At 58.7% G+C, this 115,057-nt stretch carries 103 protein-coding genes, 1 tRNA gene and 1 pseudogene (2 of these 105 cut by a window edge); 58 read left to right on the top strand and 47 right to left on the bottom strand.

Annotated features, from left to right (window positions below):
- The 7 genes from cyoB to CRO59_RS02030 form a co-directional block, all read left to right on the top strand.
- A protein-coding gene (cyoB, locus tag CRO59_RS02060) for a cytochrome o ubiquinol oxidase subunit I (RefSeq protein ID WP_007968380.1) crosses the window boundary here: on the top strand, nucleotides 1-1,105 show its 3' portion. 923 nt of this gene lie to the left of the window's left edge; the window shows 1,105 of its 2,028 coding nt (coding positions 924-2,028); its start codon lies beyond the left edge, outside the window; the stop codon is at nucleotides 1,103-1,105.
- 3 nt (nucleotides 1,106-1,108) lie between these two features.
- Nucleotides 1,109-1,732 carry a cytochrome o ubiquinol oxidase subunit III gene (cyoC, locus tag CRO59_RS02055; protein ID WP_003227982.1) on the top strand — a complete coding sequence of 208 codons (624 nt, stop codon included), beginning with the start codon at nucleotides 1,109-1,111 and terminating at the stop codon, nucleotides 1,730-1,732.
- Nucleotides 1,732-2,067 (top strand): cytochrome o ubiquinol oxidase subunit IV, encoded by a 336-nt coding sequence (cyoD, locus tag CRO59_RS02050; protein WP_003227981.1) that lies wholly within the window; start codon nucleotides 1,732-1,734, stop codon nucleotides 2,065-2,067. Before cyoC ends, cyoD begins: the two co-directional genes overlap by 1 nt.
- Nucleotides 2,068-2,077: 10 nt before the next feature.
- Nucleotides 2,078-2,965 carry a heme o synthase gene (gene cyoE, locus CRO59_RS02045; protein WP_003227980.1) on the top strand — a complete coding sequence of 296 codons (888 nt, stop codon included), beginning with the start codon at nucleotides 2,078-2,080 and terminating at the stop codon, nucleotides 2,963-2,965.
- A gap of 126 nt (nucleotides 2,966-3,091) precedes the next feature.
- Nucleotides 3,092-3,436, top strand: a complete 345-nt coding sequence (locus CRO59_RS02040) for a toxin (protein WP_096795494.1) — start codon at nucleotides 3,092-3,094, stop codon at nucleotides 3,434-3,436.
- On the top strand, nucleotides 3,433-3,747 hold the full coding sequence (locus tag CRO59_RS02035) for a DNA-binding transcriptional regulator (RefSeq protein ID WP_047599259.1): 315 nt from the start codon (nucleotides 3,433-3,435) through the stop codon (nucleotides 3,745-3,747). The genes CRO59_RS02040 and CRO59_RS02035 overlap by 4 nt, the downstream gene beginning before the upstream one ends.
- A gap of 198 nt (nucleotides 3,748-3,945) precedes the next feature.
- Nucleotides 3,946-4,437 carry a RidA family protein gene (locus tag CRO59_RS02030; protein WP_097086183.1) on the top strand — a complete coding sequence of 164 codons (492 nt, stop codon included), beginning with the start codon at nucleotides 3,946-3,948 and terminating at the stop codon, nucleotides 4,435-4,437.
- A 67-nt stretch (nucleotides 4,438-4,504) separates the two neighbouring features.
- Here CRO59_RS02030 and CRO59_RS02025 read toward each other — a convergent pair whose 3' ends face one another.
- From CRO59_RS02025 to CRO59_RS02015, 3 genes are all read right to left on the bottom strand, one after another.
- Nucleotides 4,505-5,206 carry a hypothetical protein gene (locus CRO59_RS02025; protein ID WP_097086182.1) on the bottom strand — a complete coding sequence of 234 codons (702 nt, stop codon included), beginning with the start codon at nucleotides 5,204-5,206 and terminating at the stop codon, nucleotides 4,505-4,507.
- A gap of 119 nt (nucleotides 5,207-5,325) precedes the next feature.
- Complete coding sequence (locus CRO59_RS02020; RefSeq protein ID WP_097086180.1) at nucleotides 5,326-6,846, bottom strand: HAMP domain-containing sensor histidine kinase; 1,521 nt, start codon at nucleotides 6,844-6,846, stop codon at nucleotides 5,326-5,328.
- Nucleotides 6,843-7,553 (bottom strand): response regulator transcription factor, encoded by a 711-nt coding sequence (locus CRO59_RS02015; RefSeq protein WP_027612158.1) that lies wholly within the window; start codon nucleotides 7,551-7,553, stop codon nucleotides 6,843-6,845. Before CRO59_RS02015 ends, CRO59_RS02020 begins: the two co-directional genes overlap by 4 nt.
- A 151-nt stretch (nucleotides 7,554-7,704) precedes the next feature.
- Between CRO59_RS02015 and msrB the strand changes: the two genes are divergently transcribed.
- The 3 genes from msrB to msrA are packed head-to-tail and all read left to right on the top strand — an operon-like array spanning nucleotide 7,705 to nucleotide 10,762.
- The gene (gene msrB, locus CRO59_RS02010) at nucleotides 7,705-8,223 is read left to right on the top strand and encodes a peptide-methionine (R)-S-oxide reductase MsrB (RefSeq protein ID WP_027612157.1); all 519 of its coding nucleotides are present in this window, start codon (nucleotides 7,705-7,707) and stop codon (nucleotides 8,221-8,223) included.
- A 43-nt stretch (nucleotides 8,224-8,266) separates the two neighbouring features.
- The gene (locus CRO59_RS02005) at nucleotides 8,267-10,042 is read left to right on the top strand and encodes a cytochrome c biogenesis protein DipZ (RefSeq protein ID WP_097086179.1); all 1,776 of its coding nucleotides are present in this window, start codon (nucleotides 8,267-8,269) and stop codon (nucleotides 10,040-10,042) included.
- 15 nt (nucleotides 10,043-10,057) lie between these two features.
- The gene (msrA, locus tag CRO59_RS02000; RefSeq protein WP_097086177.1) at nucleotides 10,058-10,762 is read left to right on the top strand and encodes a peptide-methionine (S)-S-oxide reductase MsrA; all 705 of its coding nucleotides are present in this window, start codon (nucleotides 10,058-10,060) and stop codon (nucleotides 10,760-10,762) included.
- Between the two features lie 11 nt (nucleotides 10,763-10,773).
- Here the strand turns inward: msrA and CRO59_RS01995 are convergent, their stop codons facing one another.
- Nucleotides 10,774-11,178, bottom strand: a complete 405-nt coding sequence (locus CRO59_RS01995) for a GNAT family N-acetyltransferase (RefSeq protein WP_097086175.1) — start codon at nucleotides 11,176-11,178, stop codon at nucleotides 10,774-10,776.
- A gap of 53 nt (nucleotides 11,179-11,231) precedes the next feature.
- Nucleotides 11,232-12,137 carry a LysR family transcriptional regulator gene (locus tag CRO59_RS01990; protein ID WP_097086174.1) on the bottom strand — a complete coding sequence of 302 codons (906 nt, stop codon included), beginning with the start codon at nucleotides 12,135-12,137 and terminating at the stop codon, nucleotides 11,232-11,234.
- 102 nt (nucleotides 12,138-12,239) lie between these two features.
- Between CRO59_RS01990 and CRO59_RS01985 the strand changes: the two genes are divergently transcribed.
- Nucleotides 12,240-13,412 carry an aspartate aminotransferase family protein gene (locus tag CRO59_RS01985; protein WP_027612152.1) on the top strand — a complete coding sequence of 391 codons (1,173 nt, stop codon included), beginning with the start codon at nucleotides 12,240-12,242 and terminating at the stop codon, nucleotides 13,410-13,412.
- A 237-nt stretch (nucleotides 13,413-13,649) separates the two neighbouring features.
- On the opposite strand, the gene CRO59_RS01980 is transcribed toward CRO59_RS01985, so the two are convergent.
- The 4 genes from CRO59_RS01980 to CRO59_RS01965 form a co-directional block, all read right to left on the bottom strand.
- The gene (locus tag CRO59_RS01980) at nucleotides 13,650-14,033 is read right to left on the bottom strand and encodes a hypothetical protein (protein WP_097086172.1); all 384 of its coding nucleotides are present in this window, start codon (nucleotides 14,031-14,033) and stop codon (nucleotides 13,650-13,652) included.
- Between the two features lie 32 nt (nucleotides 14,034-14,065).
- A complete protein-coding gene (locus tag CRO59_RS01975) occupies nucleotides 14,066-15,985 on the bottom strand; it encodes an alkaline phosphatase D family protein (protein WP_097086170.1) in 1,920 nt (639 codons plus the stop codon).
- 72 nt (nucleotides 15,986-16,057) lie between these two features.
- Nucleotides 16,058-16,789 carry a hypothetical protein gene (locus tag CRO59_RS01970; RefSeq protein WP_097086168.1) on the bottom strand — a complete coding sequence of 244 codons (732 nt, stop codon included), beginning with the start codon at nucleotides 16,787-16,789 and terminating at the stop codon, nucleotides 16,058-16,060.
- A 110-nt stretch (nucleotides 16,790-16,899) separates the two neighbouring features.
- Nucleotides 16,900-17,274: a hypothetical protein gene (locus CRO59_RS01965; RefSeq protein WP_049827877.1), complete on the bottom strand. Its 375-nt coding sequence runs from the start codon at nucleotides 17,272-17,274 to the stop codon at nucleotides 16,900-16,902.
- A gap of 119 nt (nucleotides 17,275-17,393) precedes the next feature.
- Here CRO59_RS01965 and CRO59_RS01960 point away from each other — a divergent pair, with 119 nt between their 5' ends.
- Nucleotides 17,394-18,143 (top strand): hypothetical protein, encoded by a 750-nt coding sequence (locus CRO59_RS01960; protein WP_027612147.1) that lies wholly within the window; start codon nucleotides 17,394-17,396, stop codon nucleotides 18,141-18,143.
- Nucleotides 18,144-18,168: 25 nt separating this feature from the next.
- Here CRO59_RS01960 and CRO59_RS01955 read toward each other — a convergent pair whose 3' ends face one another.
- A complete protein-coding gene (locus tag CRO59_RS01955; protein WP_096795509.1) occupies nucleotides 18,169-18,498 on the bottom strand; it encodes a hypothetical protein in 330 nt (109 codons plus the stop codon).
- Between the two features lie 264 nt (nucleotides 18,499-18,762).
- On the opposite strand from CRO59_RS01955, the gene CRO59_RS01950 reads away from it, so the two are divergent.
- The 3 genes from CRO59_RS01950 (at nucleotide 18,763) to CRO59_RS01935 (ending at nucleotide 21,421) form a co-directional block, all read left to right on the top strand.
- Entirely contained in the window at nucleotides 18,763-19,023 is a 261-nt protein-coding gene (locus tag CRO59_RS01950; RefSeq protein ID WP_097086286.1) for a DUF6429 family protein, read from the top strand.
- A 67-nt stretch (nucleotides 19,024-19,090) separates the two neighbouring features.
- Entirely contained in the window at nucleotides 19,091-19,447 is a 357-nt protein-coding gene (locus tag CRO59_RS01945) for a hypothetical protein (RefSeq protein WP_097086166.1), read from the top strand.
- 951 nt (nucleotides 19,448-20,398) lie between these two features.
- Nucleotides 20,399-21,421 (top strand): hypothetical protein, encoded by a 1,023-nt coding sequence (locus CRO59_RS01935; protein WP_097086162.1) that lies wholly within the window; start codon nucleotides 20,399-20,401, stop codon nucleotides 21,419-21,421.
- A gap of 180 nt (nucleotides 21,422-21,601) precedes the next feature.
- Here the strand turns inward: CRO59_RS01935 and CRO59_RS01930 are convergent, their stop codons facing one another.
- The 13 genes from CRO59_RS01930 to CRO59_RS01870 all read right to left on the bottom strand — a co-directional run bounded on the left by CRO59_RS01930 (nucleotide 21,602) and on the right by CRO59_RS01870 (nucleotide 35,672).
- The gene (locus CRO59_RS01930) at nucleotides 21,602-24,169 is read right to left on the bottom strand and encodes an AAA-like domain-containing protein (protein WP_097086160.1); all 2,568 of its coding nucleotides are present in this window, start codon (nucleotides 24,167-24,169) and stop codon (nucleotides 21,602-21,604) included.
- Complete coding sequence (locus CRO59_RS01925; protein ID WP_097086158.1) at nucleotides 24,169-25,671, bottom strand: alpha/beta fold hydrolase; 1,503 nt, start codon at nucleotides 25,669-25,671, stop codon at nucleotides 24,169-24,171. The genes CRO59_RS01930 and CRO59_RS01925 overlap by 1 nt, the downstream gene beginning before the upstream one ends.
- Nucleotides 25,672-26,488: 817 nt before the next feature.
- Nucleotides 26,489-27,343 (bottom strand): hypothetical protein, encoded by an 855-nt coding sequence (locus CRO59_RS01920; RefSeq protein ID WP_097086157.1) that lies wholly within the window; start codon nucleotides 27,341-27,343, stop codon nucleotides 26,489-26,491.
- Nucleotides 27,344-27,438: 95 nt separating this feature from the next.
- Nucleotides 27,439-30,324 carry a DUF927 domain-containing protein gene (locus CRO59_RS01915; protein WP_097086155.1) on the bottom strand — a complete coding sequence of 962 codons (2,886 nt, stop codon included), beginning with the start codon at nucleotides 30,322-30,324 and terminating at the stop codon, nucleotides 27,439-27,441.
- Complete coding sequence (locus CRO59_RS01910; RefSeq protein ID WP_097086153.1) at nucleotides 30,321-30,593, bottom strand: DUF3077 domain-containing protein; 273 nt, start codon at nucleotides 30,591-30,593, stop codon at nucleotides 30,321-30,323. Before CRO59_RS01910 ends, CRO59_RS01915 begins: the two co-directional genes overlap by 4 nt.
- Nucleotides 30,590-30,871, bottom strand: a complete 282-nt coding sequence (locus CRO59_RS01905; RefSeq protein ID WP_097086151.1) for a hypothetical protein — start codon at nucleotides 30,869-30,871, stop codon at nucleotides 30,590-30,592. The genes CRO59_RS01910 and CRO59_RS01905 overlap by 4 nt, the downstream gene beginning before the upstream one ends.
- A gap of 531 nt (nucleotides 30,872-31,402) precedes the next feature.
- On the bottom strand, nucleotides 31,403-31,708 hold the full coding sequence (locus tag CRO59_RS01900) for a hypothetical protein (protein ID WP_097086150.1): 306 nt from the start codon (nucleotides 31,706-31,708) through the stop codon (nucleotides 31,403-31,405).
- The gene (locus CRO59_RS01895) at nucleotides 31,705-31,974 is read right to left on the bottom strand and encodes an AlpA family transcriptional regulator (protein ID WP_097086148.1); all 270 of its coding nucleotides are present in this window, start codon (nucleotides 31,972-31,974) and stop codon (nucleotides 31,705-31,707) included. Before CRO59_RS01895 ends, CRO59_RS01900 begins: the two co-directional genes overlap by 4 nt.
- Nucleotides 31,971-32,219: a helix-turn-helix domain-containing protein gene (locus CRO59_RS01890; RefSeq protein ID WP_097086146.1), complete on the bottom strand. Its 249-nt coding sequence runs from the start codon at nucleotides 32,217-32,219 to the stop codon at nucleotides 31,971-31,973. The genes CRO59_RS01895 and CRO59_RS01890 overlap by 4 nt, the downstream gene beginning before the upstream one ends.
- 194 nt (nucleotides 32,220-32,413) lie before the next feature.
- Complete coding sequence (locus tag CRO59_RS01885; protein WP_097086144.1) at nucleotides 32,414-33,013, bottom strand: hypothetical protein; 600 nt, start codon at nucleotides 33,011-33,013, stop codon at nucleotides 32,414-32,416.
- A 27-nt stretch (nucleotides 33,014-33,040) separates the two neighbouring features.
- Entirely contained in the window at nucleotides 33,041-33,895 is an 855-nt protein-coding gene (locus tag CRO59_RS01880; protein ID WP_097086142.1) for a hypothetical protein, read from the bottom strand.
- Between the two features lie 286 nt (nucleotides 33,896-34,181).
- Entirely contained in the window at nucleotides 34,182-35,423 is a 1,242-nt protein-coding gene (locus CRO59_RS01875) for a tyrosine-type recombinase/integrase (RefSeq protein WP_097086140.1), read from the bottom strand.
- 164 nt (nucleotides 35,424-35,587) lie between these two features.
- A tRNA-Leu gene (locus CRO59_RS01870) sits at nucleotides 35,588-35,672 on the bottom strand.
- A gap of 108 nt (nucleotides 35,673-35,780) precedes the next feature.
- Between CRO59_RS01870 and queA the strand changes: the two genes are divergently transcribed.
- From queA to CRO59_RS01840, 6 genes are all read left to right on the top strand, one after another.
- Nucleotides 35,781-36,845, top strand: a complete 1,065-nt coding sequence (gene queA / locus CRO59_RS01865) for a tRNA preQ1(34) S-adenosylmethionine ribosyltransferase-isomerase QueA (RefSeq protein WP_097086138.1) — start codon at nucleotides 35,781-35,783, stop codon at nucleotides 36,843-36,845.
- Nucleotides 36,846-36,859: 14 nt separating this feature from the next.
- Nucleotides 36,860-37,975, top strand: a complete 1,116-nt coding sequence (tgt, locus tag CRO59_RS01860; protein WP_161794909.1) for a tRNA guanosine(34) transglycosylase Tgt — start codon at nucleotides 36,860-36,862, stop codon at nucleotides 37,973-37,975.
- 43 nt (nucleotides 37,976-38,018) lie between these two features.
- On the top strand, nucleotides 38,019-38,357 hold the full coding sequence (yajC, locus tag CRO59_RS01855; protein WP_003227923.1) for a preprotein translocase subunit YajC: 339 nt from the start codon (nucleotides 38,019-38,021) through the stop codon (nucleotides 38,355-38,357).
- A 64-nt stretch (nucleotides 38,358-38,421) separates the two neighbouring features.
- The gene (gene secD / locus CRO59_RS01850; protein ID WP_096795518.1) at nucleotides 38,422-40,290 is read left to right on the top strand and encodes a protein translocase subunit SecD; all 1,869 of its coding nucleotides are present in this window, start codon (nucleotides 38,422-38,424) and stop codon (nucleotides 40,288-40,290) included.
- 9 nt (nucleotides 40,291-40,299) lie between these two features.
- Nucleotides 40,300-41,214 carry a protein translocase subunit SecF gene (gene secF / locus CRO59_RS01845; protein WP_096795519.1) on the top strand — a complete coding sequence of 305 codons (915 nt, stop codon included), beginning with the start codon at nucleotides 40,300-40,302 and terminating at the stop codon, nucleotides 41,212-41,214.
- Nucleotides 41,215-41,335: 121 nt separating this feature from the next.
- On the top strand, nucleotides 41,336-41,884 hold the full coding sequence (locus tag CRO59_RS01840; RefSeq protein ID WP_027612139.1) for a glycine zipper 2TM domain-containing protein: 549 nt from the start codon (nucleotides 41,336-41,338) through the stop codon (nucleotides 41,882-41,884).
- 248 nt (nucleotides 41,885-42,132) lie between these two features.
- On the opposite strand, the gene suhB is transcribed toward CRO59_RS01840, so the two are convergent.
- Nucleotides 42,133-42,951: an inositol-phosphate phosphatase gene (suhB, locus tag CRO59_RS01835; protein WP_003227916.1), complete on the bottom strand. Its 819-nt coding sequence runs from the start codon at nucleotides 42,949-42,951 to the stop codon at nucleotides 42,133-42,135.
- Between the two features lie 145 nt (nucleotides 42,952-43,096).
- Here suhB and trmJ point away from each other — a divergent pair, with 145 nt between their 5' ends.
- From trmJ to CRO59_RS01730, 21 genes are all read left to right on the top strand, one after another.
- Nucleotides 43,097-43,867: a tRNA (cytosine(32)/uridine(32)-2'-O)-methyltransferase TrmJ gene (gene trmJ / locus CRO59_RS01830; RefSeq protein ID WP_027612138.1), complete on the top strand. Its 771-nt coding sequence runs from the start codon at nucleotides 43,097-43,099 to the stop codon at nucleotides 43,865-43,867.
- Between the two features lie 3 nt (nucleotides 43,868-43,870).
- On the top strand, nucleotides 43,871-44,647 hold the full coding sequence (gene cysE / locus CRO59_RS01825) for a serine O-acetyltransferase (protein WP_003227913.1): 777 nt from the start codon (nucleotides 43,871-43,873) through the stop codon (nucleotides 44,645-44,647).
- Nucleotides 44,648-44,887: 240 nt separating this feature from the next.
- Entirely contained in the window at nucleotides 44,888-45,379 is a 492-nt protein-coding gene (gene iscR, locus CRO59_RS01820; RefSeq protein WP_007956690.1) for a Fe-S cluster assembly transcriptional regulator IscR, read from the top strand.
- Between the two features lie 50 nt (nucleotides 45,380-45,429).
- Nucleotides 45,430-46,644: an IscS subfamily cysteine desulfurase gene (locus CRO59_RS01815; RefSeq protein WP_007964423.1), complete on the top strand. Its 1,215-nt coding sequence runs from the start codon at nucleotides 45,430-45,432 to the stop codon at nucleotides 46,642-46,644.
- Nucleotides 46,645-46,727: 83 nt separating this feature from the next.
- Nucleotides 46,728-47,114: a Fe-S cluster assembly scaffold IscU gene (gene iscU / locus CRO59_RS01810; protein ID WP_003227907.1), complete on the top strand. Its 387-nt coding sequence runs from the start codon at nucleotides 46,728-46,730 to the stop codon at nucleotides 47,112-47,114.
- Between the two features lie 28 nt (nucleotides 47,115-47,142).
- Entirely contained in the window at nucleotides 47,143-47,466 is a 324-nt protein-coding gene (gene iscA / locus CRO59_RS01805; protein WP_003227904.1) for an iron-sulfur cluster assembly protein IscA, read from the top strand.
- Between the two features lie 8 nt (nucleotides 47,467-47,474).
- Nucleotides 47,475-47,996: a co-chaperone HscB gene (gene hscB, locus CRO59_RS01800; RefSeq protein WP_003227901.1), complete on the top strand. Its 522-nt coding sequence runs from the start codon at nucleotides 47,475-47,477 to the stop codon at nucleotides 47,994-47,996.
- Nucleotides 47,997-48,047: 51 nt separating this feature from the next.
- On the top strand, nucleotides 48,048-49,913 hold the full coding sequence (gene hscA / locus CRO59_RS01795; RefSeq protein ID WP_003227899.1) for a Fe-S protein assembly chaperone HscA: 1,866 nt from the start codon (nucleotides 48,048-48,050) through the stop codon (nucleotides 49,911-49,913).
- A complete protein-coding gene (gene fdx, locus CRO59_RS01790; protein ID WP_041071821.1) occupies nucleotides 49,913-50,254 on the top strand; it encodes an ISC system 2Fe-2S type ferredoxin in 342 nt (113 codons plus the stop codon). Before hscA ends, fdx begins: the two co-directional genes overlap by 1 nt.
- A gap of 14 nt (nucleotides 50,255-50,268) precedes the next feature.
- A complete protein-coding gene (gene iscX, locus CRO59_RS01785; RefSeq protein WP_034156257.1) occupies nucleotides 50,269-50,469 on the top strand; it encodes a Fe-S cluster assembly protein IscX in 201 nt (66 codons plus the stop codon).
- 88 nt (nucleotides 50,470-50,557) lie between these two features.
- A complete protein-coding gene (gene ndk / locus CRO59_RS01780) occupies nucleotides 50,558-50,983 on the top strand; it encodes a nucleoside-diphosphate kinase (RefSeq protein ID WP_007964426.1) in 426 nt (141 codons plus the stop codon).
- Nucleotides 50,984-51,011: 28 nt separating this feature from the next.
- Complete coding sequence (gene rlmN / locus CRO59_RS01775) at nucleotides 51,012-52,160, top strand: 23S rRNA (adenine(2503)-C(2))-methyltransferase RlmN (RefSeq protein ID WP_003227893.1); 1,149 nt, start codon at nucleotides 51,012-51,014, stop codon at nucleotides 52,158-52,160.
- 12 nt (nucleotides 52,161-52,172) lie between these two features.
- Nucleotides 52,173-52,931 (top strand): type IV pilus biogenesis/stability protein PilW, encoded by a 759-nt coding sequence (gene pilW / locus CRO59_RS01770; protein WP_007964430.1) that lies wholly within the window; start codon nucleotides 52,173-52,175, stop codon nucleotides 52,929-52,931.
- Entirely contained in the window at nucleotides 52,931-53,968 is a 1,038-nt protein-coding gene (locus CRO59_RS01765; protein ID WP_097086136.1) for a RodZ family helix-turn-helix domain-containing protein, read from the top strand. Before pilW ends, CRO59_RS01765 begins: the two co-directional genes overlap by 1 nt.
- A gap of 3 nt (nucleotides 53,969-53,971) precedes the next feature.
- Nucleotides 53,972-55,081 (top strand): flavodoxin-dependent (E)-4-hydroxy-3-methylbut-2-enyl-diphosphate synthase, encoded by a 1,110-nt coding sequence (gene ispG, locus CRO59_RS01760; RefSeq protein WP_007964434.1) that lies wholly within the window; start codon nucleotides 53,972-53,974, stop codon nucleotides 55,079-55,081.
- 36 nt (nucleotides 55,082-55,117) lie between these two features.
- Nucleotides 55,118-56,407, top strand: coding sequence for a histidine--tRNA ligase (gene hisS, locus CRO59_RS01755; RefSeq protein ID WP_097086134.1), 1,290 nt, complete (start codon nucleotides 55,118-55,120; stop codon nucleotides 56,405-56,407).
- Nucleotides 56,408-56,448: 41 nt separating this feature from the next.
- Entirely contained in the window at nucleotides 56,449-57,090 is a 642-nt protein-coding gene (locus CRO59_RS01750; RefSeq protein WP_007964436.1) for a tetratricopeptide repeat protein, read from the top strand.
- Complete coding sequence (gene bamB / locus CRO59_RS01745; protein WP_095136893.1) at nucleotides 57,083-58,234, top strand: outer membrane protein assembly factor BamB; 1,152 nt, start codon at nucleotides 57,083-57,085, stop codon at nucleotides 58,232-58,234. The genes CRO59_RS01750 and bamB overlap by 8 nt, the downstream gene beginning before the upstream one ends.
- 211 nt (nucleotides 58,235-58,445) lie before the next feature.
- A complete protein-coding gene (der, locus tag CRO59_RS01740) occupies nucleotides 58,446-59,918 on the top strand; it encodes a ribosome biogenesis GTPase Der (RefSeq protein ID WP_027612132.1) in 1,473 nt (490 codons plus the stop codon).
- A 230-nt stretch (nucleotides 59,919-60,148) separates the two neighbouring features.
- Nucleotides 60,149-61,297 (top strand): pyridoxal phosphate-dependent aminotransferase, encoded by a 1,149-nt coding sequence (locus tag CRO59_RS01735; protein ID WP_027612131.1) that lies wholly within the window; start codon nucleotides 60,149-60,151, stop codon nucleotides 61,295-61,297.
- Entirely contained in the window at nucleotides 61,285-62,076 is a 792-nt protein-coding gene (locus tag CRO59_RS01730) for an amidohydrolase (protein WP_097086133.1), read from the top strand. Before CRO59_RS01735 ends, CRO59_RS01730 begins: the two co-directional genes overlap by 13 nt.
- A 177-nt stretch (nucleotides 62,077-62,253) precedes the next feature.
- Here CRO59_RS01730 and leuA read toward each other — a convergent pair whose 3' ends face one another.
- The 4 genes from leuA to CRO59_RS01700 form a co-directional block, all read right to left on the bottom strand.
- A complete protein-coding gene (gene leuA / locus CRO59_RS01725; protein ID WP_027612129.1) occupies nucleotides 62,254-63,933 on the bottom strand; it encodes a 2-isopropylmalate synthase in 1,680 nt (559 codons plus the stop codon).
- A 463-nt stretch (nucleotides 63,934-64,396) separates the two neighbouring features.
- Complete coding sequence (locus CRO59_RS01710) at nucleotides 64,397-65,221, bottom strand: peptidoglycan DD-metalloendopeptidase family protein (protein WP_027612128.1); 825 nt, start codon at nucleotides 65,219-65,221, stop codon at nucleotides 64,397-64,399.
- A gap of 3 nt (nucleotides 65,222-65,224) precedes the next feature.
- Nucleotides 65,225-66,604 (bottom strand): exodeoxyribonuclease VII large subunit, encoded by a 1,380-nt coding sequence (gene xseA / locus CRO59_RS01705; protein ID WP_097086130.1) that lies wholly within the window; start codon nucleotides 66,602-66,604, stop codon nucleotides 65,225-65,227.
- 99 nt (nucleotides 66,605-66,703) lie between these two features.
- Nucleotides 66,704-67,633, bottom strand: coding sequence for a LysR family transcriptional regulator (locus CRO59_RS01700; protein WP_097086128.1), 930 nt, complete (start codon nucleotides 67,631-67,633; stop codon nucleotides 66,704-66,706).
- A 100-nt stretch (nucleotides 67,634-67,733) separates the two neighbouring features.
- On the opposite strand from CRO59_RS01700, the gene CRO59_RS01695 reads away from it, so the two are divergent.
- From CRO59_RS01695 to guaA, 4 genes are all read left to right on the top strand, one after another.
- Nucleotides 67,734-68,507, top strand: a complete 774-nt coding sequence (locus CRO59_RS01695) for a sulfite exporter TauE/SafE family protein (RefSeq protein WP_027612125.1) — start codon at nucleotides 67,734-67,736, stop codon at nucleotides 68,505-68,507.
- Between the two features lie 144 nt (nucleotides 68,508-68,651).
- Entirely contained in the window at nucleotides 68,652-69,200 is a 549-nt protein-coding gene (locus CRO59_RS01690) for a hypothetical protein (RefSeq protein WP_027612124.1), read from the top strand.
- Between the two features lie 116 nt (nucleotides 69,201-69,316).
- Nucleotides 69,317-70,786, top strand: a complete 1,470-nt coding sequence (gene guaB / locus CRO59_RS01685) for an IMP dehydrogenase (RefSeq protein WP_027612123.1) — start codon at nucleotides 69,317-69,319, stop codon at nucleotides 70,784-70,786.
- A 99-nt stretch (nucleotides 70,787-70,885) separates the two neighbouring features.
- The gene (gene guaA, locus CRO59_RS01680; protein ID WP_027612122.1) at nucleotides 70,886-72,463 is read left to right on the top strand and encodes a glutamine-hydrolyzing GMP synthase; all 1,578 of its coding nucleotides are present in this window, start codon (nucleotides 70,886-70,888) and stop codon (nucleotides 72,461-72,463) included.
- 82 nt (nucleotides 72,464-72,545) lie between these two features.
- Here guaA and CRO59_RS01675 read toward each other — a convergent pair whose 3' ends face one another.
- Nucleotides 72,546-75,488 carry a membrane-targeted effector domain-containing toxin gene (locus tag CRO59_RS01675; RefSeq protein ID WP_097086126.1) on the bottom strand — a complete coding sequence of 981 codons (2,943 nt, stop codon included), beginning with the start codon at nucleotides 75,486-75,488 and terminating at the stop codon, nucleotides 72,546-72,548.
- 226 nt (nucleotides 75,489-75,714) lie between these two features.
- On the opposite strand from CRO59_RS01675, the gene CRO59_RS01670 reads away from it, so the two are divergent.
- Entirely contained in the window at nucleotides 75,715-77,091 is a 1,377-nt protein-coding gene (locus tag CRO59_RS01670) for a multicopper oxidase family protein (RefSeq protein ID WP_097086125.1), read from the top strand.
- Nucleotides 77,091-77,588 carry a tRNA adenosine(34) deaminase TadA gene (gene tadA / locus CRO59_RS01665; RefSeq protein ID WP_097086123.1) on the top strand — a complete coding sequence of 166 codons (498 nt, stop codon included), beginning with the start codon at nucleotides 77,091-77,093 and terminating at the stop codon, nucleotides 77,586-77,588. The genes CRO59_RS01670 and tadA overlap by 1 nt, the downstream gene beginning before the upstream one ends.
- A gap of 133 nt (nucleotides 77,589-77,721) precedes the next feature.
- On the opposite strand, the gene cmoB is transcribed toward tadA, so the two are convergent.
- From cmoB to CRO59_RS01615, 11 genes and pseudogenes are all read right to left on the bottom strand, one after another.
- Nucleotides 77,722-78,678 (bottom strand): tRNA 5-methoxyuridine(34)/uridine 5-oxyacetic acid(34) synthase CmoB, encoded by a 957-nt coding sequence (gene cmoB, locus CRO59_RS01660; RefSeq protein ID WP_097086121.1) that lies wholly within the window; start codon nucleotides 78,676-78,678, stop codon nucleotides 77,722-77,724.
- Entirely contained in the window at nucleotides 78,675-79,382 is a 708-nt protein-coding gene (gene cmoA / locus CRO59_RS01655) for a carboxy-S-adenosyl-L-methionine synthase CmoA (RefSeq protein WP_256578343.1), read from the bottom strand. Before cmoA ends, cmoB begins: the two co-directional genes overlap by 4 nt.
- Before the next feature lie 245 nt (nucleotides 79,383-79,627).
- Nucleotides 79,628-80,263: a lysoplasmalogenase gene (locus CRO59_RS01650; RefSeq protein ID WP_177408920.1), complete on the bottom strand. Its 636-nt coding sequence runs from the start codon at nucleotides 80,261-80,263 to the stop codon at nucleotides 79,628-79,630.
- A 2-nt stretch (nucleotides 80,264-80,265) separates the two neighbouring features.
- On the bottom strand, nucleotides 80,266-80,658 hold the full coding sequence (locus CRO59_RS01645; protein WP_096795534.1) for a protease inhibitor I42 family protein: 393 nt from the start codon (nucleotides 80,656-80,658) through the stop codon (nucleotides 80,266-80,268).
- A gap of 141 nt (nucleotides 80,659-80,799) precedes the next feature.
- Nucleotides 80,800-81,819: a hypothetical protein gene (locus CRO59_RS01640; RefSeq protein ID WP_097086115.1), complete on the bottom strand. Its 1,020-nt coding sequence runs from the start codon at nucleotides 81,817-81,819 to the stop codon at nucleotides 80,800-80,802.
- Between the two features lie 180 nt (nucleotides 81,820-81,999).
- Nucleotides 82,000-82,077 (bottom strand): annotated as a pseudogene (locus tag CRO59_RS29160) (hypothetical protein); the annotation flags it as partial.
- Between the two features lie 46 nt (nucleotides 82,078-82,123).
- Nucleotides 82,124-82,552 carry a hypothetical protein gene (locus CRO59_RS01635; protein WP_097086113.1) on the bottom strand — a complete coding sequence of 143 codons (429 nt, stop codon included), beginning with the start codon at nucleotides 82,550-82,552 and terminating at the stop codon, nucleotides 82,124-82,126.
- A 179-nt stretch (nucleotides 82,553-82,731) separates the two neighbouring features.
- On the bottom strand, nucleotides 82,732-85,149 hold the full coding sequence (gene lon / locus CRO59_RS01630) for an endopeptidase La (RefSeq protein WP_097086111.1): 2,418 nt from the start codon (nucleotides 85,147-85,149) through the stop codon (nucleotides 82,732-82,734).
- A gap of 682 nt (nucleotides 85,150-85,831) precedes the next feature.
- Entirely contained in the window at nucleotides 85,832-86,197 is a 366-nt protein-coding gene (locus CRO59_RS01625; protein ID WP_097086110.1) for a DUF6124 family protein, read from the bottom strand.
- 506 nt (nucleotides 86,198-86,703) lie between these two features.
- Nucleotides 86,704-89,115: a glucose/quinate/shikimate family membrane-bound PQQ-dependent dehydrogenase gene (locus tag CRO59_RS01620; RefSeq protein WP_097086108.1), complete on the bottom strand. Its 2,412-nt coding sequence runs from the start codon at nucleotides 89,113-89,115 to the stop codon at nucleotides 86,704-86,706.
- 225 nt (nucleotides 89,116-89,340) lie between these two features.
- The gene (locus CRO59_RS01615) at nucleotides 89,341-90,702 is read right to left on the bottom strand and encodes a carbohydrate porin (RefSeq protein WP_097086106.1); all 1,362 of its coding nucleotides are present in this window, start codon (nucleotides 90,700-90,702) and stop codon (nucleotides 89,341-89,343) included.
- A 300-nt stretch (nucleotides 90,703-91,002) separates the two neighbouring features.
- Between CRO59_RS01615 and CRO59_RS01610 the strand changes: the two genes are divergently transcribed.
- Entirely contained in the window at nucleotides 91,003-91,233 is a 231-nt protein-coding gene (locus CRO59_RS01610; RefSeq protein ID WP_027612109.1) for a VF530 family DNA-binding protein, read from the top strand.
- A 1-nt stretch (nucleotide 91,234) separates the two neighbouring features.
- A complete protein-coding gene (locus CRO59_RS01605; protein WP_097086104.1) occupies nucleotides 91,235-91,873 on the top strand; it encodes a Pr6Pr family membrane protein in 639 nt (212 codons plus the stop codon).
- Between the two features lie 106 nt (nucleotides 91,874-91,979).
- Here the strand turns inward: CRO59_RS01605 and CRO59_RS01600 are convergent, their stop codons facing one another.
- On the bottom strand, nucleotides 91,980-92,765 hold the full coding sequence (locus tag CRO59_RS01600; RefSeq protein WP_097086102.1) for a siderophore-interacting protein: 786 nt from the start codon (nucleotides 92,763-92,765) through the stop codon (nucleotides 91,980-91,982).
- Nucleotides 92,762-93,343 (bottom strand): PadR family transcriptional regulator, encoded by a 582-nt coding sequence (locus CRO59_RS01595; RefSeq protein ID WP_096795541.1) that lies wholly within the window; start codon nucleotides 93,341-93,343, stop codon nucleotides 92,762-92,764. Before CRO59_RS01595 ends, CRO59_RS01600 begins: the two co-directional genes overlap by 4 nt.
- A gap of 515 nt (nucleotides 93,344-93,858) precedes the next feature.
- On the opposite strand from CRO59_RS01595, the gene CRO59_RS01590 reads away from it, so the two are divergent.
- The 5 genes from CRO59_RS01590 (at nucleotide 93,859) to CRO59_RS01570 (ending at nucleotide 99,559) form a co-directional block, all read left to right on the top strand.
- On the top strand, nucleotides 93,859-94,335 hold the full coding sequence (locus tag CRO59_RS01590; protein WP_027612105.1) for a CS1 type fimbrial major subunit: 477 nt from the start codon (nucleotides 93,859-93,861) through the stop codon (nucleotides 94,333-94,335).
- 105 nt (nucleotides 94,336-94,440) lie between these two features.
- A complete protein-coding gene (locus CRO59_RS01585; RefSeq protein ID WP_097086100.1) occupies nucleotides 94,441-96,963 on the top strand; it encodes a CS1-pili formation C-terminal domain-containing protein in 2,523 nt (840 codons plus the stop codon).
- Between the two features lie 28 nt (nucleotides 96,964-96,991).
- Nucleotides 96,992-98,248: a hypothetical protein gene (locus tag CRO59_RS01580; protein WP_097086099.1), complete on the top strand. Its 1,257-nt coding sequence runs from the start codon at nucleotides 96,992-96,994 to the stop codon at nucleotides 98,246-98,248.
- A gap of 59 nt (nucleotides 98,249-98,307) precedes the next feature.
- A complete protein-coding gene (locus CRO59_RS01575; protein WP_097086284.1) occupies nucleotides 98,308-99,066 on the top strand; it encodes a pilus assembly protein in 759 nt (252 codons plus the stop codon).
- Between the two features lies 1 nt (nucleotide 99,067).
- On the top strand, nucleotides 99,068-99,559 hold the full coding sequence (locus tag CRO59_RS01570) for a CS1 type fimbrial major subunit (RefSeq protein ID WP_097086097.1): 492 nt from the start codon (nucleotides 99,068-99,070) through the stop codon (nucleotides 99,557-99,559).
- A 48-nt stretch (nucleotides 99,560-99,607) separates the two neighbouring features.
- On the opposite strand, the gene CRO59_RS01565 is transcribed toward CRO59_RS01570, so the two are convergent.
- The 3 genes from CRO59_RS01565 to CRO59_RS01555 form a co-directional block, all read right to left on the bottom strand.
- Entirely contained in the window at nucleotides 99,608-104,290 is a 4,683-nt protein-coding gene (locus tag CRO59_RS01565) for an NEL-type E3 ubiquitin ligase domain-containing protein (RefSeq protein ID WP_097086095.1), read from the bottom strand.
- A 165-nt stretch (nucleotides 104,291-104,455) separates the two neighbouring features.
- The gene (locus CRO59_RS01560; protein ID WP_097086093.1) at nucleotides 104,456-107,569 is read right to left on the bottom strand and encodes a transglycosylase domain-containing protein; all 3,114 of its coding nucleotides are present in this window, start codon (nucleotides 107,567-107,569) and stop codon (nucleotides 104,456-104,458) included.
- A 341-nt stretch (nucleotides 107,570-107,910) separates the two neighbouring features.
- A complete protein-coding gene (locus CRO59_RS01555) occupies nucleotides 107,911-108,369 on the bottom strand; it encodes a transposase (RefSeq protein WP_097086091.1) in 459 nt (152 codons plus the stop codon).
- Nucleotides 108,370-108,994: 625 nt separating this feature from the next.
- Between CRO59_RS01555 and CRO59_RS01550 the strand changes: the two genes are divergently transcribed.
- Complete coding sequence (locus tag CRO59_RS01550) at nucleotides 108,995-110,413, top strand: amino acid permease (protein WP_097086089.1); 1,419 nt, start codon at nucleotides 108,995-108,997, stop codon at nucleotides 110,411-110,413.
- 167 nt (nucleotides 110,414-110,580) lie between these two features.
- A complete protein-coding gene (locus tag CRO59_RS01545) occupies nucleotides 110,581-112,068 on the top strand; it encodes a glucosyltransferase domain-containing protein (protein WP_097086087.1) in 1,488 nt (495 codons plus the stop codon).
- Nucleotides 112,069-112,074: 6 nt separating this feature from the next.
- Here the strand turns inward: CRO59_RS01545 and CRO59_RS01540 are convergent, their stop codons facing one another.
- Nucleotides 112,075-113,694: an FMN-binding glutamate synthase family protein gene (locus tag CRO59_RS01540; RefSeq protein WP_027612095.1), complete on the bottom strand. Its 1,620-nt coding sequence runs from the start codon at nucleotides 113,692-113,694 to the stop codon at nucleotides 112,075-112,077.
- A gap of 241 nt (nucleotides 113,695-113,935) precedes the next feature.
- Complete coding sequence (locus tag CRO59_RS01535; RefSeq protein ID WP_027612094.1) at nucleotides 113,936-114,736, bottom strand: LuxR C-terminal-related transcriptional regulator; 801 nt, start codon at nucleotides 114,734-114,736, stop codon at nucleotides 113,936-113,938.
- A 125-nt stretch (nucleotides 114,737-114,861) separates the two neighbouring features.
- On the opposite strand from CRO59_RS01535, the gene CRO59_RS01530 reads away from it, so the two are divergent.
- Nucleotides 114,862-115,057 carry the 5' end (the start) of a carbon-nitrogen hydrolase family protein gene (locus CRO59_RS01530; protein WP_097086085.1) on the top strand. Its footprint extends 626 nt past the window's final position, so 196 of the gene's 822 nt are visible here — the first part of the coding sequence; it begins with the start codon at nucleotides 114,862-114,864; the stop codon falls past the right edge of the window.

The following is a 115,057-nucleotide window of genomic DNA, read 5'->3' as shown; positions in this document are numbered from 1 at the left end:
GAAACTGTTCGGCCACCACTCGATGATCTACGCTTCGGGCGCGATCTCGGTACTGGGCTTCATGGTTTGGCTGCACCACTTCTTCACCATGGGTTCGGGTGCCAGCGTCAACGCCTTCTTCGGTCTGGCGACGATGCTGATTTCCATCCCGACGGGTGTGAAACTGTTCAACTGGCTGTTCACCATCTACCAGGGCCGTCTGCGCTTCACCAGCCAGGTGCTGTGGACCCTGGGCTTCATGGTGACCTTCGCCATCGGCGGCATGACCGGCGTACTGCTGGCCATCCCGGGTGCTGACTTCGTTCTGCACAACAGCCTGTTCGTGATCGCGCACTTCCACAACGTGATCATCGGCGGCGCGGTATTCGGCTACATCGCAGGTTTCGGCTTCTACTTCCCGAAAGCGTTCGGCTTCAAGCTGCACGAAGGCTGGGGTAAAGCAGCGTTCTGGTTCTGGATCTCGGGCTTCTTCGTCGCGTTCATGCCGCTCTATGCACTGGGCTTCATGGGCATGACCCGTCGTCTGAACGCCACCACCAACCCTGAGTGGGTACCGTACCTGTACGTTGCCATGTTCGGTGCGGTGATGATCGCTGTCGGTATCGCCTGCCAACTGATCCAGCTGTACGTCAGTGTGCGTGACCGCAACAAGCCAGAGAACATGTGCGAACACGGTGACCCGTGGAATGCCCACACTCTGGAATGGTCGACCTCGTCGCCACCTCCGTTCTACAACTTCGCTGTGCTGCCTAAGGCTGACTGCATCGACCCGTTCACCGAAGCCAAGGAAAACGGTACTGCGTACCAGGCTCCGGCCAAGTACGAGCCGATCCACATGCCGAACAACACCGCCACTGGCGTGGTGATGGGCGCACTGCTGACCGTCTTCGGTTTCGCGATGATCTGGCACATCTGGTGGTTGGCGATCGCCAGCCTGGCCGGCACTGTCATCTACTTCGTGATCCACGCCGCACGTGACGACCAGGGCTACATGGTTCCGGTTGAAACGATCGAGCGCATCGAAGCCGAGCAGCACAAGCGTCTGGTCGCGGCAGGGAAAATCCCGGCCAATGCCACCCGTGTAACCTCGTTGGAACAGGCTTAAACCATGTCGAACTTAGTGACCAATGTTGGACACGCCCATGGTGACCATGGGCACGATGACCATCACCACGACTCGGGCGAGATGACCGTATACGGTTTCTGGCTCTACCTGATGACCGACTGCATTCTGTTTGCGTCGATCTTCGCGGTGTACGCAGTACTGGTAAACAACGTCGCCGGTGGCCCGTCGGGCCACGACATTTTCGAACTGCCATACGTGCTGGGCGAAACCGCTCTGCTGTTGTTCAGTTCGATCACCTACGGCTTCGCCATGCTGGCGTTGTACAAAGGCAAGAAGCAGCAGGTTCTGGGCTGGTTGTTCATGACCTTCCTGCTCGGCGCAGGCTTCATCGCCATGGAGATCAACGAGTTCCACCTGCTGATCTCCGAGGGCTTCGGTCCTAGCCGTTCGGGCTTCCTGTCGGCGTTCTTCACCCTGGTCGGTACCCACGGTCTGCACGTGTCCGCGGGTCTGATCTGGATGGGCATCATGATGTACCAGGTCAACAAGCACGGCCTGACGGCGACCAACAAGACCCGTCTGAGCTGCCTGAGCCTGTTCTGGCACTTCCTGGACGTGGTGTGGATCTGCGTATTCACCGTTGTTTACCTGATGGGGACTCTGTAATGGCTAATGCACACTCCCATGACAGCCATGATGCTGGCCACGGCAGCGTAAAGTCGTACGCCATCGGCTTCATCCTGTCGGTGATCCTGACTGCCATCCCGTTCGGCCTGGTGATGTTCCCGACCTTGCCGAAGTCGACCACGCTGGCAATCGTTCTGTTGTTCGCAGTAATCCAGGTGATTGTTCACCTGTACTACTTCCTGCACCTGGACCGTTCGATTGCACAACGTAACAACGTGATCGCGTTTGTCTTTACGGCCATCGTGATCCTGCTGCTGGTTGGCCTGTCGCTGTGGATCATGTTCAGCATCCACACGTACATGATGGCGAAGTGAGGTAGACCCGATGTCGCTCAAGCACTTTATCCAAATCACCAAACCGGGGATCATTTTCGGTAACGTGCTTTCTGTGGCAGGCGGGTTCTTCCTGGCCTCGAAAGGGCATGTAGATCTGGCGGTGTTCCTGGCCGCCATGATCGGCACATCCCTGGTTGTGGCCTCCGGTTGCGTGTTCAACAACTGCATCGACCGCGACATCGACCTGAAGATGGAACGCACCAAGAACCGGGTGCTGGTGCAGGGCTTGATCTCCCTGAAACTGGCCCTGGTCTACGCGACCATCCTGGGTGTTCTCGGCGTTGCCTTGTTGTACAAGGTGGCCAACCCGTTGGCCGCCCTGTTCGCGGTAATCGGCTTCATCATCTACGTCGGCTTCTACAGCCTGTACCTCAAGCGCAAGTCGGTGCACGGCACGCTGGTGGGCAGTCTGTCGGGCGCCATGCCGCCAGTGATCGGTTACGTTGCCGTAACCAACAGCTTCGACATGGCCGCACTGACCCTGCTGGTGATGTTCAGCCTGTGGCAGATGCCGCATTCCTACGCCATCGCGATCTTCCGTTTCAACGACTACCTGGCCGCATCGATTCCGGTGCTGCCCGTCAAGCGCGGAATCGAAGTGGCCAAGAAGCACATCCTGCTCTACATCCTGGCGTTCCTCGTGGCGACCTTGATGCTGACCTTCAGCGGTTACGCCGGCATGAGCTACCTCGCGGTCGCCGCGGCCATGGGCATGTACTGGTTGTACATGGCCTGGACCGGCTACAAGGCGGTGGATGACACGGTCTGGGCACGCAAGCTGTTCGTGTTCTCGATCTTCACCATCACCGCCCTGAGCGTCATGATGTCCCTGGACTTCAAGGTGCCCGCCGAGCTGCTGCTGACGTACGCGCCGTAAGGCTGGATGGCTTCACGAAAAACCCCGCACATTGAGAGATGTGCGGGGTTTTTTGTTGATCGGATGTTTATCAAAGGTCGAATTTGTTGATAGTCTCTCCATGGGCAAGTTGCCTATAGTTTGCCCATGCGAACTGTATTTTTTGAAACCACAATATTCACCGCGAGCGTTGGTCATTATCTGACGGACGATGAGTATCGGGAGTTGCAGAATTATCTGCAGTGCAATCCAGCGTCGGGCGACGTAATACCGCGAACTGGCGGCTTCCGGAAATTACGTTGGTCTGACGCTCGGCGTGGCAAAGGCCGACGAGGTGGCTTGCGGGTCATCTACTATTGGCTTATGAATGATCGTCAGTTCTGGATGTTTGCGATTTATGACAAAGATGAGCTTGAGAATCTGTCCGCCGAGAAAGAGAAGGCGCTCAAAAAAGCCATTGAGATAGAGTTGAGAAAAAGAGGTGCCTCATGAAAAAACGCGACCTGTTTGCGGAATTGATGCAGGGCGTTGAAGAGATGGCCGCCCATCGCGAAGGTAAAATTACGCTGCGCAATACGGTCGTCGAGGACAAACCGGTTCCCGAGGTTGGTGCACAAGAGATCGTTGCACTGCGTGAAAAATTGCACATGTCACAAGCGGTATTTGCAAAGCGAATCAGGACCAGCCCGAGCACATTGAGGAATTGGGAGCAGGAGAAGTCCAAGCCCAATGCTCAGGCGGCACTGTTGATCCGCTTGGTGGAGAAATTCCCTGATATGGTTGAGCGCTTGGGCGCTGTGTAGATAGTTCGTTGATATACGTCATCAAGCCCCGCGATTCGATAGAGTCGCGGGGTTTTTCGTCCAGAACGGCAGGTTGCGGTATCGCCGGAAACCACCTAGATTTGGATCCAGTCCTTAGTGATAGCGCCATGCCACTTCCTCGGCGCTCAACTGTTCCACTCCGCGATTCTTCATGCACTGATCAAAAGGCTGGGCGAAATGACTGAGAGGATGACCTGCGACGAACGCTTCATTGCCCTGGCACAAGAGCTGAACTACGACATCTATGGCGAGAACACCGCCGGCGGCAATTATGCGCCGCTGATCCGTCATCGCGATGAGTTGTACATCAGCGGCATGGTGCCGCGGGTCAATGGCAGGATTCTGTATCCCGGTCGCGTGGGGTTGGAGTTGACCCTCAAGGACGCCCAGGCTGCCGCGAGCATCAGTGCCATGCGCTGCCTGGCGCTGATTGTCGATGCGGTGGGTTCGCTGGACAAGATTCGGGCGTTGTTGCGGGTCACGGTGTATGTGAAGTCGACCCCGGACTTCGTAGACCTGAGCGAAGTGGCCAACGGTGCATCGGATGTATTCAGCCATGTGCTCGGCGATGCCGGCCGGCACACTCGCACTACGGTCGGTGTCTATCAGTTGCCAAAGAACGCCGCGGTTGAAGTCGACATGATCGCGGCGGTGCAGCCGGAAGTCTGACCGTTATGCCGCCCAACAAAAAGCCCCGCCTGAATCTCAGAGCGGGGCTTTTTTGTCGGTGCCGGGATTACTGCGCGGCGATGCTGTAACCATCGAACGCGGTTTGCTGTTGCAGGGCGGTGATAATGTTCTTGCGGTTGATCGCGTGTTCGGTGCCGGCGTTGTCGATGAAGGTCTCGCCCTCCAACTCGGCTTCTTCGCCTTCACCGATGAAGGTGAAACCGAGGAACTCCAGCGCTTCACGGTCAACGTTCAGACGCGAACGCGGCGTGCGCAGCGGCAGGGTCACGCTGCTGCCGTCCTTGCTGATGGTGAAGATTTCCAGTTCTTTCTTCTTGGCAGCCTTGCCCTTGCCGCCACTCGGATTGCTGATCGCCTGGTGGGTCTGATTCAGCACTTTGAGCGCGAGGCCGTAAACGATTTCCTGGAACGCCGGATCGTCCTTGAAGCAGGACAGGATGCGGCCGATCGAGAACTTGCTGCTCAGGTCTTCGAGGGCGGCGAGGTCGGCGGCCTCGGCGTCCTTGAGGCGCTTGAGTTCGCCCATCAGCTCGTAGGCCTTGTCGTCATCGAAGCTGTCGTGCGCCTGACGGATCGCGGCGCGCAGCTCGCGGATCTGGTCGCTTTCGCGGGTCGACTGGAAAGCATCCAGCACCATCTCGCTGATGATTTTGGCTTGTGGAAGGTGTTGTGAAAGATTGATGGAGTTTTCGTATTCCGCTTTGGACGATTCGGTGACTACGGATTCAGCGGTGTTGAAATCGGACATTGAAATTTCACTACTTTTTTAACTTGAGTGGAAACGAGAAAGCGCGAGGTCTTTTTCAGGCCGGTTAATTTAGGGGAGCGGGGCGGCGTTGTCACGGAACAACAGTCCGGTGGTGCGGATTATTTGTCCGGCGTGTTCAGGTTCATCGAGCGCACCATCCACTGTTCAGCGGTTTGCTGATCGGTCGGCAGCGTGAAGCGGAAAGTCGCCCCGCGCCCGGCGACATCGATCAACTGAATCTCACGGCCGTGCAGTTGCAGGATGCGGTGGACGATGCGCAGCCCCAATCCACCGTCACGCCGCGCGCCGCCAATATTGAAAGGACGCAGGAACAGACCTTCGCGCAGATCCGGAGCGATGCCGGGGCCGGTGTCGCTGACCGTGACTTCGACCAAGGCGCCCAGGGGTTTCAAATCCAGCTCGATTTCACCGCCCGCAGGCGTGTAGCGCAAGGCGTTATCCACCAGGTTGGTCAGCACCCGTTCGATCAACCCAAGGTCGGCGCACACCGTCGGCAGGTTCGGACCGAAGCTGGCCTTGAGTTCGACGTGGCGTGCTTCGGCGGCCAGTTCGAATTTCTGGAAGATGTCCTGCAGCAGATCGATCAGCGAGAAGCGCTCCAGTACCGGCTGCACGAAACCGTGCTCCAGACGTACCAGCTCCAGCAGCGATTGCGCCAACCCGCCGACCTTGCGGCTCTGATCCAGCGCGATGCCCAGATACCGGCGGCGTTCTTCGGCGGTGAGTGTGGCGTCCTTGAGCGTCAGGGTTTCCAGATAGCCGTGCAACGAGGCCAGCGGTGTGCGCAGGTCGTGAGAAATGTTCGCCACCAGTTCGCGGCGCTCCTGATCCTGGCGGGTCAACGAGCGCCACTGTTCACCCAGTCGGTTTTGCATCTGCCGGAAGGCGCCATTGAGTACGGCGATTTCATCCGGGTCAGCGCTTTTATCCACAGCCACTGAAGGTGCAGGCAGAGGTTGCGGCGCGCCATCAATGTCGAACCGGCTGACGGTTTCGGTCAATCGGCGCAGTGGCCGGGTGATCAGGTTGAACGCCGTGAGACCCGCGATCAGGCACAACAGCGCCACCAGCCCGATCGACAGCAACGCCGTATTGAGTGCAGCACTGGTCGCGCCCCGTTCAGCGAAGCGATCGTGTTCTTCACTGAGCAACACCACGTACAGATAACCGGCGGGCTTGCCGTTGACCCGTAACGGCGCGGCACTGAAGACCTTGCGCCCGTCGGCACTGCGCGGGTCATCGCCGAGAATAGGCAACGGCTGGTCATCGAGCAGCCGGCGGATCGGCGCCAGATCGACCGTCTCCCGGCGCAGATGTCCTTCCGGTGCCGCATTGCCGACAATCCGCCCCTCGATGTCGAGCAGGTACACCTCGACACTCGGGTTGACCAGCATCAGCTTGCTGAACAGTTCGCGCACGGCGCCGGGCATCAGGCCATGGCTGTCCATCAGCACCGTGTCATGGGCGATGTGCTGTGCCAGTTCCCGCGACAGGCCTTGCACCACTTCCAGTTCATGCATCTTGCTGGAGCGCACCTGCAGCCATGCCGAGGTGCCGCAGCACACCAGCAGCAAAACGGCGAACACCAGCGACAGGCGCTGCGACAGGTTCAGTCTCATGGTTGTTCCGTGCCGAATTTATAGCCGCGACCCCACACAGTGAGGATGCGTGTCGGTTGCGCCGGATCGCTTTCGATTTTCGCCCGCAGGCGATTGATGTGCGTGTTCACCGTGTGTTCATAACCCTCGTGGCTGTAGCCCCACACCGCGTTCAGCAGGTCCATGCGTGAGAACACCTTGCCCGGCTGTCGGGCGAAGAAATACAGCAAGTCGAACTCTCGCGGAGTGAGGTCCAGACGCGCACCGTTGAGGGCGACGTCGCGGGTGATCGGGTCGATGCTCAAACCATCGAGACTGAGGCTGCCGGCGTCCATTTTCAGGTTGCGCGCCATGGCGTCGACCCGGCGCAGCAAGGCTTTGACCCGAGCCACCAGTTCCAGCATTGAAAACGGTTTGGCAAGGTAATCGTCGGCACCCAGCTCCAGACCCAGAATGCGGTGCAATTCGCTGGAGCGGGCGCTGGTGATGATGATCGGCGTATAGCGCGCCATCGCCCGGGCGCGGCGGCAGATTTCCAGGCCGTCGACCCCCGGCAACATCAGGTCGAGGATCAGTGCATCCCATTGTCCCTGTTGCAACAGGCGCATGCCTTCGTCGCCGTCTGCACAGTGCACGACGTCGTAATGCTCATCGCGCAGGTGCAGGCAAATCAAATCGGCGATGTGTTGGTCATCCTCGACCACGAGGATGCGTCTGGTTAATTCCATCAAGCTCAATCCTTCGGCGCAGTGAGCGCATTGTGCGGGTTTTCCTCGGGGCGAGTTATCACGAATTCGTTAACTTCCCGTGAGGATTTGGCGATCAACCCAAGCCTAGGCTGTGTTCCATGACAGGCACCTGGAATTTTTGGAGACGGCCATGTTTTCACGGCGACAGATTCTCGTAGCGAGCGGCGGGCTGGGGGTTGCAGCTCTGGTGGCGGGTGTATTGCCAAAATTTTCCTCGGGCGCCGCACTGATCGAGCAAGCCCATGCCGATGAGGTTTTCGAGGTGAGCCACAGCGACAGTGAATGGCACTCGCTGCTCTCGGACGAGCAGTACGCCATCCTGCGCGAAGAAGGCACCGAACGGGCCTATACCAGCCCGCTCAACGACGAGCATCGCAACGGCACATTTGCCTGCGCGGGTTGTGATCTGGCGCTGTTTTCATCGGCGACCAAGTTCGACAGCCGCACGGGCTGGCCGAGTTTCTGGGCACCGTTGGAACATGCGGTGGCCACGCGTCAGGACCGATCGTTCGGCATGTCACGCAATGAAGTGCACTGCCGACGCTGCGGCGGGCACTTGGGACATGTGTTCGACGACGGCCCGAAACCCACCGGCCTGCGCTATTGCATGAATGGCCTGGCGATGACGTTCAAACCCGTGGCGGCATGAGCCATGGCCATTTTTCGATGTTCACTTTCTACAGGACGACACCATGTGGCTCTTGGTTCTCGCTTATCTGGGCGGTGTGCTGACGATCGTCAGTCCGTGCATCCTGCCTGTTCTGCCTTTTGTCTTCGCTCGCACCGGGCAGCCGTTTATCAAGAGTGGCTTGCCGCTCTTGGCCGGGATGGCGCTGACTTTCGCCCTCGTCGCCACACTGGCGGCGGTGGGCGGCGGTTGGGTGGTGCAAGTCAATCAGTACGGGCGCTGGCTCGCGTTGCTGTTCGTTGCACTGTTCGGGCTGACGCTGCTGCTGCCGCGTCTCGCCGAGCGCCTGACGCGACCGCTGGTCTCGGCCGGCAGTCGGCTGTCCGAAGCCGCGGGCCAGGACAATCGGCCGCGTCCCGGCGCCTCGTTTCTGATTGGCGTCGCCACGGGTCTGCTCTGGGCACCGTGCGCCGGGCCCATCCTCGGTTTGATTCTGACCGGAGCCGCGCTGCAAGGGGCAAGCATCGCCACCACGCTGTTGTTGCTCGCCTACGCGGCGGGCGCCGCGACTTCACTGGCGGCGGCGCTGCTGCTGGGCAGTAAGGTCTTTGCGTTGATGAAGCGCTCGATCGGTACGGGGGAGTGGATCCGGCGCGGGTTGGGGGCGGCGATGCTGGCGGGTGTCGCAGCGATTGCGCTGGGCCTCGACACCGGGCTGTTGGCGCGGCTGTCGACGGCTTCCACGGGCGGGATTGAACAGGCGCTGGTCGGCAAGCTGTCCAGCAAATCGCCGACGGGCAACGGAACCATGATGGCGCAGATTCCTGCTGCCGGCGGGGCGATGAAAGTTGCCGACAAGGCACCTGGAACACTACCGGTTGAAGGCCAGTTGCCGCCGCTCAATGGCGCCGTGCAATGGCTCAATTCGCCACCGCTGGACGCCCAGGCATTGAAGGGCAAAGTGGTGCTGGTGGATTTCTGGACCTACTCCTGCATCAACTGCCTGCGCACCTTGCCATACGTCAAAGCCTGGGCGGAAAAGTACCGCGATCAAGGCCTGGTAGTGATTGGCGTGCACGCCCCGGAATTCGCTTTCGAGCGCGATGTCGGCAATGTCACTAAAGCCATGAAGGAGCTGGGTATCAACTATCCGGTCGCCATCGATAACGGCTACAAAATCTGGCGTGCTTTCAACAACGAATACTGGCCGGCGCATTATTTTGCCGATGCTCAAGGACGGATTCGTTACCACCATTTTGGCGAAGGGGATTACGCCGAATCGGAACGGGTCATACAGCAGTTGCTGCGTGAGGCCGGGGCGAAAACCGTCGCCGACGGCTTGATCAACGCCGATGCCCAAGGCGTGCAACAGGCGCCGGACATGAATCAGGTGCTGTCACCGGAAACCTACGTCGGCTACCAGCGTGCGGAACATTTCGTACCGGAAACCGGGCTGGTGCCTGACAAGGTCGCGACCTATAACCCACCGGCCAACCTGACTTTGAATGACTGGAGCCTTGGCGGCCAGTGGGCTGTCGGCGCCGAGCGCGCCACCGCCAGTGCGCCGGCCAGTCGCATCGTCTATCGCTTCCACGCCCGCGATCTGCATTTGGTACTGGGGCCGGGCGCAGATGGCAAACCGGTGCGTTTCAACGTGTCGATTGACGGTCAGGCGCCGGGCGATGCTCACGGAGTAGATGTCGCCGCGGATGGCAGCGGCCGCGTGACCGAACAGCGCTTGTACCAATTGGTGCGGCAAACCGACGAGGTGAAAGACCGGACCTTCACCATCGAATTTCTTGACCCGGGCGTATCGGCTTACGCCTTCACCTTCGGCTGATCGGGAGTGCGCAACATGAAAGCTCAAAACAACTGGCGCCGTGCACTGCTCGGCGTCGCCATGGCCGGTGTGATCGGTCAGTGCTCGGCGTTCTCTTTCGGTGCAGAGGACGCGGTGGTCATCCCGCCGCCAGCCCTCGACGAAACCACTCAGGCGCACAGTGAAACCGCGGTGTTCGCCGGTGGTTGTTTCTGGGGCGTGCAAGGGGTTTTCCAACACGTCAGAGGTGTGCAGAAAGCCGTCTCCGGTTATGCCGGAGGTACGGCGAACACGGCGGAATATGAGCGGGTCAGTGAAGGTGATACCGGTCATGCCGAGTCAGTGCAAGTCACCTTCGATCCGACGCAAGTCAGCTACGGCAGCCTGCTGCAGATCTACTTTTCGGTGGCCCACAACCCGACCGAACTCAACCGCCAAGGGCCGGACAGCGGCACGCAATATCGCTCGGCGCTGTTCCCGGTCAATGCCGATCAACAACGGGTGGCCCAGGCCTACATCGCCCAACTCGACGCGGCGCATGCCTACAGCAAACCGATCGTCACCCAACTGGAAACCTACAACGGCTTTTACCCGGCGGAGGACTATCACCAGGATTTCCTCACCGAACACCCAAGCTATCCGTACATCGTGATCAACGACATGCCCAAGGTGGCGCAGTTGAAGCAGTTGTTTGCGCAGCGTTATCAGGAGAAACCGGTGTTGGTGAAAAGCGGGAGTTGATTTCTCACGTGTTACTTGAGCCTTGGGCGCTCCATGGCAATTACCGATGTTTCAAACCCCAAACTGGCAAAAAACGCCTCCGCACCTTCGCGCCCGGCGCGCAGTACCCAAGTGATCTCGGGGTTGTCCCCCATGACATGCTCGACCAGTGCGCGCCCGACGCCGGCGCGCCGATGCTGGCCATCAACCACGACCATCGACAGATAACCGTTGGACAAACCATCGGTGATGCCTCGTGCGAAACCGATGATTTGTTCGCCGCTCAGCGCGACCGCAGTGCGTTGCGAGTTTTCGATGAGTTGGGCGAAGTAGTCGCCGGAGCCTGTTCGGTGTCCCCAGCCATGTAGGCCGAGAAACAGCCGAACTGGCTCCACTTCGTCGGGCAACAGATCGCGTACGGTAAGGTCGTTTCTCATCGATAGCAGCATCCTTGTCGGCAATCACCGGAGCGTAGTCGATAGCAATTGAGTCAGGATCTGCCCCAGGTTTTCATCGCGAACTCGACGAAGCGCCGTAGCTTCGGCAAACGATAACGATCCGGCGCGTACAACAGATGCAAAGGGCGGCTCGGGGGCTGGTAATCGGGGATCACCGTCACCAGTTTGCCGTCGCGAAGGTCCTGTTCCACCAGCGCGTCCGGCAGCATGACGATGCCCATCCCAGTGCGCGCTGCCTGATGCAGGCCGGCCGAGGTGTTCATCAGCATCGGGCCGCTGACGTCGACCAGAATCTCGCCGTCCGGGCCGCTGAGGCGCCAGCGTTTTTCCACCGATTGCCAGTCATCGCCGGCAGGGTAGGCGAACGACAGGCAGTCGTGTTGCTGCAGGTCTTCCGGGGTGATCGGCATGCCGCGTCGCGCGACGTACGCCGGGGAGGCGCATACGGTCAGGGTGTAGTCGATCAGCGGCCGGGCGATCAGGTTCGACTGCTCGAAATGCCCCAGCCGAAACGCTACGTCGAGGCCACTTTCCAGCAGGTCCGGACGGCGGTTGGTCAGCACCACATCCATTTTCACCTGCGGGTATTGCAGGGAAAACTCGCTGAGCGCCGGGGCCAGGCGTTCGACGCCAAAAGTCAGCGGCGCGGTGATGCGTAGCAGACCACGTGGTTCATCAAGGGCCTGTTCGGCGAGGCGTTCGGAGTCGGCCACCAAGCCCAAAACATCCAGACAGCGCTGGTAGTAAACGCTACCGAACTCGGTCAGTCGCTGCCGGCGGGTGGTGCGCTGCAGCAACTGTACGCCGAGCCGTTGCTCCAGTGCGCGGAGGTGATTTCCGACCATGGTCGTGGACATTTCGCACTGCAACGCAGCTGCCGTCATGCTCCCGGCTTCCACGACCTTCACGTACACGCTCATTGCCTGCAACAGGTCCATTATCAAGTTCAGCTTTTAAATGAATGAAGTTTTACCGAGTTTATCCAGTTCTGGTGGCTAACCATACTGCAAACACACCGACCTTCACTGGAGTTTGAAGTCATGACCGCCGCCCTGATGAACACCTACCAATCGCTGGCTCTGAGTTTTACCAGAGGTCTGGGCACTCGCCTGTGGGATCAGGCCGGTCGTGAATACCTGGATGCTGTCGCCGGGGTTGCGGTGACCAATGTCGGGCACTCGCACCCACGGATCGTCGCGGCCATCAGTGAGCAGGCCGGAATGCTGCTGCACACCTCCAATCTGTACAGCATCGACTGGCAGCAGCAACTGGCCAAACGGCTGACTGAGCTGTCGGGCATGGATCGCGCGTTCTTCAATAACTCGGGTGCTGAGGCTAACGAAACCGCACTGAAACTTGCGCGCTTGTACGGCTGGAGCAAAGGTATCGGACAGCCGCTGGTGGTAGTCATGGCCAACGCATTTCATGGCCGCACGCTCGGCACGTTGTCGGCGAGTGATGGCCCAGCGGTGCGGCTGGGCTTCAATGATCTGCCGGGGGATTTCGTCAAAGTGCCTTTCGGTGATCTGGCGGCGCTGGATCAACTGCAGCAAAAGCATGGCGAGCGCATCGTGGCGATTCTGGTCGAGCCGATCCAGGGCGAAAGCGGCGTGCAACTGGCGCCGCCCGGCTACCTCAAAGCTCTGCGGGAAGTGTGCAATCGGCGCGCCTGGCTGCTGATGCTCGACGAAATCCAGACCGGCATCGGCCGCACCGGTCAGTGGTTTGCGTTCCAGCATGAAGGTATCGTGCCGGACGTCATGACCCTGGCCAAAGGCCTCGGCAACGGTGTGCCGATCGGCGCCTGCCTGGCACGGGGCAGAGCGGCGGACCTGTTCACTCCCGGCAGCCATGGCAGCACCTTCGGCGGCAACCCGCTGGCCTGCCGGGTCGGTTGCACGGTGCTGGATATCATCGAAGAACAGGGCTTGCTGGAAAATGTCCGGGTGCAGGGTGAGCGCCTGTTGACCCGCCTGCGCGCCGAACTGGCAGACAACCCCAATGTGTTGGCGATTCGCGGGCAGGGCTTGATGATCGGCATCGAGTTGAAACAGCCGATTCGCGATCTGACGCTGATTGCGGCGCGGGATCATGGATTGCTGATCAACGTGACGCGTGGCAAGACGATACGGCTGTTGCCGCCGCTGACGATTGATGAGCGGGAGGTGGGGATGATTGTCAGAGGTGTGGGGCTGGCGGTCTCAACTGACTGAGAGGCACGAAATTGAACGAAGAGGCGTCCGTATTTGCACGAATTCCATTGTGCATTTCTGCGATAGATCTCAGCAGCCTTCTAGCATTGGCCGGGGAGCTTAAAAGGTAAGTCGTTGTATCGATTTCTAAAGGGTCTGGCTTTCTTTTTCGCATGGCTCTGCTTCCTGTGTAAGGGAGGCAGAGTATGAACCAGCGATTCCAGAGATGTTTCCTTAAAAACTGTAATCCCCTTCCGACTACTTTGACGTCTTAAATCCGCTGTATCTGTCAGGAAGTTCGGCGCCTGTTAGCAGGCAGTCGAAAACAATCTCTGGATCTACCTGGCACCAATATACAAATCTCAACTCTTCCAAATTGACCAGTGTCGACTGGGCGTCGACCAGAAAACGCGGCTCCCGCCATTGTTGGGCAACTACAGCTAGGGCCTGAGGGCCGCGTACGATCCAGGTCGCACATCCACCAGCAATGCTTGGCAGATAACCATTGTGGAGTAGTAGGCGCAGGGCATCCTCCAGGGTTTCACTCACTTGCAGGTTGATCCAGCGCGCATGGGGAGCCTCGCAATCATCGCCGGCATGTACGCTGTCGCGGGTGATAAGTAATCGCGAAGGTATCGTCATTGCAATCTCACTATGGGCAAAAGGAAACCATATCAATCAGGATAATCCCCCAACTCCGGCGCCAGCATCCGCGTCTTCACCGCCCCGTTCGAATTGTGCTGAATGATCTCGCTCGGCTGTCCCTGCGCATTGAAAAACACCTGGCCGATCCCGGCTGAATTCCACAGCCGTTCACCCGCTTCGGCATGTTCCGGGGTATAGGGCATGATGCGCATGCGTCGGCGTTTGGTGAACCAGTTCAACGGCGAGCGCGGCGAGTAGAGCCAGCGGTTGAGGCGGTCAAACCATTCCAGCAGGGTTTTCGGGAACTCGTTCTTGATCCCGCTGCTGGTGATCTGCCAGATCCGTGGCCCGGCCTTGCGGTGTCGGATAAGCACTTCGTAGACGAAGGAATAATGCACATCGCCGGACAGCACCACGTAGTTTCCGGGTGTGCGGGTGTGTCGGAAAATGTTCAGGATCACCTGCGCGGCGCCGCGATGAGCCATCCAGTTTTCCGCGTCGACCAGCAGCGGATAACCGCACCAGCTGAAAACCTTCTGCACGGTTTCAATCAGCTTCACGCCGAAGATCGGCGCGGGGGAAACGATGATTGCTGACGGATGATCGAGCAATTCCTGCTGCAGTTCGCTCAGGGCTTCCCAGTCCAGCAAACCGGAGGGTTGCTTGAGTGCCATCTCGCTGCGCCAGCGGCGGGTGCGGGTGTCGAGCACCACCAGCGCCGGGCTGGTTGGCAGCACGAAATGCCAGTGCTGAAAGCGCAGCAAATCATCGATCAGCGCGTCCTGCACCGGGCTGTCGAGATATTGATCGTCACCACTGGCGCTCAGGCGTCGGGTGTTCTCCAGCACATCCTTGAACGCATCCGGATTGTTGCCCCAGCCCTGACACAACATGTACGCGATCAAGGCGTTGCCGATGATGCGTTTGGAGAACGGATGGCCGTAGGCGGTTTCCTCCCATTGCGCGGAAAGATTCCAGTCATCGGTGATGTCGTGGTCATCGAAAATCATCAGGCTCGGCAGGTGCGCCAGCGCCCGGGCAACGTTGGCCAACCCGGCCTTGAAACCATCGATTCGGGTCTGCTCCAGGGTGTAGCGCTTCAAGCGTTCAGGCGTCAGCGATGGAGCAGCAGGATTGATCAACCCCCAGGCAATCGGCGACCACACCAGCAAATACATCGCCATCACTTCGGCGAACGTCACCAGATGATTGTCAGCACTGCTGCTGGTGAAAATCGGCTTACGTGCACCGCCGAAAAATCGCTCGCGCAAGGTCTCGTTGCTCTCCAGCGCGGGTAACAAGTCCGCACGGTGGTAGTAGCTGGCCGGATGTTCGTAGAGTTTGGCGCTGTCGCTGACCACCGCGCCTTCGAGGTGTTCGTCGAACAGGCCGAGGCGCTCGATCAACGCATGAGTCGCCCGCAGCATCGGGCCGGCAACATCGTCGGCGTAGATCTGGTCGCCGCTCATCATCAACAGGGCGGGGCGTTGTTGTGGATCGGTTTCTATCGCCAGCAACTGATCGACACAGAGCAAACCGTCTGCCGCCGGATGATGCGGCTTGCGGCAAGAACCATGCAGCAACTGATCGATCCGTGAGCGCACGACGAAGTTCGGGCAAGTAGCATCGCCATACACCAGATGTGGTGCCCAGTCGGCAATTCGCTGCTGGCCATCGATCAGCAAGTCGTAACCCACAACGGTCTCACAGGGCAGGGCGCTGTCCAGCACAACGTCAATCAAATGAACGAACGCATGACGGCCTACAGGAATGACCGTGCACTTCCCGGCATCGAGAGGAATGTCTCCTACACCTTGCAGGCGCAAGGTCAGCGACAGTTGACGCGTACCGACCAACCACAGCACCACTCGCGTTGGTTCCAGCCGTCGCAGTAGCGGGCCGGCCAAGACGGGAGGCAGCGGATTCAGGTCAGCAGGTATCGGGGACATTCAGGGGCAAAGCTCAAGACGCACAGGCTGGCGATGATAGCGCAGCCGGCGCCTTGAACCCTTAAACGAGGCTTAAGAGTCAGCCTTCTGCAGCTTCAGCGCCAGCAGTCGCCATTCGGCGGACGCGGATTGCTCCTGCACCGAGCAGTCGAAGCGATAAGTGACGTCATCGCCGTTCATGTTGCGCGCGGTGACCTTGTTGCTGAGGGTGTAGACCTGGTCCTTGAAGCGCTTGGTGACAATGGCAGAACTGTCGGCGAAGCGCTCCGACGCCGGGAAGCGCAGTGTGCTGGTGACCACCGTGCCGCAAATGACATACGCGAGCATCGATTTATCGCTGTCGGCATTTTGCCCAAGCTTGTCGCGCAGCGCGGTGAGCGCTTTACGGCCCTGCGCGTCGCTCTGATCCAGGACGGTTTTTTCCGATATCGATTTCGGTGCCCGGCTGGCGTAATTCGGCAGCAGTGCGGAATCCGGCGGAGAAGGTTGATTATCCGGCTCGATCGCGGCAAAGCCCGGCGCGTTTTCCAGCACCGTAGACGTCGAATCCGACTCGGCTTCGGGCAACAGACTGGTGGTGACATCGTTCTGTGCGATCACGTCTTCGACTGGCGCCTTTTCGGCTTTATGCGCCGACGGGAACAGCGACAGGAAGATCGACAGCACCACCATGCCGACGATAAAACCGCCCGCCGCGCCAACGATGTTGCCGTAAAACAGATTCCAGCTGCCGCGGTTTTTCACCACCCAGCGCCACATCAAACCCCAGGCGGCGATAAATGCCAGAAAACTCAGAAACTCCATTCGATCCTTTCCTTAACCCTTCAATAGCCTGCAAAACAGCACCCACTGGCGGTGAGTGCTGAAGATGGACGGCAAGATATCAAAATAGAGGTCTGACGCCACGAAGACATTCACATGCCGAGATTGGGCGGATTGATCTGAACAAAAAACATGATCGCCGTTATGCCGGCCACAACGCCGCAAAGGCCGGCCAGTAGCTGACGCGCGACAGGGTGTTCGACCTGCGAGCGACGTGCCACCAGCATCCATACGCCGGTCAGCGCCGCGGCAGTCGCCAGCATTTCCAGAAGCGATCCCATGACCCCCGGGACCGGTGGCCGGCTAGAGCCGAACAGACCGACACAAAGCTGCGAAACCACCAGGCCGACAATCATGCCGCTGGCAGCGCCCAACACATTGGCGAGTAGCAGATTCCACGCACCACGCTGCCTGACGACCCAGACCCACATGCCTATCCAGGCGATAAAGAAAAACACAACATCCATCGTATCCATCCTTTGAAACCCGTCACGGTACAAACGCTCGGCACCTTGCCGACAGTGGACGGCACGATAGCAAAATAGTAGCGTCGCGCCACTTTCTTGATTCCTGTAATGGACTACTCATGCCAAAAGCCGCTTCTGTTCTGCGCTTGCTCTGTGCAATCACCTGCGCCGCTGTCATTACCCCGGCATTCGCCGAGTGGAAGGAGCCCCCGGAAAGCAGCTGGCAGTATTACCTCGCCAACTGCCAGCGAATGCAGGAGAAAATCGCCGACGTCCAGAGCGGTCGCGCACCCAGCGCCTATGAGGTGATCGGCGATCTGGAGAACAGCCTGCGGAGCATGAACCAGCGCCGCTCGAACCTGACGCCGCAATACCTCGGCTCCCGCGAATTCGCGCAATGCGAAAACGTCGCCGCCCAGGCCGAAGCAACCACTGCGCAAGGCAATGCCGAGTTCGCCGCCAGAATGAACCAGGCCGCCGAGCAAGGCCGCATCGCCCACCAGAACTCCCCCGAGTACAAACGCGCCCGTTCACTCGGCTACAGCGACGTCGGCGAGATCTCCTTCCTCAAACTGCACGAAGACATGGACGGCGAAGCCCGCCTGAAAACCATGCTCATCACCGTCGACGAAATCTGCGGCCAACACTTCCGCGCCACGCAATATGTGAAGCCGTACGTCATCTACACCGTGCGCCCGTCGGATGGCGGCTGTGGCGAGGAAAAACGCGTGGCGATCGTCGGTGGCCGGTCGGTGGAGAAGGGCGATTACATCGATGAGCGGGGCGAGTTTCAGTATGTGGGCTGGAAGAAGATTGTGGGGGCGGATGGGTTTCCCACGGATATTCGGGTGTTGAAGGCTCGACGCTGAAAGACTGTACGGACGGCGCGATGGATCAGAGGATGTCTTTCAGATAACCCTTGAGCGCGAGGAGCGGCTGATCAAGCTGCTCCAGCGACTGCGCCTGACTGAAATCGGCTGACAGCTTGTGCAGCTCACGCCCCAGCGGTTTCTCGACACCGCCCAACGCATCCATCGCCAAGCCCAGGCACTCGTTCATCTTGAACTGAATGGTTTCGACATCACCCCGGCGCACCAGCAATTCGAACACGTCTTTCTGATAGTCACCCATAACCATGTCATCCCGCAGAATCGGGCTCAGGCCTTCCTCCTCGTAAGCGAGTTTGAGAGAGAACAGGGCGACGGTTTCCAGTGACGTTTCCATGGTTGGCCTTGGAGGTCCTTAAGCATGAGTCTTGAAAGTCGGAACGACCAACGAAAGCCGCTACGGGCGGCAGACCGCGTGCGGGCGGGCGTGATTATACTGAGTGGACGCATCAGGTGCAGTCCCGAGGCAAAACAGGTTGCACGGGCAGCGCCGGGATATTCAATGACCTAAGCAACAGAGCGGGTTTCTCAGGACGGTCGATGAGTATGAGGTGCTACACAAACTCGACGTTGATTCAGACACATGAGCGGAGCGACGATCATGGAATACGATGAAAAGTTGATTGAAGAGGCTGTGCTTGCCCTGTTGGCCGCGTTCAGTTCCGACGACGGCAATGCATGGAAAGGCTTCGATTTTGAAGTCATGAACCGATTGCATGAGCAGGGTCTCATCAGTAATCCGGTAAACAGGAACAAATCGATCTGGTTGACGGAGGAGGGCCAGGAACGGGGTCGTCAGCTAGCCGAGCGTTTGTTTGGGGGAGGTGTTCAAGCCCAGCGTGCGCCTGACCCGGATATCTGAGGTCCTGGTTTGGCTAATAACTCGATTCGGGCCGCGCCAGCGCAACGCAACTGGAGGAGTTTCTCCGTTGGAGTATTTTCTAACTGAGCCACAACTGACAATAGTGAGAGCTGCTCTTTCTGAGCCATTCAACGATTTTCCCGTCGAATATGACTATGTGGCGAATCAGGTAAGAGGCGTCACCCCTGAAACCCTTTACGAAATTCTCTATTCAGAGGTTGCGCCGGTGTGCTTTACCAATCTCGTTGCAGCTGTGCCGCCGATTTGGACTGGGTTCGACCCCGACAAGCTCAGAAAGTCGATAGAAGAAAGGCTGGCAGCCAGAGAGCGCAACTGGTTTCGTAGGCAGTTCGATAAAGTGCTGGTGCGTTGGCTGAAATACAACTACGCCTACATCTGGAAGGAAATAGCCAGTAGGCTTTGAACCCAAGCGTTCAATGGACCAGGTGACCATGACAAGGAGTAGCTGCAGATTCTCCTGCATATTGCTGTGATGAATCGCCCATCGTTTAGCCCACATTTCTCGTAGCACGGTTACGCAAAAATAATTGCCCAACTTTTCAGCAGACGAAAAAAGGCCTTGCCAAGCAAGACCTTTCTTGATTTTGGTGCCCGAGGGAGACTGGAGTCTTCCATATAATCCGGGGCCTACAGGCGGACTAAAAAGTTAGGGATACACGCGGGGATACAGCTTGCTTGGGCCTATCATCGCATAATCCTAGATCTGGGAATAAAGGATCTGTGCACCCCGCTATGCGCTGTCAGGAATCTAGCTGGTGTGGCAAGGGTTGCAGCAATAGTAGCAACCATTAATTCGTAGTCTGGGGTTAGCTCCTCGAGCAGCGCTCACAGCACCCGTGCAGGATAGGTGATTTCCAAGTGGTACCTGATTCTGCAGCAGCGGCATGAAACGGCAGCCAGTCGTCGTATTGTGCACTTCGTAGTCGCCATTCGCTTGAACGTTTCTATTCACGATAAATGATTGCATTTGCTAGTCCTCGCTTCCGTGTGTCGGATCGGTCATGACTCAACATTTTTAACCATGTCTGCTGTGCTGGCTTAGGTCGCGATGGCCAGCAGTGATGGAGGTTAGCTGCAGGATGGCAGAAAGCAATCAGTCACCAAAAAGCTACGGGGGGCCTCAGGCAATATCTGAAAAAAACGCGTTCGCAGATCTTGAAAATGTCCGATGCGTGGCTGTCAGCATTCAGCTATTTCAGTGGGATGAGTTTTGCTTGCCTCGTATTTCGCCGCTGTGCTGCATGCGAGCCGTCCGCACCGCAGTTAAGAACAGCCCCACGTTGAATGGCTTAACGCGCACAGCCGGCCTATGCTCTGCGATGGTTAATGCCTAGCCATACAGCGGAGAAGCAGAATGAAGAAGGATGCAGAACACCCCCTATCCGAGCTGATATCCATCGCTACCAAGGCTGGAATTGGATTGCTCCCCGGGGGGAGTCTGCTCACAGCGGGTTATGAAGGCTTGCAGTTGCTTAGTAACCAAGCGGCTGCACAGATGGAGCGTCGATCGGAGAAGCGTTACCAGGAGTTCATCCAAAGCGTTTTTGCTGGGGGGGTTACTCCAGAGGTCACAGCGCACCTGACAGCAGATGATTACACCGCATTGCTGTCAGGCTGCATGGCAGATATGGAAAACGAGAAGGCCAAATACTATGGGCGCCTTGCTGCGGCCATTGGTCGTGGCGAGGTGCAAGGGAGCAGCAGACGTTTCCTAATCATCACGCTGAGCCAAGTTTCAGATGAGCAACTGCAAATGCTCCGAAGATCCTATGTAGCGACCCGCTTCGACCTGAAGCCGAGCCAGGGTAATGGCCATGTTAATCCTGTTGATATACTGCATTTGCGTAATCCGATACAAAAGCATGGATACAACGAACTGCTTTCAAGGTTTATGTATGCTGAGAAAAAACTCACTGAACTAGCTGAGGAGTTGGTTCAGGCGTGCTTTACGATAGAAGAGCTCAAACCATGTGCCATCGGCTATGTCGCTTGGTATCCGAAGCTTGTGGATATTATCTACGATACAAACCAGCTTGCGTTGGTTGATTCGTTAACAAACAGTTTTTGGTTGAATGGGATCCGCTCTTCAAATCGTTCGGTTGCCATAATTGACCGTCCAGTATTGGCAAATTTTGCGTCTCCGCGTGTCATGGTAGTTGGGACGGAAACTGCGCCGGAATATTTAATCGCGCTCAGGGATCGCCTTAAGAATAATGAGGTGTTGTTTGTATGCCTCAATGATCATCAGTCGCATATACAAGACCATTACCCAGGTAGCACCATTGTTAATGCAAAAGGGTGGAGCATTCCTCAAATCACTAAAGTGGTGGTGAATCATGTGAAAGCGGCCAATGGCCTAGTTGAGATTGCGCAGTGATGGCGTAGCCGCTGAGTCGCGTGCGTTGGGAAATAGGTACGCAAGAGTAGAGCTATGACTATTCAGTAAAATAGAAAACTGTAGGGGGGTGGGAGTGGACGGTGTAAACGGTGGGATACGTTAAGCAGCTTGGAGCACAGCTATGCCATGCCCAAGCGCTACGGTTTCCCACTTAATATTTTAAATATCGAGTATTACACATTTTCCCTTCTCTAAATCCTCCTTGACTTGTTTGAATTTAACAGTGACGGCTTTTTCTTCTCCATACTTAACCTGGATTTTTTGATTTCTTCCGATGTGCCGGTAGGGATCATGCTCAATGCTTACGCGTAGCATCGCCTCGGCCTGTGCTCGAATAGACAGAAAATCTTCAGAGGCAGGACTTGATAGTAGTTCCTTTTGGTTGATCTGAATTACCTCCAGCGTTTTGGTTGCATACGTTTTGGCTTTTGCAATTTCTTTATTCTCTCTAAAGAAAAGCATTCCATGCGCCATCACGAATACAGACCAAAAAAGTGATAGCTCGCACGCTCTGATCTCTATCTTTTCCCAGAAGACATAGAGCCTTTCCAGTTGCACATATTGTTTCTGTCTACGCAAGTAATAAGACGTGAAGCTCAGCGAGTGAATATCTTCTAAAACTAGGTGTTGATAATCGCTATGGCGTTCTATCTCGTCAAGATAACGGATTCTCCACATCATAGCTTGAGGTTGTGGCAAATAAGAGGAAATTTCGCGGTAGAGTTTTAATTTTGTCGGCGCGAGTACAGTGTCATCCAGATAATTATCTGCGCAGTGAACGAGTAGCTCGACATATTTAGCTCGATCATCTCGTGTTGGAATGCTGTTTAGGCAAGCAAGAACCACTCCGACACGACACAAGGTGGCTGCGAAGTTGTCATTAGTTATATATGATAGGAAATCGTCAAAAAGCTCAGGCATGTTCTGCTTGAATAAGCAGCTAAGAATTTCTATAACTTGTTTGTTGTCGAAATGAAGGTCGGCGCCGTCGAAAGTTAAAGTTACTAGGGAGTTGTCCATGACAATTCCACAAATTTGAACCAGTAAGTCCTGCTGCTCGAGAGGGTCGTTAATGCATTCATATCTGAGCAGAAGAAGCTTCGGTTGGGCGCTATAAACAGCCATAGGGAACGCTTTTTGCAGCGACAAGTCAGCGTCGTTATGTCGGCCTATTTTCATCAATATTCTAGCTTGGCAGACGGATGCAGCTACATATAGTGTCCGTCCAGCTTCGCTCGCTTGTATGTCAGGAGTATCGAGTTTCAAAAGTAGGTTATTAATGATTTCCAAAGTTTGAGAATCATTTTCGAGTCCTGATGCTCTATAAGTTTCTGCAAGATTCAGCTGTGCATTGTATTTGAGAATTGAACTCGGACCTTCGGAAGCTGCTTTAAAAAACTCTACTGCACTGGAATATTCTTTGAAATACGATAGCGTATTGCCGATGCTAAGTTCTGTATCCTGCCGATTAGCTGCACCAGTAGTACTACCCAAGCAATACCGGAATTCCTCAAGCGCCAATTCTGGTTTTTTTGCCCAAAGGTAAGAACTAGCGAATTGAAGCCTTTGCGTTCTTGTAAGCTTTGTTGCCCATACAGGATCTGCCTTGATCTCCTCGAATTTCGTAATTACAGACGAGTAATCACCAAATGCATAGTACGACAAAGCAACAACGATCGGAGATGCAACATTTGGAGAAACGCTTTTAATCCACGAGTCGGACAGAGCGTTATCAATAATCTTGTTTTTGACACGCGCTTCGCCGCCTGCACTACCGGTTATTCCGGATAGATATAGGCGACTTTTAGTTTTGTCGTCGATATATTCAGCTTTTCCCCATCTTATAGATATAATTGCATCTCGAATTATCTTGTCGGTTTCGACCAGCGTTCTGATATGATCAATCGGAGCTCTATCAAAGTCACGTAAGTAAAGTTTTTGTACTACTTCGTTTACAGTGGGTATGTCAACTTTCTGATTTGATATCAATAGGTCTTCAATTTCGGTGCATATATCCCAAGTTATGCGCGGGTTACCGCTAGTCCAATCATAGATTTCGTTCACAACTTCTGGAGTAAGGTCAAGGTTTGCCCGACTTATAAATTCCTCATACTCTTTGCGATCAAAGTCTTCGAGATAGATTTTTTCCCCAATGTTGAATGGTGAAATATTCTTGTTTTTTATAAGGTCGGTAGGTTCGGCTACCCCAGACAATACATATGTAAGCTGCTCGTACTCCGGGAAGTTAATCCTAGAAAAGTACATGCTTCGGATTTGCGCAAAAATTACGTCTGAAAAAGCGGAATTGACTAATGAGTCAATTTCGTCGAGTACGATTACTACTTTTTTGTTTGTGTTTTTTAGTAATCTTCGAAGGTGCCGGTCGTACTCAATGTTTGGTTCAAGCTCACTGTTCCGAAGAGATGCGATTGGGTGCTTGTCATCTTGTAGCTCAGGGAAAGATTCTAAGAGCGAGTCTATGATGTCGCGGAAGAATGCTCTAGAGGTTTCGAATTGCGTAGACAAGTCTTTATAAAGTACAAGGTCTTCTGTTCTGGTTCGCTTCATATGAATGAGCAAGTTGGTTTTGCCCATTTGACGCGCTACAAGAACATAGCCTGGCCGACCCATATCGTCGACAATTGTTTTTAACTGGCGGTCCGCGGCACGTTCTATATAAAGTCCGCTCGGTATAATCGTGGAGCGACGGAGAATTTTACTAGTCATTAGCGCACAACCATAGAGATGGAAGAAAGTAAATCTGTGACGGGTTTGTTGGCCCCGATTTCAGTGCGTCGTGCTTTTAATAAAACCTTAAGATATCGAGGTGAATTCTCAATTCTGGCAAGGATCTCTTCTCGCTCACCTGATGAGAACTGTATGTTTAGCTCTTTAAGCAGCATATCCATTAGATTCGATATCTCCAGCTTGCTCCAAGTGTCTGCTTTCAAGAACTCATAGCGTTCTCGGAGTTTCACATTTTGACTGTTGGCGTATTGCATCGGGTCTATAATGGAGCTGAAAATCCAAACTACCCCTTTAGAAGTAGCGCAAGAGTCTTGGACCATTGAAAGGTGGCAAGCTAAATCTAAAAGTTTAGAGTATTCATCTGACGATGTGATCGGTATCTCTTCTATAAATATCGCGATTTTACAATCGTACATATTTGCGCTAAGCGCGAGCTTAAAAGAGCGCAGAATGTCAGGAAGAGAGCATGATTCGCCAAATACCACCTCTTCAAGTCCCAACGTATCATGTAGTAGTTTGCAGATTTCTTTTAGTAAGCTTTCTGCAGTAAGTTCCCGAAAGCTGTCGAGCGAGAAATATAGAGGTTTCCAGCCATTGGTTAGTATCGCGCGTGTCAATGCGACCGTTTTCCCCACACCCGCGGGACCGCTTAGCCAGATATTTGAACTTGCTAAAGCAAGTTCCAAGCTTTTATCTAGCGGTCTAATATAATAGTACTTCTCGCAGGCAAGATTGTATCGATAGAACAGTGGCTCGCCAATAGCGCTTGACGAAACCACTCTAGACTTTTTTGATGGGGTTAGCTCACTAATAAATTGCTTTATCGCAAGAAATCTGATGTCGCCTGGATGTTCAGGTTTTATAACATCAACATGGCCATAGCTTATGAGGTTTTTAAAGTTGACGCCGCCGGCATATGGCATTGAGCTTTGTCTGTCGACTATAGCGTCGATGCCCCCGGTTATGTAGAGGGTATCAATACGGTTTTCAACATCCAAAACAGACCAGTCTTCCATTATTGAACGTAAGATGTCTTGTCCCTTTGCTAATTGTCTTAGATGGACATGCCTCCAAGAGAGGCTCGCTCCGATTCGAGCTAGATCCGCCCCTTGATGAGGGGTGGCAATCATTACCGCAGCTCGAATCTGCGTTTCGTTATTTTTTTTAAGTTCAGTAGTGATGAATTGGCGTAGTACTAGCCCGCCCATGCTGTGCCCGATAAGAACAATCTCGCTCTTGTCGCTATGAAAAACATTTATATAACTTCGCAGTCCCTCAGCCAAGTCCTGGATTCCAGGCATTTTCTTTCCAAAGGCGAAGCGAATTTTTGTCGTGGGGTATTGATAAGAATCTAACTGAAAGCTGACGAAGGCTTCATCTCTTCTAAAAAACTCCATCATGTTCCCCCATGTTCCCTCGGAAGAACCCGATAGCCCATGAACGAAAAGTATTACTTTCCCTTTTGCAAAAGCAGAGACCATTTGCCACCCGATTCATGGGAAGTCGCTATCGAACGCCATTGGTTCCCCGGGTGGAGGACCTCCGGCTCCATGGCCAGCAGTGTGCCACACCAGTCGTGCATGTGGAAAATGGTCTGTGTTGGCCAAGGGTCGCCATTGAGCGGCCTCTCGGCACTTGGACGAGTCACATGGGTTATAAGTCGATGCCAGGCTAGCTCAATGTATTGTTGGGGCTGAAGGCGATAGTGTGTAACACGACCGGCTCGCACAGCAGATTACGCGATTAATATATAATCAGGCCTTGTAATTTTTTAATATTTGTGTTTTTGGATTGTTTTTTCCAGCAAAGGCTTGATTGATCTTTAAACGTAATGGGGAGTTTTCTCTACTTTTTGAGGAAGGAGTTTGAGAAGACGGACATCCGTCTGCAATTTTCAGCTAGAGGAAATCTGCGAGTCTGATAACCCGTGTAGGAGGCCCCCCTTAGGGAGGACCCGTAAAATCTGACGCTCCGACTCCTCCGCCTGGGAGGCATCGGACACAGCAGATCGACGGATCTGGAGCGATCCGGCGCGTCCGCTCGCGCTGAAGGTTCACGCCGTGAAAAGGGGCGAGGGGAACGCTAATCCATAGCTAGCGATAACATAGTGTTCCATGTGTTCCATGTGTTCCATGTGTTCCAGAAACGCTAGAGGCCAAGTAATTAAAGGCTTTCAGAGGTGGAACACCAAATGCGAACAACCGGAACACCAGTTACGCGGAACACGTTTGGTGTTCCGCGAATGATGCTCCGGTTTAGGGGGAGGAGCGTCACGACTGATAGTCGAGACGCGGGCAATCAAGCGGCGATCAATTGCTCAATGGAAATTGCACCTGCCTTCGCAGTGACCGTATCTTCATTGATGGACATCGGTCCGAACGGCACATGCAGTGGCACGTAAAGGTCAATGAGAGAGCTTGAACGTCCCATCGCCTTTTCCGTGGCGTGCAGGTGTGCTGCGATGGCGGCGAACTCTTGAGCTGCCTTGTCTAGGCGGTCGGCCCACATGAACCGTGCAGCACGTAGCTGCTGGTGTCGCAGATCTTTCAAGGTCTGATTACTCTCTGCAATGGCTGCTTCGAGCTTCTCCACTTCATCTTTCAAAGCTTGCGTAGCAGTTGCGATGCCCCGCTTGTCACGGGTTACTTCTGCAAGAGCCTCTGAGGCTTGCCTGAGCGCCTTCTCCGCTCGTTGTTCTTCTGCGTCGTCCCCATCGCTCAACGCTACGGAGTAGCTTGCCGCCGCTTGTTTTTCGACATATTGAGCCTTTTCAATTTCAGTACGTTTCTCTTCTTTCAGTCTTTGGAGTTTGGCCGAAAGCTTGGTGCGTTTCTCTTGCTGCTTTCGCAGATCGCTTTGCACCTGGCTGATTTCTTTCTGTGCCTTTTTTATGTTGGTACCGGCAAATCGAATTCCGTCTTCCCAATCAACCAATGCTTGCAGCCGTCTGATCTCAGACGCATGGCGCGCTATTTCGGATTTCGCGTTGTTAAGAGTGTTGATCACTTCATGTGGGTATGGCGCTCGATTATGGCGCGTATGTGCGTACAATCTCTTTGCTTCCTTGGCCGCTGTAGTGAGTTTCGGCAGCTGCTTTTCGAGTTGCTCCATCTCGACTTGGTGTTGCTTGATTTGCTTTTGGTAGTCGCTCATTAGATATCTTCCATTTCAGATTTTGATACTCGTTCGATTGGATTCCGGGCGGGCCAGACCCGAAGCGGCCGGCAGCTCTCCACGATCCGCCAACTTCACGCGGCTTCGGTTTCAAAGGAGAGGAGGGCGTTGGCATGCACCACGTACGCTCTCGTTTTGGCGAGCCCAGGCAGCCGCACCGATTGCGCTGCACGACCTTCCGCGCTGGCTTCCAGAATCCCGCGCTCGATCAGCTCCCGATTGACCAGAGTTAGGCTCATGCCTTTGAACACCTCAGCCCTCCACGCAGTGGGCAAGAAGTAGTAGGTGACCAGCGTGTAAACGCCATCGCCCATACCGTGTTCAACCGTGCGCCGAAAACCGAGGCGGTCGGTGGTTCGTGGTGCGTGATCGTCGGTTTTGGCCGCAAGACCGTCCCAGCGGGTGAAGCGGCTTTCACCGAATCGCTCGATGACTTGCTGCAATCGACTCACGATGGCGTCACCTTCCATGTTCCCGGCGCCACCGCGTTCCTCGAGCCAAGCATTCAGGCAAACTTGCGCCGCTGTGGTCGCGGTGCCCTCCGGCCAGCCTGTTACACCGAGCGCCGTCGCGAGTTCACCTGCGGCAGCGGCAAGACCGAAGCGAGCAGCGGCACGATGCGCTTGACCGCTGGCGGAAGCAGGAAGGGCCTTGGCGATGAAGCGCTCCACCGTGCGCCGCAGCATGGCTGTCCAGCCGAGCATTTCACCGGGCTTGCACAGCGCTGACAGGAACGCGGTAAGCGGTGTACCGTAGTATTTGCCTACTCGTGCTTTGAGTGCGTCCGACAGGGCTGCGGCGTCTTCGAACCCGTTCAGCACGTCGAACATGCCCAGCCCTTTGCTCGCATCCGCAGGCACCGCCAGCATGCGGATTTCCATCCCTGCCTTTAGCTCTTTGTTCGCATCGGCCATGTGCTGCGCCAGTGTCTTTTCGCCGGTCGAGAGAAATAGCAGGCGCCACTCTTGCACCTGACGGCCTGCTTGCCCTCGATCATTGGCGCGCGCTTTACCCGTGCCGTTGCCGAGCATGTACACCGTTTCACCGATAATGCGCGGATCGCACATACCGATTTCGTCGAGTACCAGAACGCCGTCCGAATGCGCGGCGGCAATCGACTCCAATGCGTTATCCGTCGAGCGCCAGGACCGGACCAGCCGCGGTCCGCCGTAGACCGAGGCGGCAACTTGCAGGTGTGTCGTCTTACCGCCGGAGCTGTCTCCGTATAGATGAAAGCCACCTGATTCATGCCCCAGCAAATGCAAAAGCGGTCCGGCAAAGGCCACGCTGACAACGAACGCCAAGCGGTGATTCCCAACGCAAAGCGCGCCGATCTGCTGTTGCCATTGCTCCAATGTGCCGGCCTCGCTTATGGGAGGAAGCTGCGCACCGGAATCACAAAAGAACAGATGCTCATGGCTGTTGCCGATCTGCTGATCAGGCAGCAGGTATGCAGGTCCATGCCATCCAAGGCGAGTGACCAAGCGTGCCCGCTCGTTGCTGTCGAACCCTTGCAGGTAACTTTGAAGATCGTTGCGCGCATTGCGACCGGAGCGCGTTCCAGGCAAGCGCAATCCCATATCCACCAGCGGCCCTAATACGTCTTTGCCGAAGTCGCCGGTCATGTTGCGAGCAGGAATGTTCCAACGTTTTTTTGCGCCGTCCGGGTCGTCGAACTCAACCAGCAGACCCCAGTTGTGGCCCTTGTCGTCTCGAGTACGGGCGAGGATCTCCAAGGAGGAGCACACAGGCCGTGACTCACCATCATCGCCGGTATAGAACACACCTTCGGGGGCCAATCGAAAACCACCGGGTAGCAAATCGGTTTTCGATTTTGCCGGTTGTTTGGCTGCTGCTTTTGGCTCTGCAGGCTCGTCGGATTGCTCGTGAGCGAGTGAGACGAAAAACTCACCGCAGCGCTCCAGCTCGGCGACGTGTGCTGCCGTCCAACCTTTAGCCAGCGCGTCGGCGGCATCGTCCCCGTCGTCCCATTTGCCACCTTTGGCAAACGCTGCTCGATCATCCTTCAAAGTGGGCTTGCGTTTAAACACATTGAGCGCGACAAACCGGACCGATTCGGCGCCGATCTCGTGCAGTTTTTTGGCGACTTCTTCCATGCACGACTTGCCGCTGCTGTCGTTGTCCGGCCAAAGCACAACCGAGCGCCCCTTGAGCGGTGTCAGATCGGCCTTGTGCCAAGAGTTGGACCCGTTCGGCCAGCACGTTGCCACGTAGTCTGGCATCAGTTCGCCTGCCGCGTCGGCGGCTTTTTCGCCTTCGCACAACACGACAGGGACGGCATCGCGCAGTGCCAATTCTTCTAGGCGCAGGAGCGGACGCGGGTCAGGCAATCCCTGCCAGCGCCATTGCGTGGTTTCGCTGTTGGAGCGCTGGCACCAAGTCAGTGGTGCGAAGACTTTTTTGGGCTTTCCGTCTTCATCTGGAACGAGATCAAAGCGGTAAAGAGCCATGAGTGGTTGACCGCTAGCGTCACGGTAGATCCAGACTTTCGAAGGGGCGCCGTGTTCTCGATGGCGGACCGGGCAACGTTTCATAGCGTCGGCCGGGATCGGCTGTATAGCGGTCCATGTTGGCGCTTTGGTTTTGCTTTGAGCGATAGTTGATTGCGCTGCACCGACACTTACGCTCAGCAGTTCGGTTAGCTTCGCGCACGCCTCGACATCGGTGCCGCCGTCCAAGTAGCGGACTAAATCAATCAGGTCGCCGCCCTTGTCTCCAGTAGCGAAGTCAGCCCAAGTGCCTTTGTTCAAATTAATCTTGAGCGAGCCGGCGCGCTTGTCAGTGCGAGTCGGATTGGGAGCGGTGTATTCCTTGCCACCGTCCACACGCTTTCCGTTGGGCAACCAGTACGCGAGGACACGTTCAATGTCCTTCAGCGAGGCGGCTTTTATGTCGCCGAAGCTCGGACGCTTCACTTTACTGTTCTGGCGCTGGCTCATGTGTCGGCCCTCGACAGGAACAGCGTGTCAGTCACGTCATCGAGCAGTGCTTTTGCCATTTCACCCAAGTACAGGGCAGGCCAACTAAAGCGCTCGCCTTGATCGCTCATAGCTGCATCGCGACTGAGCTGGTTAACGCGTTCTTGGAGTTGGGAAGCGATCTCTAGCGCGTCTTCGACCGGAATGCCCGGGTTCACCCGGAATAGCTTCAAACCGCGGGCGTTTGCGAATGAAAAATCCATACGGCCAATCGTGGTCAATGCGCTCATAGCGAACCGCCTTTCTGATCCGCTGGGACAGAAGTGTTATCGCCGTGCATGGCAAGGGTTTTGATCAGGCCAAGAGTGCCGCGAACATCCCAAATGACGGCGGCGATAACACGGTTAGAGAGGCGCGACTCACCTTCAAAGTGGTCCTCGAGTAACGTCAGCACCGAGTCGGCGCGCTCAATTGCGCAGGCGATGGCGTCAATCGGTACACCGGCCCCGACACGCTGGCTGACGCTGAGAATGTCTTCGGGCAGGGCAAAGCTCAGGGCGCTGTTCATTGGGCACCGCCTGCGGCTTCGAGAGCGCGAGCTTTGGCCATGTGGTCGTTGTAGCGGGCGAGACGTGTAACAAGACTGGAGTTGGCGTGTAGAGCGGCGAGAGCCATTGCACGGTGTGCAGCGGCGCGAATTTTGGACGGATTGAGGGCGTGCATAAGTGAAGCTCCTGTATGTGAGGAGCTGCCACGGATCGTCGCCAAACGATGTAAGGGTGGCAGCTGTGCGCGGGTTGGCGAACCGGGCATACAGGACCCCGGCAGACCCGAAGGTCTCCCACGCACAGCCACCATAAAGCAGGAGTGCGGGCACAAAAAAAGCGCCAGCAATCGGTATGGGGGCGCCTGTGCGCCTGTATGTACTCGGGTCGCCAAACCCGATCACTGATTTTGCAGTGATGGCGGCAGGATAACCCCGAGTTTTTATCCGCGCAACCAGCACGAAGCCTTGCGCATTTTTTTGATGCGACATAAATTGACCGGGCATACAGATTGACCTCAAACGCCCCCGGTTGCCGCCGGGGGCGTTTTCGTTTCAGACGTGGGCTTCCCAACGCAGATTGAGCAGGGGCAGGAAGCCGTCATTGAGCATTGAGCGGGCGTCTTCGTAGGCTTCCGTTTGCTGGCCTTCGTCGACGATCACCGCACCGATGTTTTCGCAGTGGAGTGCGAGGGCGCACCAAGTGCCGTCGGCCCAGCTAAGTACGCTGACCACGCGTCCCTGTTTGTCCTGGCGGCTGCGATAGCGCTCGAGGCGCTGCATCGTGGCGGCTGAAAAGCCGATGCGGCGCAGCACTGAAAAGGGATGCATCAAGGCTTGATTGGCAGTTGGATTACTCACGCTGCCACCTCATCGCGTGCTTGAATGCGACCTAGTGCCCAAGCTTGAACTTCCGACAAAACCCAGGCGACTGGGGCGCCGCGAGCGTTGCTGCTGGTGAGTTTTACGGTTTTTGGAAAGCCACTTTCAGGCTCATTCATCAACCTGTAGATAGTAGGGCGTGCGAGACCGACGATGGCCATGACCTCGGCAATGCGGATGAGTGTCACCGATTGATCGATTGGCGTGGAGTCTTTTGCAGAGGTGTGATGACGAGGGGAAGTCATTGCTTGTTCCTCACACTTACTGCGGCGCAGTGCGTGCGGCTTTCCAGCCACATAGATACATCTTTAGGCCGGTAGCGCACGCGGCTTCCTACTTTCACGTACGGCAGAGGATTGCGACGCGAGCTGCGCCAGGCGGCGAGCGTGCGATGCGATAGACCTAGAGTCGCTGCGACTTGATCGGGAGTGAGCAAATCAGTGGTGGAGGGTGAAAGCGGGATGATGGATTGAAGCGTCGTGGCAGTCATTGAGCGTTTCCTGTAGTCGTTAAGAGTTACAGGGCTAACGCTAATTGGAGAAATGGAAACGAACGGCAGTTCACTTCCCATTCGAATCGCTGCAAATTTTTTGGGAGGCTTGACCTATCGCTGCCTAATTACACAGTAATGATTGAGGATTAATTTGATAGCGAGCCAAAAATTTATGTTCAGCTCGCGCTAGTTTATTTTATTTGCATTGGGTCCCGCCATTCTACGCATTTGGTTTGCTGATTAACCTGCACAAGTATTAGTCCGCCTAGAGGGGGAGTGCTCAAATCGAAGCCAATCGAGGTGAGAGGTTTTGCATCGCAGTGATAGTCCATTAGAAAATCTAAAAATATATCTACGATCTCCTTATAGTTGTTGTCGTCGGTATGTTTCGGTATTAGAAGTTTGAATTTTATCCTTTCATTTGCGTCTGCATAAATTGAAAATGCCGAGGTATAGGGGTTGTTTTTCTTCAGCTTACCTGTTGAGCCGATTAAAGTTGGCTCAATCCTAGGTTTGGACATTACTTTTTTGGATGTTTCGAAAAGTTTTTGCTTGAGAAGCCTATAATGGTCTTTGCCCATCTCGCCAAAAAAACCATCGAAGTAGGGCTTTGAAATGTAAGCTGCAACTAAAGGAAGGACAAACCATTCGAGACTCGCTTGAGGACCGATGGGGGGTCTGGATTGGACTTTTATAGTTAGTCGTTCATCTAGTATAGAGTCTTCAAAATCCTGAAATAAATCTTTTGGCAAGGTGTCTTCGTAAATTAGTGCGATTTCCGGTTTGCTCATCTCTAACTTCCCATGTTTTACAAATAGTTACTTTCTTACAGCGGCGCTGAGTACTCCGCCCTCGACCAAAATGTTCCGTATTTGTTTAGTGGACAGCTTGGCTGCACCGCTCGGCGTTTTGAGCGCTGAGTCAGTACCGACAATAACCCCTACAACCTCTCGCTCTGATCGTCCATCACTGAGCAGACGCTTAGCGTGGGAGCAAATGCTCTGATTGCGGTCTATGACGGCTTCGCGACGTATATTTGCTGAGCTATAGCCTGCTTTGCGTGCGGTCGCGCTGATCCGGATTTTATCGGCGCTGCTCAGCACCGGTGAAGCATAGACGTTAGCCAAAGTCATGTAATTCCGGGCGGTCCCTATCAAGTCTGCCGCGGCTTCCCTAGCTTCGATTTCCAGGTGCGCCAGCTCATGGCGCACCTCCATCGCAAACTCTGCGACGTCGTTCGACGCCTCTTCATTAAGTGCGGCTAAGCTCTCAAAACTTCCTGAGCACAAATCTGTATCGAAGCCACTCAGCCACCTCTCAAGCGTCTCAATAGCTCGACAAGCGCGATCAATCGCCAGCGCAGCAATATACTGGCTATCATTTATCGCCGAATTGGCCGACTCCCCTGCTATCCAGCGGATGCAGCGAGGCAGGTCGTCCCTAGAACGTTCAAACTGTTGACTTATGTTGTTGGAGAGTCGTCTTACATTTGCCAATACGCGGACGGATTCAACGGACCACTCCCCATCTTTCAGGTGGCTCGCCCAATGCTCTTGGCCATTTCGTATGAGGTCAAGGGCATCATCGATGCGTTCTGCAAATTCTTCGTAGAGCGTGAATCGCTCGAACGTCTCAACAATCTCCCAACCTTCAATGTTGAGGGGGTCGCTCAAGTAAAAAGCTCTACTCAAAACTCACCCCCTCGCCCCGTCTTTGCATTCAATAAAACGCGAGTACTTGCGCCCGGCGAGGCTAGAAGACCGCCAGTGAGGGTAGGGAGGTGCTGCTTCGAAGTGCTACCGTCTTTGGAACACCTTTTGTGTGCCATCGACAATGTGTTCCAGTTGAGCGCTATTTGTGTTCCATCGTTGAAAGCCCCGAAATTAAAGGCTTTCATCAGTTTCGGAACACATGGAACACGCGGAACACCGCGTTTTTGAGGATTCAGGATTCGCATGTTCAAAAGGCTTGTCCGAACTGGCCTAGCACGACGTTCCCATTCTGCAATTTGTCCAGATGGTCGGCATACCACTGCATCATGGCTGTTCGTTGCTCGAGGTACTGAGCTTTGTTGTAGACCCCTGAGATGCCCTCTTCTTTGTGGGCCAATTGCGCCTCGACATGTTCCTTTGGCCATCCGTGTTCGCGGAGCAGTGTGCTTGCCGTGTGCCGTGTGCCGTGACCAACAAGACGTCCTTTGTAGCCTATGGTCGCGAATACCTTATTGATCGTGTTCTCACTGATAGTCGGATTCTTTGCACCAACCCCCGGAAATAGCCAGCGGCTGCGCCCGGTTAAAGCGTGCAGCTCTCTAAGTGCTAACAGTGCTTGGCGCGGAAGGGGGCACACGAAGTCTCGGCGCATCTTCATCTTCGATGCAGGTGTAGTCCAAAGAGCTTTATCGAGATCAAACTCTTTCCACTCTGCGAGACGAACCATTCCCGGCCTAGAGGCTGTCCATATGCAAAGCCATGCCGCCGTTCGGGCGGTCAGTCTGCTGGGGGTGTTCTTTAAGGCGGTGAGAAACTCGCCGAGTTCGGGTTCTAGCAAATGAGGGTGTTGTTGAGTCTTCGGTGCTTGAGCTGCGATGTCGCGTAGACGGCTACCTGGATCGTTTTCTGTCAGTCCCAATCCGATTGCTCTGCCGAAGATCTGATTGACCCACGTTCGACATTTTTCAGCAACGTTATGCGCCTCACGAGCTTCGAGGGAGGCCTGGAGATTTGCACAATCGGTTCGGGTTATTTCGTCCAGAGGTTTATCACCAAGCGCTGGAAGAATGTCTTTGTCGAGGTAGGTGCGGATTTTATTGAGGGTAGAGGAGGCAAGACCTTTTTCCTCCTTTGCCTTGAGCCAAGCTTCCGCAGCCGCTCTGAAGGTCCGGGTTCGAGCGGCATCGATTGCCGCTTTTGCCGAGCGCTTCTGTTCAAGAGGGTCGGCACCGCTACTGACAACCTTTCGTAGATCGGCTGCTTTTTCACGGGCAAGTGCGCCGCTGACTTCTGGATAGCCGCCGAGGCCCATCCAGGCCCAGTTACCTGCAGGTCGCTTGTACCGGAGTTGCCATGATTTGCCACCGTCCGGTTTGACCCGGAAATATAAGCCGTTTCCATCCAGCTCCCGATATTCCTTAGTTTCAGGCTCAAGCCCTGCAAGCGTGGTATCGGCGAGGGGGCGGCGCTTGATGTCTGCGCGTTTCATCCTTGTATCCCAAAGTTCGGTATTTTTCTCAGGATACAAGCAGGGATACAGGGATACAACGGATAAGGGAAGACAGGGATAAACAGACAGGCACAAAAAAACCGGCCAAGTGGCCGGTTTCTCTGGGTCTGAGAGGCTGGTAGAGACTCTCAGATACTGCTATGTGGTGCCCCGAGGGAGACTCGAACTCCCACTCCTTTCGAAAACGGATTTTGAATCCGCCGCGTCTACCAATTCCGCCATCAGGGCTCAATGGCGGCGAAGTATAGAGAGGTGATTACCGTTGGTCAATCACGTTTCATGGTCAATTTTTGATAATTCCGCTAGACTTTCCGGCCCTGCTAGACGAACCCCATCATGCGCGTTGCTGACTTTACCTTCGAGCTTCCTGATTCGCTGATCGCCCGCCACCCTTTGGCCGAGCGTCGCGGCAGTCGCCTGCTGACCCTTGATGGGCCGAGCGGCGCCCTTGCACACCGTCAATTCACTGATTTGCTTGAGCATTTGCGCTCGGGCGATTTGATGGTATTCAACAATACCCGGGTGATTCCGGCGCGGTTGTTCGGGCAGAAAGCCTCGGGCGGCAAGCTGGAAATCCTCATCGAACGCGTGCTCGATTCGCACCGCGTGCTGGCCCATGTGCGCTCCAGCAAGTCGCCGAAGCCGGGTTCGAAGATCCTCATCGACGGCGGTGGCGAAGCCGAGATGCTCGCGCGTCACGATGCGCTGTTCGAGCTGGGCTTTGCTGAAGAAGTGCTGCCGCTGCTCGATCGCGTCGGGCACATGCCGTTGCCTCCTTATATAGACCGCCCGGATGAAGGCTCGGATCGCGAGCGCTATCAGACCGTGTACGCCCAGCGCCTGGGGGCGGTGGCGGCGCCGACGGCGGGGCTGCATTTCGATCAGCCGCTGATGGAGGCGATTGCCGCCAAGGGCGTCGAGACCGCGTTCGTCACGCTGCACGTCGGTGCGGGGACGTTCCAGCCGGTGCGCGTCGACAAGATCGAAGATCACCACATGCACAGCGAGTGGCTGGAAGTCGGCCAGGACGTGGTCGACGCCGTTGCCGCGTGCCGTGAGCGTGGCGGGCGGGTGATTGCCGTGGGTACCACCAGCGTGCGTTCGCTGGAAAGTGCCGCGCGTGATGGCGTGCTCAAGCCGTTCAGCGGCGACACCGACATCTTTATCTACCCGGGCCGGCCGTTCCATGTGGTCGATGCCCTGGTCACCAATTTTCATTTGCCCGAATCCACGCTGTTGATGCTGGTTTCGGCGTTCGCCGGTTATCCCGAAACCATGGCCGCCTATAAAGCCGCCGTCGACAACGGCTACCGCTTTTTCAGCTACGGTGATGCGATGTTCATCACCCGTAATCCCGCCCCGACTGCCCCTGAACACACAGGCCCAGAGGAAACAGAATGAGTCGCGAATGTCGCATGTCCTTTGAACTGCTTGCCACCGATGGCAAGGCTCGTCGTGGTCGGCTGACCTTCCCGCGTGGCACCGTCGAGACCCCGGCGTTCATGCCGGTGGGCACCTATGGCACGGTCAAGGGCATGTTGCCGCGTGACATCGTCGCCACTGGCGCGGAAATCATTCTGGGCAATACCTTCCACCTGTGGCTGCGCCCGGGCACCGAGGTGATCAAGGAGCACGGCGACCTGCACGACTTCATGCAGTGGAAAGGCCCGATCCTCACCGACTCCGGCGGTTTCCAGGTGTTCAGCCTGGGCGCGATGCGCAAGATCAAGGAAGAGGGCGTGACCTTCGCCTCCCCGGTCGACGGCTCGAAAGTGTTCATGGGCCCGGAAGAATCGATGCAGGTGCAGCGCGATCTGGGTTCCGACATCGTGATGATCTTCGACGAGTGCACGCCGTACCCGGCTGACGAAGACGTCGCCCGCGTATCCATGGAGCTGTCGCTGCGTTGGGCCCAGCGCTCGAAAAACGCGCATGGCGACAACACGGCGGCGCTGTTCGGTATCGTTCAGGGCGGCATGCACCAGGATCTGCGCATGCGCTCGCTGGAAGGCCTCGACAAGATCGGCTTCGATGGCCTGGCCATTGGCGGTCTGTCGGTGGGCGAGCCGAAGCACGAGATGATCAAGGTGCTGGATTATCTGCCGGGCATGATGCCGGCTGACAAACCTCGTTACCTTATGGGCGTTGGCAAACCGGAAGATCTGGTTGAGGGTGTGCGCCGCGGTGTGGACATGTTCGATTGCGTGATGCCAACCCGTAATGCCCGCAATGGGCATCTGTTCATTGATACAGGCGTGCTGAAGATCCGTAACGCGTTCCATCGCCATGATGATTCGCCGCTGGATCCGACCTGCGATTGCTATACCTGCCAGAACTTCTCCCGCGCTTATCTGCATCACCTGGACAAGTGCGGCGAAATGCTCGGCAGCATGCTCAATACCATCCATAACTTGCGCCATTATCAGGTGCTGATGGCTGGTTTGCGCGAGGCTATTCAACAGGGTACATTGGCCGCCTTTGTCGATGCCTTCTACGCCAAACGCGGGCTCCCCGTTCCGCCTTTGGACTGAGTTTTCTGACCCCAAGATTCAACATTTGCAACTGGAGTGCTAAATGAGCTTTTTTATCTCTAACGCCATGGCTGACGCAGCTGCACCGGCTGCTGCAGGCCCAATGGGCGGCGGCTTCGAGTGGATTTTCCTGGTCGGTTTCCTGGTCATCTTCTACCTGATGATCTGGCGTCCACAGGCCAAGCGCGCCAAAGAGCAGAAGAACCTGCTGAGCAGCCTTGCGAAGGGTGACGAAGTGGTCACCACCGGCGGCATCGCCGGCAAGATCACCAAAGTGGCCGATGACTTCGTGGTTCTGGAAGTTTCCGACACCGTGGAAATGAAGTTCCAGAAGGGCGCCATCGCCGCCACGCTGCCAAAAGGCACGCTGAAAGCGATCTAAGGTTCCAACTTCTACTCAATCGACGGGGCGCGCAAGGCGCCCCGCGTTCATAACGGGCGGCGTGATGCTGAACAAATATCCTCTGTGGAAATACATTCTGATCCTGGCGGTGCTGGCGATCGGTCTGATTTATTCCGCTCCCAATCTATACCCCGATGACCCGGCCATTCAGATCAGCGGCGCCAGCACGGCACTGCAGGTCAATCAGGCCGATCTGGATCGCGTCAGCACCGCGCTGCGTGAGTCCGGGATCAACGTCAAGGCAGCTTCGCTGGCCGCCAACGGCAAGGGCGGTCTGATCCGTCTGACCAAGGCTGAAGACCAGCTGCCGGCCAAGGACGTTGTGCGCAAGGCATTGGGTGATGACTACGTCGTCGCACTGAACCTGGCACAGACCACCCCGCAATGGCTGCGCAACCTCGGCGCGCACCCGATGAAGCTGGGTCTGGACTTGTCCGGTGGTGTGCACTTCCTGCTGGAAGTGGACATGGACAAAGCCCTCGACGCCCGCCTGAAAGTCTACGAAGGCGACGTCAAGAGCCTGCTGCGCAAAGAGAAGCTGCGCTATCGCAGCCTGCCACAACTGGGCGGCGCCATTCAGTTGGGCTTCAGCGATGCTGACTCCCGCGAACAGGCCCGTGCGCTGATCCGCAAGAACTTCAACGATTTCGACATTGTTCCGGCCGACCTCAACGGTCAACCGGTGCTGCGTCTGGCGATGACCCCGGCCAAGCTGGCGGAAATCCGCGAATACTCCATCAAGCAGAACTTGACCACGGTACGTAACCGCGTCAACGAGCTGGGTGTTGCCGAACCGATCGTTCAGCGTCAGGGCGCCAACCGCATCGTGGTTGAGCTGCCGGGCGTGCAGGACACTGCCGAAGCCAAGCGTATTCTCGGCAAGACGGCCAACCTTGAGTTCCGTCTGGCTGCAGAGCCGGGTGCTTCGAAAGCCACTTCCGAGACCTTCGAGTTCCGTGAAGGCAAGCGTCCTCCTGCGCAGATCGAGCGTGGCCTGATCATCACCGGTGACCAGGTGACCGACGCCAAGGCCGGTTTCGGCGAGCACGGCACACCAGAAGTGAACATCCGTCTGGACGGTCACGGTGGCGAGCTGATGAGCCGCGCGACCCGTTCGAACGTGGGCCGCAGCATGGCGGTGATCTTCATCGAACAACGTCCGGTGACCACTTACACCAAGCAGGTTGTCGACGGCGTCGAGAAAGACGTGCCGGTTCAGACCTTCAAGGAAGAGAAGAAGATCATCAGTCTGGCGACCATTCAGTCGCCGCTGGGTGCGCAGTTCCGTATCACCGGCCTGAACGGCCAGGGCGAATCGTCCGAGCTGGCACTGCTGCTGCGTGCCGGTGGTCTGGCCGCGCCGATGTACTTCGCGGAAGAGCGCACAATCGGTCCGAGCCTGGGTGCTGACAACATCACCAAAGGTATCGATGCATCGCTGTGGGGCATGCTGTTCGTCTCGCTGTTCATTATCGCCATCTACCGCTTCTTCGGCGTGATCGCCACGGTCGCACTGGCGGTGAACATGGTGCTGCTGTTGGCGCTGATGTCGCTGCTGGGTGCAACGCTGACCCTGCCGGGTATCGCCGGTATCGTCTTGACCATGGGTATGGCGGTCGACGCCAACGTGCTGATCTTCTCGCGGATCCGTGAAGAGATCGCCGCCGGCATGACCGTGCAGCGTGCAATCAACGAAGGCTTCGGCCGGGCATTTACCGCGATTCTCGATGCCAACCTGACCACTCTGCTGGTCGGCGGCATCCTCTTCGCCATGGGCACCGGCCCGGTGAAGGGTTTCGCAGTGACCATGTCCCTCGGGATCTTTACCTCGATGTTCACGGCCATCATGGTGACCCGCGCAATGGTCAACCTGATCTTCGGCGGACGTGACTTCAAGAAGTTGTGGATTTAAGGGGCTGCCATGTTACGTACAATCAACTTCATGGGCGTTCGCAACTTTGCGTTCGGCGTCACTGTGTTTCTCACCGTTCTGGCCTTGTTCAGCGTTTTCCACAAGGGCATGAACTGGGGTCTGGACTTCACCGGCGGTACGCTCATCGAGCTGACCTACGAGCGTCCGGCTGACGTCACCAAAGTGCGCGAGCAACTGGCGACTTCCGGTTACCACGAAGCCATCGTGCAGAACTTCGGTGCGACCACCGACCTGCTGGTGCGCATGCCGGGTGAAGATCCGCAGCTGGGCCATCAGGTAGCAGACGCGCTGCAGAAAGTCGGCGGCGACAACCCGGCGACGGTCAAGCGTGTCGAGTTCGTCGGCCCGCAGGTCGGTGAAGAACTGCGCGACCAGGGCGGCCTCGGCATGCTGCTGGCGCTCGGCGGCATCCTGATCTACCTGGCTTTCCGCTTTCAGTGGAAATTCGCGGTCGGCGCCATCGTTTCGCTGATTCACGACGTGATCGTGACAGTCGGTATCCTGTCGTTCTTCCAGATCACCTTCGACCTGACGGTGCTGGCGGCGGTACTGGCGATCATCGGTTACTCGCTGAACGACACCATCGTCGTGTTCGACCGGGTTCGTGAAAACTTCCGTGTGCTGCGCAAGGCTTCGTTGATCGAGAACATCAACATCTCGACCACCCAGACCCTGCTGCGGACCATGGCAACGTCGATCTCCACCTTGCTGGCGATCGCTGCGCTGCTGTTCTTCGGTGGCGACAACCTGTTCGGCTTCTCCATCGCTCTGTTCATCGGTGTTCTGGCGGGTACCTACTCGTCGATCTACATCGCGAACGTGGTACTGATCTGGCTGAACCTGAGCACCGAGGATCTGATTCCTCCGGCCAACACCGAGAAGGAAGTCGACGACCGTCCATAACGGCCATCGCTTCACCGGTTGTCAGCCCGAAAAAGGCGCGAGTTGAACTCGCGCCTTTTTTTATGCTCCAAGGCTGGGAGAAGCGCGGGCGCGTCCCGCATGTGATGGTCAGGAGGTTCATGTGAACAAGTCGTTGCTGGTTGGTGCGGTATTGGGTGCTGTCGGTGTGACTGCCGGGGGTGCTGTTGCCACCTACAGCCTGGTTAAAAGCGGCCCTGAGTATGCGCAAGTGCTGGCCGTAGAACCGGTCAAAACACAGATCAAGACTCCACGTGAAGTGTGCAAGGATGTTGCTGTAACCCGCCAGGCGCCGGTCAAGGATCAACACCAGATCCTCGGTACCGCGATTGGTGCGGTAGCGGGTGGTTTGCTGGGTAACCAGATTGGCGGCGGTACCGGCAAGAAGATTGCTACGGTCGCTGGCGCGGTCGGTGGCGGTTATGCCGGTAACAAGGTGCAGGAAGGCATGCAGAACCGCGATACCTACACCACCACCCAGACTCGCTGTAACACTGTGAATGACATCAGCGACAAAGTCGTCGGTTACGACGTGCGTTACTCGCTCGATGGCAAGGAAGGCAAAGTGCGGATGGATCGCGATCCGGGCAACCAGATTCCGGTCGACAAGGAAGGCAAGCTGATTCTGTCGCAGAATCAGCCGGCTCAGTAAGGACCGACTGTTTAACAAGAAGCACCCTGCGGGGTGCTTTTTTGTGCCCGGAATTTCTGGCTAAACCCGGATTTCTTGTGGGAGCGAGTCTGCTCGCGAATGCATTCTGACAGTCAATATTGATGTCGGCTGGCATACCGCATTCGCGAGCAGGCTCGCTCCCACATGAAGGTTTTGGTGATCTGAAGATCGAATTCCAGGCATAAAAAAAGCACCCCAAAGGGTGCTTTTTGCTTTTCGCAGGAAGCTTAGCGCTTCAGCGAAGCCGGCAGGTGCGGCTGGATCGCCGTCAGTACTGCCTTGAAGCATTTGGTATTGCCGGCAACGATGTGGCCTTTTTCAAGGAAATCGTGACCGCCGGTGAAGTCGCTCACCAGGCCGCCAGCTTCTTGAATCAGCAGGGCGCCTGCAGCCATGTCCCACTCGGACAGACCCGATTCCCAGAACGCGTCGAAACGACCGGCAGCCACGTAGGCCAGGTCCAGGCTGGCGGAGCCGGCGCGGCGGATGCCGGCAGTCTGGCCAACCAGGGCGCGGAACATGCCCAGGTAGTTGTCGAGGTTGTCCATCTGGTCGTCACGGAACGGGAAGCCAGTGCCCAGCAGAGCGCCGTCGAGGCTGGTGCGACCGCTGACGCGCAGACGACGACCGTTCAGTTGAGCGCCGCGACCACGGCTGGCGGTGAATTCTTCCTGGCGAACCGGGTCCAGAACCACAGCGTGTTCCAGGCGACCACGGTATTTGCAGGCAATGCTGACGGCAAAGTGAGGAATGCCACGCAGGAAGTTGGTGGTGCCGTCCAGTGGATCGATGATCCACAGGTACTCTTCGCCTTCGATGCCGTTACCGACGTGCATGCCGGTCTCTTCACCCTGGATCGAGTGATTCGGGTAAGCCTTGCGCAGAGCGTCGATGATTTTCTGTTCGGCGGCGCGATCGACCTCGGATACATAATCCTTGGCGTCTTTTTCGTCGACCTTGATGGTATCCAGGCGCTCGATGGAGCGGAAGATCAGTTCACTGGCGCTGCGGGCGGCGCGCAGCGCGATATTCAGCATGGGCTGCATGGATGTGTCACCTAAGGTTGTTAAAGAAAGCCGCGCATTCTATCAGAACTTTTCTTCAGGTGAAGGTCGCTGTTCGCTTTCATAGCTTAACGGTAGGCTGTTCTGTAAGATTTGCACCCCTTTCCTGTGTCCGAGAGCGCCTCCCTTGCTGCAGAACATTCGTGTCGTCCTGGTCAATACCAGCCACCCCGGCAACATCGGCGGGGCCGCGCGCGCCATGAAAAACATGGGTCTGTCGCGGCTGGTGCTGGTCGAACCGCGGTTGTTTCCGCACCACGAAGCCGATGCTCGAGCTTCCGGTGCCGGGGATATCCTTGAAAATGCTCAAGTCGTCGCCACTCTGGAAGACGCTCTGGTCGGCTGCAATCTGGTGCTCGGCACCAGCGCCCGTGACCGGCGCATTCCCTGGCCGTTGCTCGATCCGCGCGAATGCGGGAGCAAAGTGGTCGAGGAAGCGGGGCAGGGCGCGCAAATCGCGTTGGTGTTCGGTCGTGAAGACTCCGGCCTGACCAACGAGGAGCTGCAGCGATGTCACTTTCACGTGCACATCCCCTCCGATCCTGAGTTCAGCTCGTTGAACCTCGGGGCGGCGGTGCAGGTGTTGAGCTACGAAGTGCGCATGGCCTGGCTGGCCGCTCAAGGGCAGCCGACCAAGATTGAGAAAGAAGAAGTGGCCTCGGTGAAAAGCGCCGAGCTCGCGACCATGGATGAGCTGGAGCGCTTTTACGAGCATCTGGAGCAGACGCTGGTTGCCATCGAATTCCTCGATCCGGAAAAGCCAAGGCACTTGATGGCGCGCCTGCGCCGATTGTACGGACGCAGCTCGGTCAGCCGGGCGGAAATGAATATTTTGCGTGGCATCCTCACGGAAACCCAAAAAGCGGCCCGTGGTGAGCTTCTTAAGCGGAAGGACTGAATGATGTTTGAGCGTTTGCGTGAAGATATCCAGAGCGTATTCCATCGAGACCCGGCGGCGCGTAACGCTTTTGAAGTCCTGACCTGCTACCCCGGTATGCACGCGATCTGGATTCATCGGTTGGCCGGGATGCTGTGGCGCAACGAGCTGAAATGGCTGGCGCGGCTGGTGTCGAACTTCGGTCGCTGGTTGACCGGGATCGAAATTCATCCGGGTGCCAAAGTTGGTCGGCGCTTTTTCATTGACCACGGCATGGGCATCGTCATTGGTGAAACCGCCGAGATCGGCGATGACGTGACCATTTATCAGGGCGTAACCCTCGGCGGCACCAGTTGGAACAAGGGCAAGCGCCACCCGACGCTGGGTGATGGGGTTGTCGTGGGTGCTGGTGCCAAAGTGCTCGGTCCATTCACGGTGGGGGCTGGCGCGAAAGTCGGCTCCAATGCAGTGGTCACCAAGGAAGTGCCGCCGGGCGCCACAGTGGTGGGGATTCCGGGGCGGATCATCGTCAAAACCGATGAAGAGCAGGACGCCAAGCGCAAAGCGATGGCTGAGAAGATCGGCTTCGATGCTTATGGTGTCAGCGAAGACATGCCCGATCCGGTGGCCCGAGCCATCGGTCAGTTGCTCGATCACCTGCAAGCGGTGGATGGACGGCTGGAAGGGATGTGCGGCGCGCTGAAGGATCTGGGCAGTAATTACTGTGCGAAAGATCTGCCTGAGCTGCGCGAAGAAGACTTTGCCTGTGTGAAGGGCAAGGATCAGAGCCAAGCCAGCTAAACCGCGGCGCTGCTTTTCGCGAGCAAGCCCGCTCCCACATTGGAATGCATCTCCCCTGTGGGAGCGGGCTTGCTCGCGAAGAACGATAACGCGGTTGCGCTGGCTGTACGCCGCCAGCCTTTGCTATGATGCGCGCGCTCTTTTGCGGGTAAACCCGACTAAAGCACTAGGTCTTATAGTTGACTTAAATGCTCGGGAATTGCATACTCCCGCCCATTCCGAACTCCGTGGTAATTGTCCATGCGACTGACTACAAAAGGCCGATACGCCGTGACCGCCATGCTTGACCTGGCGTTGCACGCGCAGCACGGGCCGGTGTCCCTGGCCGATATCTCCGAGCGCCAAGGCATCTCCCTGTCCTATCTCGAACAGCTTTTCGCCAAGCTGCGCCGCAGTAACCTGGTTTCCAGTGTTCGCGGTCCAGGCGGTGGTTACCAGCTGTCGCGCGACATGCAGGGCATCCAGGTGGCTCAGGTGATCGATGCGGTCAACGAATCGGTCGATGCTACAAAGTGCCAGGGCCAGGGCGATTGCCATTCCGGCGACACCTGCCTGACTCATCACCTGTGGTGCGACCTGAGCCTGCAGATTCACGAATTTCTCAGCGGTATCAGCTTGGCCGACCTCGTAACTCGCCGTGAGGTGCAGGAAGTGGCCCAGCGTCAGGATCAGCGTCGTTGCAATGGCAAGGCGCCGCGCCTGGACAAGATTGAAGCGTCCGCCGTCGAATGACAGCCAAAGAGCTAGCGGCACGCCAGCCAGCCTGATTTAGGAGATAGTCCATGAAATTGCCGATTTACCTTGATTACTCTGCGACCACCCCGGTCGATCCGCGCGTTGCGCAAAAGATGAGTGAATGCCTGCTGGTCGACGGAAACTTCGGTAACCCGGCGTCCCGTTCCCACGTGTTCGGCTGGAAAGCTGAAGAGTCCGTCGAAAACGCCCGTCGTCAGGTGGCCGATCTGGTCAACGCTGACCCGCGTGAAATCGTCTGGACATCCGGTGCCACCGAATCCGACAACCTGGCGATCAAGGGTGCGGCGCATTTCTATGGCTCCAAGGGCAAGCACCTGATCACCAGCAAGATCGAACACAAGGCCGTTCTCGACACCATGCGCCAACTGGAGCGTGAAGGTTTCGAAGTGACCTACCTCGAGCCGACCGAAGACGGTCTGATCACCCCGGCGATGATCGAAGCGGCACTGCGCGAAGACACCATTCTGGTGTCGGTGATGCACGTGAACAACGAAATCGGCACCATCAACGACATCGCTGCCATCGGCGAACTGACCCGCTCCAAGGGCGTTCTGCTGCATGTTGACGCGGCTCAGTCCACTGGCAAGGTCGACATTGACCTGCAGAAGCTGAAAGTCGACATGATGTCGTTCTCCGCCCACAAAACCTACGGCCCTAAAGGCATCGGCGCGCTGTACGTCAGCCGCAAGCCGCGTGTGCGCATCGAAGCGACCATGCACGGCGGCGGTCACGAACGTGGCATGCGTTCCGGCACCCTGGCGACCCACCAGATCGTCGGCATGGGCGAAGCGTTCCGTGTAGCCAAGGAAGACATGGCTGCCGAAAACGTGCGCATCAAAGCCCTGAGCGACCGCTTCTACAAGCAGGTCGAGCATCTGGAAGAGCTGTACGTCAACGGCAGCCTGACCGCCCGCGTTCCGCACAACCTGAACCTGAGCTTCAACTACGTTGAAGGCGAGTCGCTGATCATGGCGCTCAAGGATCTGGCGGTATCGTCCGGTTCGGCCTGCACCTCGGCATCCCTGGAACCTTCGTACGTTCTGCGCGCCCTCGGCCGCAACGACGAACTGGCGCACAGCTCGATCCGTTTCACCTTCGGCCGTTTCACCACCGAAGAAGAAATCGACTACGCCGCGCAGAAAGTCTGCGAGGCCGTTACCAAGCTGCGCGCTCTGTCGCCGCTGTGGGACATGTACAAAGACGGTGTCGACATTTCGAAAATCGAGTGGGCGGCACACTGATTTCAAGTCGCCGCGAACCGGCCCTGCGACCCCAGGTTGCAGGGCTTAAAGAGCGACTCTCTGATGAGTGAGGATTAAGCACCATGGCTTACAGCGAAAAGGTCATCGACCACTACGAAAACCCGCGCAACGTCGGCAAGATGAACGCGGAAGACCCGGATGTCGGCACCGGCATGGTCGGCGCTCCGGCGTGCGGCGACGTGATGCGTCTGCAGATCAAGGTCAACGATCAAGGCGTTATCGAAGACGCCAAGTTCAAGACCTATGGCTGCGGTTCGGCAATCGCTTCCAGCTCCCTGGCCACCGAGTGGATGAAGGGCAAGACGCTGGACGAAGCCGAGACCATCAAGAACACTCAGCTGGCCGAAGAACTGGCTCTGCCGCCAGTGAAAATCCACTGCTCGGTACTCGCTGAAGACGCTATCAAAGCGGCTGTTCGCGACTACAAGCAGAAGAAAGGCTTGATCTAAGCATTGCGCGACGAGTAAGGAGTCAACGATGGCTATCAGCATGACAGAAGCGGCTGCTCGACACGTGCGACGCTCCCTCGACGGGCGCGGCAAAGGTGAAGGGATTCGTCTGGGTGTTCGCACCACGGGCTGTTCCGGCCTTGCCTACGTGCTGGAGTTTGTCGACGAGGTGGTTGCCGAGGATCAGGTGTTCGAAAGTCACGGCGAGAAAGTGATCATCGACCCGAAAAGCCTGGCCTACCTGGACGGCACCGAGCTCGATTTCGTCAAGGAAGGGTTGAACGAAGGCTTCAAGTTCAACAACCCCAACGTACGCGGTGAATGTGGCTGCGGCGAAAGCTTCAACATCTGAGGCTTGTCGTGGGTATTCCTTGTCATTTCGCTTTATTCGAGCTGCAACCGAGCTTTCGCCTGGATCTCGAGCAGTTGGCCACGCGCTACCGTGAGTTGGCGCGCGGTGTTCATCCTGACCGCTTCGCCGACGCCTCCGAGCGTGAGCAGCGCTCAGCGCTCGAGCAGTCTGCGCGGCTTAACGACGCGTATCAGACGCTCAAGAGTCCTGCCCAGCGTGCACGCTACCTGCTGACCATCAGCGGGCATGAAGTGCCGATGGAAGTCACGGTCCATGATCCCGAGTTTCTTCTGCAGCAGATGCAATGGCGCGAAGAACTCGAAGACCTTCAGGACAGCGCCGACCTCGACGGTGTCGCGGTATTCAAGCGGCGCCTGAAGGTGGCTCAGGAACAGTTGAACGAAAGCTTCGCAGCCTGTTGGGATGATGCAGCGCAACGCGAACAGGCCGAACGCCTGATGCGGCGCATGCAGTTCCTCGACAAGCTCACCTACGAAGTGCGCCAGTTAGAAGAGCGCCTCGACGATTAACCCAGTGCCGCTCCGGTCGCACGCCTGATATACAGATAAGTCCTGATCACGATGGCCCTACTGCAGATCGCCGAACCCGGCCAAAGTCCTCAACCGCACCAGCGTCGTCTGGCTGTGGGAATCGACTTGGGCACTACCAATTCGCTGGTCGCTGCGTTGCGCAGTGGTCTTTCCGAGCCACTGGCCGACGCTGACGGGCAGGTCATCCTGCCGTCCGCCGTGCGTTATCACGCCGACCGCGTCGAGGTTGGCGAATCGGCCAAACTGGCCGCGTCCTCCGATCCCTTGAACACTGTGCTGTCGGTCAAGCGCCTGATGGGGCGTGGTTTGTCCGACGTCAAGCAATTGGGCGAGCAGCTGCCATACCGCTTTGTCGGCGGCGAATCGCACATGCCGTTCATCGACACCGTACAAGGCCCGAAAAGCCCGGTCGAAGTCTCCGCTGATATCCTCAAGGTGCTGCGTCAGCGTGCTGAAGCGACCCTGGGTGGCGAGCTGGTCGGTGCGGTGATCACCGTTCCGGCGTATTTCGACGATGCGCAGCGCCAGGCTACTAAAGACGCGGCGAAACTCGCCGGTCTGAACGTGCTGCGTCTGCTCAATGAGCCGACCGCTGCCGCCGTGGCGTATGGTCTGGACCAACACGCCGAAGGTCTGGTCGCAATCTATGACCTGGGCGGCGGAACCTTCGATATTTCGATTCTGCGTCTGACTGGCGGTGTTTTCGAAGTGCTGGCCACCGGCGGCGACAGCGCCTTGGGCGGGGATGACTTCGATCACGCGATTGCCGGCTGGATTATCGAGAGCGCCGGCCTGTCTGCCGATCTCGACCCGGGCGCACAACGCAATCTGCTGCAAACCGCCTGTGCGGCCAAAGAAGCCCTGACCGATGCGGCCAGCGTTGAAGTCGCCTACGGTGACTGGAAAGCGCAGCTGACCCGCGAAGCCTTCGATGCGCTGATCGAGCCGATGGTTGCTCGCAGCCTGAAAGCCTGCCGCCGCGCTGTGCGTGATTCCGGTATTGAGCTGGAAGACGTGCATGCCGTGGTCATGGTCGGTGGTTCGACCCGTGTGCCGCGTGTTCGCGAGGCCGTCGCCGAAGCCTTCGGTCGTCAGCCACTGACCGAAATCGACCCGGATCAAGTGGTGGCCATCGGGGCCGCGATCCAGGCGGATACGCTGGCTGGCAACAAGCGTGATGGCGGCGAACTGCTGCTGCTCGACGTGATTCCACTGTCCCTTGGGCTGGAAACCATGGGCGGGCTGATGGAGAAGGTGATTCCGCGCAACACCACCATCCCGGTCGCCCGCGCGCAGGACTTCACTACTTATAAAGACGGCCAGTCGGCCATGGCGATCCATGTGCTGCAGGGTGAGCGCGAGCTGATCAGCGACTGCCGCTCCCTGGCACGCTTCGAACTGCGCGGCATTCCGGCGATGGTGGCCGGCGCGGCGAAGATTCGCGTGACCTTCCAGGTCGATGCCGACGGTCTGCTCAGCGTGTCTGCCCGTGAACTGGGTTCGGGCGTTGAGGCGAGCATTCAGGTCAAGCCGTCCTACGGTCTGACCGACGGTGAAATCGCCAAGATGCTCAAGGATTCGTTCCAGCACGCCAACGACGACAAGGTCGCCCGCGTCCTGCGCGAGCAGCAAGTCGATGCCCAGCGTCTGATCGAGGCGGTGCAGGGCGCTCTGGAGGCTGATGGCGAGCGCTTGCTCGACGCCGAAGAGCGCATGGTCATCGAGTTGCAGATGCAGGAACTGGCCGAACTGATGAAAGGCACCGATGGTTACGCCATCGAGCAACAGACCAAGCGTCTGTCGCAAGTGACTGATGCTTTTGCTGCCCGCCGCATGGATCTGACGGTGAAAGCCGCTCTGTCGGGGCGCAATCTGAATGAAATCGAGGATATCTGATGCCGCAGGTCATTTTTCTGCCCCACGAGAAGTTCTGCCCTGAAGGGATGGTCGTCGAGGCTGAGCCTGGCACTTCGATTCTCGAGCTGGCTCACGAGCACCACATCGAGATGGAAAGTGCCTGTGGCGGCGTCTGCGCCTGCACCACTTGCCACTGCATCATCCGCGAGGGTTTCGACTCGCTGGAAGAGGCCGACGAACTGGAAGAAGACTTCCTCGATCGCGCCTGGGGTCTGGAAGCGCAATCGCGCCTGGCCTGTCAGGCTATCGTTGGTGAAGAAGATCTCACCGTCGAGATCCCGAAATATTCGCTTAACCATGCGGCCGAAGCGCCGCACTGACTGGTAAGACTGTCATGAGCTACGGTTGGAATGATGTTCAACGCATTGCAGAAGAATTGGCCGAAGCCAAGCCGGGTGTAGACCCGTTCTCTGTCAATTTCGTCGATCTGCAGCAATGGATCAAAGAGCTGCCGGATTTTGACAACACCTCTGGCCGGGTCGGCGAGAAAGTGTTGGAAGCGGTTCAGACGCGCTGGGCTGAAGAATTGGACTGATCGTCCTCGCAGGTTAGGCAATACCCAAGAACCCGCGTATAATTCGCGGGTTTAATTTTTCGCAAATTACTGTTTCTGGAGTTACACCATGGCTGTTCAACGTACTTTCTCCATCATCAAGCCTGACGCTGTTGCAAAAAACGTCATCGGCGAGATCACCACTCGTTTCGAAAAAGCAGGCCTGCGCGTTGTAGCTTCGAAACTGAAGCAGCTGTCCAAAGCTGAAGCTGAAGGCTTCTACGCTGAGCACAAAGAGCGCGGTTTCTTCGGCGACCTGGTTGCTTTCATGATCTCCGGTCCTGTTGTTGTTCAGGTACTGGAAGGCGAAAACGCTATCGCTCTGAACCGTGAGCTGATGGGCGCTACCAACCCTAAAGAAGCTGCTGCTGGCACCATCCGTGCTGACTTCGCCGAGTCGATCGACGCCAACGCCGTTCACGGTTCGGACTCCGAAGCCGCTGCTGCTCGCGAAATCTCGTACTTCTTCGCAGCTACTGAAGTAACCACTCGCTAAGCATTGCTTAAAGAGTGAAGGTGAATCCATGACTACATCGACTGTTAAAACAAACCTGCTGGGTCTGACCCAGCCGGAAATGGAAAAATTCTTCGACTCAATCGGGGAGAAGCGTTTCCGTGCCGGTCAGGTAATGAAATGGATTCACCACTTTGGCGTCGATGATTTCGACGCCATGACGAACGTCAGCAAGGCCTTGCGCGACAAGCTCAAGGCTATTGCTGAGGTCCGTGGTCCCGAAGTGGTCAGCGAGGACATTTCCAGCGACGGCACCCGTAAGTGGGTGGTGCGCGTGGCGTCCGGCAGCTGTGTCGAGACCGTCTACATTCCTCAGGGCAAACGCGGCACGCTGTGCGTTTCGTCCCAGGCAGGCTGTGCCCTGGACTGCAGTTTCTGCTCCACCGGCAAGCAAGGCTTCAACAGCAACCTCACCGCCGCCGAAGTCATCGGTCAGGTGTGGATTGCCAACAAATCCTTCGGCAGTGTTCCCGCCACCATCGACCGCGCCATCACCAACGTGGTGATGATGGGCATGGGCGAACCGCTGCTGAACTTCGACAACGTCGTGGCCGCCATGCATCTGATGATGGATGACCTCGGTTACGGGATCTCCAAGCGCCGCGTGACCCTGTCCACTTCGGGCGTGGTGCCGATGATCGATGAGCTGGCCAAGCACATCGACGTCTCCCTGGCGTTGTCCCTGCACGCACCGAATGACGCATTGCGTAACCAATTGGTGCCGATCAACAAGAAATATCCGCTTAAGATGCTGCTCGAGTCGTGCCAGCGCTACATGTCCGCCCTGGGCGAGAAACGTGTGCTGACCATCGAGTACACCTTGCTCAAGGATGTCAACGACAAGCTTGAGCACGCCGTGGAAATGATCGAGCTGCTCAAAGACATTCCGTGCAAGATCAACCTGATTCCGTTCAACCCGTTCCCGCATTCCGGTTACGAGCGGCCGAGCAACAACGCCATTCGTCGGTTCCAGGATCAGTTGCATCAGGCCGGCTTTAACGTCACTGTCCGCACCACCCGTGGTGAAGACATCGACGCCGCATGTGGTCAATTGGTAGGGCAGGTGCTGGATCGCACCCGTCGCAGTGAACGTTACATCGCCGTGCGCGAGTTGAGCGCCGACAGCGATCTGGCACAGAACGCCGCGAACACTAACTAAGAGAGGATCTCTATGTCCCTGCGCTTTGCGCTGCTGTTGCTGATGGCCAGCCTGTGTGCTGGTTGTGTCCTGTCGGGTGACTACAACCCGATGAAGACCAGCAAGGGCCGCGACGAAGCGCGTGCCGCCTACGTGCAGCTGGGACTGGGATACTTGCAGCAAGGGATGACCGAGCGCGCCAAGGTGCCGCTGAAGAAGGCGCTGGAGCTGGACGGCTCCGATCCTGATGCCAACGCTGCCCTCGGCCTGGTGTTCCAGGCCGAAATGGAGCCGAAGCTGGCCGACGAACATTTCCGCAAAGCCCTGTCCTCGCGTCCCACCGATGCACGAATCCTCAATAACTACGGCAGTTTTCTCTACGAAGAACAGCGTTACAAGGAAGCCTACGAGCGTTTTGAGCAGGCAGCCGCCGATACCCTGTATCCTGAGCGTTCGCGAGTCTTCGAGAACCTCGGCATGACCGCCTCGAAACTCGGTCAGCGGGATCTGGCACAGCAGCAACTGGAAAAAGCCCTGCGGCTGAACCGTCAACAACCGCGCGCTTTGCTGGAAATGGCTGAGTTGTCCTTCGAAGACAGGCATTATGTGCCCGCGCGTGACTATTACGACCGTTTCAGCCTGCTAACCGAGCAAAATGCACGTAGTCTATTGCTCGGCGTTCGGCTGGCAAAAGTGTTTGAAGATCGCGACAAGGCCGCCAGTTATGGCCTGCAATTAAAACGACTCTATCCCGGTACGCCGGAATATCAGCAATACCTGTCGGAGCAATGATGAAAGCGGCGCATCCCGAAGTTGTAGCAGCGACTCGCGTTAATCCCGGTGAGACTTTGCGCCAGGCCCGCGAAAGCAATGGCTGGTCGCTGGCCGAAGTGGCCCTCAAGCTCAACCTCACCGTGACTTCCCTGAGCAATCTTGAAGCTGGCGCTTTCGACAAGCTGCCGGGGCATACCTTCGCTCGCGGTTACATTCGCGCTTATGCCAAATTGCTCGGGATGGATCAGACTGTTCTGGTTCAGCAATTCGACCAGTCCACCGGCACCGACTCACAGGGCAGCAACGTGCATGCGCTGGGTCGTATCGAAGAGCCGGTGCGGGTTTCACACACTATTTTGCGTATTGTCAGCCTGCTGTTGCTGGTCGCGGTCATCGGCGGCGGTTTCGTCTGGTGGCAGGATCAGACCTCGCAGCGCAGCAAGGACGTGACCAGCCTGGCCCCGGAGCACGTTGAAGTCGAAGGCGCCGACGGCACCACACAGATTCACCCGATCGACGAGCCGGAAGACCAGGCCGTTGCCGAAGGTCAGGCCGAAGGCGCAACCGCGCTGGCCCTGCCGCAATCGGAAACCACCGCTGAATCGACCGGTGCCGAGCCGGTTGCTCCGGCCACCGCACCCGCCGCCCCGGCTGCGACCACGCCGGCGGCACCGGTTCATACACCGGCCCCGGCTGTGGCGGCTCCGGCGACTCCGGCACCGAATGCCCCGGCCACACCAGCGCCGACGGTCACCGCACCAGTGGTCGCGGCTACCCCTGCGCCGACCGCAGAAGCAGCTGTCCCAGCGGCTGGCGACGGCCAGGTGCAACTGCAGTTCACCGCCGATTGCTGGGCACAGGTCACCGATGGTCGCGGCAAAGTGCTGTTCAGCGGTCTGAAACATAAAGGCGACAGCGTTTCGGTTTCCGGCAAACCGCCACTGGCGGTGCGCCTGGGTGTGGCTCGCGCCGCACAGGTCAGCTACAACGGCCAACCGGTCGATATCGCTCCGTTCACCAGTGGCGAGACTGCTCGCCTGAAGTTGGGTCAATAAGTCATGCACGGCGAATCTCCAATCAAACGTCGCGTTTCGCGCAAGATCTGGGTCGGTAACGTACCTGTTGGCGGCGATGCGCCCATCGCTGTGCAGAGCATGACCAACAGCGACACCAATGATGTGGCTGCCACCGTCGCCCAGATCAATCGTCTGGAAGCCGCCGGCGTCGACATCGTCCGTGTTTCGGTACCGGACATGGACGCCGCCGAGGCGTTCGGCAGGATCAAGCAACTGGTCAAGGTGCCGCTGGTTGCCGACATCCACTTCGACTACAAGATCGCTCTGCGCGTCGCCGAACTGGGTGTGGACTGTCTGCGCATCAACCCGGGCAACATCGGTCGTGAAGACCGGGTGCGTGCCGTGGTCGATGCCGCCCGTGACCGCGGGATTCCGATCCGTATCGGCGTCAACGCCGGTTCCCTGGAAAAAGACCTGCAGAAGAAATACGGCGAACCGACCCCGGCTGCACTGGTCGAGTCCGCGCTGCGTCACGTCGAGCACCTCGAACGCCTGAATTTCCAGGACTTCAAGGTCAGCGTGAAAGCCTCCGACGTGTTCATGGCCGTCGAAGCCTACCGTCTGCTGGCGAAAGAAATCGTCCAGCCGCTGCACCTGGGCATCACCGAAGCCGGTGGATTGCGTTCGGGCACAGTGAAATCCGCCGTGGGCCTAGGTATGCTGCTCGCCGAGGGGATTGGCGATACTATCCGCATCTCGCTGGCGGCCGATCCGGTCGAGGAAGTGAAGGTCGGTTACGACATTCTCAAGTCTTTGCATCTGCGTTCCCGTGGCATCAACTTCATCGCCTGCCCGAGCTGCTCGCGGCAGAACTTCGATGTGGTCAAGACCATGAACGAGCTGGAAGGGCGCCTTGAAGACCTGCTGGTGCCGCTGGATGTCGCGGTGATCGGTTGCGTGGTCAACGGCCCCGGCGAAGCCAAGGAAGCCCATATCGGCTTGACCGGCGGCACGCCAAACCTGATTTACATCGACGGCAAGCCGTCGCAGAAACTGACGAATGACAATCTGGTGGACGAGCTGGAAAAGCTGATCCGCGAGAAAGCGGCCGAGAAGGTCGAAGCTGACGCAGCGGTCATCGCGCGCGGCTGAGCCTGACTGAAAGCCGAATGAATTTAAGGATTTAAAGTGAGCAAGTCTCTGCAAGCCATTCGTGGCATGAACGACATCCTGCCCGAACAGACCCCGCTGTGGCGTTATTTCGAGGGCACTGTCGCGCGTCTGCTGGATAACTACGGTTACAAGCAGATCCGCATGCCAATCGTCGAATTCACCGAGCTGTTCAAACGCTCGATCGGTGAAGTGACCGACATCGTCGAAAAAGAGATGTACACCTTCGAAGACCGCAACGGCGACTCCCTGACCCTGCGTCCGGAAGGCACCGCGGCGTGCGTGCGTGCAGTGCTCGAGCACGGCATCACCGGCGGTGGCCAGGTGCAGAAACTCTGGTACATCGGCCCGATGTTCCGCCACGAGCGTCCGCAGAAAGGCCGTTATCGCCAGTTCCACCAGATCGGTCTGGAGGTGTTCAACCTCGACGGTCCGGACATCGACGCCGAACTGATCATCATGACCTGGCGCCTGTGGGGCGAGCTGGGTATCCGTGATGCGGTCAAGCTCGAACTCAACAGCCTGGGCACCAGCGAGTCCCGTGGTCGCTATCGTGAAGCGCTGGTCGAGTACCTCTCGGCGCACCACGACAAGCTCGACGAAGACAGCCAGCGTCGCCTGAAAACCAACCCGCTGCGCGTGCTCGACACCAAAAATGCCGACACTCAGGCGGTATTGGTCGATGCGCCGAAGATGGCCGACTACCTGGACGACGACTCCCGTGCGCACTTCGAAGGTCTGAAGGCGCGTCTGGACGCGGTCGGCATCCCGTACGTGCTCAACCCGAAACTGGTGCGCGGCCTCGATTACTACAGCAAAACCGTATTCGAATGGGTCACCGACAAGCTCGGCGCCCAGGGCACTGTCTGCGCGGGCGGTCGTTACGACGGTCTGGTCGAGCAGATGGGCGGCAAGCCGACTACAGGCGTGGGTTTCGCCATGGGCATCGAGCGTCTGGTGTTGATGCTCGAAACCCTGGAGCAGATCCCGGAAGAAATCTCCCGTCAGGTCGACGTTTACCTCTGCGCCTTTGGCGAGGAGGCCGAACTGGCCGGTCTGGCCCTGGCCGAGCGTGTGCGTGACCAGCTTCCAAACCTGCGTCTGCAAGTCAATGCCGGCGCCGGCAGCTTCAAAAGCCAGTTCAAGAAAGCCGACAAGAGCGGTGCGCTGTATGCACTGATCCTGGGTGACGACGAAATGGCCCAGCAAGTGGTAGGTTTCAAACCCCTGCGTGGCCAGGGCGAACAACAAAGCATTGCCTGGGATGCGCTTGCCGCTCACCTGGCCACCTGCGTCGTGCAGGGTTGAAGCTGTCTAAACAGCCGATTTAGCGATTAAGGAGTATTGGGGTGTCGAGTACCGAAGACGAACAGTTGGCGGATTTGAAGGACTGGTGGACACGCAACGGCAAACCTCTGGTCACCGGCGGCCTGTTGGCGCTGGTCATCGTGTTCGGCTGGCAGGCTTTTCACAAGTATCAGAGCAACCAGTCGCAAGGCGCCTCGGTGCTCTATCAGCAACTGCTGGAAACCACGCTGACCCCGGACGGCAAGCCTGACGCTGCCCGCGTTGCGGATCTGGCCGGCAAGCTCAACAGCGAATTCGGCGGCACCGCGTACGCGCAGTACGGCAGCCTGTTCGTGGCCAAAGTAGCGGTCGACAGCGGTAAGCTGGACGACGCTGCGACTGAACTCAAAGCCATCGTTGCCAAACCGGCCAACCCGGCGCTGGGCGAAATCGCCCGTCAGCGTCTGGCGCAGGTGCTGGGTGCGCAGAACAAGGCCGATGAAGCCCTGAAGCTGCTCGACGGCGATGCCGACAAGGCGTTCCTGGCCACTCGCGAAGAACTCAAGGGTGATCTGCTGGTTCAGCTGGGTCGTACCGACGAGGCGAACACCGCGTATCAAAAAGCCAAGGCGGCACTGTCGGATGAAGCGGCAGTCGGTGGCCTTCAAATCAAGCTCGACGACCTGGCCAAAGGGGATGCGTGACGTGATCCGTTGGAAGCATGCAGCATTGCTGGCTCTGGCCATTCTGGCCGCGGGTTGCAGCAGCAACAGCAAAAAAGAACTGCCACCGGCCGAGCTGACCGACTTCAAAGAAGAAGTGGTTCTGCAAAAGCAGTGGAGCCGTTCGATCGGTGACGGTCAGGGCGAAACCTACAACATGCTGGTGCCGGCGATCGATGGTGACACCATCTACGCGGCCGATGTGACCGGCGTGCTGATGGCCATGGATCGCAGCAATGGCGACGTGAAGTGGAAAAAGGATCTTGAACTGCCTGTCTCCGGCGCCGTTGGCGTAGGTTACGGCCTGGTCACGATCGGTACCCTTAAGGGTGAAATCGTTGCCCTCGACGCCATCAACGGCGAAGAGAAGTGGCGCGCCCGGGTTTCCAGCGAAGTCCTCGCGCCACCGGCCAACAACGGTGACGTCGTAGTGGTACAGACTCAGGACGATCGTCTGATCGGTCTGGACGCGGCTACCGGCGACCGTCGCTGGACCTACGACAGCACCCCTGCGGTACTGACCCTGCGCGGCACCAGCGCCCCCGTGGTGACCAACCGCCTCGCGGTGGCTGGCCTGTCGACCGGTAAAGTGGTCGCCCTGGACATTTCCAACGGCGTGCCGGTCTGGGAACAACGGGTCGCGATTCCAACCGGTCGTTCGGAACTGGAGCGCGTGGTCGACATCGACGGCGGTCTGCTGCTGTCCGGTGAAACGCTGTACGTCGCCAGCTATCAGGGCCGCGTCGCGGCACTCGATCTGCAAAGCGGTCGCCAGCTGTGGCAGCGCGATGCATCGAGCTATGCCGGTGTTGCCCAGGGTTTCGGCAACGTCTACGTGAGTCTGTCTTCGGGCACCGTTGAAGGCGTTGACGAGCGTTCGACCACTGCACTGTGGAGCAACGACTCGCTGGCTCGCCGCCAGCTGTCGGCGCCGGAAGTGTTCTCCAGCTACGTAGCCGTTGGTGACATGGAAGGTTACCTGCACCTGTTGAGCCAGGTGGACGGTCGTTTTGTGGGTCGTGAGCGTATCGACAGTGACGGCCTGCGTGCCCGTCCGCTGGTGGTGGGCAATACGATCTATGTGTATGGCAACAGCGGCAAACTGGAAGCCCTGACCATCAAGTAACAACTATGCTTGGGGTTAACGCCCCAGGCAGCTTCATTTGTGGGAGCGGGCTTGCTCGCGAAGGCTTCAACGAAGACGCGTACAGCCTGATTAAACGCGGTGCTGATACGGTTTTTCGCGAGCAAGCCCGCTCCCACAGTGTTGCCCCGAGCACCAGCCGCTGCCTCGCAGCGGCTTTTGTATTTTCTGAAATAACGAAGTGGAGAGCCGCATGGTTCCCGTAATCGCCCTGGTGGGCCGACCGAACGTCGGCAAATCCACCTTGTTCAACCGCCTGACCAGGACTCGCGACGCCATCGTCGGCGACTTGTCCGGTCTGACCCGTGATCGCCAGTACGGTGAGGCCAAGTGGCAAGGGCGTTCCTACATTCTGATCGACACCGGCGGTATCTCCGGTGACGAACACGGTATGGACGAAAAAATGGCCGAGCAGTCGCTGCTGGCCATTGAAGAAGCGGATGTTGTGCTGTTCCTGGTAGATGCCAAGGCCGGTTTCACCGCCGCCGACCAGATGATCGCCGAACACTTGCGCAAGCGTAACAAGCGTTCCCACGTGGTTGCCAACAAGGTCGACAACATCGACCCGGAAATGGCCCGCGCTGAATTTGCCCCGCTGGGCATGGGCCACGCGATCCCGATCGCCGGTGCTCACGGCCGTGGTATCACTCAACTGCTGGAAGCGGCACTGAGCGATTTCCCGCGTGATGATGACGAACCGGCGGAAGGCGAAGAGGAAGAGATCGTTGCCGAAGGCGAGGAAGCCAAGCGCATTCCTGGCCCGAGCGAAAAAGACGGGATCAAGATCGCCATCATCGGCCGTCCGAACGTCGGCAAGTCGACCCTGGTCAACCGCATGCTCGGTGAAGACCGGGTCATCGTCTACGACCAGCCCGGCACCACCCGCGACAGTATCTACATCCCGTTCGAGCGTAACGACGAGAAGTACACGCTGATCGACACCGCCGGTGTGCGCAAGCGCGGCAAGATCCACGAAGAAGTCGAAAAATTCTCCGTGGTCAAAACCCTGCAGGCGATCAAAGACGCCAACGTGGTGATCTTCGTGATGGACGCCCGCGAAGGCGTGGTCGATCACGACCTCAACCTGCTGGGCTTTGCCCTCGAAGCCGGTCGTGCGCTGGTGATCGCAATCAACAAATGGGACGGCATGACCCCGAGCGAGCGCGACTTTGTGAAGGTCGAGCTGCAACGTCGGCTGTTCTTCGTCGACTTCGCCGACATTCACTTCATCTCGGCGCTGCACGGCACTGGCGTGGGCAACCTCTACGCCTCGGTGCAGAACTCGTTCAAGTCTGCGGTTACCCGCTGGCCGACCAGCCGCCTGACGCAGATTCTCGAAGACGCGGTCAGCGAGCACCAGCCGCCGATGGTCAACAGCCGCCGGATCAAGCTGCGTTACGCCCACCTGGGTGGCGCGAACCCGCCGATCATCGTGATCCACGGTAACCAGATCGAGAAAGTGCCGAAGTCGTATGTGCGCTATCTGGAGAACACTTACCGCCGTGTGCTGAAGCTGGTCGGTACGCCGATCCGCATCGAGTTCAAAGGTGGCGAGAACCCGTACGAAGGCAACAAGAACACGCTGACCGACCGCCAGGTCAACAAGAAGCGTCGCTTGATGTCGCACAACAAGAAAGCCAGCAAGAAACGCCGCGACAAGAAGTGATCAGGTTGTAGGAATGCTCAACCGCTTCTGTAGGAGCTGGCGAAGCCTGCGATCTTTTGACTTTGCTTTGAAAGCAAGATCAAAAGATCGCAGCCTGCGGCAGCTCCTACAGGGTTCGGCGATAAAGAGGGTGCTCAGTTGGGCGCCCTTTTTTTATGGGCGCCGGATGGGCTATTCTCGGGCTCTCCCGCGCCGCCGTCAGAGCCGGGTGTAGAGCAGGGAACCCCTCGATGATCACCAGTAAGCTGCCGAATGTCGGCATCACTATTTTCACGCAGATGTCTCAGCTCGCGGCGCAGACCGGAGCGATCAACCTGTCCCAGGGTTTTCCTGACTTCGACGGCCCGCAGTCCCTGCGTGACGCGGTCGGTCGGCATATCGCCAGCGGCCACAATCAATACTCACCGATGACCGGCCTGCCGGCGCTGCGCGAGCAAATCGCGGCGAAAATCGCGCGCAGCTATGGCGTGAAAGTCGATGCCGACAGCGAAGTGACCGTAACGCCGGGCGCGACCCAGGCGATCTTCTGTGCGATTCAGGCGGTTATCCACAGCGGTGACGAAGTCATCGTGTTCGACCCGTGCTACGACAGCTATGAACCGGCGACGCAGTTGGCGGGCGGCCGCTGCGTGCATGTGCAACTGAACCCGCACGATTTCTCCATCGATTTCGACAAGCTCGCCGCGGCCCTCAGCCCGCGCACGAAAATGATCGTCATCAACACACCGCACAACCCGAGCGGTGCACTGATCAGCCGTGCCGAACTGGATCAACTGGCGGAGTTGATCCGTGGTCGCGACATCTATCTGATCAGCGACGAGGTGTACGAACACTTGGTGTTCGACGGCGTGCCGCATGTCAGTGTGTTGGCTCACGAAGAGCTGTATCAGCGCGCCTTCGTGGTCAGCTCGTTCGGCAAGACCTACCACGTCACCGGCTGGAAAACCGGTTACGTGGTTGCACCGCCGGCGCTGACCGCCGAGCTGCGCAAAGTGCACCAGTACGTCAGTTTCTGCGGTGTCACGCCGCTGCAATATGCCCTGGCCGATTACATGGCCGAGCACCCGGAACACGTCGAAGAGCTTCCGGGTTTCTATCAGGCCAAGCGCGACCTGTTCTGCGATTTGCTGGCGCCGTCGCGCTTTACCTTCACCCGCGTCACCGGCACGTATTTCCAGTTGGTCGACTACTCGCAGATCCGCCCTGACTTGAACGACGTCGACATGGCGATCTGGATGACTCGCGAACACGGCGTGGCGAGCATTCCGGTGTCGGTGTTCTACCAGAATCCACCCGAAGGCCAGCGCCTGGTGCGCCTGTGCTTCGCCAAACGCGAGGAGACGCTGCGCGAAGCAGCGGCAAAACTATGCGTGATCTGAGTGCATTGCCCGATCTCAATCTGGCGCTGATCCAGACCAGCCTGGCCTGGCATGATCGTCAGGCCAACCTCGAGCACTTCGAGGTGCTGCTGGAGCAGGCCCGAAGCGCCGACCTGATCATCCTGCCGGAGATGTTCACTACTGGCTTCTCCATGGAGTCGGAAACCCTCGCCGAAGCCGAGCATGGCCCGACCAGCAAGTGGATGAAGGCGCAGGCCGTGAAACTGAATGCGGTGATCACCGGCAGCGTGATCATTCAGGCGGCGGACGGCAGCCATCGCAATCGCCTGCTGTGGGCACGCCCGGACGGCGAAGTCTGGCATTACGACAAGCGCCACCTGTTCCGCATGGCCGGTGAGCACAACCACTACACCCCCGGCGAGCGCCAGGTGCAGTTCGAACTCAAGGGCTGGCGCATTCGGCCGCTGATTTGCTACGACTTGCGCTTCCCGGTGTGGAGTCGCGACGCGCAGGACACCGATCTGCTGCTGTACACCGCCAACTGGCCGGGTGCGCGGCGTCTGCACTGGAACCGCTTGTTGCCGGCGCGGGCGATTGAAAACCTGTGCTACGTGGCGGCAGTGAACCGGATCGGCACCGACGGCAAGGGCTTTGCCTATACCGGCGACAGTCAGGTGCTGGATTTCCAGGGCGAGACATTGCTGGCGGCGGGGGAGGCCGACGGCGTGTTCAAGGTTGTGCTGGAGGCCGCGTCATTGGCGGCGTATCGGGAGCGCTTTCCGGCCAATCTGGATGCAGATACCTTCGAGTTCACCTGATACTCGCAGCGCCTGTCAGGACGCCTTCGCGAGCAGGCTCGCTCCCACAGGGAAATGCATTCCAAATGTGGGAGCGAGCCTGCTCGCGAAGGGGCCATAAAAGTCAGTAAAAAAGCATCAGGCAAAAAAAAGGCCCCGGAACTTACATTTCGGGGCTTTTTGCATGTCAGCGAAGGCTTAAGCCGCTTTCGCCTCAGGCTGGCTCAACGAACGATTCAGCGCACTGAACAGCGCCTTGAAGCTGGCGGTAGTGATGTTTTCATCGATACCCACGCCGTGCACCGCACGCTCGCCATTCACGCGCAGCTCGATGTACGCGGCGGCCTTGGCGTTGGTGCCCGCGCCGATCGCGTGTTCGTTGTAGTCCATGATCTCCACCGGAATCGGCAGGCCGGCCACCAGGGCTTCCAGCGCACCGTTGCCCTTGCCGCGCCAGTGCAGGTTGGTTTCGCCCTGACCCTTGCTCGCCACTTCCACTTCGACGGCGCTGTTGCCGTTTTCTTCCTGCAGGCGATGGCTGACCAGCGCGTACGGGGTGTTGGCTTGCAGGTATTCGCTGATCAACAACGAGTGGATCTGCTTGGCGGTCATTTCCAGGCCGAGGCGATCGGTTTCACGCTGCACCACCTGGCTGAACTCGATCTGCATGCGACGCGGCAGGCTGATGCCGTATTCCTGCTCCAGCAAGTAGGCGATACCGCCCTTGCCCGACTGGCTGTTCACACGAATCACCGCCTCGTAGCTGCGGCCAATGTCGGCCGGGTCGATCGGCAAGTACGGGACTTCCCACAGGGTGTCCGGTTTCTGCTGGGCGAAGCCCTTGCGGATCGCGTCCTGGTGCGAGCCGGAGAATGCGGTGTGGACCAGGTCGCCGACGTACGGGTGACGCGGGTGCACCTGAATCTGGTTGCACTCTTCTACGACTTTGCGCACGCCGTCGATGTCGGAGAAGTCCAGCTCAGGGTCGACGCCCTGGGTGTACATGTTCAGTGCCACAGTGACGAGGTCAACGTTACCGGTACGCTCGCCGTTGCCGAACAGGCAGCCTTCGACGCGATCCGCGCCGGCCATCAGGCCCAGCTCGGTAGCGGCGACGCCGGTGCCACGGTCGTTGTGGGTGTGCAGGCTGATGATCACGCTGTCACGACGGTTGATGTTGCGGCCGAACCATTCGATCTGGTCGGCGTAGACGTTCGGCGTTGCGCATTCGACGGTGGCCGGCAGGTTGAGGATCATCTTGTGCTCAGGCGTCGGATTCCAGACCTCGATCACCGCGTCACAGACTTCCTTGGCAAACTCCAGCTCGGTGGCGCTGAAGGTTTCCGGGGAGTATTCGAAAGTCCACTCGGTGTCCGGCTGCATCGCCGCGTACTTGACGAACAGCTTGGCGGCGTTGACCGCGATGGCCTTGATGCCGTCCTTGTCCTGGTTGAAGACGATGCGACGGAAAGACGGCGAGGTGGCGTTGTACAGGTGAACGATGGCTTTCTTCGCCCCGCGCAGGGATTCGAAGGTGCGCTCGATCAAGTCTTCACGGCCCTGGGTCAGCACCTGAATGGTGGTGTCGTCCGGGATGTGGCCTTCTTCGATCAGGGTACGCACGAAGTCGAAGTCGGTTTGCGAAGCGGCCGGGAACGAGGCTTCGATTTCCTTCACGCCGACTTGCACGAGGGTTTTCCAGAAGCGCAGCTTCTTCACCGCGTCCATCGGCTCGATCAGCGACTGGTTGCCGTCCCGCAGGTCGGAGCTGCACCAGATCGGCGCGGCGTCGATGGTTTTCGACGGCCAGGTGCGATCCGGCAGATTGATGACGGGGAACGCGCGGTATTTCGAAGACGGGTCTTTGAGCATGCTCATCGGGAAATTCCTTATTGTCTGGGCCGAAAAGAGGCGGCCTGCCGGTGGAACGAATGTTCGGGGAACAGCGTGGGACGAGGCGCAGCGATTCAGCCCGGCAGTCGTGCGCTGACGAGGCACAGGCTGCGGTGCTGGCGAAGCTGAATAAGGGTGTGAGAGGTTTTCATGCCTTCAACCCTAACCGCGAGGGGAGAGGATGGCAAGCAGTCGAAAAAAATTGAGAGGAATACTCGAAAAGCGCGGATTTGCGCGATTTTATTGTGCTTCAGGCGGATGATCTTATTGATGTTTGCGCGGGGTTGGATTGGGGCGCAATTGAAACTGGTGGGGTGTCAGCGGTGTTTGCAGTGTGGGATGGGTCGTCTTCGCGAGCAGGCTCGCTCCCACATTGGATGTGTGTCGCTCAAAGATCCTTTGTGGGAGGGGGCTTGCTCCCGAAGGGGCCGGTAGCCTCAATCAGGAATTACGGTTGGAACGCACCAATGAAAATCGCCGGATCCACCCGCGCATCGTTCAAGCTGATGTTCCAGTGCATGTGCGGCCCGGTCGCCCGGCCGGTCGAGCCGACCTTGCCCACCACCGCGCCACGGGCCAGTTGATCGCCGACCTTCACGTCGATTTTCGACATGTGGCAGAACATGCTGATAAAGCCCTGTCCGTGATCGACAAACACCGTGTTGCCGTTGAAGAAGTAGTTGCCGGTCAGAATCACTTTGCCCGCCGCCGGAGTCTTGATCGGCGTGCCGGCCGGCACCGCAAAGTCGAGGCCGGCATGGGGGTTGCGCTCTTCACCATTGAAGAAGCGGCGCACACCGAACTTGCTCGACAATGGTCCGTTGACCGGTTTGTCCAGCAGCAGGTTGCTCGGGGTATTCGGACTGAAGCTGCGGTAGGCCTTGATCTGCTCGGCCAGTTCACCCTCGATGCGCTTGAGGTTGGCCGGGTTCGGATTGACCTGCTGAGTGTTCTTCAGGGTGATGTGCTGTTCCGGGTATTTCTTGTTGCCAACCGTGAACGGCAGATTGCGCCCACCGCTGCTGATCTGCTGGCTGCCGGGTTTGACCGTCAGCGGCACGCCGACAATCGCAAGCCAGTTGTTCTGTTCTTTCACCACCAGCACCGGTTTGCCCTGATAGGTGGCTTTTGGTGCCTGCGCGGCGCTGCCCAGATCGACCACCGCGACGCCGCCCGGCACCGGTTTGTTCAGCAAACGGGTGATGTAGCTGTCGGCGTGGGCGTTGAAGGAGGTCAGGCACAGCAACAATAACGGAGCAAAAAAACGCGGCATGGATCAGTCCAGTAAAGAAAGGGTGACAGGCGTCAGGTGGTTGTCCTCGACGCGCACTTGCAGTTCGCCTTCGCCCAGCTTGGCTTTCAGGCGCTGGCCGGTGTGGGTCTGCGCGGCATTACGGATCGCCTGGCCGCGTTCATCGAGCAGAATGCTGTAGCCACGGCCGAGGGTCGCCAGCGGACTGACCACATGCAGCGTCTGCATCTGGCTGTGCAGTTGCAGGCGACGGCTTTTCAGGCCTTCGCGCATGGCTCGCGGCAGGCGTTCGGCGAGGCTGTCGAGGCGCTGGCGCAGCATCGCCAGTTGGCGTCCCGGGTGTTGCCCGGCGAGGCGGGTTTCCAGACGGATCAAACGCTCGCGGCGGTTATTGAGCTGGCGCTCGAAAGCCCGGCGCATGCGCATGTCCAGGTCATCCAGGCGTTGTGCTTGCTGACGCAGGCGTTCGCCGGGGTGGCGCAGGCGGCGGGCCATGCCTTCCAGGCGCAGACGATCGCGCATCAGCCGGTCGCGCATGCGCATCACCAGACGCCGGTGCAGGCTTTCGACCTGACGGATCAGGTGACTCGAATCTGGTGCCAACAGCTCGGCGGCAGCAGAGGGCGTTGGGGCGCGCACGTCAGCCACGAAGTCACTGATCGACACGTCGGTTTCATGCCCGACGGCGCTGACAATCGGCGTCACGCAGGCATCGACCGCGCGGGCCACGGCTTCTTCGTTGAAGCACCAGAGGTCTTCCAGCGAACCACCGCCACGGGCGAGGATCAGCGCGTCGAAACCACGGGCGTCGGCCAGTTTCAGGGCGCGGACGATTTGCGCGGTGGCTTCACGGCCCTGCACGGCAGTCGGGATCAGCGTCAGTTGCACCTGCGGCGCCCGCCGGCGGAACACGCTGATGATGTCGCGAATCACCGCGCCGGTCGGCGAGCTGATGATGCCGATGCGTTGCGGATGCGCCGGCAGCGGCACTTTGCGTTCGGCACTGAACAGACCTTCGGCGCTGAGCTTTTCCTTCAGCGCATCGAAGGCCAGGCGTAGCGCGCCGTCACCGGCCGGCTCCACGGTGTCGAGAATCAGTTGGTAGTCGCCACGTCCTTCGAACAGCGAGACCTTGCCGCGTACCTTCACGGCCAGACCGTCCTTCAGCGCCTGACGCACCCGCGCCGCATTATTGCGGAACAGCGCGCAACGCACCTGCGCACCGCTGTCCTTGAGGGTGAAATACACGTGGCCGGACGCGGGGCGGGCGAGGTTGGAGATTTCGCCTTCGACCCAGATGTTGCTGAACACGTCTTCGAGCAACACCCGCGCGCGGCCGTTGAGCTGGCTGACGGTCAGGACTTCACGGTCCAGGCCAAGTCTTGCAAAGGGATCTTTAATCATGGGGCGCAGTTTAAGGGCATTTGCCTGTCGATCACCATGACCCAACACAAAACCAATTGTGGGAGCGGGCTTGCTCGCGAAAGCGGTGTGGCAGGCAAATCAAGTTTCGACTGACACGTCGCTTTCGCGAGCAAGCCCGCTCCCACAGGGTTTTGTGAACATATTGATGAAGTGTTGAACCAGTGGCGTGGGGGTCTGGCGATAGGCGAGGGCCACGGTGCTTTGGCAATCGGGATCGCTCAGCGGCAGAAATCGTACACCGCCGGGGGCGATGTCCTGCATTGATTCGGGCAGCAGGGCGATGCCGAATCCAGCTTGGATCAACTGCAACTGCGTAGTTTTGCGCGACATCACCCGCGCCGCTTTGGGAAAAAAGCCCTGACGCATACACAGGTCGGCACACAAATAGCTAAGCCCGCCACGCTGCGGATGCGGGATCGAGATAAACGGCTCGTCCTTCAGTTGCGCCAATTCGACAGCGGCTGAATCGGCCAGGCGATGATCGTTCGGCACCGCCAGCAGCAGGCGTTCGGTGAACAACGGCACAACCTGAATGCCTTCGCGCTGACGCAACACCGGCAGGCGCAACAGACCAATGTCCAGGCGTCCTTCCGCGAGTTCCTCAAGCTGCGCCTCGGAGGACAACTTGCCGATGTCTAGCGACACGCCCTGCTGCTGATTCAGATAAGTGCTGATCCGACGTAATAAATGCCCGCTGATCGACACGGTGCTGGAATGACTCAGGCGCAACGTGCCCAGCTGGCCATTGCCGATTTCGGTCGCCATCGCGCTGGCTTTGCTCAGTTCATTGAGCAGGTTTCTGGCCCGCGGCAGAAACGCCTCACCCGCCGCCGTGAGCCGGGGCTGGCGTGCGGTGCGTTCGAACAGCGGGGTTTGCAGGCGGGTTTCCATGTCCTTGATCTGCCGGCTCAGCGCCGACTGCGCGATGAACAGGCGTTCAGCCGCGGCGCTGAAACTGCCGCATTCGGCGATTTCCACGAAGTAGCGCAGTTGACGGGTTGAAAGCATCAGGTATGCCTTTTTGAGATGAGTGAGTGGCTTTGAACATATTAGTCGCAAGGCTTGGCGCTGGCTAAAGTCATCACAGGCTTATAAAGGAAGCGAACCGATGAGCGTGGCGGGGTTGTTGAGCGAGTGGACGTGGGGCGCGGGCGGCTGGGTGGTGATCGGCCTGGGAATCGCGTTGGCCTATATCGTGTTCGGGATTGCCGGGTTCGGTACCGCACTGGTCGCGGGGCCGATTCTGATTCTGTTCATGCCGCTGTCGAAAATCGTGCCGCTGCTGGTGCTGCTGGATTTTGTCGCGGCGTTCGGCAATCTGCTGCCCTCGCGCCGGGATGTGGCGAAACCCGAATTGTTGCGGCTGCTGCCGTGCATGGCGGTGGGGTGCACGTTGGGGGTGATTTTCCTGCTCAACCTCAAATCCGACCTGTTGCTGCTGTTGATGGGGTTATTCATCAGCACTTATGCGGTTTACAGCCTGTGGGTGAAAACCCGGCCGACGCAGTTGTCTGCCGCATGGGCGCTACCGATGGGCACGGTAGGCGGGCTGTTTGGCGCGCTGTTTGGCAGTGGCGGCTTTCTATATGCGATCTATCTCAACAGCCGCCTGCCCAAGGACGCGGCGCGGGCTACGCAAAGTGCGCTGATCAGTTGCAGCACTGTGGTGCGTTTGAGTCTGTTCGCCATCGCCGGGGTGTATGCCGAGCTACCCTTGTTGATGTTGGCGCTGTGTCTGTTGCCGGCCATGGTGCTGGGCCTGTGGATCGGGCGGCGTTTGACCATGAAGTTGTCGCGCGAGGCGTTTGTGCGATTGGTGACCTGGCTGGTGCTGGCGAGCGGGATTGCGTTGATCGGACGCTACATTATTAGTATGGCGTGAGCACTTGACCGGATTTCGTCAGGGATTAAGCTGCCGGCCTTTAGGGCCCCTTCGCGGGCAAGCCCGCTCCCACATTGGAATGCATATCCCTGTGGGAGCGGGCTTGCTCGCGAAGGCGTCAGAAGCCATACCGCAGGACTTTCCATGAATTCGCAAAGCATCATCGTCCCGAAAATCTCCACCCTGCCGGTCCACGAACCCCGGGCGCGGGCGATCGTGCGCTGGCTGGTGCGCAAGAACATCATCGAAGAACAGCTGACCACTTGCGGCCGCACCGGCAATCGCATGGCCCATGCGATTGCCGACGGCGCGCGTGCGGTGGTGCTGCACCCCGAGGCGCTGCCCTTCGGTGAGCCGATCAACGGCCTGGAGATCATCGTCAAGCGCTGCATCTACACGCCGGCCAAGGGCTTTCTCGAAGAAGCCGGGTGCGCCGAGTGCCGCCGCGAAGTCGGCGAAGCGCTGTTCGAAAGCCTGGAAGACTGGTTTCCAGGCCGCACCGACAACTTCACCTGCCCGGAATGCGGGCATGAAGACGACATCAACGGCTTTCTGTTCTTGCAGGAATGTGCGTTTTCCAACCTCGGCTTTATCTTCAACAACTGGCTGGAAGCCGGGTTCAAGCAGAGCTTTATCGATGAGTTCGCCGATTGGCTCGATCAACCTGTCTCTTGGGTCAAGGTGGAGCTGTAGCGGCGGGGGTCTCCGTATATCAGCAACATTGATATTAAGCTGAGTTTTACATTGAACAGCAGGGGGTGTCTGACTATAATGGCGCGCTTCCATTTTCCCGCTCGGGAGCCCCCGCGATGCTGCGTATCAGCCAAGAAGCTCTGACATTCGACGACATTCTCCTAGTGCCTGGTTATTCCGAGGTGCTTCCTAACGAAGTCAGTCTCAAGACCCGCCTTACCCGTGGCATCGAGCTGAATATTCCTCTGGTTTCTGCCGCCATGGACACCGTCACTGAAGCCCGTCTGGCAATCGCCATGGCTCAGGAAGGTGGTATCGGTATCATCCACAAGAACATGACCATCGAGCAGCAAGCTGCCGAAGTGCGTAAGGTCAAGAAGTTCGAAGCCGGCGTCGTGAAAGATCCGATCACCATCGAGGCTGATGCCACGGTGCGTGACCTGTTCGAACTGACCCGCATGCACAACATTTCCGGCGTTCCGGTGCTGCACGATGGCGACCTGGTCGGCATCGTCACTTCCCGTGACGTCCGCTTCGAAACCCGTCTGGAAGCCACCGTACGTGAAGTGATGACGCCTAAAGAGCGTCTGGTCACCGTACGTGAAGGCGCCGACAAGAACGAAGTCCGCGAGTTGCTGCACAAGCACCGCCTGGAAAAAGTCCTGATCGTCGACGACAAGTTTGCCCTCAAAGGCATGATGACCGTCAAAGACATCGAAAAAGCCAAAGCCTACCCGCTGGCCAGCAAGGACGATCAAGGTCGTCTGCGCGTTGGCGCTGCCGTCGGTACCGGTAAAGACACCGGTGACCGCGTTGCCGCGCTGGTCAACGCCGGTGTGGACGTGGTGGTGGTCGACACCGCACACGGTCACTCCAAGGGCGTGATCGACCGCGTTCGCTGGGTCAAAGAGAATTTCCCTGAAGTGCAGGTGATCGGCGGCAACATCGCCACCGGCGCAGCCGCCAAGGCCCTGGCCGAAGCGGGTGCCGATGCGGTCAAGGTCGGTATCGGCCCTGGCTCGATCTGCACCACCCGTATCGTCGCCGGTGTCGGCGTGCCGCAAATCAGTGCCATCGCCAACGTCGCCGCTGCCCTTGAAGGCACTGGCGTACCGTTGATCGCCGACGGCGGCATCCGTTTCTCCGGTGACCTGTCCAAGGCCATCGTGGCCGGTGCGTCCTGCGTGATGATGGGTTCGATGTTCGCCGGTACTGAAGAAGCCCCGGGCGAGATCGAACTGTTCCAGGGCCGTTCGTACAAGGCTTATCGCGGCATGGGTTCGCTGGGCGCCATGTCCCAGGCGCAAGGTTCTTCCGACCGTTACTTCCAGGACTCCTCGGCAGGCGCCGAGAAGCTCGTTCCGGAAGGGATCGAAGGCCGTGTGCCGTACAAAGGCACCCTGACGGCGATCATCCACCAGTTGATGGGCGGTCTGCGTTCCTCGATGGGTTACACCGGCAGCGCCAACATCGAAGAAATGCGCACCAAGCCTGAGTTCGTGCGGATCACCGGTGCCGGTATGGCCGAATCCCACGTTCACGACGTGCAGATCACCAAAGAAGCGCCAAACTACCGCGTAGGTTGATGCTTCAAGCAAATCGTTAAGCAACCGGGGCTGTTTTATTCAGCCCCGAGTTGTTTCTGAATCACGACTGTTTCTGAATTACTTAGACGAGACTGAATCATGGCCCTCGACATTCACGCTCACCGCATCCTGATCCTCGACTTCGGTTCGCAATACACCCAACTGATTGCCCGCCGCGTGCGCGAGATCGGTGTGTATTGCGAGCTGCACCCGTTCGACATGGACGAAGAGGCGATCCGCGAATTCGCACCTAAAGGCGTCATCCTCGCCGGCGGCCCCGAGTCCGTGCACGAAGCCAACAGCCCGCGCTGCCCACAGGCAGTCTTCGATCTGGGCGTGCCGGTCTTCGGTATCTGCTACGGCATGCAGACCATGGCCGAGCAACTGGGCGGCAAGGTTGAAGGTTCCGAGCTGCGTGAGTTCGGTTACGCTCGCGTTGACGTAGTCGGCAAGAGCCGCCTGCTCGACGGCATCGAGGACCACATCGACGCCGACGGCCTGTTCGGTCTCGACGTTTGGATGAGCCACGGTGACAAGGTCACCAAGATGCCGGAAGACTTCCACATCCTGGCCAGCACCCCAAGCTGCCCGATCGCCGGCATGTTCAATGACGAACGTGCTTACTACGGCGTGCAGTTCCACCCGGAAGTGACCCACACCAAGCAGGGCGGTCGCATCCTCTCGCGCTTCGTGCTCGACATCTGCGGCTGTGAAGCCCTGTGGACTCCGTCGAAGATCGCTGAAGACGCCATCGCCAACATCCGCGCACAGGTCGGCACCGACAACGTGCTGCTGGGTCTGTCCGGCGGCGTTGACTCCTCGGTGGTTGCGGCGCTGCTGCACAAAGCCATCGGCGACCAACTGACCTGCGTCTTCGTCGACAACGGCCTGCTGCGTCTGCACGAAGGCGAGCAAGTGATGGCCATGTTCGCCGAGAACATGGGCGTCAAGGTGATCCGCGCCAACGCGGAAGACCAGTTCCTGAACAACCTGGCCGGCGAAGCTGATCCAGAGAAGAAGCGCAAGATCATCGGCCGTACCTTCATCGACGTGTTCGATGCCGAATCCTGCAAGCTGGACAACATCAAGTACCTGGCGCAAGGCACCATCTACCCGGACGTGATCGAGTCGGCTGGCGCGAAAAGCGGCAAGGCGCACGTGATCAAGTCGCACCACAACGTGGGCGGCCTGCCGGAAGAAATGAACCTGAAACTGGTCGAGCCACTGCGCGAACTGTTCAAGGACGAAGTCCGTCGTCTGGGTCTGGAACTGGGCCTGCCGTACGACATGGTCTACCGTCACCCGTTCCCGGGCCCGGGTCTGGGCGTGCGCATCCTCGGTGAAGTGAAGAAGGAATACGCCGACCTGCTGCGTCGCGCCGACCATATCTTCATCGAAGAACTGCGCAAAGCCGACTGGTACCACAAAGTCAGCCAGGCCTTCGTGGTGTTCCAGCCAGTGAAATCGGTTGGCGTGGTCGGCGACGGCCGTCGTTACGCCTGGGTCGTGGCCCTGCGTGCCGTGGAAACCATCGACTTCATGACCGCACGTTGGGCACACCTGCCTTACGAACTGCTGGAAACCGTCTCCGGCCGCATCATCAATGAAATCGAAGGCATTTCGCGCGTCACTTACGACGTGTCGAGCAAGCCGCCGGCGACCATTGAGTGGGAATAATGCCGAGCAAGCCGTAAAGGCTTGATCGCTGTAACCGAAAAGCCGTGTGAAATCCGTTTCACACGGCTTTTCTGTTTTTGCGTTACAGCGGTTTTGACCAGCCACCCAGTTGCATGCCCATGTCATCCAGAGCTTGCAGCAGCGCTTTCATGCTCGGGTAGCGTTTACCGCTCACCGAAGGCCAGCCGGGGCGTTCAATGTAGAAGCGTTTGCCGTCGGTTTCGATGACGGTCCGCACCAGTTCTCGCGAACGACTGCGGTGCACGATGAACGTCAGATTGGGTTGTTGCTTCAGGGAGTACATGCCATGGCGAGGTAATAAGGTTTCGAATTCGGTCATGGTGTGCGCGGTCCAGGGTGTTTCGATTTGCAGGCGCAAGTCGCCTCTGACCAGCGCGGAACGATCGTGCGCCGTACCGCCCAAGGGCAGGATTCTTCCGGGATCGACTTCAATGCCCCGTGAAGTCCCTTCGGCGACATCCTCGACGCGAATGCCGATCGCCTCTTCCAGTTCGCTGACGCCGGCAACCCCATCAAAAGTGTTGGAGTGAGAGTTGCCCATCAGCGCCACCCATTTGTGCGCGCCGCGTGCGGACTGGTCAGCGCGGATCATCAGGCGGGCGAAGTAATTCATCATTTTCTGCCGCGCGGTGTTGTTGCCCGCAGGCAAGTCCATGCCGTTGAGTCGGTAACTCGCCATGCAATCGATGGCTTGTACATGGATCCCCTGCTTTCTGGCTTCCTTGACCAATTCCAGGAACGTGTAGCGCTCCAGCGGATCGGTCATGTTGCCGACGTCGAGTGCCTTGAGATAGGCCTCGAGTTTTTGCGGCATGTTGCCCGTGCGGAAGAACTCATCCAGCGCGGCTTGATGGAAGTCGGTCAGCAGGTGCTCCATGTACAGGCTCTTCACCTGTTTGCTGGCGAGCAATTGCATGTTCTCGATCAGCCATTGCTTGCTGCCGATGGCCGTGTGGCTCTCGCCGAGCACCAGGCCTCGGGCATGTTCGAGGATTTTTTCGATGATCTCCTCAGCAGTCGTGTCCGCCGCCAGGGCGGGCACCGGAGGACGATCGGGCAGGCGCAAGGTGCTGTAAAAATCCAGCGCGTCGCGATACAGGCGTTTGCGGATGACCTTGAAGTCGCGGTAGGCATCGAACTCGTTCAGGCTGTCGTAGAAATCGCGCAAGGCCTCGTCATTCAGCCCGGCCGCGCCTTCTTCAAGGTGCGCCTTGAGTGGGGCAGGTACGTCGTATTGCGAGGCGGGCAGGGCGGCCACGGTGCTGCGGCTGCTTGAACCGGCCAGACCCGAAGACTTGCCGCCGCCGCTGAGTCCTGCGCGAGGCATGGTTTCCCATTCACCCTCAGGGTTCAGGCGTACCGGGATCGAGCGAGTAAAGCCGTGGGGGTGCTCGGGATCGATGACCGCCCAGTGTCCGCTGCCGTTGATGTCGGCTTCGTAGCGTACGTAATAGGCGGTGTCGTCCATCAGGATGGCGGTTGAGGGGTTCGAATCGAGCAGATAAATGCCCTGGAATTTTCCGGGCTCGCTCACCGGCGTAATGCCATCGAGCAACTCATTGGCTTGCCAGCTCGGCGGAATGACCGGTCGCGGGGTGTCTTCAATCAGGGGCGTGGCAATCGGCGGCTGAGGCCCACCCATCGGCGTCCCGACTTTATCGGTCAGGTCGCTCATCTCCGCCGCTTCGGCGGCATCCACCTCGGGTCCGACCTCGGCCAATGATCCCGGGCCCTTGAGTGCCAGCAGATTGAACAGCATGTCGATGCCGCTGAGCACCGCACCGACAATCCCGGCCTTGCGCTCGGCGGCGGTTTTGCCATTGACCGCCTGATCGATGTTCAGCCCCATGTTGGCAATGCTGGCGCCGATCACCGGCAATGCGACTGGCCAGCCGACCACGGCCATTGGCCCGAACACCTTGACCCCGGCGCTGAGGTAGCCGATCCACAGCTTCTTGCGCAGGTCACCGTTGGAGGTCAGGGACAGGCTGGCTTCTGCAAACATCGCCGTGCGGGTCGAGTCACTCAGCCAAGTAAAGGCGTCGCCACTGACCGCGCGGTTGTCCTGATTGATCAGCGAATGGTCGTAGCGGCCCCATGTAGCCACCAGGCGATTCATCAGGTCACCAAGATTGGCGTTGATCTGCTGCCGGTCGGCCAGCGAGAAATGCGCAAGGAATGTCTCGCGCGCCGCAGGTGTGTTCATCCGCTGCAGGATCCAGAAGTGCAGGTCGGTGGCGCTTTCCAGTACATGGAAGGCATCGCTGTTGCCGGGCAGGTAGAGGATCTGCCTACCCTGGGGCATGACGAAACGCAGGACGTTGGTAGCGGCGTAACCGGCAATGTCCAGCGTGCGCACACTGTCCGGGCAAGGGTGGCTGGTCTGCAGCATTGGCAGGCTGACTGGCCACGTCAGCGGGCCGATCGCCGCTTGCGTGACGAACTGGAAATCCTCGCCACTCAGCTGACGTTTGTCCCGCGCCTGCAGCGCTTTGATCAGGAAGTTGCACTTGGCCAGGGTACGAAAGTCGCTGCCGCTGGTATTCCAGAAAGCGTTCAGTTGAGCGTCGTACAGTGCGCTGAAGTCGATGCTCCAGAAGTCCTTGAGCACATCGTTGCCGTGCAGGCGCACTTCATTGCGTTCATCGAAGGTGCGGGCATCGGGACCGGCAGTATAGAAACCGCCATAGACGTCGAGCAGGTCGGCGTTGTCCTGGTCGGTGACGCGGAAGCGGTGAATCACCAACTGGGTCAGGGTCATGCTTGACGTGGGCGTGGCGTGCACATGCTCCCAGCCGGTGAAGGCATTCGAGCTGCTTTGCGAGGCGTCGAAGCGGTGGAAATACACCTGATCCGGGTCGAGGCCGTGGACCTGGTATTTGATCAACAAGTCGCTGGCGACCTGTCGAGCAGCGTCCTGCAGGCTCGGGCAGGTCTGGATGACGGTGGCGGCAATCGCCTTGAGCGCGGCCTTGTCGGCGGCGTTGGGCATCGGGTTGGGCATGTGTTTGGGCTCTCTTTCCTTGAGAAACGGGTGGCACAGGATGGCCCGGCTGTTCGATGCATGTGCACTACATAGTTATGTCACTTGATCGATCGAAATCGTGTACGCGCGAGGCGCAACTGCGTCCATCCGCCGCGCTGCCCTTACTGTTTCGCAATTGCAGGTGTATCGTATTTGCCTTTTGCGGGCCCGGTGCCCGACGCAGATACGTGAGGTAGTTGAGTTCATGTCCTTTACCCGTCGCCAAATCCTCGGTGGCCTGGCCGGTCTTGTTGTCGTTGGTGTCGGAGCGGGAGGTGCGTCGCGTTACTGGCTGGGCAAGATGGCCGACGCTGACGCGGGCCACGACTACGAGCTGATCGCGGCGCCACTGGACGTTGAATTGGTGCCAGGGCACAAGACCGAGGCCTGGGCGTTCGGCCCGTCGGCGCCGGGCACCGAATTGCGCGTGCGTCAGGGCGAGTGGCTGCGGGTGCGTTTCATCAACCACCTGCCGGTGGCGACCACCATTCACTGGCACGGCATCCGTCTGCCGCTGGAGATGGACGGTGTGCCGTACGTCTCGCAATTGCCGGTGCTGCCCGGTGAATACTTCGATTACAAATTCCGCGTGCCGGACGCGGGCAGCTACTGGTATCACCCGCACGTCAGCAGCAGCGAAGAGCTGGGGCGCGGGCTGGTCGGGCCGTTGATTGTCGAAGAGCGCGAGCCGACCGGTTTCAAGTACGAAAAGACCCTGAGCCTGAAGAGCTGGCACATCGACGAGCAAGGCAATTTCGTCGAGTTCAGCATCCCTCGTGAAGCGGCGCGTGGCGGTACGGCGGGGCGCTTGTCGACCATCAACGGCGTGCCAACGCCGGTGATTGAGTTGCCGGCCGGGCAGATCACCCGGGTGCGTTTGCTCAACCTCGACAACACTTTGACGTATCGCATCAACATCCCCGGCGTTGAAGCGCAGATCTATGCGCTGGACGGCAACCCGATCGAGCCGCGGCCGCTGGGCAAGGAATACTGGCTCGGCCCCGGCATGCGTATTTGTCTGGCGATCAAGGCGCCGCCGGCCGGTGAAGAATTGTCGCTGCGCAATGGCCCGGTGCGACTGGGGACTTTGCGCTCGGTGGCCAATAACGATGCGCCGACCGAGTGGCCGAAAGCCTTGCCCGCCAACCCGGTGGCCGAACCGGATCTGGCGAATGCCGAGAAACTCAACTTCAATTTCGAATGGGTCGGTTCGGTGTCGGTGAATGTCGACAACGGAAAGCCACCGAGCCTGTGGCAGATCAACGGCAAGGCCTGGGACATCACCGACAAGACCTGCGCCGATCGGCCGATTGCCAGCCTGAAGCTGGGCCAGAGCTATATCTTCGAACTGAAGAACATGACCCAGTACCAGCACCCGATTCACCTGCACGGCATGAGCTTCAAGGTGATTGCGTCGAACCGGCACAAGATCACTCCGTACTTCACCGACACCTATCTGCTGGGCAAGAACGAGCGTGCGCAAGTGGCGCTGGTGGCGGATAACCCGGGGGTATGGATGTTCCATTGCCACGTGATCGACCACATGGAAACCGGCCTGATGGCCGCCATCGAGGTGAAGTGATGCGCCAGATTCGCCCCGCCGCGATCATCGACCGCAGCCGTGACCGCGATTTCATGCGCGAAGCGCTGGAGCTTGCTGCCCAAGGCGCAGCCCTCGGCGAAGTGCCGGTGGGCGCGGTGCTGGTGCAGAGCGGCGAGATCATCGGGCGTGGCTACAACTGCCCGATCACCACCAGCGACCCGAGTGCCCACGCGGAAATGGTCGCGATCCGCGCTGCTGCCCAGGCCATCAACAACTATCGCCTGCCCGGCAGCACGCTGTACGTGACGCTGGAACCGTGCAGCATGTGCGCCGGGCTGATCGTGCATTCACGCATTGCGCGGGTGGTGTATGGCGCGCTGGAGCCGAAGGCCGGGATTGTGCAGAGTCAGGGCCAGTTCTTTACCCAGGGCTTTTTGAATCACCGGGTGTTGTATGAAGGTGGGGTGCTGGCCGAAGAATGTGGAGCAGTGCTGACCGAATTCTTCAGAGCCCGTCGCGCAAAACCCACTGAATAAACACAAGACCCAATGTGGGAGCGGGCTTGCTCGCGAAAGCGGTGTGTCAGGCGATTAAAATGTTGCCTGATACACCGCTTTCGCGAGCAAGCCCGCTCCCACAGGGGGGATCTCCCGTGTAGGGGGGATCGGGTTATTTCTTCGCGACAATCACCGCGCGCAGCGGCGCCGGCAGCCCTTCGATAGTCTTGCTGTGATCTTCCGGATCAAGGAAGTCACTCAGCGACTGATACTTCATCCATTCGGTGCCTCGTTGTTCATCGACCGTCGTCATACTGACGTCGACACAACGAATATCGGTGAAACCTGCCCGCCGCAGCCACAACTCCAGCGCCGGTACCGATGGCAGGAACCACACGTTGCGCATCTGCGCGTAGCGATCTTCCGGCACCAGCACTTGATGCTTGTCGCCTTCAACCACCAGCGTTTCCAGCACCAGTTCGCCGCCCTTGACCAGGCAATCCTTCAGCGCCAGCAAATGCTCGATCGGCGAACGTCGATGGTAGAACACACCCATCGAAAACACTGTGTCGAAGCCTTCAAGGTTCGGCGGCAAGTCTTCGAACGGGAACGGCAGGTGCCAGGCATTCGGCTCGGACAGATAACGCTGCACGGCCTGGAACTGGCAGAAGAACAGCCAGTTCGGATCGACGCCGATCACGCTGTCGGCACCGGCGCCGAGCATGCGCCACATGTAATAGCCGTTGCCGCAACCGACGTCGAGGATGCGTTTGCCCTTCAGGTCCAGATGCGGGGCGACCCGCGACCACTTCCAGTCCGAGCGCCATTCGGTGTCGACGTGTACGCCGAACAGGTCGAACGGCCCCTTGCGCCACGGCGACAGGCCCATCAGCGCGGTGCGCATCTGCGCGCGGGTTTCGTCGTCGCAGTCGGTGTCGAGTTTCAGGCCGTTGAGCAGATCGACTTCAGTCGGCTCAAGTTTCGGCAACGCGTCCAGCGCACTCTGCCAGCGCTCCAGATCGCCGTGACCTTTCTCCATTTTCTTGTCGAGTTGCCCTTGCAGGGTGTTGGCCCAGTCGGCCAGCGGGCTACCGGCCAGACGGCGGGCGAGGGGGGACAGATCAATCATGGCAAGGCAATCAACGAGGCAAAGTTAAGACACTGGAACCACGGCACGACTTTCGAGAACCCGGCGGCCAGCAGGCGTTCGCGGTGTTCTTCGAGGCTGTCGGGCTTCATGACGTTTTCGATGGCGCTGCGCTTCTGGGCAATTTCCAGTTCGCTGTAGCCGTTGGAGCGTTTGAACGCGACGTGCAGATCGGTGAGCAGCGCGTGCTCTTGCGCATCGTTGAAGCGCAGCTTCTCCGACAGAATCAGCGCGCCGCCGGGCAGCAGCGACTGGCGAATACGCGAGAGCAACGCGGTGCGCTGCTCCGGGGCGATGAATTGCAGGGTGAAGTTCAGTGCCACCACCGAGGCCGGTTTGAATTCGAGCGCGAGAATGTCGCCTTCGATCACTTCGACCGGTAACAACTCCTGGAACATCGAATCCTGACCGTTGAGGTACTCGCGGCAGCGTTCGACCATCGCCGCCGAGTTATCCACCGCGATCACCCGGCAACCGTCGGTGCGCACGTGACGGCGCAAGGCTTGAGTCACGGCGCCGAGCGAAGCACCGAGGTCGTACAGAACGCTGTTCGGTTGGGCAAATTGCGCCGCGAGTACGCCGAGGTTTTCGACGATGGTCGGGTAACCCGGCACCGAGCGCTTGATCATGTCCGGGAACACCCGCACCACGTCCTCGTTGAAGGCGAAGTCAGGCACCTGGGCCATCGGCTGGGCGAAAATGCGATCGGGTTCTTTGCTCACGGCGGTTCCGGCGGTGTTGATGAAAAGGCCGGCATTTTAGCCAAAGTGGCGTCGGGATGCTTGGGTTGTCCGACGTGGCGAGGGGATTTATCCCCGATGGGCTGCGAAGCAGCCCCAAGATCTGTGCCTGCGGTCTGTCTGACATACCTGATTGACCGGTTTCAGGGCCGCTGCGCAGCCCATCGGGGATAAATCCCCTCACTACAAAGTTAGCGGTGTTTCACGGAAAACGCCGAAGCGGCAATCCCCCACTGCCCCAGCCAGTAACTGAGGATGATCACGTACGGCGCGGCGTGGAATGGCGATACGAAGCGATCAATGCCGATCACACTGTCGGAGAACACGAACGCCAGCGCACCCGCCGCCGCCAGCAGCGCCGATCGCTTGGGCACATCGGTGCCGAGGCGGGCGAGGGCGCGCCAGAGCATGGCGCTGATCGCGGTGCCATAGACGACCACTGGCACTAGCAACGGCCCGAGGCCACTGGAAATCAAAATCCCCAGCAGCACCGCGCCGACGCCGAGCGCGAGCACCAGCGGCAAGAGCGCCAAACGCTTGCAATCGCTGAGGTAAGCCTTGAGATACGCCAGATGCGCCACCAGAAACGCCCCCAGGCCAAACACAAACAAATCCCCCGGCCACGCCAGCAACACGTCACCGAGCACAGAGAAAATCAGCCCCAGACTGATCCAGCGTCGATAGTCGCTGGGTGGCGCATCGTGCAGCCAGCCGAGCAGCGCCAGCACCGGTAACGGTTTGACCAGCAGGCAGAGCAATGCCGCATGCGTGCTCACACCGTAGAGAAACGTCACCGCGCCCATCAGCGCCAGAATCAGCCAGCCCACGATCAGTTCACCGAAATGGCGCAGTCGAAGGTTTCTGCCGGTTCAACTTCCGGTTCCCACGGCTGCTGCGAGGTCAGGCGCAGGCGGCCGTTGCCGGTGGCAAAGGCCTGGAAGCGCCAAGTGGAAAAACCGCCCGCGCCGACCATGCCGGAATCTTTCGGACTGCTGTAAACCTCAGGGCTGAGTGCATGTAGCACGCCGCCGGCGGAATCCTGAATTGCCCAGCGATAGCCCGTGGTCGGGTTGCTCGGCAGCATCACGATCAGATTTTGACCGTTGGTGAGACGCACGGGGCATTCGCTCTGGTTTTCCACGGTCACGTTCTGTTTTGGCTGCGTGGCGCAGGCGGCCAGCAAAGAGAGGGCGAGAGGGACAAACAGGCGAGTGGCGGACATAGGCTCAGTGGCTCCGGCGTTGACGACGAACGGCGAGCATAACTGAGAATGAGACAAAGTGTGTCGCGGAGCGTGTGGATTGGTCACGGATAACGGCTTAACCGAGCGCGGCGGTCAAGCCGTTCAGAACCCGTGTCGGGTTTAATCAGTGGACAGATAAATGTCAAAGTCGGCGTTGATATTCAAGATCGCCCCTGCGGGTGGGCGGGCCTTCATGGTTAAACTTTTTGCGACATAACGACGCTCATCGAAAACTTCAAGTTCAATAGTCGCTTCTAAGGTTTCAAAGTTTAAATTTATATATTTTTCGCCTATTCGGCGTACTTCGCTGTATAGCAATTTTGTAATTGGGCTGAGCGGATCCGGGTAGCGGTACGTTCCAGAGGTGATTCCTTTTTTCAAATAAATTTCAAATCCGCGTGCGTCGCTTGTCCTGTCACTGTCCAAGGGTTGAATTCCGCTACGGCTAAGAAAATTAATGTCAGGAATCAGAAATAGCGTGTCGTAGCTCAGGCTTGAGGATTGGTAGGGGGCTCTTGCGAAAGAGGTTTCACCGGGATTGAGTGAGGTTGGGAATGTCGCATTGAATTTGCCCGTTATATTCTGCGGGACAGCATCCGAAGTGCGTGCCTCAGTAGAAGAGGAGTTGGATACGTTGACTTGTCCTGAGGGGAGGGCGGTGAAGTGCAATACAACATCGAAGTGGGAGTTTACTGTAAGGGTTTCTCCATTGATCAGTACGTCGAAGTCGAGTTTGCCCGAGTAACGACGGCCATCTTCGGTGATCTTTAGCTCAAGTCTGGCGTTTGTTGCTATGTGGCTCGTATCGTAGAAACCGATGCCGACTTTTTGCACTTCACTGTAAATCACGTTTCTTATAGCGCCTTCCGGAGGAAACTCATAGGTGCCAGGCGCAAGATCGGATCTGAATATAATCCTGATACTTCGACGATCATTGGTGATGGATTGGCTGTCAGGACTTGAACTTGAGGTGCTGTAAAAATCCAGATACTCAGGTGCGGCAGCCAGATTGTTTTGGAGTTGTTGAGATTGGTATTGATACCGTGCTGCGCCCGAAACAGTGTCGCTGGTAAATGTCGCCTTGAATTCTCCGGAGAGATTTTGCAGAGTACCTGCAGGGGTAGCGTTCAGATTTTCCATTGTGTGCTCGCTTTTGGAAGCCAATTGAGCACGCAGTATCAATAGCGCAGTTGAGAAAAGGTACTGTCAGACTTGACAGTTGTTTAGGCTGTTTTGTGCTGTCTTTTATGTTTTTAACAAACTAACCGAAATAAAAAAGCGTTGCAGGCGCGAGCCTGCAGCGCTTTTATTGCCTCAGGGTTAGAACAACACCTTCGCCACATCCGCAAAGCGCTTGGCAAAGTGCACCGTAATCCCTTCCTTCAGATAATCCGGCAACGTAGCGTCGGCCGATGCAAAAATGCTGACTTTGATCAGCAGCAGACTATTGATGGATCATGGTAAATGAGCAAATAACAGGAAAACTTTCGTCACTGCCCTCTTTTGTGAAACTTATATCCATCGCACAGGAGTAGCGATGGGTGGCAGGGTCAAGGTTGAGAAAAATAACGCCTTCTCCCGGAATGGTCCTAAAAAAATCGGCGTTAAAATTTCCGTCATATCCGACTCTGATATTTTCTGCAGGAAAGTTATGCCAGCCATTGTCCGGATACTTCTGGTCTTTTTTTGTCAGGAAAACCCTGACGTTTCTTGAAAAATTCGGTTGGTCAGGACGGTGGTATATTCCTTCCAGGGCTAGGGTTTCTTTATGAGTACTTATGATTAGTTTATCGGTCGAGAAGTTGACGTCCTCTGGAATGTAGGCTGTCAAAATACCGCGAGCAAATGTCCTTGCATCTTTTGAGTTATTCATCTTGAAGCTCCTGTGTCTAACTTGGGGGGAGAAACAAGGTAGAGCTTATTCAAGATAGAAAACTTCGGAACTGTCAGAAATGTCAGTTTTTTATATCGCTTGGCAATTAAGAAGTGCACGGCTATGCGAAGAAGTATTGGTCGTTATCGTTGTTTGATTGATAACGACCAATGTCTGAATCAGAACAAAACTTTCGCTACATCCGCAAAGCGCTTGGCAAAGTGCACGGTAATGCCTTCCTTCAGATAATCCGGCAACTCCTCGAAGTTGCCCCGGTTCGGCTCCGGCAGGATCAGTTCGAAGATCTTCTGCCGCCGCGCCGCGATCACCTTCTCACGCACTCCGCCAATCGGCAGCACATGCCCGGTCAGCGTCAGTTCGCCGGTCATCGCCACGCCTTTTTTCGGCGGCTGATTGCGGGCGAGCGAGAGCAGGGCGCTGGCCATGGTCACGCCGGCGCTCGGGCCGTCTTTCGGTGTGGCACCTTCGGGTACGTGCAGGTGGACGAAGGCTTCATCGAAGAATTTCGCATCGCCGCCAAACTGTTTCAGGTGCGAGCTGACGTAGCTGTAGGCGATCTCCGCCGACTCTTTCATTACATCGCCCAGTTGTCCGGTGAGTTTGAACCCCCGGTTAAGCGTGTGAATCCGCGTGGCTTCGATCGGCAGGGTCGCGCCGCCCATGCTGGTCCAGGCCAGACCGGTGATCACACCGGTGCCCGACAGCACTTGTTCATTGCGGAACACCGGATGGCCCAGCGAGGCTTCGAGGTCTTTCGGGCCAAGCTTGATCACCGCTTTCGGGTCGTCGATCAGCTTCATCACCGCCTTGCGCACCAGTTTGCCCATCTGTTTTTCCAGCTGGCGCACCCCGGCCTCACGGGCGTAACCGTCGATCAAGGCTTTGAGCGCGCTGTCGCTGATGCTCAGGCTGCCCTTGGACACGCCAGCCTTTTCCAGCAGTTTCGGCCACAGGTGGCGCTTGGCGATGGCGACTTTTTCTTCGGTGATGTAGCCCGACAGGCGAATCACTTCCATCCGGTCCAGCAACGGCCCGGGAATCGAATCCAGGGTGTTGGCGGTGCACACGAACAGGACTTTCGACAGGTCCATGCGCAGGTCGAGGTAGTGGTCGAGGAATTCGACGTTCTGTTCCGGATCGAGGGTTTCCAACAGCGCCGAGGCCGGGTCGCCCTGGTAGCTCTGGCCCATCTTGTCGATCTCGTCGAGCATGATCACCGGGTTCATCACTTCGACGTCTTTCAGCGCCTGCACCAGTTTGCCCGGCTGCGCGCCGATGTAGGTGCGGCGGTGGCCCTTGATCTCGGCTTCGTCACGCATGCCGCCGAGGCTGAAGCGGTAGAACGGTCGGCCGAGGGATTCGGCGATGGATTTGCCGACGCTGGTTTTACCCACGCCCGGCGGGCCGACCAGCAGCACGATTGAGCCGCTGATCTCGCCTTTGTAGGCACCGACCGCGAGGAATTCGAGGATGCGGTCCTTGATGTCGTCGAGGCCGGCGTGGTGTTTGTCGAGCACCTTGCGCGCGTGTTTGAGGTCGAGTTTGTCCTCGCCGTACACGCCCCACGGCACCGAGGTCGCCCAGTCGAGGTAGTTGCGGGTGACCGCGTACTCTGGCGAGCCGGTTTCGAGGATCGACAGTTTGTTCATTTCCTCTTCGAGGCGTTTCTGCACCTGTGCCGGCAGGACTTTACCTTCCAGGCGTTGCTCGAACTGTTCGAGATCGGCGCTGCGGTCGTCCTTGGTCAGGCCGAGTTCCTGCTGGATCACCTTGAGCTGTTCTTTGAGGAAGAACTCGCGTTGGTGCTCGCCGATCTTGCGGTTCACTTCGGCGGAGATCTCTTTCTGCAGGCGCGCGACTTCGACTTCCTTGCGCAGCATCGGCAGGACTTTTTCCATGCGCTTGAGCATCGGCACGCAGTCGAGCACTTCTTGCAGCTCATTACCTGTCGCCGAAGTGAGGGCGGCGGCGAAGTCGGTCAGCGGCGACGGATCGTTGGGGCTGAAGCGGTTGAGGTAGTTCTTCAGCTCTTCGCTGTACAGCGGGTTGAGCGGCAGCAGTTCCTTGATCGCGTTGATCAGCGCCATGCCGTAGGCCTTGACCTCGTCGGTCGGCTCGGTCGGCTGGTGCGGGTATTCGACTTCCACCAGGTACGGCGGGCGGTGGTGTTTGAGCCAGGTCTTGATGCGCACGCGGCTCAGGCCTTGGGCGACGAACTGCAATTTGCCGTTTTCGCGACTGGCGTGGTGCACCTTCACCAGCGTGCCGTATTCGGGAAGGGCGCCGGTGTTGAAGTGGCGCGGGTCTTCCTGGGGCGTGTCCATGAAGAACAGGGCCAGGGAGTGGTGGTCGGATTTGCTCACCAGATCGAGGGTTTCGGCCCAGGGTTCTTCGTTGACGATGACCGGCAGCACTTGGGCCGGGAAGAACGGGCGGTTGTGGATCGGGATGACGTAGACCTTGTCCGGCAGGTTCTGGCCGGGCAGGGCCAGGCCTTTGCCGGATGAGGTGTGTTCGATGTGTTCTGCTTCGGTGTAGTCGTCTGGGTTGTCCGGGAATTCTTGCTGGTCGCTCATGGGGCACCTGCGCAATGGGGTATGGGTCTTAGATGGGGCAGGCTTTGGGTGGTTTCAATGGGGGGCGGTGTTTCTGCTTGGGTGTTCAGGGTTTTGACAGGCGTCACGCTTTGGGCTTGGCGGCCTTTGGGCCGACCATGTTCTTGGGGTTTTGGGGGTATATCCGTTTTTTTGGGTGTGGCGGCTGGCGGTTTCGCCCTTACGGCGAGTCACCTTTTCCAGACGCCGAAAAGGTAACCGAAAAGGCTTGCTCCTGCGTTCGGCCCGCTCGCTGGGGCTCGGGGTTCCTTCGCTGCGGGACTGATCCGTGGGGCAGCGCCTCCGGTTTGCTTCGCTGCACCTCCTCTCGCTGTGTTTGGCTGCGCCAAACGGTCGCTGCGCTCCCACCCCCGGATCAATCCCGGAACGAAGCCTTCCGACGTCGCCCGTGGATCAAGATCAAGAGCGGTACTCGAGCTTGCGCTCATTGTTTTGAGTGGGGCGGCTGCGCCGCATGGGGCATGCACAAATCAAAGCTGTGGGAGCTGGCTTGCCAGCGATGGCGGCCTACGAGCCGACCAATCTCCACCTGACTCAACCAATTCCACTGTGGGAGCGGGCTTGCTCGCGAAAGCGGTGTGTCAGTCACCGCAAGTGTTGGATGTGCTGACGCTTTCGCGAGCAAGCTCGCTCCCACTATGGCTCAGCTGTGTGCCGCAGATTGGGTGATTTCCACATTATCCAGCACCCGATTCACCGCCAGTTCGGCGAGCATGATGATTTGCTGAATGGCCAGTATCGTCCGGCGCTGCGGGATGTCGATGTACGCAGCGATGTCGCTGGTCATGAGGCTGGCTTGGGCCAGTGATTCGCAGGCGTGGACCAGCAGGCTTTCGTTGTCCATGTCCGGGGCGACCTGGAACATGTTGCTGGGTTTGTGGAATCTCACCGCGGCGGCGGAGGGTTTCAGGTAGTGGTCGAGGGCGCGTTCGGCGGCGTCGTGGAGTTTTCTGGAATCGAGGGATTCGTAGGGCGAGGTTTCTGGGGGATTGGGTGTGGGTTTGATCATGGTGAATTCTCAGTTGGTGAAGTGGAGCTACCTTCAATTGCCGCGACGCAATCTGAGGTGGCAGCTGTACGCGGGTTCGCGGACCGATAACTGAGGAATCGGCATACCCCCAAAGAAGGTATCCCGCGCACAGCCGCCATGACACAACCAACAGGCATCCGAGGTGCTGTCAGGTTGGCGATTATGCATCAGTTATCAGGCCGCGACGCCCGGCCGCTGAATTTCCAGCGACCACCAGAGCCTATCCAGCCAACTTCCGAGGCACAACCGACGCATCCTGTCGGAAATCTCCCGCTCACAACGCGCTTCTGTAGGAGGAACACCTTCCTTTGTAGGAGTGAGCCTGCTCGCGATAGCGGTAAATCAGTCACCGAAAGTATTGACTGAAATACCGCTATCGCGAGCAGGCTCACTCCTACAGTGTTTGGGGGGAATTCAACATCGATGGGCACAAAAAAGGCGATGTCCCTCACGGAACATCGCCTTTCCTTTACCGCCGCTGAAACTTATTCCGGCAGTTTGTACGCAATCACATAGTCACCCATCTTGGTGCCCAGCGAGCCGTGACCGCCAACAACGAGCAGCACGTATTGCTTGCCGTCCTTGCCGGTGTAGGTCATCGGGGTCGCTTGGCCGCCGGCAGGCAGACGCGATTTCCACAGTTCTTTACCGGTGTTCACGTCGTAGGCGCGCAGGTATTGGTCGAGGGTGCCGCTGAGGAAGCCGACGCCGCCTGCAGTGACCATCGAACCGCCCATGCTTGGTACGCCCAAGGTGAAGCCGATCGGGATTGGCGAGCTGTCGCGGCTGGTGCCGTTTTTGCGTTTCCACACGACTTTACCGGTGGTCAGGTCGATACCGGCGACGTAGCCCCAGGCCGGGGCCTGGCACGGTACGCCCAGTGGCGACATGAACGGGTGCATGATCACCGCGTATGGCGCGCCGGTGTTCGGTTGCACGCCAGCGGTTTCGCTCTCGCGCTTGCTGCCGGCGGCGACTTTCTCGCGTGGCACCATTTTCGAGACGAAGGCCATGTAGTTCGGGCTGGTGAACAGCATCTGGCGAACCGGGTCGACCGAGACGCCGCCCCAGTTGAACACGCCGACGTTACCCGGATAGATCAGGCTGCCCTGTTCCGACGGAGGCGTGTATTGGCCTTCGTAGCGCAGTTCCTTGAACTGGATGCGGCACAGCATCTGGTCGAACGGGCTGGCGCCCCACATGGCTTTTTCAGTCAGTTCCGGGGCCAGCAGGTTGAGGTCCGAACGGGCCTGGGTCGGTGCGGTGTGATCGCCTTTCACGGCGCCTTGCGGAACCGGGATTTCCTTGATCGGGATGATCGGCGTGCCGTCACGACGGTCGAGGACGTACAGGCTGCCCTGCTTGGTCGGGGCGATCAGCGCCGGTTTCACGCCGTCTGCGGTTTTCATGTCGAGCAGGGTTGGCTGGCTGCCAACGTCCATGTCCCACAGGTCGTGGTGGGTGAACTGGTAGTTCCAGCGCACTTTACCGGTGGCCAGGTCGAGGGCGACGATGCCGGCGCTGAATTTCTCGGCGCCTGGAGTGCGGTCAGCGCCCCACTGGTCTGGAGTCTGGTTGCCCAGTGGCAGGAAGACCATGCCGAGTTTTTCGTCGACGCTGGCCAGCGACCACATGTTGGCCGAGTTGCGGCTGTAGGTTTCGCCTGGGGCCAATGGCTCGGTGGCGTCCGGCTTGTCGCTGTCCCAGTTCCACACGAGGTGGCCGTCGCGCACGTCGAAGGCGCGGATCACGCCCGATGGCTCGTTGGTCGATTCGTTGTCGGTGACGTGACCGCCCATGATCACCAGATCACGGGTAATCGCCGCTGGCGAGGTGGAGTAGTAGCCACCGGCGGTGAACGGGCCGATGCCTTGGGTCAGGTCGACCACGCCGTTTTTGCCGAAGCCTTCGCAGATCTTGCCGGTGTCGGCGTTCAGTGCGATCAGGCGTGCATCGGCGGTTGGCAGGTACAGACGACGCGGGCAGGCCTGGGCAACGGCTTTGCCGGCTTCGGAGATAACGGCCGAGGCGGCGTTATCAGCTTTCGCGTAAGCGGCTTCGTCGTAGTACGACACGCCACGGCAGGTCATGTGGGCAAAGCCCTTGAAGCCCACCGGGCTCTTGATCTGCGGGTCGAAGCGCCACAGTTCCTTGCCGGTGTCCGGATCCAGCGCCAGCACTTTGCTGTGCGCGGTGCAGGCATAGAGCATGCCGTTGGCTTTGAGCGGGGTGTTTTCGTTGGTCAACTCGACCGGGTCATCGGCGGTTGGCAGGTCGCCGGTCTGGATGCGCCAGGCTTCTTGCAGCTTGCCGACGTTGGCCGGAGTGATCTGCTTGAGTGGCGAGTAGCGGTCACCGAACTCGGTGCGGCCATAGGCCTGCCAGTCGCCATCAGGCATTTGCGGTGCGGTGCTGGTCATGTCCGCGGTGTCGCGGCCCAATTCGCCAAAGGTTTCGCCCGGGTGGGTGAACAGGCTGGCCAGGGCAGTGACACCGGCCAGCACCACGGCCACGGTCAGGCCACCTGTGCCCATCGGCGCCGGGCCATTGAGCAGCAGCGGACGACGGAACCACGGCAGCAACATCACGATGCCGAGAACGAACCACAGCGCCAGACGCGGCACCAGTTGCCACCAGTCCAGACCGACTTCCCACAACGCCCAGACCGTGCTGGCGAACAGCACGATGGCGTACAGGCCCAGCGCTGCGCGACGACGCAGCAGCAACAGAATGCCGCTCAGCGCAATGCCGATACCGGCCAGCAGGTAGTACAGCGAGCCGCCGAGCATGCTCAGCTTGACTCCCCCGGCCAGCATGGCCAGGCCCATCAGTAGAAGCAGAATGCCGAGCAGGCTCGGTAGCAGACGGCCCCGACTCGAAGCACTTTCGGTGCTCATAGTGTGATTCTCCGTGACGTTTATGTAGTCCCGCGCTGTAGTCACTTTAGATGACGATTGGGCACAGGTATGGTTCAGATAAAACTTGTGTAGCTAACGAATTTCATAAATCTCCTTGTGGGAGCGGGCTTGCTCGCGAAAGCGGTGTGTCAGAAGGCTGATGCATCGACTGACACGCCGCCTTCGCGAGCAGGCTCGCTCCCACATTGAGTATTTCGGTGTGCTTTAGAACGACGACTGGATCTTGATCCCCGCGATCAGTGCGTCATCGACCTGGTCCACACCGCCCGGATGGCGGATGTATTGCAGGTTCGGGCGCACGGTCAGCCAGTTGGCGAGGTGCACGCCGTAATAGAGCTCGGCGCTGTATTCGGTGTCCTGCGGTGGCAGGAAGGACGGGTCGTCGTAGTCGTAAACCGCCTGCGCCTGATTGCTCGCTTCGGCGTTTTTGCGAAAGGCCGGGTTGACGTGGACGCGGGCCAGGGCGAAACCGATGTCGTCCTTGGCGCGGGCATCGAACGGGCCTTTGTAGACCACGCCGGCCTGCACGTAGTTGTCGATCGCGTTGGTTTTCTTGTCGTGCATCGTCGCGTTGGCAAACACGCTCAAGCCGCGCGAGTGATCGCTGGCGAGGCTGGTGATTTGCTGCTGGGCGCCGAACCACACGCCGTGCTTGCTCGACGCGCTGCGATAGGCTTCGCCGCTCAGTGCGGCGGGCTGGCCGTTCTGGTCTTTATAGACGTCAGAGGCCTTGGCGCTGCTGTAGTAGTAACCGGCGCGGTATTCGCCCGGCAGGCCGTTGAGCTTCGGCGTCCACACCAGTTCCACCGGCAACACGGCGCCTTGGGTACCGCTGCCGCTGAGTTTGAAGCCGTTGCCGCGATCGAGGTTTGACGGGTTCTGCTCGTAGGCGCCGACCTGTGCGTACAACTCTGGGGTCAGGTGATATTTGACCCGCAGCGCCCATTGGCTGACCGGCCAGTTGTACCAGATGCCGCCGACCCAGTTGCCGACCTGCGAGCCGCAGAACGCTAGGTTCTGGAAGTCGCACGGGAAGCTGTTGAAGTCTTCGCCTTCACCGAAGCGGCCGACCTTGATGTCGAGCTTCTGGTCGAAGAATTTCTGCTGGTACCACATCTGCGTCAGGCGGGTGGTCTGGCCACGGCCCCAGACTTCCTGGGCCGAAGTGAAGCCGCCCACGCGCGGATCGTTGATCCGGTCGTTGCTGATGTTGTTGCCGCTGCGTTTGGTGATGGTCAGCTGAAACTCGGCGTCGTCCCAGCCAAGGATTTTTTGCAGGTCCAGGTGCGTGCCCAGACCGAACTGGTCGCTGTAACGCGCGGTGCGATCGTGGTCGTAGCCGCCGTGCAAGTTGCTGCCCATTTCGCCGGTGTAATCGAGTTTGAAGTCGTAACCTTTTTCCGCGAGTTCGGTACGCGTGCCGTTCCAGTCACCGAGCATCCACGGTGAGTCGCTATCGAAGGCGGGGGCTGCCTGGGCGTAGGTGGCGAAGCCTAGCGCGGTGCAGCCGCCGAGCAGGCGCAGGGCTGAGATAGCGCTGTCTCTGGAGAAGGAAAAATCAGGCATGGGTCAGTCTTTTTTTGGTGTTTTACGGGGGTAAACCGAGCGCTTCAATTTGACGCAGGCAGTGAAGCGATTCAGCTGAAGGGCGGCAGGATAATGATCTGTAACAAAAAGACAAAGGGCTTTTGCAGACATGCAGCATTTCTGATTCGGTAACAGTGCGGCAAACGGGCGCATTGTGGCGATGGTCGCAGGCTGCGATCTTCTCGGGTTGGCCTACATTTGATGCAAGGCCTTCCACCTGACCGGCCCCTCGGCTAAGGTGCGCGGCTTGTGCATTTTCCCTCCGTCCAAAGGCCTGGCATGAACGACCACACTCCCGATCCGCTGCATGGCGTAACCCTCGAACAGATCCTCAATGCGCTGGTGGCGCATTACGAGTGGTCGGGGTTGGCCGAGCGCATCGATATCCGCTGCTTCAAGAGCGATCCGAGCATCAAGTCGAGCCTGACCTTCCTGCGCAAAACCCCGTGGGCGCGGGAGAAGGTCGAGCGCTTGTACGTGAAACTGATGCGCACCAAGCGACCGGTCTGAGATGGACGCCGTTGCGCGGCGACGCCTGATCACTGTCATCGCCAGCCTCGGCTGGGCCGGGCTCAGTATTCAGCTGTATCTGATTTTCCTTGCGCGGCTGAGCGTCGATGCCAGCCTGTTGGGCGGGCTGGTGAGTTTCTTCAGTTACTTCACGGTGTTGACCAACACGCTGGTGGCGACGGTGCTGACCTGCGCGGTCACCCGGCGTGAATCCGCTGCGCAACGCTGGTTTCTGCAACCGTGGGTCAGTAGCGGGGTGGCAGTTAGCATTGCTGTGGTGGGGCTGGCCTACAGCATTTTGCTGCGGCATTTGTGGCACCCGCAGGGCTGGCAGTTTGTCGCTGACGAACTGCTGCACGACGTGATGCCGCTGCTGTTTCTCGGCTATTGGTGGTTTTGCGTACCCAAAGGCACGTTGCGCCTTTGGCACCTGCCGCTGTGGCTGATCTATCCGCTCGTGTACTTCGTTTACGCCTTGCTGCGCGGGCATCTGCTTGGCGCCTACGCGTATCCGTTCATTGATGTGGCAATGCTCGGTTATACACAGGTGTTCATCAATGCCGGGGGGATATTGGTGGGGTTTGTGCTGATTGGCTTGCTGGTGATCGGGATCGACCGCTGGCAGTCAGGACGAAGTTAAAAGGTCAATGTGGGAGCGGGCTTGCTCGCGAAGGCGTCAGGTCAGTCAACATCATGGTTGAATGATCGACCGCATTCGCGAGCAAGCCCGCTCCCACAAGGGTAAATCACTCTTCTGCGGAACCCTCGGCGCGCCAGTAGCCGACGGCTTTGACGAACTGCTCATTGAGTCCATGCTCATCCAGCAGCACCCGACGGATCTGCCGCGAGACCTTGGTCTCGGTCGCCACCCATGCATACAGATTGCCCTTGGGCACCTGCAACTGTTTGACGGTGGTCAGCAGGTTGTCCTTGCCACCTTCACGCAGGACCCAGATCACATTGACCTGCGCCGCACTTTCCAGCACTTGTTGCTCGGCACCGTTTTCCACTTCGATCACTACCAGCGCCTTGCGATTGCTCGCCAGACCTTCGAGGCGGCGGGCGATGGCGGGGAGGGCGGTTTCGTCGCCGATCAGCAGATAGCTGTCGAAGATGTCCGGCACGATCATCGAACCGCGTGGCCCGCCGATGTGCAGGAATTGCCCGGGTCTGGCCTGTTCAGCCCAGGTCGAGGCAGGGCCGTCGCCGTGCAGGACGAAGTCGATGTCCAGCTCGAGTTTGTCCAGGTCATAGCGGCGCGGGGTGTAGTCGCGCATCTCGGGCAGCGGTCCGTTGTCCTTGCCGGCGCCGAGCACCATGGTCTCCAGCGCAGCGGTTTGTTCGGCATTCTGCGGGAACAGCAATTTCACGTGATCGTCGGTGCCCAGGCTGGTGAATCCGGCCAGCTCCGGGCCGCCGAGGGTGATGCGGCGCATGCGCGGGGTCAGGTCGACCACGCGCAGCACTTCGAGTTTGCGGCGTTTGATTTCGTGCATCACGCGGTGAATGGTTTGCGTATCGACTGCAGTCATTCGGCTTTCTCCGGGGCAGTTTGAACGGCGGGGCCGTCGACGATGGCTTTGGCGGTGTCGTTGAGCAGAGCGGCAACCCGCTGGATTTCTTCCGCGCTCCAGCGTCCGTGGTGCAGTTGCAAGGCGTGGCGCAGGTTGTGCACCGCCTCGTGGATTTCCGGCGGCCGGTCATGGCCGCGCAACGAGCGTTTGCTGACGTCGATGCGCATGCGCACGCCGTCCAGCGCTACCGCTTGTTCGCTTAGGGACAAACGACCGGCGTCGGTCACGCTGTAGCGTTTTTTGCCGGCCTCGGCGTCGCCGCTGATCAAGTCGCTTTCTTCAAGGAAGGTCAGGGTCGGGTAGATCACGCCGGGGCTTGGGCTGTAGGCGCCGTCGAACATGCCTTCGATCTGGCGGATCAGGTCATAGCCGTGGCACGGCTGCTCGGCGATCAGCGCCAGCAGCAACAATTTCAGATCACCGGGGGCGAAGACCCGTGGGCCGCGTCCACCGCGTTCGCGGCCGGGGCGTTTTTCGAAGCCGTCACGGCCGTCGCCGTGTTCGCGGTGATGATGGGGGGAATGATGGTCTCTCATTTTCCTGCTCTCTCGTCGTGTTTAGATACAACTTAAGATATATCTTTACGCGCTGACAAGGGTTCCTGACCAACGGCGCTCACCTGACCGATCGAATCTGCGGTCGAAAAAACCGGAAAATGATCAAGAAAACGCAGTATTAAATCCCCCGGCAAAGGCGCAGATTAGTGCAGATTCTCTAATATTCCGTTTCGCCCTTTGTTTCCGGGAAAGTGTGGTACATGTCTTACGGAAGTTGCTGTGAAGTTGTGGCGCGTGCAGTCATTCGGCTGGCGCGCTGTAGTCTGTATCTTACAGTTGGACGGGAACTTTCCTGAATTTCGCGGTTTTTTCTTTCTCGTCTAATAGCGTCCAGGCTACAAGGTCGCAGGACGTTGCCTGCTTACTTTGAAGATAAATTGGTTGAACATTCTTCGGCGTTGAAAGTTAACGGTGAGTACTGACTGCTCGTGACTGTTCAGTTCACCTTGACTGCTCGACGACTCAACTAATTTATATAAGACAGGTATTCAATGATGCTCAAGAAACTCGCCTTTGCCGCCCCTCTGACTGTCTTGGCCATGAGCGCCTCGATGGCGTTTGCCGCCACTGAAGCCAAGCACTCCATCAGTCTCGTGGCGCACGTACCGGCTGACGACTTCTATGCGGTGCCGGTGGATGCCGATCTGGTCAACAAGGATCAGGACATGAGCTACAACCCGGCCACCAATTCTATGCGCGAAGTCAACGGGCACTTCGACGTGCTGCACACGGCCGGCAAGGTTCATGCACGTCTGGAAGGTGTGCCGAAGCTGATTGGCGGTAGCAACACCATCGACCTGAAAGTCGAACTCAACGGCAAGACGCTGACCACCACCTCACAGGAAGTAGTGGGCGATACCGAGTCCAATACGCGTTATCGCGCGCCCTTCAAGATCAGCGCTACCGGTGCCAAACCGGCCGCTGGCGACTACACCGGTGTGGTCATGCTGGTCGTCGAACCTTCGGTTTGAGTCATAACGGCAATACCTGACGTTACTTGTCCAGTAACGTAACCGGCCGGCAACTTTTAAGTTGCCCGGCCGGGCTTTTACTTCCGGTAATCAGAGTATTAATCCATGTATCCGATGACGCCCATCGCGGCTGCGCTTGCCTTGCTTTTGAGCAGCAGCGTACTGGCGGCGCCGCCTCCAGTCGATAATACCCCGCGAAGTTTGCTGGCTCAGGCGAAAGGTCTTCCGGCAGACTTTGAAGAGCATTTCTTTGATGTGCCTTTGGCGGTTCGTGTCGAACTTGATCAACAACCGCTGGGCGAGGCAATGATTATATTGTCGCGCGATGATCGCATTACCTTGCTCGACTTCACCGACACCAGTGACAGTCGTATCAGTGCCGCCGAGCGTGAAACCTGGGCCAGTCTCCTCAAATCCGGCGTAGCGCTTGGCAACTGCAGCGGGCAATGCCCCGAGCAACTGCTGGCGGTGCATTACAACCTGGAAAATTCACTGCTCTCGATCGCCACCGAAAACGCCGAGCGCGATCTGCAGACGCAACGCTTCCATGAGCAGCCCGAGGGGGGCAGCAGCGGTCTGATGCTGCGTAATCAGCTGAACCTCAATGGCGGCCAGAACCAGGATCTGGGCGGACGTTTCGGTCTGGAAGCCAGTGCCAGTCTCGGCAACTGGAGCCAGGCCTTCAATATGCAACTGGCGCGCCTCGGCGGGCCGGACACCAAGACCTATCATGCGGTACACGAGCTCTACACCCAGCGCGAACTGCAGGGCAGTTTTTTCCGCCTGGGCTATTTCACCCCCAATTCCGAAGGCCTGACCCGCCAACCCCGGTCGTTCGGCACCAGCCCGGACACGGCGGTGGGCGTGATGTATGGCAGCTCCGACAGCCTGGCGGTCGACAGCCCGCGGCCCAGCGTCTACCCGATTTTCGTCACGGCCAATCGCCAGGCGTCGGTGGAGATCTATCGCGATGGCCTGTTGATCAACACGCAAGCCGTGCCGGCCGGTTTACAGACGCTGGATACCCGGCCCTTGCCCGGTGGCATCTACGAAGTCGAAGTGCGCCTGATCGAGGATGGCCAGACCACCGCGACCACACAGGAGCTGGTCTACAAACCGGTGAACTGGCAAAACCTCGACCAGCGCTGGCGCTATAACGTGTTCGCCGGGCAGGAAAGCAAACTGCTGAGCAATTGGGAGGAACAGCAAAGCGGTGATCTCACTGCCGGCGCCGCGCTCAACTACCTGCTGCACCCACGCGTGATCCTTGGCCTGTCGGCGCGTCAGGTACGCGATACCTTGCAGTACGGCACTTCGATCGACTGGAGCCTGGCCGACAGCATCAGCCTCTTCGCCAACCTCTATCAGACCGAAGACCATGGCACCGGCGCCGATGTGCAGGGCCTGTACAACTATGGCGCCGGCAGCCTGGTGGTCAGCCACAACCGCAGCTGGCTCGATACCCGCAACACTTACGACACGCTACCCGACGGCACTCGCGTGCGTCAGCGCAATGTGTTCACCGGCGAAACCAGCAACTCGTCGCTGGCGCTCAACCATCGCATCAGCCGCAAGGATTCGCTGAGTGCGCGGGTCTCGCACAGCACCGGCAACGTCGAAGGCGTGGGCATGGACCTGGGCTGGACGCAACGCACCGAGCTGTTTGGCAGCGATGCCAACTGGCGGCTGTCGCTGTTCGACCGGCCGGGCAGCTACAGCAGTGGCGAGGCGCGTAATCGCGGGATCGACCTGAGCATCAACATGGCGCTGGGCGGGCCGGGGCAGCAGGTTTCCGGCAGCATCGGCAGCCGCACCGCCCGCGATGGCGGGCGCGACAACAATGGCTCGATCGGCTATCGCAAGGATCTGCAGAATCACATTCTGCAAAGCGTTTCGGTCACGGCGCTGACCGACACCTACGGCGTCGGTCTTTCGAGCCTGGCCAACTTCCGTACCGACTGGGTCAATGGCGACGGCTTCGTGCAGCGCTCGTCCTATAACGGCAACTTCACCGGTGGCGTGAACCTCGACAGCAGCGTGATCGTCGGCGGTCAGCAACTGGTCATGACCAGCCAGCATCAGGGCCGTGGCGCCGGAATGATCGTCGATGTCGAGTCGGATATCGCCGACGTCACCCTGCGCGCCGACGACCTCAGCGGCGGCAGTTCAGCGCTGCGGCCGGGGCGTAATTTCATTCCGCTCACGGCGTACCGCAACAGTTCGGTGGGCTTCGATTTCGAAGGCAATCACGTTCCGGCCGCCAACATCGAACCATCTCGCGCCCGCTATCACCTGAACAAGGGCGGCGTGGAGTACCGCAAGGTGCGGGTGATGAAAACCGTCACCGTACTCGGACGCCTGCTCGACCCGCAGGGCCAGCCGCTCAAAGGCCACCACGTAATCAATCACGCCAGCCGCGGGGTCAGCGAAGTCGACGGGTTTTTCTCGATGGAAATGCACGCCGGCTCACCGACCCTCGAAGTGCGCTACGCCGATCAACTGCTGTGCCAGTTCCGGCTCGACCCCGACCAACACCGTAGCGAAAACAACGTGCTGATGATCGGCGATTTGCGCTGCTCGCCGGACACGTTGGCCGACGTCACCCAAAAGGCCCACACCGCGGGTTGATGCGGCCTGCTTCAGGAGATTTGCAGACATGAACGTCTCACCCTTGGCTACATACCTGCGTCGCGGGCTGGCCGCTGTTGTGCTGGTTGCCGGCACGGTATCTGCGGCTCACGCCGAACAGGTGTCGATCACCGCCGAGTTCAAGCCGGACTCTTCTTATCCGCACCGCAACAAGTTCCAGAACACCACGCCTTCCAGTGGTTACTGCACCTACGATCCGGCGCAGTGCGAGCAGCACGAAATATTCAGCTTGCAGGTGCCGATTCAGTTCAACGCTCGTGCGCCGATTGCGGCGAATCATCCTTCGCCGCGGCAAGGGGCAACGTTTCAGGTACCCGTGCAGTGGCGTGAGCTGACGGTCTATCACGAGACCACCCGCGAGCCAAAAATCGTCAAGGTGCGGATCGTCGGTATCGGTTCGCGCTATGTGACCGACAAGGTGATGAAACTGGTGGAGGGCGCCGAAGACGATCGGAGCGCCCACAACCTGTTGTGGGGCTTGAGTTGGGTCTATGCTCCGGCGCCCTGTCAGTACAGCGGTGTGGGTTGGTTCTCCCCCGATTCATACTCGTTTTTCTGGAAAACGCCAGCGGCCGCTGCCTGCACCAAACAGGCGAAGTTCGATGTGCCGTGGCTGCGTCTGGAACACCTCGATTTTGCCTATGAACTGGTCACCCCCGACCCGCTGGGCATGTCGTCGGGGGACTACAGCGGTTCGCTGACCTACAGCGTCGGGCCGAATGCGGATTTCGATTTTGGCGATGTGATGTTGCCGTCGAGTTCGTCTCTGACCTTGAATTTCAATCTGAATGTACAGCACACCCTCAAGGTCGAAATTCCTCCCGGTGGCGAGAAAGTCCGCCTGGTTCCCAACGGTGGCTGGCAGAGCTGGCTGCAGGCCGGACGGCGGCCGGTCAGCCTGTTTCGCGACCAGACTTTCAACATCTCGGCGTCATCGCGTTTCAAGATGCTGATCAATTGCGGTCCCGGAGTAGGTGCCGAGTGCGGATTGCAGGACAGTAATAATTACCGTCGAGTCGAGCTGCACGTCAGCGTCAGCATGCCCAATGGCATTACCGATCTTGCCGGCCAGCCGGTGAGGCGCATGCCGTTGAAGCCCGGAGTTGGGAGTGCCCTGTATTTCAAACCGGGTTTTTATGTGGATCGAGCCCCGGGAACCCTGCATTTTGAAGTGCCGCCGCATTCGATGGCAGAGATGCTGCAGCCCGGCGTGAGCGACAGCTATTCCGGCACTGTCATTGTGATCTGGGATTCGGATATCTGATGGGCCATTCAGTGATGAGTCGAGTCGGCATTGTGTTCAACGACCAAGGAATCAAGGTGATGAAACGTCTGGTGTTATTGATGGTTTTGAGCGGGCTGCCCTTTGCCCTGCAGGCCGGCCCGCAGATCAATGTCGGGACGGTCTACGACTACCTCGACGGTGACAAGAGCACTTACCTGAAACGGGTATTCAACAGCGGCGACAGCACTGCATTCGTCAAGGTCAACATCCTCGAAATCCTCTACGACGCCGACGGCACCTCGCGGGAAATCGAGGTCAGGAGCCAGGCCGACATGAGCAGTCGAGACGGCCTGATGGCCAGCCCCGCGCGGCTGATCGTGCCGGCCAACGGCATGCAGGGTACGCGTCTGTTGATGATGGGCGAGCGTGACCGGGAGCGCTATTTCCGCGTGCGGTTCATCCCCGTTGTCCCGGAAAAGGAAGACGAATTCGCCGTGTCCGCCGAAGAGCGTGAGCAATACAAAACCACGCTGTCGGCCGGGGTCAACGTCATGACCGGTTTCGGTACGGTGTTCTTTGTGCGCCCGAAAAGCAGTCGCTTCGACAGCGTGATCGAAGACACCCCGGCCACGTATCGAGTGCGCAATAACGGCAACACCGTGGTGCTGATCGACGAGTTCCGCAATTGTGCGCTGAAAGACGAAACCGCCTGCCAGCCAACCACCAAACACCACATCCGCGCAGGCAACAGTTTCGAGTTCGACAAGCAGGCCGGACGTGAATACCGCTTCAATCTGGTGGAAGGCGACAGCAAGAAGTCCCTGCGCGTAGCCGGCCAATCATCAGGGGGGGCCTGAAATGATCAAGCCATCGTTGATGATCCTGTGCGCGGGCGTGCTGACCCTGTTCAGCGCAGAATCGTTTGCGGCACGCGAAGAGCATCGGTTCGAGGTGTCGGTGGATATTCCGACGCTGGGTTTTTATGTGATACCGGCCGAAACGGACTGGATTCATCGTGCGCAGATTCTGCCGTGGAATATCAGCACCAAGAGCCTCGGCGGATTGCGCAAACACTTCGACCTCAGGCACGACACCAGTGCCATCGAGGCCCGCCTGGAGAACGCAGCGTTTCTGTCCAATGGTCGCGAGGAGCAGAACATTTATCTGCGCGTCAGTTTCGCCGATACCGTGCTGACTCACGAGACGCCGCGTCAGGTGGTTTCTGCAGAGCAGGCCAGGGCCGGCGGGCGTTACGCGCTGGAGATCCAGCCGATCACGCCCGCCGGCGGCTACAAACCGGGGAATTACTATGGCAACGTGCACCTGATCTTCAATGCGGCGGCGCCCTGAGGTTGCCCGGTCTGCCCGATGTGCAACGGGCAGACCGGCGCACCGTTATCAAAGCCCGGCGCGGGTCAAGGCTTCACGGGTCAGGCGACGCGCGAGCTCTTTTTCGTCATCCGCCAGATCGACCAGCAGCCGCTCGAACAGCGTGTCGCTGATCGGTTCTTCATTGAACACCACGGTTGCCGGCGCCGGCAGATCGTTCATCAACGTCTTGAGCTGTTCGCGCAGGGCTGCGCGTTCCTCGGCCACGGTCGATTGCACCCACTGGCGCTGGATTTCGCGCAGCGATTCAAGGGCTTCGTAGCGGTGTTGGAACAGACGCTTGTTGCTTTCCAGGCGCACGGGATAGCGCTCGCTCAGGTACTCTTTCCAGAAGTCGAGCTCGAGCATCTGGTTGACCAGGCCATCGCCTTCTCCCAGCGCCAGTACCGTGTCGTAGGCCCGATCGATCATCGCGTCAGTGACGCCGGACACCGCCCGGTACAGCATGCCCTCGGACTGCCAGGGCAGGCCGAGACGTTTGGCCAGGCCGGTCTGGTAGGCCAGAAAAACCTCCACGTCGTCGGGGTTGCCGCCCCGGCTGGCGACATCGGCCCGGGCGATTTCGTTGACCTGTTCCAGGCGCGCCGCGCCTTTGGCCAGCGTCACCAGCTTCAGTTCCAGTTCCTTCGGCTCGACCGAATAGGCATGCGCCTCGTAGGCCAGCACGTTCACCCCCATGTGGTTGAACAGCTGCGCACCGGCATCGGCGCAGTCCACCGGCGCCACCACCATGGTGAACAGTTTTTCGCGCAAGCGGCTGTCGACGTGCACGGCGTCGAGCATGCGCCAGACGCGTTGCATTAACTGCTCGCGCGCCGTTCCGCCAGCGCGGAAATCGGCAAACTCACGCACGCTGAGCAACGTCGCCATGAACGGTGCGGCCAAGGGGTCTTCCACCAGCTCTGTCCACGGTGTTTCGCGATCAATGCCCCAGCCCGGCACGTCGGACCAGTAGTCGGCGCCATAGTTGGAGATGATCGAGGTGCCCGGGATGGCGACCGGCATGATCGGCTCCGGTGGCAGTGCCATCGAACGGCGACTGTCCTGGTAACGCAACTGGTTGAGGTCCGACAGGGCGGCGACGTCCAGACGCGTGCGCGCCACCAGCCATTGCGCATCGGAACCGCTCGGTACGTCGGGGATTACCGTCAGCGGGTTGCCGCGCAGATCGAGCAGCAAACCGCGTGGCCGTGGCTTGGCCAGAATGCCGTCCGGCCAGGTGGTCAGGCCGGTGTTCTTCAGCGCCACCACTTTGAGGCGCGGCATGCGTGACAGATCAGGCGACAGCCCCAGCGGGTTGTCGTCCATTCTCAGCACTTCGAGGTAGGTCAGGCTGCCCAGCCGTTCGACGGCGGCGCGGTCCAGCACAATGTGGTTGTTGTTCAGGCGCAGACGTTCGAGGCGGCGCATTGTGGTTCCGATGCGGTCCGGCAAGCGCGTCAGCTCGCAGTATTTGGCGCTCAGCTCGACCACGTTCGGAAAGTCTTTGAGCAGGCCGTTGGCGTCGGGGGAAAACCGCGCGTTGTCGAGATTGAGCAGCGTGACCTTGTCGAGAAACTTCTTCAGCGGTGGACGTTTCGCCCACCAGGTTTCCAGATTCGTGGAGAGCAGTTCCCGCGACAGGTCCAGCGCATAGGCCGACGGATCGGCGCGGTTGCCCAGGTGCGCGTTCTTGCGTTCGAAGCAGTCCAGCAGACTTTCGTAGATATGCAGCCCGCCACCGTCACGGAACCCCTGACTGCCCGGCCCCCAGCTCTCCGGTTGCTGATAGCGCCAGCGATGGACGATGACCCGCAGTTCATCGAGTTCATCTTCATGTGCCTCGATGGCCTTGAGCGGCTCGCCGCGTTCGGTCAGGGCATTGGCAAACGCTTCGACCTCGCTCGGGCTGAAATGCGGATGCAGATCCTGGATGCGTTGCTCCAGCGTGGCGGCATTGCGGCTCAGGCCCGGGCCGCGCACCAGAAACAGGGTGTTGTATTCAGCGATCGGGCGGATCGGCGGACTGGCGAGTAGCGTGCGCCGCTCGCTGGGGGCCTGGGTTCTGGCGATGATCCACTGCTTGAACGGTTCGATGTCGTCGGTTCGATACCCCAGGGCACTGCGGCCATCGTGATTGATCGCCTGCAGGATTGCCTCGTACAGGCCACTGGCAGGGTGGATCGGCAGGTCCGCGCCATCGCGCACTTGATAGCGATCGGCAGCGACCCGCACCAGCACCCGGACGCGCTCGGCGACCGCGGCACCGGCTTCGCAACGCAACTCGCCATCGAACGTGCCTTCACGGATTTCAATCCGCAGCGCCCCGAAGGTATCGCTGTAATGCCGCAGCGCGCCGAGGATCAGCCGTTCGCTGTCGATATTGCTCAGGGCTTCCTGCTGCAGACCTTGGGCCGCACGTACTGACTGCAATTCAAACTGCACCTCGCGGGCGGTAGTGCGCAAACGCAAGGGCAGACGGCGTTGCGTCGTGGCTTGCTGCTGTTCCAGCGGCCGGGCATGGGACACCACCCGTTCGGCGAGAACCGGCGTCAACTGTGGACAATCCACCATCACCTGGCTGGCCGCCGGCGACAGTGGCGCGTCGGGCTGCACCGGCCGCGCCGGGCCAAGTCGATCCAGCGTATCGCTGAGCAATGGCGGCGGCGGGGTGTTGTCGACGTGCATGCGGCGCAGCATGTCCTCGTCGGTGCCGGTCAGCAGGCGCATGTGCTCCAGTTGCGCGTCGCTGAAACCATCGGTGCGATGGCCGATGCGTCGCATCAGTTTTGGTCCGTCCCACAGACGCGGGTTTTCCGTTTCACAGACCCAGGCCCCGTCGGCGTTGTGCGCAAGCGTCGGTGCGTAGGCCCGGGGACGTCGCGGATGGCGCAGGCGGTGTTTCCCGGAAGCCGGATCCTTGGTCACCTCGAACAGGTGTTGATCCAGGCGCAACAGGTGTTTGTCCCCCAGCGTATGAACGCCGTGCGCATCGGGGCGGGCCGGGCTCGGCAGGGTCTGTTCCGGCAGGCGATAGGGCGCCAGATCCGGATTCCACAGGCGGGTCTGGCCATCGGCCAACTGCACCGGTTTCAGGCCTTCGACAAACGACGACAGCTTGACCCGTGCGACACGTCCCAGGCTGGCGCCAGCGGCGAAGGCGCCGAGCTGGACGATGCTTTGCAGCACGCCAATGGCTTGCTCACCCGCTTCGGCCAAATGCCCTTCGGCCATGTCGACGATGCCTTCAAAGACGCCGTCGAGCAGTTGATACGTGGTGTAGGCCAGCATCAATTCGCCGAGCCCCGGCACCAGCGGGGTCACCACCAGCAGCGCCACGTTGAAAATATCCGAGAGGATTTTCCCTAGGTTGTCCCACCAGGCCCAACGGGCCATGCGGTCGGCATACTCGGTGGAAATGGTGATCTCCCGGGCGTCATTGAAAATCTTGTTGAGCTTCTGCTGATGGAAGTAAGCCCAGAGACTGCCGGTGTAGCGGGTATCGCGGTCGTCCTGGACTTTCGTCAGGCGAAAGCGCAGGTCGGGGTGATCCACAGGCGTTTCGCGCCAACTGGGCAGGTGGGTTCCCGGCGGTACGGCGTGCCATTTCACGGTGCTCAGGCGGGCGTTCAAGCCTGCAAAAAAATGCCCGCGCTGCTGATGGTTGACGAACTGGCTGAAAAACCGCTGATAGCTGCCGGTAGCGTCGCGGTCACGCAGTTGCCGCGTCAGTTCCGCCATGAAGTCCAGCGCCGAGGGGTATTGTTTGAGCGGGTGTTCCGGGTCATGGGGCACATAGGCAATCACCGGGACCGGGGCGTTGGCGGTGTCCACGTCGGGGGCGATGAGGGTGATACCGGTCAGCGCCGTATCCATCATGGCGAGGTTGTAGTAGTTGATGGCACGCCCGCGCCAGCGCAGGTTGCGCCGGTCATCGAGCATGCCCTGAATGACCTCGTAGGCGTCGCGGTCAATGTCCTTTTTTGCCAGAGCCAACTGGGCACAGACGCTCAATGTACTTTTTTGACTGAAGATGACCCGGTACTGCAAAACCTGGCGGGCCACACGGTTGCCCGAGCGCAGAAAATCATTGAGATGCTGCTCGTATCGGGCGCCGATATTCAGCTCGCGGCACAGTGACTTGAACTGCTCGATACTCACTTTGTGCTTGAGCGGCCTGACCGTGAAGTGGCCGTTGGCATCGGGGCGGGTAATGAACTCCGAGGCCGGGCTGAACGCTTCATCGCGGGAGAAATTATGCAATGCAGCGTCGAGCAGCGAGACGGTCCGGCTGGTGGTTGCACCGGCAAAGTCATGGGCCCACCACGCGCTGTTGACGGGGGCGTACAGGCGCAGCCAGGTGTTCTCGACGTCGTCTTCGACACCGAAGCGCTGTTGCAGTGCCTGCTGTAATAACGGTTTGGCGAAGGCGTAGACGTCTTGCAGACTGCTCAAGGCCTTGTCCACGTCGTTTTGTGCTTTCCAGGCATTTTGCATCTGCTGTTGCAGACGCCGATGTTCGGCGTCCGATACCTCTTGATACCAGGCCGGCAGTTTCAGTCGGTGCAGCTGCAATTCATTGACCCGCTTTGCTGAGCTTGCGCGCAGCCAGGCCGGGATGGCTTTTTCGATCGTCTGATAATGAACACTGACATCCGGTGAGACGAGGTGCGCCGTGCGTGGCGGTTGCCCCTGCGGGGAAAGGGTGGGCATTGCTGGATCGTCCTTGATCAAAAATGGAACGATCAGCCTAGGCAAGGACAGTGGGTGAAAAAAGCGCAAATACCCGGTTGAAAGCGCCGGGGTTACGCGCGGAGGCTTCGAAAAACACGGAGTGAAAAATACACAGTTACCACCACGCCACGCTGCTTTCGTGGCTTAGCGGGCGGCGGTGACCTCCGGCGCCTGGCACATCGTGTGTGTGCCCGGTTGCAGGTACGGCGAAAGGATCGGCGCCATGCCCTTGAGCACTTGCACCGGCAGCGCCGAGGTGAACTTGAAGTTCTCCGCCGAGCGCCCAGGGACGAACGCGGTGAGCGTACCGAAGTGGTTGTTGCCGATGTAGAACACGAAGGTCGCGGTACGGTTGATCGACTTCGAACTGAGGATCCGCCCGCCGGAGCCGATGGCTTCGATGCGGTTGTCGCCGGTGCCGGTCTTGCCGCCCATCACCAGCGGGGTGCCGTCGGCGGTTTTGAAACTGCCGGACACCCGTTTCGCCGTACCCGAGTCCACCACTTGTGAAAGAGCCTCGCGCATCGCTGTGGCGACCTCCGATGGCATCACCCGTTTGCCCACATGCGGGTCGTTGGTCAGACGCGTTTCATACGGGGTGTCTGCAGCAAAGTGCAGGCTGTCGATGCGCAGGGTCGGCATGCGCACGCCGTCGTTGAGGATGGTGCCGATCAGTTCGGCGAGCGCCGCCGGGCGGTCGCCGGAGCTGCCGATGGCGGTGGCCAGCGACGGCACCAGATGGTCGAACGGATAGCCGACTTTCTGCCAGCGCTGGTGGATTTCCAGGAACGCTTCGATCTCGAGCATGGTGCGGATGCGGCTGTCGCGGGCGCCCTTGTGCTTGCTCTTGAACAGCCAGCTATAGACTTCCTGACGCTCGAACTGGCTGGCCTTGACCACCTGGCTGAAGGTGGCGTCCGGGTTGTGCAGCAGATAGCCCATCAACCACAGGTCCAGTGGGTGGACCTTGGCGATGAAGCCCTGATCCGGCAGATCGTAGGTGCCCGGGCCGTAGGCGTCGTACAACCGGATCAGGCGATCGTCGGTGAGTTTCTCGGTGAGCTTGGCGCCTTTGAGGTGTGCGCGGACGAAGCTGTTGAAATCTTCCTGACTGGCATTGGGCAGCAGATAACGATGCACGGCGGCCATGCGGATCGGGGTCGGGCGCATGCTGTCGAGGAAGGTGTCGAGGCGCGCCTGGGTGTCCTTGTTCTTGTACTTCTTCCAGAACTTGAGCAGGAACGAGGTGCCTTCGCGGTCAGCGAAACTGGCCAGGTATTCCTGACGTCGCGGATCGCGGTCGTCTTTGAGCAGTTCGGCGCTGCTGTTGGGGCCGGAGTAGGTGACGTAGCGCACCACGTCGCGCATCAGGCGAATGAATGGCAGGTTGATCGACTCGCGCAGCGCATCGCGCAGAGTCGGCAGGCGGCCGTTGTCTTCCTTGCGAAAGTTGTGGAACACATGCAGGCCGCCACCGGTGAAAAACGCCTCGCCGGGGCTGGCCGAATATTTGCGGTCGAGCGCGGCGCCGAGCATTTTCGACAGATCGTGATCCTTGTTCTGGATCAGGTAGTCGATCACCCATTGGCTGAGGCGGTCCTGATCCGGCACTTCGACCTTCTTCAGTTCCGGCACGCTCATGGCGCCGTACTTGTCGTGCAGTTCGGAGATGATCTGCAGGTAGGTCGTCAGCACGCGCATCTTCGCCGTCGAGCCGAGCTCCAGCTTGCTGCCCTCGTTGATGTCGAACGGCTGGTCGGTGCTGTCGGTCTGCACGCGCACCCGCGAGCCGTCCGGGGTCAGTTCGAACAGGGTGAAGCTGTAGCGCACCTGAGTGGTGCTGGTGGGGGTGAGCAGGCGTTCGCCAATCAGGCCGATCTGCCCGGCAAACGTGGGGTCGGCGAGTTTTTTCAGGTAATCGGTGGCCTGGGTCTGCAACTCGCCCTGCAAGGTGCTGGTGGCTGAGAGGTCGAGGCGATCAAGGTCGTACAGCGGACGGTTGAGCATACTCGCCAGACGGCTGCGGGCGACGCTGATGCCCTTGTTGGTTTCGATCGGCTGAAGGGTCGGCTGGGTCTGCCAGTCGCGGTAAGTGACCTTGCTCGCCAGTGCGGCATCGGCCAGCGCGCTGTCGATCACGCCGCCCTGTTTGAGCAGGCGCAAGTGGCTGTCGGTGAGGTCGGCGAGTTCTTCGCGGCCTTTGGTCAGGTAATGCGAAGGGCGGCGCTGGGCGATCATCAGCGAGAGCATTTCGCGCAGGGCCAGGCCTTTGTCGGCCATGGTTTTCGCATCGGTGGCCGGGCTGTTCAGCTGTGCATTGGCCTGGTTGAAATCGCTGCCATACCAGACCCGCAAACCTTCGGCCATGCCGTGTACTTCACCGTGCCCCGGCACAGCGGAAAGCGGCACGCTGTTGAGGTAGTCGCGGATAATGTTCTGCCGCGCGCCGAGGGTTTCCGGGCCGGGCTGATAGGCACGCACGCTGGCGGAAATCATCTGACGGATCTTCTCGGCGCCGGACACCGTCAGGCCATCGGGCGAGTGCCGGTACTTCTCCAGTTGCGTCGCCAGGGTGCTGCCGCCCGCCGATTGCCCCGGCAGGTGCAGCAGTTTCGCCACCTGCGACCACGCGGCCATGCCGAAGCGCGGCCAGTCCACCGCCGGGTTGGCCAACGGTTGCTTGGGGTCGAGCAGAAAGCGGTTTTCGATGAACAGCAGACTGCTGACCACCACCGGCGGAATCGCCGCAAAACTCGAATACAGCTGCTGCGGATACTTGTACTGATACAACGGCGCAGCGCGGCAATCGGTGATCGACAGCCCGGCCTGGATCTTTTCCGAATAGGGCACGAACAGGCCCTTGTCGGTGTAGCTCAACAGCGCGGGTGAAAATCGCGTCTGCTCGGTGATCACGTAATTGCGCTTGAGCAGGCGTGGCAGGAATTCATCGAGAGAGCTGTAGCCCAGACGCAGATCGAACGGCCCGTTGCCCGGATAGCGGATCGCTTCGCTGGGGCCGGGCTCCAGCTGATATTTGAGCGAGGCGGCGTACTGGCTCAGCTCCCGGGACTGGAAACGCGAGGTACGCATCTCCTTGCTCGCGGCCAGACCCACCACGATGGCGATAATCAGCAGCAATAACCAGAACGCCTTCCAGCCATGCCGGCTGCGGCGTTTTTTGGGGGGGACAGGCGCTTCATCCACACGTTCAGTCGGAACCACGGCTTTACTCGAATCGGTTTGCCACAAAGCGCCCATAGTCGATTGATCCATTCACGCAGATTGATCGGACTTGACTGAAGCTTAGACGGTGGTTGGTGATGGGGAAAAAAAAGTGCGGGGAAGCCATCTGAACAAAACTGGAGTCGCTGGCTATTTTGAGTGGAGGTTAACTGTGGTGAGGGGATTTATCTGTGGTGAGGGGATTTATCCCCGATGGGGCGCGAAGCGGCCCCTGAACAAGGGGCTACGCATTTTAATAGCTGGGCCTGCTGCGCAGTCCATCGGGGATAAATCCCCTCGCCACAGATAAGTCCCCTCACCACATTCAAATCTCCTGACCACAGATGAATTGACATGATTGAGTTTAGGTAATGGACCTAGAGCCAGCAGGCGTCCCAAAGCGGGTAGTCGCCAATCCGCTCTACCAATCCCGCCCGTAGCGGATTGGCGATGATGTACCGGGCGAATGGTTTCAAGTCCTCACCATCACGGATAGTGCGGTCGTGGAAACCGGTTTGCCACAATCGACCGCGCCGACCGGTTTTCCTGTTAACGGCTTGGGTGCAGCGCGCCTTTACCGCGCCAATGACTGTGCCAAGGTTGTCGCTTTTCAACTGCATCAACCAATGAAAGTGATCAGGCATGACCACCCAGGCGATGGACTCCACTAAGCCTTGTTCATGGGCGTGGCGGAACTCTGTAACCAATAATCGGCCTGTGCGCCAGTCGGAAAATACGGGTTGGCGGTCATATACAACTGAAGTAACGAAATAGGCTCGGTCTGTTTCGGAATGTCGGCCTAAACGAAGACGGTAAGTATTTGGTTTGACTCGCATGTTCGCTCCCTGCGTTCAGTCATCAAGGCCTGAAGGCTAGTGGCGGATTACTTGAGCCGGGTCTGTAAATGCCGTAGGAATTTTCGTTTTTCAGGCGGGGCGGGGAATATTGACGTCACATGTGGCGAGGGGATTTATCCCCGATGGGGCGCGAAGCGGCCCTGACCAAGGGTGATCACATTTTAAGAGCTTGGGCCTGCTGCGCAGTCCATCGGGGATAAATCCCCTCACCACAGAAAGCTTTCAACGCAATAGGCCATATGAACTGAGGAGTACCGGTTTAGAGCTCTTTAATCTTCAAGACCACCAAAGCAGGGCCATGACGGTGCACCATCATCGTGCAATACTCGCCGGGATTTTTTGTGGTGAATATTCCTACGCATATCAGGTAATATCTCTCCGCAAAGCGGCTTTTTGCCGAGACTTCTAGCTGAATGTTGTCACTTATAGAGTGAAAAGCCCTGTGACAAGCTTTCTATACTGCACGCCCCGCTGATCTTGCAGGCAGGGTCCTGCATGACGTGTCTGCCCACGAAGCAGGCGCGGTGTCGGGAAGCTGAGGCCTATCGGTCGAGGCTTCGACACACGGTGGTCATATCCAATAACAAGACGAGGTTGTATCCCTATGCCAGTCGGCAATCACCTGCCCCATGGCGAGACCGCTCACGGCGGCCCGCTTAAACGCGAACTCGGCGAACGGCATATTCGCCTGATGGCACTCGGTGCCTGTATCGGCGTCGGCCTGTTTCTCGGCTCGGCCAAGGCCATTGAAATGGCCGGCCCGGCGATCATGCTGTCGTACATTTTCGGCGGCCTGGCGATCCTGGTGATCATGCGCGCCCTCGGCGAAATGGCCGTGCACAACCCGGTGGCCGGCTCGTTCAGCCGCTACGCCCAGGACTACCTCGGCCCGCTGGCGGGCTTTCTCACCGGCTGGAACTACTGGTTCCTGTGGCTAGTGACCTGCGTCGCGGAAATCACCGCCGTCGCCGTGTACATGGGCATCTGGTTCCCCGATGTACCGCGCTGGATCTGGGCCCTCGCGGCGCTGATCAGCATGGGCTCGATCAACCTCATCGCGGTAAAAGCCTTCGGTGAATTCGAGTTCTGGTTCGCCCTGATCAAGATCGTCACCATCATCGCCATGGTCATCGGCGGCGTCGGCATCATTGCTTTCGGTTTCGGCAACGATGGCGTGGCGCTGGGGATTTCCAACCTGTGGGCCCACGGCGGCTTCATGCCCAACGGCGTGACCGGTGTGCTGATGTCCCTGCAAATGGTCATGTTCGCCTACCTCGGTGTCGAAATGATCGGCCTGACCGCCGGTGAAGCGAAGAACCCGCAGAAGACCATTCCCGATGCGATCGGCTCGGTGTTCTGGCGCATTCTGCTGTTCTACGTCGGCGCGCTGTTCGTGATCCTGTCGATCTACCCGTGGAACGAAATCGGCACCCAGGGCAGCCCGTTCGTGATGACCTTCGAGCGTCTGGGCATCAAGACCGCCGCCGGCATCATCAACTTCGTGGTGATTACTGCGGCGCTGTCGTCGTGCAACGGCGGCATCTTCAGCACCGGGCGTATGCTCTACAGCCTGGCGCAGAACGGCCAGGCTCCGGCCGGGTTCGCCAAGACCTCCAATGGCGTGCCACGCCGCGCGCTGCTGCTGTCGATTTTCGCGCTGCTGATCGGCGTGCTGCTCAACTACCTGGTGCCGGAGAAAGTATTCGTCTGGGTGACGTCGATTGCGACCTTCGGCGCGATCTGGACCTGGGTGATGATCCTGCTGGCGCAACTGAAATTCCGCAAAGGCCTGAGCGCCAGCGAACGTGCCGGCCTGAAATACAAGATGTGGTTGTACCCGGTCAGCTCGTACTTCGCGCTGGCGTTTCTGGTGCTGGTGGTCGGCCTGATGGCGTACTTCCCGGACACCCGCGTGGCGCTATATGTGGGGCCGGTGTTCCTGGTGCTGCTGACCGTGTTGTTCTACGTGTTCAAGCTGCAGCCGACCGGTGAAACGCAGGGTGCGGTGCGTTCGGTTTCGTAAGTCGACAGTACGGTGATACACAAGCCCCGGCCCATTGGTCGGGGCTTTTTTCATGGGCGCTTCAGAAGCTGTAACCGCCGGTCTGAAAGCGCGATAAAAACCTCGAAGCAAGGCTCAAACCTGTATCACTTCGCAAATTTCGCGCGGCATTGAAACGGGGCGCGCACATGAGAACGAGCGCATTTCTCCAACGAGAACTCAGTCAGCGTCAGGTCGCGCTGTTCTTCCTGCTGGCTACCGCGTTGTACGTCCTGCCCCTGATCCTCGCCGACTTCCCGTACATCGACGATAACTGGCGCACGCTGGCCGCCGGCAATGCCTGGGCCGGGCAGGGGCGATTGTTTGCCGACTGGTTTTATCAAGCGCTGACGTTCACCGGCGCCGCGCCGAACATCTTTCCGTTGCCACTGTTGCTCGCCGTCGTAGCGATGAGTCTGGCCCTGACGCGCCTGACCGTTCACTACTTTGCGGAACCGACGCTGGCCTGCTGTCTGGTGCCGTTGCCGCTCTGGTATAACCCGTTCCTGCTGCAGAATCTGTCCTATCAATACGACGGCCCGATCATGGCCCTGAGCATGGTCGCGGCGATCTACGCCATCACGTTCGAAGGTTCATCGCGGGTGCAGCGCTGGCTGGTGCCTGCGGCGTTGCTGGCGCTGGCAATCGGTCTTTATCAGATCAGCTTCAATGTGTTTCTCGGGCTGTGTTGTGTCGAGTTGATCAGGGCTGTTCAGCGGCGAACTCAGTGGCCGGAGATTCTGCGGATGCTGGGCTGGAAACTCGCACAAGCGGGCCTGGGCATCCTGATCTACAGCGCCACGGCGTACCCATTCATGGAAACGTTGCGAAAAACGGATATGTTGAACCTGGACGCCAACCCGCTGTTGCAGATCGGCATCAATTTCGCTCGGATACTGAATAAAGTTGCGCTGTTGTTTCACGGCGGCTACCCGTGGGTTTTCGCTGCGCTGGTGTTGTGTGCGATCGCTGGCAGTGTGCGACTGGTTCAGTGCCGCCCGCACCGTTGGCCAGACTTGCTGCTGTGCTTGCTCACGCTGCCTGTCCTGGCTTTGCTGGTGCCAGGGATCACGCTGCTGTTCCGTGACTTCAATGAGGGCGCGCGCACCCTGATGGGCTTCGGCGTGTTGTTGCTGGGGTTGTTCTATCTGTCTCACGTTGCGTTGGCATCCGCGCACCGTCGCTTGCCCTTGCTGCTGATTATTCCGCTGCTGGCGACACTCTCGCTGTCCTTCGCCTACGGCCGGGTGCTGAGCCTGCAGAAAACCTTCGCCAACAGCGCGCTGTACAGCCTGAGCCACGACATCGCCGCCCATCGCGAGTTGCGTGAAGCCAAGCGGATCTATCTCTCGGTGAGCTACTCCGATCGCTGGCTGGTCAGTGCGACCGGTTCATTCAAACGGCTACCGGTTCTGAAGTATTTGCTCAACGTCGACTACTTCATGCTCGCGGAAAATCTGCCGTCAGCAGGCATTACCAACGTGGTCGCCGAACGCGAGCGGCGCAACGCCACCCGCGTCGGTTATCAGGGGTTTCCAGCGCTGGTGGACAGCCTGTATTACCGGATTTACCTGATTGGCGATTACGGTTTCATCGTCATGAAAGAGCCGCCGCCTCACCGCCTGCTCAGTTGGTGATGAGGCTCAGGCTGCCGCCACTTCCTGCGGCTCAAAGCTGTCCGCCCGCGCCATCTGCCACATCCGCGAATAGAACTCGCCATTCACCTCACCCGTGAGCAATTCCCCCGGTTTCAGAAACACATGCAACTGCGAGAACAGTTTGATCTCGGTCGCCGACATGCGGCGCACCAGGTGCTTGGCCGACAGTTGCGACGGATGCTCAAGGCCTGCGGCGGCGAGCATTTCTGCCAGCGCCTTGAGCGTGTTGCGGTGGAAGTTGTAGACGCGCTGAGCCTTGTCCGGGACGACGAGGGCGCGTTGGCGCAGAGCGTCCTGGGTGGCGACGCCGGTCGGGCATTTGTTGGTGTGGCAGCTTTGCGACTGGATGCAGCCGATGGCGAACATGAAACCGCGTGCCGAGTTGGCCCAGTCGGCGCCGATGGCCAGCACGCTGGCGATGTCGAACGCGCTGACGATCTTGCCGCTGGCGCCGAGTTTGATCTTGTCGCGCAGGTTCAGGCCGACCAGGGTGTTGTGCACGAACAGCAGGCCTTCGCGCATCGGCACGCCGATGTGGTCGGTGAACTCCACGGGCGCTGCGCCGGTGCCGCCTTCCTTGCCGTCGACCACGATGAAGTCCGGCAGGATGCCGGTTTCCAGCATGGCCTTGGCGATGCCCATGAACTCCCACGGGTGCCCGAGGCAGAACTTGAAACCCACCGGTTTGCCGCCGGACAGTTCACGCAGTTGCTGGATGAAATGCATCATTTCAATCGGCGTGGAGAACGCGCTGTGGCGTGACGGCGAGATGCAGTCTTCGCCCATCATGATGCCGCGGGTGTCGGCGATTTCCTGGGTGACCTTGTGCTTGGGCAGGATCCCGCCGTGGCCGGGTTTGGCGCCCTGGCTCATCTTGATTTCGATCATCCGCACCTGCGGATTCTGTGCCTGAGTGGCGAAGCGCTCCGGGTCGAAACGGCCGTCGCTGGTGCGGCAGCCGAAGTAGCCGCTGCCCAGTTCCCAGGTCAGGTCGCCGCCGTGTTCGCGGTGATACGGGCTGATGCTGCCTTCGCCGGTATCGTGGGCGAAGTTGCCGAGCTTGGCGCCCTGATTCAGCGCGCGGATGGCGTTGGCGCTGAGCGAGCCGAAGCTCATCGCCGAGATGTTGAACACCGAGGCCGAATACGGCTGGGTGCACTGCGGGCCGCCGACGGTGACGCGGAAACCGCTCGGGTCGCTCAACGGCGCCGGGCGCATCGAGTGGCCGATGAATTCGAAGCCCGATTGATACACGTCGATCAGCGTGCCGAAGGGTTTGTCGGCGCTTTCATTTTTCGCCCGCGAGTACACCAGCGAACGCTGGGCGCGGGAGAAGGGCAGGGCGTCGCTGTCGGATTCCAGCAGGTACTGGCGGATCTCCGGGCGGATGCCTTCGACCAGATAGCGGATGTTGCCCAGGATCGGGTAGTTGCGGCGCACCGCGTGCGGGCTCTGCAGCAGGTCGAACAGACCAAGCAGGCTCAGTACGCCGGTGACGGCGGTGATCGGCCACAGCCAGTCGTGTTCGAGAAAGGGCAGGCTGGCGAGGGTGAAAATCACGCAGACGGCAAAGAAGGCGTAGCGGCTCAGGAGTGACAGGCTCATACGGTTTCCTTGGTTCGGACTCAATGGTTTGCAAACCTGTGGCAGCAGGCGGGCCTGTTGATGAGATTTATTGTGGTGAGGGGATTTATCCCCGATGGGTGGCGAAGCCGCCCCAAAACCATTCACTGCGGTTTAACTGAAAGACCGCATGCATAGACTTGGGGCTGCTGCGCAGCCCATCGGGGATGAATCCCCTCACCACAGAGAATCTGTCGACACAGGAAAGCATTTCCACGCGTTATCAGGCGTTCTGCGCCTGGAGAAAAATCGAAAACAGCTCCGACTGGGATTTGATCCCCAGCTTGCTGTACATATGTTTCTTATGGACTTTCACGGTTTCTACGGAGATTTCCAGCTTACGGGCGATTTCTTTACTGGAGCAACCGCTGAGCATCAAACGCCCGACATCCAGCTCCCGGGCGGTCAGTTGCGCGCCCTTGAGTTGTTGCACCGACGCTTCCAGTTGCACCCGCCAGTCAGCGGGTGCAGGTGCGGCAGCGAGGGCCACGGTCTGGTTGATCTCGTACGGCAGACGCTGACGCAACAGGCCCAGCACCCACGGCTGGATCAATGACAGCAAGGCAATCTGTTCGCCAGTGAAACGTTTTTCACTGCCCAGCGACAGACACAGCGTGCGCTCGCCTTCGAGTTGGCAATTGAACTGGATTTCGTCGGCGACCACATTCAGACGAAAGTATCGCTGGTAATACTCGGTCAGCTCGAAATGCTCCGGTGCCACCTCGGACAGGCGGTACAGCCCGGTGCGCGACTGCTCGCGGCAGGCGATGTAGAACGGGTCGAGCAGGTACAACCCGCGCAGATAATCCTGAAACAGCGGGTCGGGACTGCCGTCCTCGCCGGGGCATTCGGCGAATACCTGCGGGTGCTGATCGGCACTGAACAGCAGCACCACCCAACTATCGAACGCCACGTACTGGTCGAGCAGACGCACCAGTTGCGCCCAGAAATTCGGCTTGTCCAGCGCGTCGATCAGTTGCCCGACGGCGCGGTGCCAGGTGATGTCATCAAACGAAACGGTCATGGATCTACCCCTATCGGGTTACCCCGGCCGCGTGATTCCCTGGCCGGTTGCTTGCTGCGCATACTGGCCCACAGACAGCCACCGGGCAATCTTTCAGCGCCCGCTGCCCATCACAAGGAATTCTCATGAAAGTCGAACTCGCCCAACTGGCGGGCCGTGACAATGGCACCGCATACAACCTCGAACGCGCCCTCGCGGCGATCGCGGCGTGCGCGGCCGACACGCAATTGATCGTATTCCCGGAAACCCACCTGATGGGCTTCCCGACAGCAGAAACCGTGGCGAAGATCGCCGAGCCGCTGGATGGCCCGACCGTCCGCG

It is taken from the genome of Pseudomonas sp. LAMO17WK12:I5, assembly GCF_900215165.1.
Lineage (GTDB): Bacteria > Pseudomonadota > Gammaproteobacteria > Pseudomonadales > Pseudomonadaceae > Aquipseudomonas > Aquipseudomonas putida_A.
Note: the sequence above shows the minus strand (reverse complement) of the source record. Positions and strands in the feature narration are given on the sequence as shown.

Coding starts and splice junctions, on each gene's coding strand:
- CRO59_RS01575 (WP_097086284.1), top strand. CDS start 98,308: ATGAAACGTCTGGTGTTATTGATGGTTTTGAGCGGGCTGCCCTTTGCC.
- ndk (WP_007964426.1), top strand. CDS start 50,558: ATGGCTGTTCAACGTACTTTCTCCATCATCAAGCCTGACGCTGTTGCA.
- CRO59_RS02025 (WP_097086182.1), bottom strand. CDS start 5,206: ATGTCCGATTTCAACACCGCTGAATCCGTAGTCACCGAATCGTCCAAA.
- CRO59_RS02035 (WP_047599259.1), top strand. CDS start 3,433: ATGAAAAAACGCGACCTGTTTGCGGAATTGATGCAGGGCGTTGAAGAG.
- iscR (WP_007956690.1), top strand. CDS start 44,888: ATGCGACTGACTACAAAAGGCCGATACGCCGTGACCGCCATGCTTGAC.
- cyoC (WP_003227982.1), top strand. CDS start 1,109: ATGTCGAACTTAGTGACCAATGTTGGACACGCCCATGGTGACCATGGG.
- CRO59_RS01730 (WP_097086133.1), top strand. CDS start 61,285: ATGCGTGATCTGAGTGCATTGCCCGATCTCAATCTGGCGCTGATCCAG.
- CRO59_RS01995 (WP_097086175.1), bottom strand. CDS start 11,178: ATGAGAAACGACCTTACCGTACGCGATCTGTTGCCCGACGAAGTGGAG.
- CRO59_RS01675 (WP_097086126.1), bottom strand. CDS start 75,488: ATGCCCAACCCGATGCCCAACGCCGCCGACAAGGCCGCGCTCAAGGCG.
- CRO59_RS01960 (WP_027612147.1), top strand. CDS start 17,394: ATGCCAAAAGCCGCTTCTGTTCTGCGCTTGCTCTGTGCAATCACCTGC.
- pilW (WP_007964430.1), top strand. CDS start 52,173: ATGTCCCTGCGCTTTGCGCTGCTGTTGCTGATGGCCAGCCTGTGTGCT.
- CRO59_RS01910 (WP_097086153.1), bottom strand. CDS start 30,593: ATGAGCGCATTGACCACGATTGGCCGTATGGATTTTTCATTCGCAAAC.
- CRO59_RS01555 (WP_097086091.1), bottom strand. CDS start 108,369: ATGCGAGTCAAACCAAATACTTACCGTCTTCGTTTAGGCCGACATTCC.
- CRO59_RS01970 (WP_097086168.1), bottom strand. CDS start 16,789: ATGGAGTTTCTGAGTTTTCTGGCATTTATCGCCGCCTGGGGTTTGATG.
- tadA (WP_097086123.1), top strand. CDS start 77,091: ATGCGCCAGATTCGCCCCGCCGCGATCATCGACCGCAGCCGTGACCGC.
- fdx (WP_041071821.1), top strand. CDS start 49,913: ATGCCGCAGGTCATTTTTCTGCCCCACGAGAAGTTCTGCCCTGAAGGG.
- tgt (WP_161794909.1), top strand. CDS start 36,860: ATGTCCTTTGAACTGCTTGCCACCGATGGCAAGGCTCGTCGTGGTCGG.
- CRO59_RS01570 (WP_097086097.1), top strand. CDS start 99,068: ATGATCAAGCCATCGTTGATGATCCTGTGCGCGGGCGTGCTGACCCTG.
- queA (WP_097086138.1), top strand. CDS start 35,781: ATGCGCGTTGCTGACTTTACCTTCGAGCTTCCTGATTCGCTGATCGCC.
- CRO59_RS01595 (WP_096795541.1), bottom strand. CDS start 93,343: ATGAGAGACCATCATTCCCCCCATCATCACCGCGAACACGGCGACGGC.
- hscA (WP_003227899.1), top strand. CDS start 48,048: ATGGCCCTACTGCAGATCGCCGAACCCGGCCAAAGTCCTCAACCGCAC.
- CRO59_RS02030 (WP_097086183.1), top strand. CDS start 3,946: ATGACTGAGAGGATGACCTGCGACGAACGCTTCATTGCCCTGGCACAA.
- CRO59_RS02005 (WP_097086179.1), top strand. CDS start 8,267: ATGTGGCTCTTGGTTCTCGCTTATCTGGGCGGTGTGCTGACGATCGTC.
- CRO59_RS02020 (WP_097086180.1), bottom strand. CDS start 6,846: ATGAGACTGAACCTGTCGCAGCGCCTGTCGCTGGTGTTCGCCGTTTTG.
- iscX (WP_034156257.1), top strand. CDS start 50,269: ATGAGCTACGGTTGGAATGATGTTCAACGCATTGCAGAAGAATTGGCC.
- CRO59_RS01635 (WP_097086113.1), bottom strand. CDS start 82,552: ATGAATAACTCAAAAGATGCAAGGACATTTGCTCGCGGTATTTTGACA.
- CRO59_RS01600 (WP_097086102.1), bottom strand. CDS start 92,765: ATGACTGCAGTCGATACGCAAACCATTCACCGCGTGATGCACGAAATC.
- CRO59_RS01710 (WP_027612128.1), bottom strand. CDS start 65,221: ATGCCGCGTTTTTTTGCTCCGTTATTGTTGCTGTGCCTGACCTCCTTC.
- CRO59_RS01925 (WP_097086158.1), bottom strand. CDS start 25,671: ATGGTCTCTGCTTTTGCAAAAGGGAAAGTAATACTTTTCGTTCATGGG.
- CRO59_RS01625 (WP_097086110.1), bottom strand. CDS start 86,197: ATGATCAAACCCACACCCAATCCCCCAGAAACCTCGCCCTACGAATCC.
- CRO59_RS01975 (WP_097086170.1), bottom strand. CDS start 15,985: ATGTCCCCGATACCTGCTGACCTGAATCCGCTGCCTCCCGTCTTGGCC.
- CRO59_RS01765 (WP_097086136.1), top strand. CDS start 52,931: ATGAAAGCGGCGCATCCCGAAGTTGTAGCAGCGACTCGCGTTAATCCC.
- leuA (WP_027612129.1), bottom strand. CDS start 63,933: ATGAGCATGCTCAAAGACCCGTCTTCGAAATACCGCGCGTTCCCCGTC.
- CRO59_RS01930 (WP_097086160.1), bottom strand. CDS start 24,169: ATGACTAGTAAAATTCTCCGTCGCTCCACGATTATACCGAGCGGACTT.
- CRO59_RS02040 (WP_096795494.1), top strand. CDS start 3,092: ATGCGAACTGTATTTTTTGAAACCACAATATTCACCGCGAGCGTTGGT.
- CRO59_RS01535 (WP_027612094.1), bottom strand. CDS start 114,736: ATGACCGTTTCGTTTGATGACATCACCTGGCACCGCGCCGTCGGGCAA.
- cmoB (WP_097086121.1), bottom strand. CDS start 78,678: ATGATTGATCTGTCCCCCCTCGCCCGCCGTCTGGCCGGTAGCCCGCTG.
- CRO59_RS01815 (WP_007964423.1), top strand. CDS start 45,430: ATGAAATTGCCGATTTACCTTGATTACTCTGCGACCACCCCGGTCGAT.
- CRO59_RS01990 (WP_097086174.1), bottom strand. CDS start 12,137: ATGGACCTGTTGCAGGCAATGAGCGTGTACGTGAAGGTCGTGGAAGCC.
- iscU (WP_003227907.1), top strand. CDS start 46,728: ATGGCTTACAGCGAAAAGGTCATCGACCACTACGAAAACCCGCGCAAC.
- msrB (WP_027612157.1), top strand. CDS start 7,705: ATGTTTTCACGGCGACAGATTCTCGTAGCGAGCGGCGGGCTGGGGGTT.
- CRO59_RS01615 (WP_097086106.1), bottom strand. CDS start 90,702: ATGCCTGATTTTTCCTTCTCCAGAGACAGCGCTATCTCAGCCCTGCGC.
- guaA (WP_027612122.1), top strand. CDS start 70,886: ATGGCCCTCGACATTCACGCTCACCGCATCCTGATCCTCGACTTCGGT.
- CRO59_RS01700 (WP_097086128.1), bottom strand. CDS start 67,633: ATGCTTTCAACCCGTCAACTGCGCTACTTCGTGGAAATCGCCGAATGC.
- lon (WP_097086111.1), bottom strand. CDS start 85,149: ATGAGCGACCAGCAAGAATTCCCGGACAACCCAGACGACTACACCGAA.
- CRO59_RS01915 (WP_097086155.1), bottom strand. CDS start 30,324: ATGAGCCAGCGCCAGAACAGTAAAGTGAAGCGTCCGAGCTTCGGCGAC.
- rlmN (WP_003227893.1), top strand. CDS start 51,012: ATGACTACATCGACTGTTAAAACAAACCTGCTGGGTCTGACCCAGCCG.
- bamB (WP_095136893.1), top strand. CDS start 57,083: ATGCGTGACGTGATCCGTTGGAAGCATGCAGCATTGCTGGCTCTGGCC.
- msrA (WP_097086177.1), top strand. CDS start 10,058: ATGAAAGCTCAAAACAACTGGCGCCGTGCACTGCTCGGCGTCGCCATG.
- CRO59_RS01980 (WP_097086172.1), bottom strand. CDS start 14,033: ATGACGATACCTTCGCGATTACTTATCACCCGCGACAGCGTACATGCC.
- CRO59_RS01560 (WP_097086093.1), bottom strand. CDS start 107,569: ATGGGCGCTTTGTGGCAAACCGATTCGAGTAAAGCCGTGGTTCCGACT.
- CRO59_RS01695 (WP_027612125.1), top strand. CDS start 67,734: ATGAGCGTGGCGGGGTTGTTGAGCGAGTGGACGTGGGGCGCGGGCGGC.
- cyoD (WP_003227981.1), top strand. CDS start 1,732: ATGGCTAATGCACACTCCCATGACAGCCATGATGCTGGCCACGGCAGC.
- secF (WP_096795519.1), top strand. CDS start 40,300: ATGTTACGTACAATCAACTTCATGGGCGTTCGCAACTTTGCGTTCGGC.
- CRO59_RS01905 (WP_097086151.1), bottom strand. CDS start 30,871: ATGAACAGCGCCCTGAGCTTTGCCCTGCCCGAAGACATTCTCAGCGTC.
- CRO59_RS01965 (WP_049827877.1), bottom strand. CDS start 17,274: ATGGATGTTGTGTTTTTCTTTATCGCCTGGATAGGCATGTGGGTCTGG.
- cysE (WP_003227913.1), top strand. CDS start 43,871: ATGTTTGAGCGTTTGCGTGAAGATATCCAGAGCGTATTCCATCGAGAC.
- CRO59_RS01590 (WP_027612105.1), top strand. CDS start 93,859: ATGCTCAAGAAACTCGCCTTTGCCGCCCCTCTGACTGTCTTGGCCATG.
- CRO59_RS01605 (WP_097086104.1), top strand. CDS start 91,235: ATGGACGCCGTTGCGCGGCGACGCCTGATCACTGTCATCGCCAGCCTC.
- CRO59_RS02015 (WP_027612158.1), bottom strand. CDS start 7,553: ATGGAATTAACCAGACGCATCCTCGTGGTCGAGGATGACCAACACATC.
- der (WP_027612132.1), top strand. CDS start 58,446: ATGGTTCCCGTAATCGCCCTGGTGGGCCGACCGAACGTCGGCAAATCC.
- CRO59_RS01885 (WP_097086144.1), bottom strand. CDS start 33,013: ATGAGCAAACCGGAAATCGCACTAATTTACGAAGACACCTTGCCAAAA.
- ispG (WP_007964434.1), top strand. CDS start 53,972: ATGCACGGCGAATCTCCAATCAAACGTCGCGTTTCGCGCAAGATCTGG.
- CRO59_RS01950 (WP_097086286.1), top strand. CDS start 18,763: ATGGAATACGATGAAAAGTTGATTGAAGAGGCTGTGCTTGCCCTGTTG.
- iscA (WP_003227904.1), top strand. CDS start 47,143: ATGGCTATCAGCATGACAGAAGCGGCTGCTCGACACGTGCGACGCTCC.
- CRO59_RS01735 (WP_027612131.1), top strand. CDS start 60,149: ATGATCACCAGTAAGCTGCCGAATGTCGGCATCACTATTTTCACGCAG.
- CRO59_RS01670 (WP_097086125.1), top strand. CDS start 75,715: ATGTCCTTTACCCGTCGCCAAATCCTCGGTGGCCTGGCCGGTCTTGTT.
- CRO59_RS01890 (WP_097086146.1), bottom strand. CDS start 32,219: ATGACTGCCACGACGCTTCAATCCATCATCCCGCTTTCACCCTCCACC.
- CRO59_RS01935 (WP_097086162.1), top strand. CDS start 20,399: ATGAAGAAGGATGCAGAACACCCCCTATCCGAGCTGATATCCATCGCT.
- suhB (WP_003227916.1), bottom strand. CDS start 42,951: ATGCAGCCCATGCTGAATATCGCGCTGCGCGCCGCCCGCAGCGCCAGT.
- CRO59_RS01895 (WP_097086148.1), bottom strand. CDS start 31,974: ATGACTTCCCCTCGTCATCACACCTCTGCAAAAGACTCCACGCCAATC.
- CRO59_RS01955 (WP_096795509.1), bottom strand. CDS start 18,498: ATGGAAACGTCACTGGAAACCGTCGCCCTGTTCTCTCTCAAACTCGCT.
- xseA (WP_097086130.1), bottom strand. CDS start 66,604: ATGATTAAAGATCCCTTTGCAAGACTTGGCCTGGACCGTGAAGTCCTG.
- CRO59_RS01545 (WP_097086087.1), top strand. CDS start 110,581: ATGAGAACGAGCGCATTTCTCCAACGAGAACTCAGTCAGCGTCAGGTC.
- CRO59_RS01540 (WP_027612095.1), bottom strand. CDS start 113,694: ATGAGCCTGTCACTCCTGAGCCGCTACGCCTTCTTTGCCGTCTGCGTG.
- CRO59_RS01565 (WP_097086095.1), bottom strand. CDS start 104,290: ATGCCCACCCTTTCCCCGCAGGGGCAACCGCCACGCACGGCGCACCTC.
- CRO59_RS01875 (WP_097086140.1), bottom strand. CDS start 35,423: ATGAAACGCGCAGACATCAAGCGCCGCCCCCTCGCCGATACCACGCTT.
- secD (WP_096795518.1), top strand. CDS start 38,422: ATGCTGAACAAATATCCTCTGTGGAAATACATTCTGATCCTGGCGGTG.
- CRO59_RS01645 (WP_096795534.1), bottom strand. CDS start 80,658: ATGTCCGCCACTCGCCTGTTTGTCCCTCTCGCCCTCTCTTTGCTGGCC.
- CRO59_RS01580 (WP_097086099.1), top strand. CDS start 96,992: ATGAACGTCTCACCCTTGGCTACATACCTGCGTCGCGGGCTGGCCGCT.
- CRO59_RS01620 (WP_097086108.1), bottom strand. CDS start 89,115: ATGAGCACCGAAAGTGCTTCGAGTCGGGGCCGTCTGCTACCGAGCCTG.
- yajC (WP_003227923.1), top strand. CDS start 38,019: ATGAGCTTTTTTATCTCTAACGCCATGGCTGACGCAGCTGCACCGGCT.
- cyoE (WP_003227980.1), top strand. CDS start 2,078: ATGTCGCTCAAGCACTTTATCCAAATCACCAAACCGGGGATCATTTTC.
- CRO59_RS01610 (WP_027612109.1), top strand. CDS start 91,003: ATGAACGACCACACTCCCGATCCGCTGCATGGCGTAACCCTCGAACAG.
- CRO59_RS01985 (WP_027612152.1), top strand. CDS start 12,240: ATGACCGCCGCCCTGATGAACACCTACCAATCGCTGGCTCTGAGTTTT.
- CRO59_RS01690 (WP_027612124.1), top strand. CDS start 68,652: ATGAATTCGCAAAGCATCATCGTCCCGAAAATCTCCACCCTGCCGGTC.
- CRO59_RS01550 (WP_097086089.1), top strand. CDS start 108,995: ATGCCAGTCGGCAATCACCTGCCCCATGGCGAGACCGCTCACGGCGGC.
- cmoA (WP_256578343.1), bottom strand. CDS start 79,382: ATGGCCCAGGTGCCTGACTTCGCCTTCAACGAGGACGTGGTGCGGGTG.
- CRO59_RS01640 (WP_097086115.1), bottom strand. CDS start 81,819: ATGGAAAATCTGAACGCTACCCCTGCAGGTACTCTGCAAAATCTCTCC.
- CRO59_RS01920 (WP_097086157.1), bottom strand. CDS start 27,343: ATGAGCGACTACCAAAAGCAAATCAAGCAACACCAAGTCGAGATGGAG.
- guaB (WP_027612123.1), top strand. CDS start 69,317: ATGCTGCGTATCAGCCAAGAAGCTCTGACATTCGACGACATTCTCCTA.
- CRO59_RS01585 (WP_097086100.1), top strand. CDS start 94,441: ATGTATCCGATGACGCCCATCGCGGCTGCGCTTGCCTTGCTTTTGAGC.